81 protein-coding genes and 1 tRNA gene (2 of these 82 only partly in view) are annotated in these 115,343 nt (G+C 47.2%); 44 read left to right on the top strand and 38 right to left on the bottom strand.

The window, feature by feature from the left end:
* The 8 genes from C8N47_RS01365 to C8N47_RS01325 all read left to right on the top strand — a co-directional run.
* Positions 1-42 carry the 3' portion of a glycoside hydrolase family 53 protein gene (locus C8N47_RS01365; RefSeq protein ID WP_107820716.1) on the top strand. 999 nt of this gene lie to the left of the window's left edge, so the window shows 42 of its 1,041 coding nt (coding positions 1,000-1,041); its start codon lies beyond the left edge, outside the window; it ends in the stop codon at positions 40-42.
* Between the two features lie 10 nt (positions 43-52).
* Positions 53-2,473 (top strand): glycoside hydrolase family 2 TIM barrel-domain containing protein, encoded by a 2,421-nt coding sequence (locus tag C8N47_RS01360; RefSeq protein WP_211315999.1) that lies wholly within the window; start codon positions 53-55, stop codon positions 2,471-2,473.
* Positions 2,474-2,573: 100 nt separating this feature from the next.
* Positions 2,574-6,497, top strand: a complete 3,924-nt coding sequence (locus C8N47_RS01355; protein ID WP_107820714.1) for a hybrid sensor histidine kinase/response regulator transcription factor — start codon at positions 2,574-2,576, stop codon at positions 6,495-6,497.
* 314 nt (positions 6,498-6,811) lie between these two features.
* The gene (locus C8N47_RS01345; protein WP_107820712.1) at positions 6,812-9,871 is read left to right on the top strand and encodes a glycosyltransferase family 117 protein; all 3,060 of its coding nucleotides are present in this window, start codon (positions 6,812-6,814) and stop codon (positions 9,869-9,871) included.
* Positions 9,871-10,512, top strand: coding sequence for a polysaccharide deacetylase family protein (locus C8N47_RS01340; protein ID WP_107820711.1), 642 nt, complete (start codon positions 9,871-9,873; stop codon positions 10,510-10,512). Before C8N47_RS01345 ends, C8N47_RS01340 begins: the two co-directional genes overlap by 1 nt.
* A 36-nt stretch (positions 10,513-10,548) precedes the next feature.
* The gene (gene purD, locus C8N47_RS01335; protein WP_245915647.1) at positions 10,549-11,820 is read left to right on the top strand and encodes a phosphoribosylamine--glycine ligase; all 1,272 of its coding nucleotides are present in this window, start codon (positions 10,549-10,551) and stop codon (positions 11,818-11,820) included.
* Between the two features lie 43 nt (positions 11,821-11,863).
* On the top strand, positions 11,864-12,847 hold the full coding sequence (locus tag C8N47_RS01330) for a DUF6427 family protein (RefSeq protein WP_107820710.1): 984 nt from the start codon (positions 11,864-11,866) through the stop codon (positions 12,845-12,847).
* Between the two features lie 4 nt (positions 12,848-12,851).
* Positions 12,852-14,507 carry a carbamoyltransferase C-terminal domain-containing protein gene (locus tag C8N47_RS01325; RefSeq protein ID WP_107820709.1) on the top strand — a complete coding sequence of 552 codons (1,656 nt, stop codon included), beginning with the start codon at positions 12,852-12,854 and terminating at the stop codon, positions 14,505-14,507.
* A 259-nt stretch (positions 14,508-14,766) separates the two neighbouring features.
* On the opposite strand, the gene C8N47_RS01320 is transcribed toward C8N47_RS01325, so the two are convergent.
* Positions 14,767-16,014, bottom strand: a complete 1,248-nt coding sequence (locus C8N47_RS01320) for an aspartate kinase (RefSeq protein ID WP_107820708.1) — start codon at positions 16,012-16,014, stop codon at positions 14,767-14,769.
* Between the two features lie 447 nt (positions 16,015-16,461).
* On the opposite strand from C8N47_RS01320, the gene C8N47_RS01315 reads away from it, so the two are divergent.
* Together C8N47_RS01315 and C8N47_RS18965 are read left to right on the top strand one after the other, a co-directional pair.
* On the top strand, positions 16,462-17,922 hold the full coding sequence (locus C8N47_RS01315) for a TrkH family potassium uptake protein (protein ID WP_107820707.1): 1,461 nt from the start codon (positions 16,462-16,464) through the stop codon (positions 17,920-17,922).
* Positions 17,923-17,962: 40 nt separating this feature from the next.
* The gene (locus C8N47_RS18965; RefSeq protein ID WP_281257067.1) at positions 17,963-18,094 is read left to right on the top strand and encodes a hypothetical protein; all 132 of its coding nucleotides are present in this window, start codon (positions 17,963-17,965) and stop codon (positions 18,092-18,094) included.
* A gap of 433 nt (positions 18,095-18,527) precedes the next feature.
* Here the strand turns inward: C8N47_RS18965 and C8N47_RS01310 are convergent, their stop codons facing one another.
* From C8N47_RS01310 to C8N47_RS01300, 3 genes are all read right to left on the bottom strand, one after another.
* A complete protein-coding gene (locus C8N47_RS01310; protein ID WP_107820706.1) occupies positions 18,528-19,805 on the bottom strand; it encodes an OmpP1/FadL family transporter in 1,278 nt (425 codons plus the stop codon).
* 95 nt (positions 19,806-19,900) lie between these two features.
* The gene (pgeF, locus tag C8N47_RS01305) at positions 19,901-20,671 is read right to left on the bottom strand and encodes a peptidoglycan editing factor PgeF (protein ID WP_107820705.1); all 771 of its coding nucleotides are present in this window, start codon (positions 20,669-20,671) and stop codon (positions 19,901-19,903) included.
* A gap of 70 nt (positions 20,672-20,741) precedes the next feature.
* Complete coding sequence (locus C8N47_RS01300; RefSeq protein WP_107820704.1) at positions 20,742-21,416, bottom strand: Crp/Fnr family transcriptional regulator; 675 nt, start codon at positions 21,414-21,416, stop codon at positions 20,742-20,744.
* A gap of 131 nt (positions 21,417-21,547) precedes the next feature.
* On the opposite strand from C8N47_RS01300, the gene C8N47_RS01295 reads away from it, so the two are divergent.
* Together C8N47_RS01295 and hcp are read left to right on the top strand one after the other, a co-directional pair.
* Positions 21,548-22,432, top strand: a complete 885-nt coding sequence (locus C8N47_RS01295) for an ATP-binding protein (protein ID WP_107820703.1) — start codon at positions 21,548-21,550, stop codon at positions 22,430-22,432.
* Between the two features lie 140 nt (positions 22,433-22,572).
* Positions 22,573-24,225, top strand: coding sequence for a hydroxylamine reductase (gene hcp, locus C8N47_RS01290; protein WP_211315998.1), 1,653 nt, complete (start codon positions 22,573-22,575; stop codon positions 24,223-24,225).
* A 272-nt stretch (positions 24,226-24,497) separates the two neighbouring features.
* Here the strand turns inward: hcp and C8N47_RS01285 are convergent, their stop codons facing one another.
* Together C8N47_RS01285 and C8N47_RS01275 are read right to left on the bottom strand one after the other, a co-directional pair.
* A complete protein-coding gene (locus C8N47_RS01285; protein ID WP_107820702.1) occupies positions 24,498-24,773 on the bottom strand; it encodes an AAA family ATPase in 276 nt (91 codons plus the stop codon).
* A gap of 527 nt (positions 24,774-25,300) precedes the next feature.
* Complete coding sequence (locus C8N47_RS01275) at positions 25,301-26,458, bottom strand: carboxypeptidase-like regulatory domain-containing protein (protein WP_107820700.1); 1,158 nt, start codon at positions 26,456-26,458, stop codon at positions 25,301-25,303.
* Between the two features lie 208 nt (positions 26,459-26,666).
* Between C8N47_RS01275 and C8N47_RS01270 the strand changes: the two genes are divergently transcribed.
* The gene (locus C8N47_RS01270; protein WP_107820699.1) at positions 26,667-27,323 is read left to right on the top strand and encodes a coiled-coil domain-containing protein; all 657 of its coding nucleotides are present in this window, start codon (positions 26,667-26,669) and stop codon (positions 27,321-27,323) included.
* Between the two features lie 135 nt (positions 27,324-27,458).
* On the opposite strand, the gene dgt is transcribed toward C8N47_RS01270, so the two are convergent.
* A complete protein-coding gene (gene dgt / locus C8N47_RS01265; protein ID WP_245915646.1) occupies positions 27,459-28,835 on the bottom strand; it encodes a dGTP triphosphohydrolase in 1,377 nt (458 codons plus the stop codon).
* On the bottom strand, positions 28,819-29,532 hold the full coding sequence (locus C8N47_RS01260) for a M48 family metallopeptidase (protein ID WP_107820698.1): 714 nt from the start codon (positions 29,530-29,532) through the stop codon (positions 28,819-28,821). The genes dgt and C8N47_RS01260 overlap by 17 nt, the downstream gene beginning before the upstream one ends.
* A 48-nt stretch (positions 29,533-29,580) precedes the next feature.
* On the opposite strand from C8N47_RS01260, the gene C8N47_RS01255 reads away from it, so the two are divergent.
* Positions 29,581-30,285 carry a hypothetical protein gene (locus tag C8N47_RS01255; protein WP_107820697.1) on the top strand — a complete coding sequence of 235 codons (705 nt, stop codon included), beginning with the start codon at positions 29,581-29,583 and terminating at the stop codon, positions 30,283-30,285.
* 92 nt (positions 30,286-30,377) lie between these two features.
* Here the strand turns inward: C8N47_RS01255 and gltX are convergent, their stop codons facing one another.
* Positions 30,378-31,898, bottom strand: a complete 1,521-nt coding sequence (gene gltX / locus C8N47_RS01250) for a glutamate--tRNA ligase (protein WP_107820696.1) — start codon at positions 31,896-31,898, stop codon at positions 30,378-30,380.
* Positions 31,899-32,179: 281 nt separating this feature from the next.
* Here gltX and C8N47_RS01245 point away from each other — a divergent pair, with 281 nt between their 5' ends.
* Both C8N47_RS01245 and C8N47_RS01240 read left to right on the top strand, forming a co-directional pair.
* Positions 32,180-34,372 carry a S46 family peptidase gene (locus C8N47_RS01245; RefSeq protein WP_107820695.1) on the top strand — a complete coding sequence of 731 codons (2,193 nt, stop codon included), beginning with the start codon at positions 32,180-32,182 and terminating at the stop codon, positions 34,370-34,372.
* 145 nt (positions 34,373-34,517) lie between these two features.
* A complete protein-coding gene (locus C8N47_RS01240) occupies positions 34,518-35,858 on the top strand; it encodes a serine hydrolase domain-containing protein (RefSeq protein ID WP_107820694.1) in 1,341 nt (446 codons plus the stop codon).
* Positions 35,859-36,102: 244 nt separating this feature from the next.
* On the opposite strand, the gene C8N47_RS01235 is transcribed toward C8N47_RS01240, so the two are convergent.
* Complete coding sequence (locus C8N47_RS01235) at positions 36,103-37,194, bottom strand: mannose-1-phosphate guanylyltransferase (RefSeq protein ID WP_107820693.1); 1,092 nt, start codon at positions 37,192-37,194, stop codon at positions 36,103-36,105.
* Between the two features lie 204 nt (positions 37,195-37,398).
* On the opposite strand from C8N47_RS01235, the gene C8N47_RS01230 reads away from it, so the two are divergent.
* Both C8N47_RS01230 and C8N47_RS01225 read left to right on the top strand, forming a co-directional pair.
* Positions 37,399-38,136: an MlaE family ABC transporter permease gene (locus C8N47_RS01230; RefSeq protein ID WP_107820811.1), complete on the top strand. Its 738-nt coding sequence runs from the start codon at positions 37,399-37,401 to the stop codon at positions 38,134-38,136.
* Positions 38,136-38,906 (top strand): ABC transporter ATP-binding protein, encoded by a 771-nt coding sequence (locus C8N47_RS01225; protein WP_107820692.1) that lies wholly within the window; start codon positions 38,136-38,138, stop codon positions 38,904-38,906. Before C8N47_RS01230 ends, C8N47_RS01225 begins: the two co-directional genes overlap by 1 nt.
* On the opposite strand, the gene porX is transcribed toward C8N47_RS01225, so the two are convergent.
* The 8 genes from porX to holB form a co-directional block, all read right to left on the bottom strand.
* Positions 38,903-40,459 (bottom strand): T9SS response regulator signal transducer PorX, encoded by a 1,557-nt coding sequence (gene porX, locus C8N47_RS01220; RefSeq protein WP_107820810.1) that lies wholly within the window; start codon positions 40,457-40,459, stop codon positions 38,903-38,905. The genes C8N47_RS01225 and porX overlap by 4 nt on opposite strands.
* 186 nt (positions 40,460-40,645) lie before the next feature.
* Positions 40,646-44,320, bottom strand: coding sequence for a type IX secretion system periplasmic lipoprotein PorW/SprE (porW, locus tag C8N47_RS01215; protein WP_146161403.1), 3,675 nt, complete (start codon positions 44,318-44,320; stop codon positions 40,646-40,648).
* A gap of 246 nt (positions 44,321-44,566) precedes the next feature.
* On the bottom strand, positions 44,567-45,679 hold the full coding sequence (locus tag C8N47_RS01210) for an Mrp/NBP35 family ATP-binding protein (RefSeq protein ID WP_107820690.1): 1,113 nt from the start codon (positions 45,677-45,679) through the stop codon (positions 44,567-44,569).
* A gap of 82 nt (positions 45,680-45,761) precedes the next feature.
* On the bottom strand, positions 45,762-46,094 hold the full coding sequence (locus tag C8N47_RS01205; protein WP_107820689.1) for an MGMT family protein: 333 nt from the start codon (positions 46,092-46,094) through the stop codon (positions 45,762-45,764).
* Between the two features lie 97 nt (positions 46,095-46,191).
* Entirely contained in the window at positions 46,192-46,932 is a 741-nt protein-coding gene (gene trmB / locus C8N47_RS01200) for a tRNA (guanosine(46)-N7)-methyltransferase TrmB (protein ID WP_107820688.1), read from the bottom strand.
* A gap of 53 nt (positions 46,933-46,985) precedes the next feature.
* Positions 46,986-47,453, bottom strand: a complete 468-nt coding sequence (locus tag C8N47_RS01195) for a gliding motility lipoprotein GldH (protein ID WP_107820687.1) — start codon at positions 47,451-47,453, stop codon at positions 46,986-46,988.
* A gap of 30 nt (positions 47,454-47,483) precedes the next feature.
* Complete coding sequence (locus tag C8N47_RS01190; RefSeq protein WP_107820686.1) at positions 47,484-48,764, bottom strand: PSP1 domain-containing protein; 1,281 nt, start codon at positions 48,762-48,764, stop codon at positions 47,484-47,486.
* A gap of 208 nt (positions 48,765-48,972) precedes the next feature.
* Positions 48,973-50,097, bottom strand: a complete 1,125-nt coding sequence (holB, locus tag C8N47_RS01185; protein ID WP_107820685.1) for a DNA polymerase III subunit delta' — start codon at positions 50,095-50,097, stop codon at positions 48,973-48,975.
* A gap of 283 nt (positions 50,098-50,380) precedes the next feature.
* Here holB and C8N47_RS01180 point away from each other — a divergent pair, with 283 nt between their 5' ends.
* The gene (locus C8N47_RS01180; protein ID WP_107820684.1) at positions 50,381-51,571 is read left to right on the top strand and encodes a phosphoglycerate kinase; all 1,191 of its coding nucleotides are present in this window, start codon (positions 50,381-50,383) and stop codon (positions 51,569-51,571) included.
* A 1,521-nt stretch (positions 51,572-53,092) separates the two neighbouring features.
* Here the strand turns inward: C8N47_RS01180 and C8N47_RS01170 are convergent.
* Positions 53,093-54,238 carry an acyltransferase family protein gene (locus C8N47_RS01170; protein ID WP_107820682.1) on the bottom strand — a complete coding sequence of 382 codons (1,146 nt, stop codon included), beginning with the start codon at positions 54,236-54,238 and terminating at the stop codon, positions 53,093-53,095.
* A 227-nt stretch (positions 54,239-54,465) separates the two neighbouring features.
* On the opposite strand from C8N47_RS01170, the gene C8N47_RS01165 reads away from it, so the two are divergent.
* The gene (locus tag C8N47_RS01165; protein ID WP_107820681.1) at positions 54,466-54,930 is read left to right on the top strand and encodes a C-GCAxxG-C-C family protein; all 465 of its coding nucleotides are present in this window, start codon (positions 54,466-54,468) and stop codon (positions 54,928-54,930) included.
* A 491-nt stretch (positions 54,931-55,421) separates the two neighbouring features.
* Here C8N47_RS01165 and C8N47_RS01160 read toward each other — a convergent pair whose 3' ends face one another.
* The 4 genes from C8N47_RS01160 to C8N47_RS01145 are packed head-to-tail and all read right to left on the bottom strand — an operon-like array spanning position 55,422 to position 62,016.
* Positions 55,422-58,853 (bottom strand): efflux RND transporter permease subunit, encoded by a 3,432-nt coding sequence (locus C8N47_RS01160; protein ID WP_245915645.1) that lies wholly within the window; start codon positions 58,851-58,853, stop codon positions 55,422-55,424.
* A 34-nt stretch (positions 58,854-58,887) separates the two neighbouring features.
* Positions 58,888-60,042 (bottom strand): efflux RND transporter periplasmic adaptor subunit, encoded by a 1,155-nt coding sequence (locus C8N47_RS01155; protein ID WP_107820680.1) that lies wholly within the window; start codon positions 60,040-60,042, stop codon positions 58,888-58,890.
* An 11-nt stretch (positions 60,043-60,053) separates the two neighbouring features.
* On the bottom strand, positions 60,054-61,400 hold the full coding sequence (locus C8N47_RS01150) for a TolC family protein (RefSeq protein ID WP_107820679.1): 1,347 nt from the start codon (positions 61,398-61,400) through the stop codon (positions 60,054-60,056).
* Positions 61,390-62,016, bottom strand: coding sequence for a TetR/AcrR family transcriptional regulator (locus C8N47_RS01145; RefSeq protein WP_107820678.1), 627 nt, complete (start codon positions 62,014-62,016; stop codon positions 61,390-61,392). Before C8N47_RS01145 ends, C8N47_RS01150 begins: the two co-directional genes overlap by 11 nt.
* A gap of 477 nt (positions 62,017-62,493) precedes the next feature.
* Between C8N47_RS01145 and C8N47_RS01140 the strand changes: the two genes are divergently transcribed.
* Together C8N47_RS01140 and C8N47_RS01135 are read left to right on the top strand one after the other, a co-directional pair.
* Positions 62,494-62,715: a helix-turn-helix domain-containing protein gene (locus C8N47_RS01140; RefSeq protein WP_107820677.1), complete on the top strand. Its 222-nt coding sequence runs from the start codon at positions 62,494-62,496 to the stop codon at positions 62,713-62,715.
* Positions 62,705-63,580: a hypothetical protein gene (locus C8N47_RS01135; RefSeq protein WP_107820676.1), complete on the top strand. Its 876-nt coding sequence runs from the start codon at positions 62,705-62,707 to the stop codon at positions 63,578-63,580. Before C8N47_RS01140 ends, C8N47_RS01135 begins: the two co-directional genes overlap by 11 nt.
* On the opposite strand, the gene C8N47_RS01130 is transcribed toward C8N47_RS01135, so the two are convergent.
* Together C8N47_RS01130 and C8N47_RS01125 are read right to left on the bottom strand one after the other, a co-directional pair.
* Positions 63,552-64,547 carry a DNA methyltransferase gene (locus tag C8N47_RS01130; protein WP_107820675.1) on the bottom strand — a complete coding sequence of 332 codons (996 nt, stop codon included), beginning with the start codon at positions 64,545-64,547 and terminating at the stop codon, positions 63,552-63,554. The genes C8N47_RS01135 and C8N47_RS01130 overlap by 29 nt on opposite strands.
* A gap of 421 nt (positions 64,548-64,968) precedes the next feature.
* Complete coding sequence (locus C8N47_RS01125; RefSeq protein ID WP_107820674.1) at positions 64,969-65,655, bottom strand: 2-C-methyl-D-erythritol 4-phosphate cytidylyltransferase; 687 nt, start codon at positions 65,653-65,655, stop codon at positions 64,969-64,971.
* 77 nt (positions 65,656-65,732) lie between these two features.
* Between C8N47_RS01125 and C8N47_RS01120 the strand changes: the two genes are divergently transcribed.
* Positions 65,733-66,392 carry a DUF2461 domain-containing protein gene (locus C8N47_RS01120; RefSeq protein WP_107820673.1) on the top strand — a complete coding sequence of 220 codons (660 nt, stop codon included), beginning with the start codon at positions 65,733-65,735 and terminating at the stop codon, positions 66,390-66,392.
* Between the two features lie 219 nt (positions 66,393-66,611).
* On the opposite strand, the gene C8N47_RS01115 is transcribed toward C8N47_RS01120, so the two are convergent.
* A complete protein-coding gene (locus tag C8N47_RS01115; protein ID WP_107820672.1) occupies positions 66,612-67,622 on the bottom strand; it encodes an aspartate-semialdehyde dehydrogenase in 1,011 nt (336 codons plus the stop codon).
* 101 nt (positions 67,623-67,723) lie between these two features.
* Here C8N47_RS01115 and C8N47_RS01110 point away from each other — a divergent pair, with 101 nt between their 5' ends.
* From C8N47_RS01110 to C8N47_RS01070, 9 genes are all read left to right on the top strand, one after another.
* Complete coding sequence (locus C8N47_RS01110; RefSeq protein WP_107820671.1) at positions 67,724-69,166, top strand: T9SS type B sorting domain-containing protein; 1,443 nt, start codon at positions 67,724-67,726, stop codon at positions 69,164-69,166.
* A gap of 26 nt (positions 69,167-69,192) precedes the next feature.
* Positions 69,193-70,668 carry a DUF5687 family protein gene (locus C8N47_RS01105; RefSeq protein WP_281257066.1) on the top strand — a complete coding sequence of 492 codons (1,476 nt, stop codon included), beginning with the start codon at positions 69,193-69,195 and terminating at the stop codon, positions 70,666-70,668.
* A 2-nt stretch (positions 70,669-70,670) separates the two neighbouring features.
* Complete coding sequence (locus C8N47_RS01100; protein ID WP_107820669.1) at positions 70,671-71,396, top strand: ABC transporter ATP-binding protein; 726 nt, start codon at positions 70,671-70,673, stop codon at positions 71,394-71,396.
* 300 nt (positions 71,397-71,696) lie between these two features.
* Positions 71,697-72,395, top strand: a complete 699-nt coding sequence (locus C8N47_RS01095; RefSeq protein ID WP_107820668.1) for an energy transducer TonB — start codon at positions 71,697-71,699, stop codon at positions 72,393-72,395.
* 127 nt (positions 72,396-72,522) lie between these two features.
* On the top strand, positions 72,523-74,052 hold the full coding sequence (locus tag C8N47_RS01090; protein ID WP_107820667.1) for an ATP-binding cassette domain-containing protein: 1,530 nt from the start codon (positions 72,523-72,525) through the stop codon (positions 74,050-74,052).
* A 76-nt stretch (positions 74,053-74,128) separates the two neighbouring features.
* Positions 74,129-74,995, top strand: a complete 867-nt coding sequence (gene dapF / locus C8N47_RS01085; RefSeq protein ID WP_107820666.1) for a diaminopimelate epimerase — start codon at positions 74,129-74,131, stop codon at positions 74,993-74,995.
* A gap of 309 nt (positions 74,996-75,304) precedes the next feature.
* On the top strand, positions 75,305-76,567 hold the full coding sequence (locus C8N47_RS01080) for a diaminopimelate decarboxylase family protein (RefSeq protein WP_107820665.1): 1,263 nt from the start codon (positions 75,305-75,307) through the stop codon (positions 76,565-76,567).
* Between the two features lie 98 nt (positions 76,568-76,665).
* A complete protein-coding gene (locus tag C8N47_RS01075; protein WP_107820664.1) occupies positions 76,666-77,784 on the top strand; it encodes a glycosyltransferase family 4 protein in 1,119 nt (372 codons plus the stop codon).
* Between the two features lies 1 nt (position 77,785).
* Positions 77,786-78,349 (top strand): L-threonylcarbamoyladenylate synthase, encoded by a 564-nt coding sequence (locus C8N47_RS01070; protein ID WP_107820663.1) that lies wholly within the window; start codon positions 77,786-77,788, stop codon positions 78,347-78,349.
* A 344-nt stretch (positions 78,350-78,693) separates the two neighbouring features.
* Here C8N47_RS01070 and C8N47_RS01065 read toward each other — a convergent pair whose 3' ends face one another.
* From C8N47_RS01065 to C8N47_RS01055, 3 genes are all read right to left on the bottom strand, one after another.
* Positions 78,694-79,398 (bottom strand): head GIN domain-containing protein, encoded by a 705-nt coding sequence (locus C8N47_RS01065; RefSeq protein WP_107820662.1) that lies wholly within the window; start codon positions 79,396-79,398, stop codon positions 78,694-78,696.
* Positions 79,399-79,491: 93 nt separating this feature from the next.
* Entirely contained in the window at positions 79,492-80,022 is a 531-nt protein-coding gene (rimM, locus tag C8N47_RS01060) for a ribosome maturation factor RimM (RefSeq protein WP_107820661.1), read from the bottom strand.
* A gap of 48 nt (positions 80,023-80,070) precedes the next feature.
* The gene (locus C8N47_RS01055; protein ID WP_245915644.1) at positions 80,071-81,723 is read right to left on the bottom strand and encodes an AMP-binding protein; all 1,653 of its coding nucleotides are present in this window, start codon (positions 81,721-81,723) and stop codon (positions 80,071-80,073) included.
* Positions 81,724-82,016: 293 nt separating this feature from the next.
* Here C8N47_RS01055 and C8N47_RS01050 point away from each other — a divergent pair, with 293 nt between their 5' ends.
* Together C8N47_RS01050 and C8N47_RS01045 are read left to right on the top strand one after the other, a co-directional pair.
* Positions 82,017-82,712 (top strand): DUF5020 family protein, encoded by a 696-nt coding sequence (locus C8N47_RS01050; RefSeq protein ID WP_107820808.1) that lies wholly within the window; start codon positions 82,017-82,019, stop codon positions 82,710-82,712.
* Positions 82,713-82,730: 18 nt separating this feature from the next.
* Positions 82,731-84,023, top strand: coding sequence for an NCS2 family permease (locus C8N47_RS01045; RefSeq protein WP_107820659.1), 1,293 nt, complete (start codon positions 82,731-82,733; stop codon positions 84,021-84,023).
* Positions 84,024-85,230: 1,207 nt separating this feature from the next.
* Here C8N47_RS01045 and C8N47_RS01030 read toward each other — a convergent pair.
* The 9 genes from C8N47_RS01030 to C8N47_RS00985 all read right to left on the bottom strand — a co-directional run bounded on the left by C8N47_RS01030 (position 85,231) and on the right by C8N47_RS00985 (position 99,044).
* A complete protein-coding gene (locus C8N47_RS01030; protein WP_107820656.1) occupies positions 85,231-86,382 on the bottom strand; it encodes a toxin-antitoxin system YwqK family antitoxin in 1,152 nt (383 codons plus the stop codon).
* A 6-nt stretch (positions 86,383-86,388) separates the two neighbouring features.
* Positions 86,389-87,186: a hypothetical protein gene (locus C8N47_RS01025; RefSeq protein WP_146161401.1), complete on the bottom strand. Its 798-nt coding sequence runs from the start codon at positions 87,184-87,186 to the stop codon at positions 86,389-86,391.
* Between the two features lie 22 nt (positions 87,187-87,208).
* Positions 87,209-89,956, bottom strand: a complete 2,748-nt coding sequence (locus C8N47_RS01020; RefSeq protein ID WP_146161400.1) for a hypothetical protein — start codon at positions 89,954-89,956, stop codon at positions 87,209-87,211.
* Between the two features lie 154 nt (positions 89,957-90,110).
* Positions 90,111-90,698 (bottom strand): hypothetical protein, encoded by a 588-nt coding sequence (locus tag C8N47_RS01015; protein WP_146161399.1) that lies wholly within the window; start codon positions 90,696-90,698, stop codon positions 90,111-90,113.
* Between the two features lie 302 nt (positions 90,699-91,000).
* Positions 91,001-91,591 carry a hypothetical protein gene (locus tag C8N47_RS01010; RefSeq protein WP_146161398.1) on the bottom strand — a complete coding sequence of 197 codons (591 nt, stop codon included), beginning with the start codon at positions 91,589-91,591 and terminating at the stop codon, positions 91,001-91,003.
* A 125-nt stretch (positions 91,592-91,716) separates the two neighbouring features.
* Positions 91,717-92,304 carry a hypothetical protein gene (locus C8N47_RS01005; protein WP_146161397.1) on the bottom strand — a complete coding sequence of 196 codons (588 nt, stop codon included), beginning with the start codon at positions 92,302-92,304 and terminating at the stop codon, positions 91,717-91,719.
* 813 nt (positions 92,305-93,117) lie between these two features.
* Positions 93,118-94,494, bottom strand: coding sequence for a sigma-54-dependent transcriptional regulator (locus C8N47_RS00995; protein ID WP_107820649.1), 1,377 nt, complete (start codon positions 94,492-94,494; stop codon positions 93,118-93,120).
* A gap of 11 nt (positions 94,495-94,505) precedes the next feature.
* On the bottom strand, positions 94,506-95,606 hold the full coding sequence (locus C8N47_RS00990; protein WP_107820648.1) for a hybrid sensor histidine kinase/response regulator: 1,101 nt from the start codon (positions 95,604-95,606) through the stop codon (positions 94,506-94,508).
* Positions 95,607-95,609: 3 nt separating this feature from the next.
* Positions 95,610-99,044, bottom strand: a complete 3,435-nt coding sequence (locus C8N47_RS00985; protein WP_107820647.1) for an ATP-binding protein — start codon at positions 99,042-99,044, stop codon at positions 95,610-95,612.
* Between the two features lie 338 nt (positions 99,045-99,382).
* Between C8N47_RS00985 and C8N47_RS00980 the strand changes: the two genes are divergently transcribed.
* The 10 genes from C8N47_RS00980 to C8N47_RS00935 all read left to right on the top strand — a co-directional run.
* A tRNA-Val gene (locus tag C8N47_RS00980) sits at positions 99,383-99,456 on the top strand.
* Between the two features lie 461 nt (positions 99,457-99,917).
* Positions 99,918-101,120 (top strand): ATP-binding protein, encoded by a 1,203-nt coding sequence (locus C8N47_RS00975; protein ID WP_107820646.1) that lies wholly within the window; start codon positions 99,918-99,920, stop codon positions 101,118-101,120.
* A gap of 67 nt (positions 101,121-101,187) precedes the next feature.
* Entirely contained in the window at positions 101,188-101,811 is a 624-nt protein-coding gene (locus C8N47_RS00970) for an RNA polymerase sigma factor (RefSeq protein ID WP_107820645.1), read from the top strand.
* Positions 101,812-101,899: 88 nt separating this feature from the next.
* Positions 101,900-102,901, top strand: coding sequence for a FecR family protein (locus C8N47_RS00965; RefSeq protein WP_107820644.1), 1,002 nt, complete (start codon positions 101,900-101,902; stop codon positions 102,899-102,901).
* 162 nt (positions 102,902-103,063) lie between these two features.
* On the top strand, positions 103,064-106,327 hold the full coding sequence (locus tag C8N47_RS00960; protein ID WP_245915643.1) for a TonB-dependent receptor: 3,264 nt from the start codon (positions 103,064-103,066) through the stop codon (positions 106,325-106,327).
* Between the two features lie 19 nt (positions 106,328-106,346).
* On the top strand, positions 106,347-107,825 hold the full coding sequence (locus C8N47_RS00955) for a RagB/SusD family nutrient uptake outer membrane protein (RefSeq protein ID WP_107820642.1): 1,479 nt from the start codon (positions 106,347-106,349) through the stop codon (positions 107,823-107,825).
* Positions 107,826-107,874: 49 nt separating this feature from the next.
* Entirely contained in the window at positions 107,875-109,383 is a 1,509-nt protein-coding gene (locus tag C8N47_RS00950) for a SusE domain-containing protein (protein WP_107820641.1), read from the top strand.
* Between the two features lie 87 nt (positions 109,384-109,470).
* Positions 109,471-111,255, top strand: coding sequence for an endo-dextranase (locus tag C8N47_RS00945; protein WP_107820640.1), 1,785 nt, complete (start codon positions 109,471-109,473; stop codon positions 111,253-111,255).
* A gap of 119 nt (positions 111,256-111,374) precedes the next feature.
* Entirely contained in the window at positions 111,375-113,876 is a 2,502-nt protein-coding gene (locus tag C8N47_RS00940; protein WP_107820639.1) for a glycoside hydrolase family 31 protein, read from the top strand.
* Positions 113,877-114,012: 136 nt separating this feature from the next.
* Positions 114,013-115,343, top strand: the 5' portion of a protein-coding gene (locus C8N47_RS00935) for a glycoside hydrolase family 31 protein (protein WP_107820638.1). It continues 946 nt past the right edge of the window; 1,331 of the gene's 2,277 nt are visible here — the first part of the coding sequence; the start codon lies at positions 114,013-114,015; the stop codon falls past the right edge of the window.

Below are 115,343 nucleotides of genomic sequence, written 5' to 3'. Positions count from 1 at the left end.
AGTGGAAAACCGACAGTTGCATTGGATGCATTTGCAGAATAATAATGTTACTATGAGACTTTTATTACTAAGTATTTTTTTGCTGGCAGGCATTTTCGCAAAAGGGCAGCGTTCGGAATTTGTCCTCGAGAAAGGCTGGAAGTTCAGCAAGGGCAACTTTGAACATGCGGCAAAGGTCGACTTTGACGATTCAAAGTGGCAGACGGTAGCTGTTCCCCACGACTGGGCCATTTACGGACCCTTTGATAAGGAAGTGGATAAGCAAGTGGTGGCCATCACCCAAAACAACGAGCAGGAGGCTACCGAGAAAACCGGACGCACCGGTTCGTTGCCACACATTGGCGACGGCTGGTACCGCACAAACTTCGACTTGCCAAAGCTCGAGGAAGGAAGTCGGGTGTTGGTTGTTTTTGAAGGTGCAATGAGCGATCCCGAAGTGTTTGTCAATGGCGAAAAAGCCGGAGAATGGGCTTATGGTTATGCCTATTTCAACCTGGATATTACCGATTTGGTGAAGGCCGGTAACGCTAATCTTTTGGCTGTGCACCTCTCGCCTAAGCCCTTGTCGTCGCGCTGGTACCCTGGTGCGGGTTTGTTCCGCAAGGTTCGTATTGTGATTGAACCGAAAGACCATTTTCAGCTTTGGGGCACCTTTGTAACCACGCCGTTTGTGAGCGACAGCCTGGCACAAATCAATATCAAATCGAAAGTGGCGGGCCGTAACCTGCGTATCGAAACAGCGATTAAAGATGCCGTCGGTACGGTGGTGGCATCGGGGTCGGCACAAACGCTTTTTGGTGAAGGGTTTGAACAAAATATAGCCTTGACGAATCCGCTGCTGTGGAGTCCCGAGTCGCCAACACTGTACTATGCCGAGTCGAAATTGTACGACGAAAACGGTCAACTGCAGGATGAGCAGACCACCCGATTCGGTGTTCGCACCATCAGCTACAAAGCTGGCGAAGGGTTTAAGTTGAACGGAGAAGTCCGCAAGTTTAAAGGCGTTTGCTTACACCACGATTTGGGCCCGCTGGGTGCGGCTGTTAACAAAGCGGCTTTGCGTCGGCAGATTCAGATTATGAAGGACATGGGAGCCAATGCCATTCGCAGTGCCCACAATATGCCCTCGATGGAGCAGCTGGAGCTTTGCGATGAAATGGGCATGCTGTTCCTGGCCGAGAGCTTCGACGAATGGAAAAAGCCGAAAGTTGAAAATGGCTACAACCGTTTCTTCGACGAATATCATGAAAAGGACATCGTGAACCTGGTGCGGGCTACCCGCAATCATCCTTGTATTGTGATGTGGAGCAGCGGAAACGAAGTTCCCGATCAATGGGGAAGTGAAGGGGTGAAACGGGCCAAAATGCTGCAGGATATTTTCCACCGCGAAGATCCAACCCGCCCGGTTACCGTTGGTATGGACCAGGTGAAGGCAGTGATGGAATCCGGCTTTGGTGCCATCATGGATGTGCCTGGACTGAACTACCGCACGCACCTCTACGAAGAAGCTTTCGAACGTTTCCCGCAAGGTTTGTTGTTGGGGTCGGAAACAGCTTCAACGGTGAGTTCACGCGGAATTTATAAATTCCCGGTTGAGAAAGCCGTTGGTAAAATGTACGACGACGGGCAGTGTTCATCGTACGATTTGGAATACTGTAACTGGAGTAACTTGCCCGAGGACGACGCGGTGCTGCAGGACGATAACGATTGGGTGATCGGTGAGTTTGTGTGGACTGGTTTCGACTACCTGGGCGAGCCGACTCCTTACGACGAATATTGGCCATCACGCAGTTCATATTTCGGTATTTGCGACCTGGCGGGTTTGCCGAAAGATCGTTACTACTGGTACAAAAGTCGCTGGAATACTAATGAGTCGACCCTTCATATTTTGCCGCACTGGAACTGGCAGGGCATGGAAGGCGACACGGTTCCCGTGTTTGTGTACACCAGCTATAAGAGCGCCGAACTTTTTGTGAATGGCAAAAGCATGGGTGTGCGAGCCAAAAACGACAAGTCGAAGTTGGAACGCTACCGCCTGATGTGGAATGACGTGGTTTACGAACCGGGCGAACTGAAGGTGGTTGCCCTCGATGATAACGGAAAACCTGCCGAAGAAAAAGTGATTCGCACCGCAGGTGAGCCATACCGCATCGTTCTGGAAGCAGATCGCTCGACGATTGATGCAGATGGAAACGACCTCAGCTTTGTAACCGTGTCGGTGGTCGATAAGAATGGCATTCCTTGCCCAACGGCAACCAACCAGCTCAACTTTAAGGTGGATGGCGCCGGAACTTATCGCGCAGCTTGCAATGGCGATGCTACTTCGCTGGAGCTTTTCCATCAGCCAACCATGAAATTGTTCAGCGGCAAGTTGGTTGTGTTGGTGCAGAGCACCGATGAAGCCGGCGAAATGACGCTTCAGGTGAAAGGAAAAGGCTTGAAAGCCGGGAAAATTACCCTGAAATCAAAATAGGACTTAGTTAGATTAGAGAATAGGTATCAGGTTCTGGAAGGTGTTTGGATATTGGCAATAATCGATAACTTTGCCATTCAACCCTTTCAGAACCTTTTTTATGTCCCAAAAAATCCGTCTTTTATTGCTGCTTATCAGCCTGTGTTTAAGTAGTGTTTACGGTCAGAAATCAAAATACCGGACATTCGCCAATATCAACCTGGGGCCGGGCGTTTCGGTCGTGAGCTGTTTCTCGCAGGACAGCCAGGGCCTGGTCTGGATTGGCGCCAGCAAAGGGCTTTTCAGCTACGACGGCTATTCCGTGCAGCCGCATTTTACAATCAATGAAAAAAGTAACACGCAGATTTATTGCGGGGCATTTGTGAGCCCACAGCTACTTTATTTGGGCGCCGACAATGGCGTGTTGATTTACAATATTCAAACCGACCGTTACGAAGACGCTCCTGTTGAATTTCCAACCGACGTGCGGAGTATGGCCCTGCAGGGCGATACACTCTGGCTGGGCTCGCTGCAAGGCTTGTTTGGTTATTCCTTGCGCGATCAAAAACTCATCTCGTTCGGTACTGATCGTTACCCGTCCATTCCACATAAAACAGTTTATTCGGTCATCCCGGGGCACGACAAACGGGTGTACGTGGGTACCTACGACGGGCTTTGTTACTACGATCCGAAGCAGAACGATTTTCAGCAAATTCAACTTCCCCAAAACCCGAAGAGGAATAATCAGTTTATTAACGCCTTGCTGGAAGATTCGGTTCGTGGGTGTATCTGGGTCGGCATGGAAGGCGGTTTGCTGCGGTACAACCTGAAGGATGGAGGGGTAGAACCGCAGGCCGAATTTCAGGATAACTCGGTGAAATCGCTGGCGCTCGACGCGAACGGTTATCTGCTTGCCGGTACCGACAATGGCTTGTTTGTTTATACTGAAAATGAAGAGCTTCAGCACTTGATGCATGATTCGCGAAACCCCAATTCACTCTTCAACAATATTGTTTGGAATATTTACACCGACGGCAATCAAAATGTGTGGCTGGGAACCGACTCGGGGGTTTCGCTGGCGCGCACCAACCGGGCTTTGCAGGAGGTGCCGATTGCGGAAATCACCGGCGTGGGCGACGGAAACCGTTTTTATTCGTTGTTTAAAGATTCGCGGAATTATTACTGGTTTGGCGGATCCAACGGGATCATCCGGGTCAACCAAAGCCGGGGAGAGTGGACTGATCCGGTTTGGTACAACACCGAAGATGCCAGGCATCCTTTGGCTCATGGCCGTATTCGACATATTTACGAAGACCGTGATTCGGACTTGTGGATCGCCACCGATGGCAGCATCAACCGCTATGATTACCGGGCAGAACAATTCATTCAATATAATATTGTTGATAACACAGGCCGGTTAAACAGCAACTGGGCCTACAACCTGTTCGAAGATAATCAGGGGAACTTGTGGGTGGCCACCTGTCTGGGCGGAATCTTTGTTGTCGATAAACAGAAGTTGTTGTCAAGCAAAGGCGGTAGCTATGTGGCCGATTATAATTTCAATACCGGTAACGGTCTGTCGGGCATGTTTATCAACCAGATTGTTCCCGACAAACAGGGAAATGTGTGGGTGTTGCTCTATAAAAACGGGATCGACAAAATCGACACACAAACGCGGAAGGTCACCAAGTTCCCACTCGACAAATATACGCGCGATGCCAACCCTTCTTTCATTTTGCCTGACCATTCGGGCCGGATATGGCTTGGCTTGCGGGAAGGCGTTTTGGTCATCAATCCCGAAAACGATCAGGTTGATCAGGTCTTCTTCGATACATCCCGTACCAACGAGGTACTGTCGATGATGGAAGCCGATGGAACGATATGGGTGTCGACCACCGACGGCTTTTGGCTGGTGGATACCGAAAGCCTTCAGGCCCGCTACCTGAACCTGTCGGACAAGCGTTTTTTGAGCCTGTTTTACGATCCTGCTGATCAACGTATTTTGATGGGTGAAGCCGATGGCATTGCGATTACAACACCCGCCATCAACAGCATGCCGAAAAAAGAACGCCCGATTATCGCTACGGGTTTTTACGTGAACAGCGAACCCTTTGAAGCGGAAGAGGCAAGCATTCGCTACAACGGCCACATCTCGTTGAATTACCAGCAAAACAATATTGCAGTCGATATTTCGGATCTGCCCTACTCAATGGAAGAGAAAAGCAAGCTGGTTTACCGGCTGGACGATTTGGATGCCGACTGGAATCTGCTGAACTCGGATAATTATCGTATTTCGTATAGTAACCTCGATCATGGCGACTACCGGTTGCGGGTAACCCGCCTGGATGCCAACGGGAAGCCTTCGGCAAATCCGTACACGCTGAACATTACGATTAATCCGCCCTGGTATTTTACCTGGTGGGCCAAAAGTAGTTATGCGATTGTTGTGCTTGCCCTGGTCGGTTGGATTATTAATTTCTTCCGGGTACGAAACCGGCTGCGGATTGAACGAATTGAAAAAGCGAAAATTAGCGAGCAGTCGCGCATGAAGATGGAATTTCTCTCCAACATGTCGCACGAGCTGAAGACCCCGCTGAGCATGATTATTGCGCCAATCAGCCGGCTGTTGTCGGAAATAAAGAACAGCCACGAAAAGCAACAGTTGAAACAGGTGCAGCAAAACGCCATTAAGCTGAATTCGCTCATCCACCAAATGCTCGATTTTAACCGGATTGATGTTGATAAAAATTCGCTGCTGATTTTATCACGCATCGAGTTGGTTGGCTTTGCCCGCAAGTTGTTCAATGTGTTTGCGGCAGCAGAAGACCCGGCGGAATTCACTTTTCAGTTTTCGACCAATAAGGATCGGATCGACCTGGAACTGGACGTTATTAAGTGGGAGTCGATCCTAAGCAACCTGTTCTCGAATGCGGTGAAATACAGCTCCGGCGGAGGTGTCATCAGTTTGTCAATCAACTATAACGATGCGGATGAAATCCTGGAGCTAAGTGTTTCCGACACCGGAACCGGAATACCGGCGAAAGATCTTCCGTATATTTTTCAGCGATTTTTCCAGTCATCGAAGACAGCAGGTAAGAAAGAAGGAACCGGGATTGGCCTTTACCTGGTGAAAACATACACCGAACTGCACGGAGGAAAGGTGACCGTGGTGTCGGAGGAAAATGTCGGGACAACCTTTACGGTGCGCCTGCCTATTCAGGCCTTCAGTGCTGAAAACCCGGCATTTGAAACGGAATCAGGAGAAGTGTCACTCAACAATCATAAGGCTGATAAGCCGGTTGTGTTGATCGTTGACGACAATCGGGAAATTGCCGGTTTTGTTCGCCAGCTTCTTCAGCCGCAGTACAATTGTTTGTCGGCCGACGATGGCGAAAACGGTTTGGCGCTCTGCCTGGAGCATCAGCCGAATCTGGTGATTTCGGATGTGATGATGCCGGGCATTGGAGGGCTGGAGATGTGCCGCCGCATTCGTAAGAACATGCCCACGTCAACTACGCCGATCATTTTGCTGACCGCTAAAGATGATAAAGAAACCGAGCTGGAGAGTATTCATCTGAATATTGATGCGTTCATTCCCAAGCCTTTCGAGCCCGACATCCTGCTCTCGCGCGTGGAGCAGCTAATTCAAAAAAAGCAAAAGCTGGAAAGCAAGATCAGGCTCGAAACTATTGCCGAACCCCGAGAAATTGAAGCGGAGTCGCAGGACGAAAAATTCCTTTCGCGCATAACGAACATTGTGGAAGAACACCTGGCAGATTCGACCCTGAATGTGAATGCCCTTTGCGAAATATCGGGCGTGAACAACAAACAGATATACCGAAAAATGAAACAGCTAACCGGTATGACTCCAGTGGAGTATATCCGCTCGGTACGCATGAAAAAAGCAGCCATGCTGTTGCGCCAGCAGAAGTTTTCGGTGGCCGAGGTAATGTACATGGTGGGCTTTTCGAACCATTCGTACTTCTCGAAATGTTTCAAAGCCGAATTCAACAAAACGCCAATGCAGTACAAAGAGGAAAGTTAAGTTTGCCGACAACGGCCGAAGGACTAAACTTATCTGTTGAGTTTGCTTTCGGAAGCTTGTTAAATTGCCTTAATTTCAGCATCGAATTGGCGACAGTTGAAAGAATGTACTATCTTCGCAAACATAAAAATTGAAATTAGGGAAAGTCGGTGTTGTTTTAATGTGTCCGGTGCTTTTAGTCGCGTGTTTTTGCTGCTGGCAGCCGGATGATTTGCCAAGCATCGGCTATCTGTTTTTTTCAATTTGACCGAATCGAGCAAATAACTGAAAAACATAGAAGCAGGTCAGCGACCTGAAATGAAATCATTGAGAAGATGAAGAACTACAAAATGCTTAATAATATCACCGGATGGGTGGTATTTGTTATAGCTGCGGTTACCTACCTGATGACCATTGAGCCAACAGCTAGTTTTTGGGATTGCGGCGAGTTTATCACTACCTCATTTAAATTGGAAGTTGGTCACCCGCCGGGTGCGCCTTTCTTCATGATTTTAGGTCGTTTTTTCACCTTGTTTGGCTCTCCCGAGCAAGCGGGGATGCTGATGAACGCCTGGTCGGCAGTAGCCAGCGCCCTGACCATTCTGTTTTTGTTTTGGTCCATCACTCACCTGGCCAAAAAGATGATTCATTTTGACGGTGAGCCCAGTCTGGCGCAAACAATTGCAGTTCTGGGCAGTGGTGTTGTTGGTGCGCTGGCTTATACATTCTCCGATACCTTTTGGTTTTCTGCCGTTGAGGCCGAGGTTTATGCCACTTCATCGTTATTTACAGCAATCGTCTTCTGGGCCATCTTGAAATGGGAAAACGAAGCCGATGAACCTCATGCGAACCGCTGGATTATATTTATCGCTTACATGGTTGGCCTGTCGATTGGTGTTCACCTGCTGAACCTGCTGGCCATTCCAGCCATTGTTTTTGTTTATTATTTCCGAAAATACAAAACTACCAAACAGGGTGTGGCCATTAGTTTGGTGGCTTCACTGGTGCTCCTGGGCATTGTCATGTATGGAATCATTCCCGGGGTAATCACGGTTGCTTCCTGGTTCGAGCTGGCCTTTACCAATGGTCTGGGCTTGCCATTCAATACCGGGGCTGTTGTGTATGCTTTCTTGCTGGTTGGTTTGCTGGTGTTTGGGATCTGGTACACGTACACCAAAAAGAAAGCGCTGCTGAACACCATTCTGGTTTCGGTAACGGTTATCTTAATTGGTTATTCATCTTTTGCCATGATCGTGATTCGTTCTTCGGCCGACCTGCCGATGGATCAGAACAGTCCCGATAATGTTTTCAGTTTGTTAAGTTACCTGAACCGGGAACAGTATGGCGACCGTCCGCTGGTGTTTGGGCAGTACTACAATACCCCGCTCGATAGCCGCACGCCTTATGTGAAGGACAAAGAATATTACATCAAAAAAGACGGGAAATATGTGGTGGCCGATGTGCGCCAGAAACCGCAGTACGACTCAGGACTGACAACTTTCTTTCCGCGGATGTGGAGCCGTCAGCCCGATCATATTGAGGATTATAAAGCCTGGGCCGGTATTAAAGGAAAACCGGTAACAATTACCGACGACGATGGTCAGCCCAAGACAATCATGCAGCCAACTTTTGGCGAAAACCTGACCTTCTTCCTGCGTTACCAGGTGGTACACATGTATTTCCGCTACTTTATGTGGAATTTCGTGGGTCGGCAAAACGATCTTCAGGGACATGGCGACCCGCTGAACGGTAACTGGATTAGCGGAATCAGTTTTGTCGATTCGGCGCGTTTAGGCGACCAAAGCGATTTGCCCGATAAATATAAAAACAACAAAGGACGCAATACCTATTTCTTCCTGCCCCTGCTGCTGGGACTGGTGGGCGCCTTTGTGCATTATCAACGTAACCAAAAGGACTTCTGGGTGGTGATGCTACTCTTTATCCTGACGGGTCTGGCTATTGTTGTTTATCTGAACCAATACCCGCACCAACCGCGGGAACGCGACTATGCTTTTGCCGGTTCGTTTTATGCCTTTGCCATCTGGGTGGGGCTTGGTGTGCTGGGCTTGTTCGAGATGTTGAAGCAGAAAGTTCCCGCCACGGTTTTGGCCGGAGCCCTCACGGCAGTTTGCCTGTTGGCCGTTCCCGGACGTATGGCCGCTGAAAACTGGGACGATCACGATCGCTCGGATCGTTATACTTGCCGCGATTTTGGCTCGAACTACCTGAATAGTTGTGCCCCCAATGCAGTTATCTTCACCAATGGCGATAACGACACCTTCCCCTTGTGGTATAATCAGGAGGTTGAAGGAGTGCGTACCGACATGCGGGTTTGTAACCTGAGTTACCTGCAAACCGACTGGTATGTCGATCAGATGAAGCGTAAAGCTTACAGCTCGGAGCCACTGCCTATTAAGTTCACCCACGATCAGTATGTGCAGGGAACCCGGGATGTGGTTTATCTGATGAACGATCCGCGGCTGAAAGCGCCGGTTGAATTGTCGAAAGCACTGGACTTTGTGCGCGACGATGATCCCCGAACAAAACTGTCGCAGGCCGATAATGCCTCCTACATTCCGTCCAAAAAATTATTCCTGAAGGTGGACAAGGAAGCGGTGATCCGTAACAAAGTGGTTCCGCCCGAGATGTACGATCAAATTGTGGATACCATCTTCATCGACCTGAGCGGTAAAAACTACCTGGTGAAGGACGAACTGATGGTGCTCGATATGTTGGCCAACTCAAACTGGGAACGTCCGCTGTATTTTGCCATTACCGTTGGTCGTGATAAGTACATGGGGCTGGAATCCTATTTTCAGTTAGAGGGATTTGCCTATCGTTTCACGCCGGTGAAAAGCCAATCGAACGGCCTGTATATCGGAACGGTGAACACTGAGAAAATGTACCAGCACATGATGCAGGATTTTAAATGGGGAAATATGAATAATCCGACGGTTTACATCGATGAGAATAACCAACGGATGATGATTAATATCCGGAATAACTTTAACCGTCTGGCCGAAAGCCTCATTGGCGAAGGCAAGAAGGATTCGGCCATACTGGTGCTCGACCGTTGTCTGGAGCTTATTCCGAAACAGATTGTGCCGTATAACTATTTCTCGCAACAAACTGCGGCCAGCTATTTTGCGGCAGGGGCAAACGAGAAAGCGCAGAGCCTGATGCAGGATATCGTCAACGATTATAAGGCAGAGATGAACTATTATTTAAATATGGATCCTGAATTTCAGGCTTCGGTTGATGAGGAGATGCAGCGGATCCTGTACTTCCTGCGCGAGATGGGAATGACGGCCGAAAAGTATAAGCAGGATGCACTGGCCCGGGAAATAACCGATCAGTTTAACGACTTTTTAGGACGATACAGCAGCCAGCGCTAATGCATTTTGTGAATCCCAACATCCGGTTGCCCCGCCTGCTGACCCGTTTGTTTCCGGGAGCAGTTTTTCGGGTGAACACGCCTCGAAAGGAGGTGTTCCTTACTTTCGACGATGGTCCCATTCCGGAAGTGACACCTTGGGTGCTCGGTTTTTTGAAGGCTGAAGGTTTGAAAGCCTGTTTCTTTTGCGTTGGCGAAAATGTGCAGCGTAACCCGGAGCTCTTTCAGCGGGTACAAGCTGAAGGGCATTTGGTTGGTAACCATACCTTCAACCACGTGCAGGGTTTGAAGAACGACGATGAGAGCTATTATCGGAATATCGCAAAGGCCGCGGCTTATATCCCGGGGAATCTGTTTCGCCCGCCACACGGGCTGTTGCGGATTCGCCAGTTTAAGAAACTGAAGGCTGACTACCGGTTTGTGATGTGGGACATCATCAGCCGCGATTTCGATAAGCGCTTATCTCCCCGGCAGGTTTGCCGGAATGTATTGCGAAATGTACGGCCGGGGTCGGTGATCATTTTTCACGACTCGCTGAAGGCCGAAAAAAATATGAAACAAGCATTGCCCCTGGTTATTCAGGGCTTGCGCGAAAAGGGATTTAGCATTGGCGATCCCCGCCTTCTGATGGAAGGTAACTAAATTTGATAATTGAACTTGTTAAAAACGATTGCGATCATGTTGAATATTCTTGTTGTAGGTTCAGGCGGCAGAGAACACGCCATGAGCTGGAAAATTAAACAATCTCCCAAGGTAAACCAGCTGTTTATTGCACCGGGAAATGCCGGTACGGCCGAGCTGGGTCAAAATATTCCGGTTGGCGTGAGTGACTTCCAGGGACTGAAAAAGGTGATCCTCGAAAAGAAGATCGACCTGGTGGTTATTGGTCCTGAAGTGCCTCTGGTGGAAGGCTTGCACGATTTTATCCTGGCCGACGAAGAACTGAAACAGGTTAAAGTGGTTGGCCCTCAGCAAGAAGGTGCGCAGCTCGAAGGCAGTAAGGACTATGCCAAAGCGTTTATGCAGCGCCACAACATCCCAACAGCAAAATATTTAACAGTAACGGCGGAAAACCTGCCCGAGGGGCTGGCTTTTCTGGAAAGCCTGAAAGCACCTTTTGTGTTGAAGGCCGATGGCCTGGCTGCCGGAAAAGGAGTGTTGATCATTGATAACCTGGCCGAAGCACAAGCTTCGTTGAAGGAAATGCTCGATGGCCAGTTTGGAGCTGCCAGCAGCAAAGTGGTGATCGAAGAGTTCCTGTCGGGAGTCGAGTTGTCGGTATTCGCCATTACCGATGGTAAAGATTATCAGATTTTGCCCGAGGCGAAAGATTATAAGCGTATTGGCGAAGGAGATACCGGCTTAAATACCGGAGGGATGGGGGCAATCAGCCCGGTGCCGTTTGCCGATGCTACTTTCATGAAAAAAATTGAAGATCGCATTGTTAAGCCCACGGTTGAAGGACTGCAAAAAGACGGCATTCCGTATAACGGATTCGTGTTCTTTGGCTTGATAAACTGTGGCGGTGAGCCTTATGTGATTGAGTATAACGTGCGTATGGGCGATCCCGAAACCGAAGCTGTGATGTTGCGCATTAAGTCGGACTTTGTGGATTTGTTGCTGGCTGCTGCCGAAGGAACCATGAGCGAGCAAAAAATTGAAATCGATGAGCGTGCTGCGGTAACAGTCATGTTAGTTAGCGGCGGCTATCCCGGCGATTATACCAAAGGAATTGCGATGAGTGGCTTCGAGGCTACCGAAAACAGTATCCTGTTTCATGCCGGAACCAAATTTAAAGGCAGCGATGTGGTGACCGACGGAGGACGTGTGCTGGCTGTCAGCTCCTACGGAACAGATATGAAGTCGGCCTTGGCGCAATCGTACGCGAATGCAGAGAAAATTAATTTCGAAGGAAAATATTACCGCAAAGACCTGGGGTTCGATTTATAAGAATCCCAACTTTTTGGGCTAAAGGAAAGGCGCATTTGGGAGCATGATATTACGCTTTCTTAAAACAAATCAGGCATATCACTTTGTTACGATTCCCTTGTTGGTTTTAATCCTGTGGTTTCGTGCGTATCTCAATCCGGAGAGTTTTGACTTTTTCGCGGGTGAGGATCAAATGCTTCTTTTCCGGCCATTTGCAGCCGTGGTAAAGTGGTCGCCTTTGGTGGCCAATCTTTTGCTGATCGGTCAGGTTTTAATCCTGACCTTCTTTATAACCCGTCTCAACTCGGTTTTCTCCTTCATCCGGCAGCGCACATTTCTGCCGTCGAACCTCTTTGTACTCATCCTGGGCGGGGTGGTAAGTATGCACGGCCTGCATCCGGTGTACTTTGCAGCCATGTTTTTACTGCTGTCCATCAATCGGATTTTTGGTGCTTACGAGATTAAAAAGCCCAATTCAAATGCATTTGATGCCGGTTTCCTGATCGGTTTGGGATCCTTGTTCTATTTGAACCTGATTTTTTATTTCCCGATCGTTTGGATTGGCTTTGTATTGATCCGGAAAAATCCGGGGTGGCGCAATTTTATTCTGCCCTTGCTGGGATTGTCAATTCCCTGGTTGTACGCCTTCTCGTATTATTTCTTTACCGATACGTTAGCCGACTTTGGGCAGACAATTCAGCAGAACATCTTCACCTCGAATAATTTTTTGCAGGGCAATCTGAATTTTCAGATTTACCTGGGCTTGCTGATTCTCTTAACCTTAATAGGCAGCACCTTCCTGATTGCCCGTATCGACGAGAAGAAGGTGAGTACCCGGAAGTACTTTCAGATCTTTTTTATCGTCTTTATCATTTCCATGGCAATTTTGCTGGCAGTGCCCGCGGTGTCGCAGGAAATTCTGGTGATTATGGCAATTCCCCTGGTATTCCTGTTTTCAAACTACCTGATATTTATGCGTATGCAGTTGTGGGCAAACGTATTTGTCTACTTGTTGCTTGCGATGGTCATTTACATGCAATTCGGATAGGACGATGGATCGGAATAAACCCACATTAGCGATTTACGGCATTCAGGATCGCGATGAATACGAACACCCTTTTTATGTGCACGATCATAATTTGTGTATCATGCAAAACGGGCAGGTGCGCGACTTTATGCAGTTGGAACGCGTAACAGGCCGTAAACGCGACAACCGGCTCCACCTGAAGCTGGATGAATTGTTACGCGAGAAGAAGTTGCTGGCTGAAGATTTTGATCTGGTTTTTGTGGATAATGTTGTGGGCCGCTCGTTTATTAACCGGCAGGGGAACGTACGCTTCGAAGCTCCCTTGAACCGCTTGCTGGAAGCCGATAAAGAGAAGGGGCGTTGCTGGTGGTTTGGACGGGAGCAGAAAGCCTGGGTGCTGAACCATGAGTTGGCACATATCTTCACCTGTTTGCCCTTCTATGGGAACTTCAAGCCCAACAGTTTGCTGGTTCATTTTGATGGTGGTGCCAGCCAGAGTAATTTTTCGGCCTGGCTCTTTCGAAACCGCAAGCTGGTTAAGCTTTCGGCGCATTGGGACTATAAATATCTAAGCGCAATTTTTAACGCCAATGCATTGGTGTTTTCGGTGATTGGCGCCAGGCTGAATGAACAGAATAGTGTTCCTGGCAAATTTATGGGCCTTGCCGGACATGGTGCGTATCGTTACGAACTGGAAGCCTGGTTACGCGAGCACTCTTTTTTCGAGAATATCTGGGGTAAGAAGTCCGCTTTCTTCCGCGAGGTGAAGGAACATTGGAAGATCGACTTGCGCTCGTTCGATCAGCGGCATCCCTTCATCCTGGACTGTATGGCAACGCTGCACGAGCTTTTTGTGCGCGAAATGGTACAGATCTTTCGCCGTTTACAGCGCGAAACACTTTGTACAAACCTGTATTACAGCGGGGGCTGTGCCCTGAATATTGTGGCGAATACCCGGCTGGTTGAAGAGCGGATCTTCGATCGGGTGCATATCCCGCCTTGCTGCGAGGATTCGGGACTGGCACTTGGCGCTGCTGCCTTTGTGGAATGGCAAAAGCATGGCGAGCTGAAAGAACACAGCCCTTATTTGAACAACTGGGGACTGGAGGCCGAAGCGGTTGAGCCCGATGCTGAGCAGCTTGAGCAGCAGGCCGAACTGTTGCAGGCCGGAAAAATTGTGGGGCTTTGCAATGGCTATGGTGAAGCCGGACCACGGGCGCTGGGAAACCGTAGTCTGCTGGCCTTGGCCGATAGTAAGGCCTTGGCAAAAAAGCTGAGCATGGACTGCAAGGGACGCGAGTGGTATCGTCCGTTGGCGCCTGTGATGCTCGAACGCAATGCGCGTTATTTTACCGGAAAGTCGAAAATAAATGCGCTTAGTCGCTATATGTTGCTCGATTTTGCCATCCTCCCCGACAAGCAAAAAGAGCTAATCGGGGCTGTTCATATCGACGGAACAGCACGGATACAAACCATTTTTAATCGAGCTCAAAATCCTTTCCTTTGGGATTTATTGATGCTTCTGGATGAAAAGTTCAAGATTAAAGCCTTGATTAACACCTCGTTTAATGCAAAGGGCGAGCCGATGGTGCACAACGAAAAAGATGCCATGGCAGCTGCCCGAAAGATGGGAATAGCGGCGCTTGTTATTAACGGAAAACTGTTGAAAACCTCTCGATAAGTTGTTTTGGATATCAGATATTTATGTCGTAATTTGGCAGTGTGAATAAGAGAGGGGATTTATTCGGAAATTGATTTTCACACGATCCTTTTTTGCAGTAAATCCACGAGTACTAGGCGAAGGATTTTTCAGTTTGAGTTCGACAAAAATGCTGAAAAATTGTTATCTCTTATATCTAATATAATTTAGCAAAATCCCGGTTCACTTTTCCCTTTAAGAACCGGGATTTTCCGTTTTTATAGCTTGAAACTTTTCGGTATTACTTCAGCACCATACGGACGGTACGGCGGCTCTTTTGCTCCATCAGTACCTCGCGGCCATCGGCGATACGGGCCAGCGACTGTTCGTTGTAAAAACGAATGGTGGCCAGCACCAGTCCGGTGTTGTAACGCACGTCAAATTGTTTGCGCAGCTCCATAACCAAGGATTCCAGGCCCACCTCGGGCTCGTCAACACATAGCGACAGATCGATTGCCGATTGCTGAATCAGGTTCACTTTAATCCGGTTGGCCTTGAAAAAGCTGAACACCTCCGAGAGCACATCAATACTGATGAACGAGAAATCCTCGGGTGATAAGGTAATCAGGGCCTGTTTTTTCTTCAGAATATACACGGGCACCAAATCCAGCTGATGATCAATTTCGCGGATGACCGTTCCTGCCTGATCGGGAAAGTCGAATGGACGCACATATAGCGGAATGTTTTTATTGCGCAGTGGCTTAATCGTCTTCGGGTGGATAACTTTAGCTCCCGAGTAGGAAAGCTCAATGGCTTCCTTATAGGAGAGCACTTCCAGCTTTTCAGTATCGGTAAAGTCGTTGGGGTCGGCATTTAGCACGCCCGGCACATTCTTCCAGATGGTGACACTTTCGGCATTCAGCAGGTTGGCTAAAATGGCTGCGGTGAAGTCGGAACCTTCGCGCCCGAGTGTGGTGGTTTGATTGGTGGTTGTCGAACCAATAAAGCCCTGGGTAACGCAAAGATCCACGCCGTTGAAGGCGAAGTTGTTATTAACTAGCATGCTCGACCATTTCCAGTCGACGATGGCTTCGCGGTACGTTTCGTCGGTGCGCAGGCTGTCGCGAACATCGACCCACTTGTTGGGCAGTCCGTTCTGATTGAGATAAGCCGACACGATGGCTGTAGAGAGCAGCTCGCCATAGCACACCAGCTGATCGTATTCATAGTCGAAATGCAGGGACGGCATGCGTTGCAGGCGCTCCCCGAGCGATGCCAGTAGCTGACGGACCTGAGTAAGCCTGTCGGCATCGATCTGCAGTTCCTCAATAATCTGTTCGTGATAGCCTTTAATCCGTTGCAGGATCTGCCCGGTCTTCGGATCTTTTTTGTAATAGCTGCGAACCAAAGTTTCCAGCTCATTGGTTGTGCTGCCCATGGCCGAAATGACCATCACCTTTTTGCCGGGGTACATTTGCAGGATCGATGTTACATTTTTGATTGCCGGAGCAGAACTGACGGAGGCGCCTCCGAATTTAAAGACTTTCATAAACTCATTTATTTTTTGTGGAATCAAATATTAACTGTTAAAAAATGCCGGTGTAATTTTTCGAAACCTCTGGGGACCCGAATATTGGCGGCAAATGTAGTGATTCCGGTCGTACGGTAAGCTTGCGGGAAAACGGATTCCGAACAACCAATAATCACCGACAGACAAGATACGTTATCGGATCAGGCCGAGCAAGAAAATAGGACGATGATCTCGCGAAAAATCGGAGCTGGCGGGAATTTGGCATGTTACCTTGTTCTTAATTTGAATTCCCGTTTTTCAAAAAGATGCCGCATTTCAGACGATGGCTTGCTGTAATTTATAATTTCGTGCCGCTTTTTCGGTTCAATGAACGTGTAACTACTATAAATGATTATTAATCTTTTGGGGACAAGTTCGCGACATTGAACGGCTTGTTTTATTTTTACCAGATAATTCGAAATCGCTTTGAAGCATCGAAAAATAAATATCCTCGTTATTACCCACATTATTTCGATCATTATATTGTTCGAAGGGCTGTTCATGATTCCGGCATTTGTCGTTTCCCTGATTTATAAAGAGCACATTAGTGCTGACCTGATCCGGGCCATTTTTCTGACCCTGGGCCTGGGTGCGGTGCTGAACATCAGTACCCGCAAATCGCACAATGCCGAACCCGGAGTGCGCGAGAGCTTGGTAATTGCGTCCATGGGCTGGATTATTCTGGCATTGGTGGGTAGTTTTCCCTATCTGGTTACCGGTTCAATACCCCATTTTGTGGATGCCTATTTCGAATCGATGTCGGGATTTACGACAACCGGTTCATCAATCCTGACCGATATTGAGGCCTTGCCCAAGAGCATCTTGTTTTGGAGAAGTCTGACTCACTGGATCGGAGGAATGGGGATCATAGTGCTGGTGATTGCCATTATGCCCTTTCTGAAAATTACCGGTTCGCAGCTGTTTAGCTCCGAAGCATCGGTTGTGGTTGAGGAAAAAATTACCACCAAGATTAAATATGTGGCACAGCACATCTGGCTGATCTATGTCGGGTTCACAGTGCTGGAAACCATTCTGTTGATGTTTGGTGGCATGCCGCTGTTCGACAGTATATGTCACTCGTTTGCGACCGTTGCAACCGGTGGTTTCTCGACCAAAAACACCAGTGTTACCGATTATTCGCCCTACATCCAGTATGTGATTACAATCTTTATGGCCCTGTCGGGGATTAACTTCACCTTGCATGTGCTTGCCCTGAAAGGACGCTATAAGCAGGCGTGGAAGAACCAGGAGCTGCATTTGTACCTGAAGGTAATTCTGGGCGTAGGCCTGATTCTGACCTTCATTCTTTATAGCAGCCAGCAAATTACCTTTGAGAAGGCTTTTCGCGATTCGTTTTTTCAGGTCGTTTCGGTGATTACCGCAACGGGTTTTGCGACGGCCGATTATCTGGTATGGCCCATTCAGGGAATCATCCTGATGGCTTTTCTGATGCTCATTGGCGCTTGTGCCGGATCTACCGGTGGCGGGGTGAAGGTGATTCGCCATGTGATTAGTTTGCAGTATCTCAAACGAAGTATCCGACGGGTTATTCACCCCAACGCGGTCTTCAATGTAAAGTACAATAACAAGATTTTAAGTACACCGCAGATTAGCAGTGTCATTACCTTTATCATCATCTACTACGGTGTGGTTATTGCCGGTACGTTCTGGATGATGCTGCTGGGCAACAGTTGGCCAACATCCTTCGGATCTATCCTGACCACCATGGGCGGTGTAGGCCCCGGATTTGGATTGGTAGGGCCAGCCTCCAACTTCTCGATGCTGAGCGATGGCTCAAAGTACCTGCTTTCCTTTTCGATGCTCCTGGGACGACTCGAAATTTTTCCGGTGTTGTCGCTCTTCACCAATTGGTTTTGGCGAACTTAGTGCGTTTGCTGATCATCGACTTTCACAAAAGACACGAACGATGCCGAAGGAATCTGCAACAGGGATGAAAGTGGTGGAAGATAGCACAAGGCATTTAGGAGAAGACGGAAGCTCGCTCGGAGCGGGACCGGCCTACTTTTTATCGATGGTGAGAGGCGAACTGGAAGCTTAGTGAAGCCGGGAAGCTCCGCCGACAGAAGGAGATCACCCGGTTGAACTTAGCTTTCAGGAGTTGACACCTGAAGATAAAAATAAGCCTTGAACTTTCTGTTTACTCTTTGCTTCAAGTGTTCACATTCGAAAATGCTATAAAGAAAAGAAACAGAGTGATGTTTCTTAAGAGGCAAAGAGTAAAACCCGTCCGGTAGGACAAAAGCTCCGAATTGAGCAAAAGTAGAAAAGAAAAACAGTCCGGCTTGGGCTAAGGCCACCAACAGGTCTGCTAAAGAGTGAGTCGTGGCTCCAGCTTCGAGCTGAATCGCAATTCAACGCATCCCCGATGCGGTTTCCAACCGCATCACCCGAAGGCAGGACATCACCCGAAGGGACTTCCACGAAAAAAGCCCTGCCTGGTGGCAGAGCTTATCCTTGTTTCCCGCGTCTGGTTAAAATGAAAAGCCAAATTCAACTTCCAGTTGATTCATTTCCAGCTTAATATTTTGAGCAGGATCCAGCGGGTTGGCCCCGGTTATATCGTTGTTCAGTGCATAATTGACCGAAATATGCAGCTGCTTGCCTTTGTCGTCTAAGTTACGGCTGAAGCCAAGACCCAGCTGATTGGTGACCACCCCGGGAGCCAGGATGTTGAATAGAACTTCCGACTTGGGAACCGGATTTTCACCAATGGAGTAGCCGGCGCGGAATATCCAGTTTTCAACAGCAGAGCAGGATACCCCCAGTTTTACAATTGTAATGTCTTCCCAGCCAAAGCCGGGGCCTGCGTTCATGCCCATCGTGTAGTTCGATTCTCCCATCATGGCGTTGTATAAGGCGGGCATCATGCTGTTGCCAATCGCGCGGATGTCGCTGTAGAAAATTTGCTTTACATCGGCCATCACGGTAAAGGCATCGGTCACATCCCACGCGATACCGGCACTCCAGCTGGCAGGAATGTCAAAATCGCCCTGCTCGGCAAACAGACCGGCATATTCGTCGAACTCACTCATGTAAATACGGCTTTGAAACATCGCACCAATGCTAACATTGGGAAGGATCTTGCCCATATAGCCAACTTTAAAGCCCACACCCGTGCTGCTGGCTGTCCCCTTATTGGACAGGTTTGTGCCATCGGACGAAAAACCCGCAAAAGAGCTCAGCCCCTTGGCCTTGAAATACTGGTAGGCAAACACCCCGCTGATACCCACGCTGTGTACATCGGCAATCTTGAAGGCGTAAGTTACATTGCCAAATAACTGGGCCAGATTAACGCCTGTGGTTTCCGAGCTCGGGTCGTAAAAAACATCGGTGGGGTAGTCGGTATTCATTCCGCCGTTGCCGAATATGGTCACGGCCAGGCTCGATTGATCGCCCAGCACCCAGTTGGCACCCAGGGTTGGCATCAGAAATAGCTTGCTGTCGCTTTCTACGGTTCCCGGCGTCAAGGGGAAAGAACCTTGTGCTCCCGATGGGTTTCCGGTAACGGTAAACTTCCGGTTGGGGTTGAAAAACTCGATCGAGCCTTCATAACGTTTGCCCAGAAAAGCAATGCCCGCCGGGTTCCCGTTGATTAACGATCCCTGGTAGTAGGCAACACCGGCACCCGCCAGCCCCTTATTAATGGTTCCGTAGCCAACGCCAAAATAGCCATCGGTGGCCTGGCTGGGCAGCACGGAGAAACAGCACGCAACGATGCCGAGTGAAATTTTTGTGAATAGATTTTTCATAGTTTGATTGGGTTTAATGATTTGCAGTCAAAATAGTAAAGTTCTTCATTTGGATCAATCAAATTAGATTGATAAATATCAAGATATGTTGAAGACTATAAGATCATGATGCCAGTAGCCATGCGACCGGTGGCAGCACCATCGCGGCGGGCCGAATAGAAGTTGGCCGAATGATGAAAGCTGCACAAACTCATCAGCTCGATTTGTGAAGCAGGGATGCCGCAATCTTCCAAAAGCAGTTGGTTGGTTTTCCAGAGATCCAGATGAGCCTTGCCTGCCTTGTTTTCCGGGCTCAGCAGCTCATCGTGTCGTGAAAAGCTGCTCCTGACGGCTTCCACAACTTCGGGGCCTACCTGGTAGTGCGCAGCCGAGATGGAAGGGCCGATTCCGGCGAGCATATTTTCGGGTTTACACTGAAAACGCTCACCCATGATTTGCAGGGTTTTCCGGGCAATGTGTGCGACAGTTCCCCGCCAGCCGGCATGAATGGCAGCCGCCACCTTATTCACGGGGTCGTAAATTAAAATGGGAACACAATCGGCTGTCTGCACACAAATGCACAAGCCGGGTATATTGGTGATTAACGCATCGGTGTCCGCTATTTCGTTGCCATTGGCCGGTTCCGTGACCACCTTCAGATGGTCGCTGTGGGTTTGCTGCGGAAAGACAAGTTGCTCCTTTTTCAGGGACAAACTTGCAGCCAGTTCGCATCGATATTGGTCGTGATCCGATTCCGGATTGGCCGTAAACCGGCTGTTGCCCGAGCCACTCCATCCGGCTTTGGTGGTGGTAAAGTGCAGCGTTTCGGCCGGCGAAAACGAATCGAATTGATATAATAACTTGTTGTTTGTGCGTATTGCTTTCATCGTAATGAGTTGTTCTGTTCAGAGTTGGGCTTTCAGTTTGCGGATGTCGAGGCCCCGCTGTTGCCGATGGCTAGTTTTGCAGCAAAGCATTCATTTTCTGCTTGTCCACAATGCGGATGGTGCGGCGTCGCACTTCAATCAGTTTTTCGTCGGCCATTTCGCCCAGGGCGCGGGCCAGCGAGGGGCGTGTTACGGCGAAAAATTCGGCGAGCTGAGCCTGCGACAGCGGCAATTCGACCACGGCCAGCCGGTCGCCGGCCAGCTCGAGCAAGTAGTGGGCAATTTTCTGGCGGATGGTTTTAAACGATAAAAACTTAATGCGTGCCGACAGGAACTGCGCCCGCGACGAGATCGAATTCAGATAGTTGGTCAGTATGCGCTGATCTTTTTGCAAAATTTTCAGGAACTCGGGGCGCGAAATATACAGCAGGCTCACCTCTTCGTTGGCAATCACATTCACCGGGAAGCGGTTGTTTTGCCCAAACAAGAAGGCCGAAGCCAGCGGGCGGGGCGCTTCAATATCTTCAATCTTGATGGTCTTACCGGTGTAGTCGGCCATTTCTCCTTTCACACTGCCCGACAGCACAATAATCAAATCCAGACAGGGAGCACCGGCATCCACAATTTGCTCAGCTTTTTGGTAACGGCGAACCTGAAAGTGAATGTCCTCCATGATCTGCTCCAGTTGCCCGGCCTGGAGTCCTCTAAATACCGGCGATTGGGCTAGTAATTCGAAATTTAGCATAGAAATTCGGCTTTTGTAACATTGGATACAATTTTTCAAACAGGCCGCCTTTACTTTTGTTGTGTAAATCGATCGGAAAGCATTGAATTGATTTCAAAACGTGTATTGGCGACGAATAAAAATAAAAAACAATGATACGGGAAATAGTTAAAATAGACGAGGATTTGTGTAACGGTTGCGGTTTGTGTATTCCCAACTGTCACGAAGGAGCATTGCAAATTATCGACGGCAAAGCCCGCCTTATCAGTGAGTTGATGTGCGATGGTTTGGGCGCTTGTTTAGGCCATTGCCCCGAGGGAGCGCTCGAAATTGAAAAGCGGGAAGCCGATGAGTACGACGAAACGGTGGTCATTCAGCAAATGGTTGCCAAGGGGGCCAATACGGTGATTGCTCACCTGAAGCACCTGAAAGATCACAACGAAACAGGTTTTCTGAAGGAAGCAGTGGGCTACCTGCGGGCGCATCAAAATGAGCTGGAGCTGGATGTTCCGGCTATCCTGGCTGCGGTGCATAACAGCCAACCCGAGGGACAAGCGCAAAGCGGCGGTTGTGGTGGTGGCTGTCCGGGATCGGCACCGGTGAGCTTCGACAAACCAGCCTTCATGATGGCGCCTCAAACGGCCTCGGGCGGCCAAAGCCAACTGCAGCAGTGGCCGGTGCAGATGCACCTGATTAACCCCGCAGCCAGCTATTTTAACGGTGCCGACCTGTTGGTTGCTGCCGACTGCACTGCCTTTGCGCATGGCGATTTCCACGGCAGCTTTATTAAAGGTAAAAAACTGGTGATTGCCTGTCCCAAGCTGGATGACGGGAAATCGATCTACCTGGAAAAATTAATCCGACTGATTGACGAGTCGAAAGTAAATACCATCACGGTAGCTATGATGGAAGTGCCTTGCTGCGGCGGACTGGGACAGCTGGTGCAAATGGCAACCGAAAGAGCCAGCCGCAAAGTGCCGGTGAAGGAAATCGTGATCGGCATTCGGGGCGAAATTGTCTCGGAAGACTGGGTGTGAGCCAACGGTCCGTCATCCTGAACTCGTTTCAGGATCTCTCGAAGGAAGCACATCAGGTTCCGAAACCAGTTCGGAATGCCATGCAATGTTGCTTTTCTGCGGTGTTGAGGTAAAAAAATGTAAACTAAAAAAGAAGTGTTATGGAGAATATGTTTTGTTTTCAGTGTCAGGAAGCAGCCAAAGGAATTGGCTGTACCATTAAAGGGGTTTGCGGAAAAAGCAGCGATGTAGCAAACTTGCAGGACACCTTGTTATTCGTTCTAAAAGGTGTATCCATTTTAAATACCCAACTGAAGTCGGTTGGTCAGGCCGATCCGGCAGCGAACAAAGTGGTGTTCGATGGCTTGTTCAGCACCATCACCAATGCCAATTTCGATCACACGGCCTTTGTGATCCGTATTAAGAAAACATTGAAATTCCGCGACGAGTTGAAGGCTAAAGTGGTGGCTGCAGGCTTGCCGCTCGGTCAGCACGATTCCATCCACTGGACCGCTGTTACCGGCGACGAATTTGAAGCCAAAGCGCAGGAAGTGGGCGTATTGAGCGAAGCCAACGAAGATGTTCGCTCGCTGAAAGAGTTGATCATTTACGGACTGAAAGGCCTGGCTGCTTATGCCGAGCATGCCTACAATCTGAAACACGAGAAACAGGAGATCTTCGACTTTATGATGGAGGCTCTGGCCAAAACAACACAAGATTTGTCGGTTGACGAGTTGGTTGGCCTGACCCTGGAAACGGGTAAATTCGGGGTTGATGTGATGGCGCTGCTCGATGCCGCAAACACTTCAGCTTACGGTAACCCCGAAGTGAGCAATGTAAACATTGGCGTGCGCAACAAGCCGGCAATCCTGATCTCGGGACACGACCTGCGCGACATGGAAGACCTGCTGAAGCAAACCGAAGGAACCGGTGTTGATGTGTACACCCACAGCGAAATGTTGCCGGCCAACTACTACCCGGAATTTAAGAAATACGAACAGCTGGTGGGCAACTACGGAAACGCCTGGTGGAAACAAAAGGAAGAGTTCGAGTCGTTCAACGGCCCCATTCTTTTTACCACCAACTGTATTGTTCCGCCAATGGAAAAGGCAACTTACAAAGATCGTATCTATACCACCGGAGCCAGCGGTTTGGCCGGAGCCATTCATATTCCCGATCGTAAGGAAGGCGAGATGAAGGACTTCTCGGCAATCATCGAACACGCGAAGAAATGTGCGGCTCCTACGCAGATTGAAGAAGGTGAAATCGTTGGCGGATTTGCACACAACCAGGTGTTTGCCCTGGCCGAACCCATTGTTGAGGCTGTGAAGTCGGGCGCCATCCGCAAGTTTTTTGTGATGGCTGGTTGCGACGGCCGCATGATGAGCCGCGACTACTACGAAGAGTTCGCCGCCAAACTGCCCAAAGACACTGTGATTCTGACGGCCGGATGTGCCAAATACCGTTACAACAAATTGCCGTTGGGCGATATCGGCGGCATCCCTCGCGTAATCGATGCCGGACAATGTAACGACTCGTACTCGCTGGCGGTGGTTGCGCTGAAGCTGAAAGAAATCTTCGGCCTGGACGATGTGAACGACCTGCCAATCGCCTACAACATTGCCTGGTACGAACAAAAAGCGGTTATCGTGCTGCTCGCGCTGCTTTCGCTGGGTGTGAAAAACATTCACCTCGGCCCAACACTGCCGGCCTTCCTGTCGCCCAATGTGGCCAGCGTACTGGTCGAAAACTTCGGCATTGCCGGTATCACAACCGTCGACGAGGATTTGAAATTATTCCTCGAGGAAGCCTAAGCCGGAAGTTCATAATACGCTATCAAGTTGATTCGTTTATAACAAGCAATGGGGTGTCCGTGAGGATGCCCCTTTTTTTGGTGAAAGTCTACCACGCAGAGCTGCTAAGGCTCAAGGTCAATAATAGGTTTTGATTAGAGGTGGAACGACAACCCGACAACTTTTGAAAACAACGACAACAGCAGATCCGAAGCATGTATGTCAATAAGAAGATTCTCCCGTCCCGTATGGGACGGAATTTCCCCCGCGGAGATGCCAAAGCTACCCAAATGTCATCCCTCCGGGATTGCAGGAACTTTTCGGTTCGTTTTCTTCGAGTCAAAATATAAGAAGGAGTCGGCATACCCACTTTGACCAATATATTTTTGAAGGGCTCCGGTAGTCATGTAATTCAACAGCTGGAAGAATGAAATAAGGTTACTTTTCCCGGACCCGTTTGCTCCCAGTAAAATGGTTATATCGCCAATCGGAATATCTTGCCCTTCTTCATTGATCGACTTATATCCACTTAAGTTGATGTTCGTTCGCCTGAGCTTACTTCTTTGCATAAGGAAAAATAGATATTGTAAAAAGTAAATATATTACGGGAGTATTCAATAACGAAGGCTCGCAAACTGCTCAGGGGCTGCTCAAACTGCTCAGGGAGGGGTCAAACTGCTCAGGGGAGGGTCAAACTACTCAGGGAAGGCTTCAGGTTGCTTGGGGACGGGTCAAACTGCTCAGGGGATGGGTGAAACTGCTCGGGGACGGCTTCAGATTGCTCAGGGGACGGTCAACCATGCTCGTGAAGCCGGTCAAACTGCTCAGGGGACGGTCAAATTGCTCAGGGAATGGTTCAGATTGCTCGGGGAAGGCTTCAAACTGCTAGGGGAGGGGTCAAACGGCTCAGGGGAGGGGCCCACCTGCCTCGGGGACAGGGCAACCGGGCGTTTCAGGTGTCTTTTCCTAAAATAGCTTGACAGATTTATACTTTATTTGGTAGGATGTAAATGTTTTTCATTTACTGTTTTACAAAACCAATAAGATTCTAATTCCTGACCGGGTGACTCTTAGCCACCCGGTCAGTGGGGCAAGCTTATAATTTTTTTTTCGAGTGGAAACTGTTCCAGAATTGCTGGTTATAGTCGGTATTTTCGAAATACTGCCGCTCGGTCAGCAGTTGGGGCGAAGGCTCAAAATCGAGCAGGGCTGCCTTGCGCGACAGCTTGATTTCCTGACCGGCTGCGTTGGTAAAGCGCTTATCCTGGTCGAGGTAGCTCACCAGGTATTTGCCGCCATAGCGTTGGTACAAGGTGGTCAGGTGGTAGCGAACCTGCTGTTGATCCTTGTTTTGGCTAAGCAGGCTGCGGTTTTGCGCGTTGTTGCGGCTGGCTTCCAGCACACACTCGCTGCGCACCAGGGCATAATTGCTTTTCAGAATATACAGTTTCCCTTCCATCTTGGTGGCGTAATAGTCGCCCGTGTGTGCCAGGTCAATCTTGGTTGGCTTGTACGAAATTATCCACACCGAGTCGCCCTGATAAGCGCTGATGCCATCCAAATACAGGTCGTAGTCGTTTAGCAGCTTTTCGCTGAACACGGTGTTCGACAGGCGCGCCAGGTCTTGCTCCAGCAGCTCGTCGAAGCCCGCATTGTCCGCGCCAAACGAGTACGAGTCGAAGTTTTTATTCACCTGGGTGAAACGGTAGTTGCGGCTGTCGTAAGCATCCTTCACCCCCGGCTGGCTGTAGCCCTTGGCATCGGTTACATCAACAATGGCTTCGCGGATGTGGGCCGTCGAGTCGTCGAGCATGGTCTTGCCCAGGTAGTGAAAGGTCATCCCCACCGGGGAGCTGTGGTAATTTTGAGGCACCCGTTCGGCCGCCGTGCGAATTATGCGGTACAGCACACGCGATTGGGCAGCCACGTCAATCCCTTCAATATCGTAAGTTTGCTCAACCAGGGCAATGCGGGCAAAATCTTTCAGCAGCAAGTCGGCTACCCGCAGGCTTTGATTTTGGTAGCCCACCGCCGATATAAAGAGCGTTTGAGTTTGAAACTCAGCCGGAACTTTCAGCTCGAAAAAGCCGTCGGCATCGCTGGCTGTTCCGTAAAATGTCCCTTCAACGCCAATGTTGGTGTAAGCAATTCCCGCCTGCGTGGCCTGGTCGACAATGCGACCTTTCAGCATCTTGTTTTGTGCCTGACTGCCTAGCGCAAGCAGCAGTGTAAATAGGATAAGGATCTGTTTCATGGTGTTTGTGTTTTCTGTTGTATGTATTTGTTTTAGCTCGAAATGCTCTGAAAGCTTCCCGTGGCTTTGGCTTCAATTTTGTAGTATTTTTCCTACTTTAGTTCAATCTTTTTTCGATAACGCCTGAACCCGAACTAAAACAAACAAGCTAAAATGAACTTTTGCAGGGCGTTGATTTGTTCCCGAACTTAGAAAAATTCTTAGAAACATGAAAACAAACAGAATCTTAATCCTAGTAAGCCTGCTGGCTGTTATTTCGGCCGGATGCGTTTCCAAAAAGAAATACCTCGACATGGAGTCGTCCAAATTACGTGCCGAAAAGCGGGTGCGGGAGCTAACCAGTGCAAACGAAGACAAAGACCAGCGCATCGCGAAAATGATTGCCGATTTCGAGGCCATGAAAAAAGAACTGATGGCCAGCAATGCGCAGAAAGATGAAACCATTATCAATTTGAACGGGCAGATTAACGACCTGCAATCGAATGTGCAGGATAAGGATGCGACCATCGAAGAAAAAATGTATGCCTTTGCCTACGAAAAACGCCGCTTGAATGACGAGGCGGAGCAAAATAAAACAACCATCGCGGATTTACAGGCCGAACGACAAGAGTTGTCGACCGAGCTAAGCCAGACAAAAAATGAACTGAGCGATTTGAAATTTAAGTACAACCGCGACCAGTCGACCCTGGAAAGCCTGAACCAAAAGCTGGAACAAAAAGACGGAATCTACGAAGCCCAGATGCAACAGATTTCGCAGCTCAAGGTCGAAATCCAAAAGCTGAAAGTGGAGGCGAAGGAGAAAGATGAAACCATCGAACGCCTGAAAAACAATGTGAATCTGCTGAAAAGTGAAATCGGCAAATAGCCCCGTTCAAGCTTCACCAGATCGAAAGAGGAAAGTCAATTGAAGTGGCTTTCCTCTTTTGATCTGGTTTCAGAATCTGTGGGGACAAGTAAAAGATCCGGAGACGAGTTCAGGATGACGGCGACACGGGAGCGCTCACCCGATTCCCGGCAGATTAATCCCTTTTATTTTGCGGTACAGGTCGAGGGCGAACAAATCCGTCATGCCCGATACAAAGTCGATCACGGATTGAATTTTTTCGTAGTCGCTTTGATGGTCGCCCCGGTACTGCGCGGGCATCAGCGACAGCAAGCGCCGCGACAAGCCGGCCGTGGGGCTTAACACTGCCTGGATAAACTCGTCGAGCAGGGTTCCCAGAATCTTGTAACCGGCAACCTCAATCTCAACCACCGAGCGGTCGTGGTAAATCTTCTCCACCGACAGCGGCTGAATCACATCCATGGCCTTTTTCGACGAACCCGTCACTTCCTTAATCAGCGCGGTGTTGAAGCTACCGTGCATGATGGCCTCCATATTGGCCTCGTATACGGCAATACATTCTTTTACCAGCTTATTAATCACCGAAGCCCGCAGGTAAGCCACCTGTTCGTTGGGGTCGGTCACAATTTTAAAGTTCTTTTCAATCTTAGCTAAGATGGCTTTATCGGCTACCGGGTCGTAAAAGTTGCGGAACAGCCCGATGATTGTGTCGTAGGGAACAATCTTCAGCTTGTGGGCATCTTCCATATCCATAATCTGGTAGCAAATATCGTCGGCCGCTTCAACCAAATAAACCAGCGGGTGGCGCACAAATTTCAGGGGATCGTTGCCGGTTTGTGGCAGCCCCAACTCTTCCGCGATGCCTTGGTATAATTCTTTTTCAGATTGAAAGAAGCCAAACTTCGGCTTGCTCACCCCAATCGATTCGTAGGGGTATTTCACGAACGATGACAAGGTGGTGTAGGTGAGGGCAAAGCCGCCGTCGCGCCGTCCCCGAAACTGGTGCCCCAACAGGCGCAGGGCATTGGCATTCCCGTCGAAGAAGGTAAAATCGCTCCACTCTGCCTCGGTCAGTAGTCCTTTCAGATCGCGCCCGTTTCCGTTGGTGAAGTAGTTCGAAATGGCTTCCTCGCCGGCATGGCCAAAAGGCGGATTACCCATGTCGTGTGCCAAGCAGCCGGCCGATACTACGGCTCCCAGCTCGTAAATCAGCGGATGGTCTTCGCCCTGGCGGGCAAGCGTTTCACCCAGTATACTTCCCAAGGTACGGCCCACGCTGGCCACCTCCAGCGAGTGGGTCAGGCGGTTGTGCACAAAAATGCTTCCCGGCAGCGGAAAAACCTGGGTTTTATTTTGCATCCGCCGAAAAGGGGAGGAGAAGATAATCCGGTCGTAATCGCGCTGAAACTGCGTGCGGTTATACTTCTCATGCTCATCGGTTGGAGGCAGCGATCCCAGTCGGCGGGTCGATATCAGTTTGTTCCAGTTCATCATCATCGGTTGGTTTGGGTCGATTTCAATAGATATCGACATGAAATAAATTCAGTTCTTTATCCAGTTTGCGGGCTCCCGGGCATACCTTCTCGAGCAAATTCCAGAAGCCGGGCCCGTGGTTTTTCTCTACCGTATGTGCCAGCTCGTGCAGGATCACATAGTCGATCAGTCGCTCGGGCAAGCGCATTAAATGGATATTCAGGTTGATGTTATTGCTCGATGAGCAACTTCCCCAGCGACTTTTTACATGTTTTACAAACACATTTTCAAAGTCAAATTTATGTAACCTGGCTAGCTCGGCCGTTCGTGCCGGAAGGTAAACCTTGCTTTCGTGGCGCATAACCTGTACCAGCGCGTTTCGTATAAATTGTTGAATTTCGGCTTGTTCGTGGTCGTGGTTTTCCGGAATATTAATCTGTATAATACCCTTGCCAACCACGCCCGAAACCCGATTGCGTTCAACAGGAATTATTTTTAATTCGTGAAACTTTGTTTTAAAACAGCTCGTCGGACTGAAGATAGTTAAACCAGCTTTAATATCTTGTTGTTGTTTTAGTATCCAGTCTACTTTGGATTTGACAAAGTCGAGCGCCTTTTGTTCCGAGGCCATCGTAGGCATCGATACCTGAACCTTCCCGTCGGCTTTTACCCGTAGTCGGATGCGGCGGGAGCGGGCGTTCTTAAAAAGGTGAACCTGGCCAATGGGTTCGAGATGAAAGTACTTGTCAGCTGTCATGATTGGATATCTGCTGACGAAGATAAGCAATCCCGTAAAATTTGAGATATGGAATCAACAAATGCAATTGAAGTTTTCGGAACAATCAGAAAGCAGGAAACCCTGTTGACGATTGACGATAAGGTGCAAACCGGCACCCTGGTGTTTGAGGCTCTTGAGCCTTTTCCGGGCTATTATCACGAAACACCTTTCGGCACCAATCCGGTATATATGTACCTGGCCCTACAGCAACAATATCCTCTGATCGATATGATTCGGGCAACACAAAAAGTTGAAAAGGATTTCAACGAGAAGTTCGATGCCGGCAAGGGCTTTGTAAACTTTGTTGATACCTCGTATAATGTGCTTCGTATTCGCCACCTGAATCGTTACGATTTGATTGGCGATTTGCAAAATGCCTACAACAGTCACGGCATCCATTTCATGATGAAGACCAAACGGGGATTTGAAGGTGTTGCACAAATTAAGGTGGTGAAGTTTTTCAACCTGACGCCTTTGGCTGAAGGAATTTACCTGGATAATAAAGAAGAGAATCACGCGTACATTGAGCTGCCCAAGGAGCTGAACTGGGATGATTTTAATGCCTTGTCGAACCGGGTGAAGTACAATTGGGAAGAAAGTAAGTTCGACGCGGCAGTTGGTGCTTTTATGCACAAAGGGCAGTTGCACGAGTTTGTCCGGATTTACTCCAACAAGCTAACGCTCGATTATTTGGAAGCCTTGCGCCAGCTGTATCTCGAAAAAATGAAATAGTTGTTTATTTGTTGACATAGTGTAAAAAAAAAGATGTCAGTCACGCAATGCGACTGGCATCTTTTGTTTTTATACTTTAAGATTGCAGCGTTCTATTGAATGGTCTCAATGGCCTTTTCAATGCGGCTGATGGTTTCATCCTGACCAATCAGCTCAAAGATGTCAAATAAGTCAACTCCCTGAGCGCTACCAACCAGGGTTAAACGAATTGGAGCCATGACAACACCAAAGCCCCAGCCTTTTTCGTTCATGAAAGCCGAGAATTGTTCTTTCACGGCGCCGGCTTCCCAGTTTTCAATCGTCTTCAACATGGCCACAATTTCGCGCAGCATGTCCGGAGTTTCAGCTTTCCATTTTTTCTTGATGGTTTTTTCATCGTAGCTTGTTGGTGCTTCGAAGAAGTAGCTGCCTTGTTCCCACAAGTCGTGTGCAAATTCGCAGCGTTCTTTGATCATGGCAACCACGCGAATCACTTTGGCATCATCAGCAACAACTTCTTTTTCGGCCAAAATTGGTTTGAACAGCTCCGCAAGTTCTTCATCCGATTTTTGCTGTAAGTAATGGCGGTTGAACCATTTGGCTTTCTCCGGGTCGAAGCGGGCACCCGATTTAACCACGCGCTCCAGGCTGAAGTTTTCAATTAACTCATCCATGCTGAAGAATTCCTGCTCGGTTCCGGCGTTCCAGCCCAGCAAAGCCAGCAGGTTCACAAAGGCTTCGGGGAAGTAGCCATCCTCGCGGTAACCGCGCGAAAGCTCACCGCTTTTGGGGTCTTTCCACAACAGGGGGAACACCGGGAAACCCATTTTGTCGCCATCGCGCTTGCTGAGTTTACCTTTACCGGTTGGTTTTAAAATCAGGGGCAGGTGCGCAAATTGCGGGCGTTCGCTCCAGCCCAATGCCTGGTATAATAACACGTGCAAGGGCATCGAGGGCAACCACTCTTCGCCGCGAATGACGTGTGAGATCTTCATTAGATGGTCGTCTACCACGTTGGCCAGGTGATAGGTTGGCATGCCATCGGCTTTAAACAGTACTTTATCGTCTAACTGGTTGGTGTTGAATTTCACCTCGCCGCGTATCAGGTCTTTTTCAATCACATCCACATTCTCGGGCATCTTAAAACGAATGACCCAGGCATCGCCGTTGGCAATTTTTTGCTGCACCTCTTCGGCCGGCAAAGTCAGCGAGTTGTTAAGCTTGTTACGCGTATGCAGGTCGTACGAGAAAACAGTTTTGTTTTCTTCAGCTTCCTTGCGCAATACGTCCAGTTCGTCAGGCGTATCGAAGGCATAGTAAGCATGACCACTCTCCACCAGTTGGTCGGCATATTGGCGGTAAATTGCTTTGCGCTCACTTTGGCGGTAGGGGCCGTATTCGCCTCCAAAGCCCAGCCCTTCGTCGGGTACCAGGCCACACCATTTCAACGACTCGATGATGTATTCCTCGGCACCGGGAACATAGCGGGTTTGGTCGGTATCCTCGATGCGAAGCAGAAAGTCACCGCCTAACTTTTTGGCAAATAAATAATTGAACAAGGCTGTGCGAACACCGCCCATGTGTAATGGTCCGGTTGGACTAGGTGCAAAACGTACCCTTACTTTAGCTTCCATGATTTTAAAATTTTGCCGCAAAGATAGGGATTTTTAAACCGGTCAAAAGTTTTTCTTGAAAACTCATAGCAGACTGATTTTTAACTTCGACGACCGCACGCTAAAGGCTTGTTTTTTGAGCTAAAAGCCACAATTGCTTTGTTGGCTCTGTAATGATTTTCAAATAGCTGTACTGATTTATCAGGTGATTTGGAAACAGTGCTGCATGTTCGAGGTCTGTTTTATTGCCAATTAACATTAACTTTGACGTCTTTTAGACACTTAAAAATTAAACAAATAGAATGAAGAGATTATTTCTTGCAGCAGTTGCTCTGGTCCTTTTACAGGTGACTGCGCACGCTGATGAGGGGATGTGGCTGCCGGCATTGGTTCAGAAGCTGAACATTGTTGATATGCAAAAAATGGGATGCGAACTGAGTGCCGATGATATTTATAATATCAACAACTCGAGCCTGAAAGATGCCGTGGTGGCCCTGGATCATGGTTCATGTACCGCCGAACTGGTATCGCCCAAAGGTTTGTTGCTGACCAATCACCACTGCGGATTTGGCGAAATACAGGCGCACAGCTCGGTTGAACACGATTACCTGAAAGATGGCTTCTGGGCTAAATCGATGGATCAGGAACTGCCAAACCCCGGGAAAACCGTTTCCTTCCTGGTGCGTGTTGAAGATGTTACCCAGCGCGTGCTGGACGGTGTAACTGCTGAAATGACTACGGACGAAAGAAATGAGATCATCCAGAAAGCATCTTTCGAGATCCAGAAAGAGGCTACCGCCGAGAATGATTATGAAGCCCGTGTGCAATCGCTTTTGGAGGGGAATCAATATTTCCTGTTTGTTTACGAAACCTTCCGCGATGTGCGTTTGGTGGGGGCACCGCCGGCATCAATCGGTAAATTTGGTGGCGACACCGACAACTGGATGTGGCCCCGCCATACCGGCGACTTTTCCATCTTCCGGGTGTACTGCAGCCCCGATGGAAAACCTGCCGATTACTCGGAAGATAATGTGCCTTACGAGCCCAAACACTTCCTGCCAGTCTCGCTGGATGGGATCAGCGATGGCGACTTTGCCATGGTGATGGGCTATCCGGGCCGCACTAACCGCTATAAATCGTCTTTCGGTGTTGAATATACCATGAATGTGACCAACCCGGTTCGCATTAACGCTCGTTCGGTAAAGTTGGCGATCCTGAAAGAATACATGAGCAGCAGTCAAAAAGCGAATATTCAGTATGCATCGAAATATGCGCGTAGCTCAAACTATTACAAATACAGTATCGGTCAAAATAAAGGTCTGGAAGCCTTGCATGTGGTTGAAAAGAAAAAGGCGCTTGAAGCCGAGCTGACCAACTGGATTGCTGAAAGCGACGAACGAAAAGAAAAATATGGCGAAGCTTTAAGCCTGATTGAAGGGGCCTACAAAGAACAGCGCGACGATATTGCTTCGGAATATCTGATGGAAACCATGTTCCGCGGACCGGAGATTTTCTCCTTTGCCATGGGGATGAAAGGCCTGTACGAAGCCCTGAAATCGGGAGCCAGCCAGGATCGCATCGATGCCAATGTGCTGCGTATTCAATCGCGCCTGGATGAATACTTCAAGGATTACGACGCGGCGACCGACGAGAAAGTGGCGGCAGCCTTAATTGATGTGTTTAAAGCGCATGTTGATCCGGTTTTCTATCCTTCGTTTATCGCCGATCTGGATAAGAAATATAAGGGAAATGCCGCTGATTTTATGGGCGATGTATTCAAAAGAACCATTTTGGCCGACAAGCAAAAACTGGAAGCGTTCCTGGAAAAACCAAACTTGAAGACACTGGATAAAGATCCGGCTTATCAGCTTGCAGAGGGGATCTTCCGCCATGCAACCATGTTGGGTGAACTGGTGAATAAATCATCAGACGATTTGCATAAAGGACGCCGCTTGTTTGTGGCTGCGCTGATGGAAATGCAGAAAGACCGTAAATTTTACCCCGACGCCAACAGTACCATGCGCTTAACTTACGGAACCGTGGGTGATTATGTGCCCCGCGATGGCGTTCGCTACGATTATTACACCACACTGAAAGGTTATATCGAAAAGGAAATCCCCGGAGATGATGAATTTGATGTGCCGGCGCGTTTGAAAGAGCTGTATTATGCCAACGACTTTGGCGATTATGCCGATGAGAATGGTCAGCTGATTACTTGTTTCACAACCAATAACGACATTACAGGTGGTAACTCGGGTAGCCCGGTGATTAATGGAAAAGGGCAGTTGATTGGCCTCGCTTTCGACGGTAACTGGGAAGCCATGAGCGGCGATCTCGCTTTTGAACCCGAATTGCAAAAGTGTATCTGTGTGGATATTCGCTTCGTACTTTGGACCATCGACAAATTTGCCGGTGCACAAAATCTGATCGACGAAATGACCCTCGTAAAGACAGGTAAAAAAGTGGAAAAAGAGATGGCTACTTCTGCCAACTAAATTGAAAGTTGAATAATTGACCGAAAGGTTGCTTCTGCATAGAGGCAACCTTTCTTTTTGGCTGATTTTTTTTTCGTTGGTTCAAGCCATCACTTTCCTCTAAATAACGGTATATTTAGTCAATGTAAATCAACTCCCGATTTCTATGAAGAAACGAATTCTCCTGTTTGTTGTCCTTTTTGTTCTGATCTTAGGGGGCTTCTATCTGAATAAGTTGATGCCGGTAATTACCGGTTATGCAGCTAAAAATCTGGCTTCCGGTGTGTTTGTTGCCGGGCGGAGCCAGGAGTCGTTACAAACTGAGGACTTGAACTTTTCGGTCATCAAATATACCCGCAACGAAGTCGATTTTGAGCAAAAAAAAGTGACTTCCCGTTTTCTTTGGGGAAAGTCGGAGGCCGTTTATTTGGATGGTTTTGGGTGTACGCTTGTTGCTGATTATACCGAAGAAGAAATACGAAGCCGGCCGTATCCGAAAGTGGTGGTGCTTCCTGAAAATCCGGATACCATTGCCTGGCCCACGGGCGATCGGATGGCCGATAGCATCCCTGCGGGCATAGACCTGCAAAAGCTGAACCGGGCCCTAGCGAAGGTCATGTCGGACAGCATCCCCTTTAAAGGCACTTTTGCGCTGATGGTTGTTTACAAAGGGCAGCCGGTTGCCGAGGTTTACCGCAACGATTTTACCGCCGACACACGCTTTCTGAGCTGGTCGATGGCCAAAAGCCTGACCAATACCCTGATTGGTATTCAGGTAAGGCGGGGAGCTATGGACATTCACCAGCCGCTATCCTTTGAGCGATGGAAGGTGGGCACACCACGGCGCATAACGATGAATAATCTGATGCAGATGAATTCGGGACTTGAGTGGAATGAGGATTACGGAAATTTGTCGGATGTGACGGTAATGCTGCACGAGCAAGGCGATATGGGCGCTTATGCCCTGGAGCGGGACGCCCTTTACCCGCCCGATTCGGTTTGGTACTATTCGTCGGGAACAACCAATATTGCCTGTTTGGGATTGCGCCAGAGCTTTGCTTCCGATCGGGATTACTGGGCCTTCCCGCGTGAGCAACTTTTCAATAAGATAGGTATGCGCAGTGCTATTTTCGAGCTGGATGCCTCGGGAACTTTTGTGGGCTCGTCGTATCTGTATGCCACCATGCGCGACTATGCCCGCTATGCGCTTCTGTATTTGAACAACGGCAACTGGCAGGGGGAGCAGATTCTTCCCGAGGATTGGGTAAAATACACGACAACGCCAGCTGCCGGCTCCAACGGGAAATACGGCGCTTTCTTTTGGCTTAATAACAGTGGTGATCAGCCCGATGCCCCGGCCGACACCTATATGTGCAAAGGGCACGATGGGCAGTTCATCTTTATTATACCTTCAAAATCGTTGATCGTCGTCAGAACGGGTTATTCGAAAAAAGGGGAGTTCGATACCAACCGGATGTTGAAGGAGATTCTGGCGAGTCTGGATTGATCGGAGTGAGTAGTTCAGCTTATCGACTTGTCACATCGTGTTTCCGATTTGCCTACTCTTCAGAAAGAAACTCAGAATCTCCGGCAGGGATGAAAGTTGGGATTTTTTGGTTAACGGGTTGTCGTCTCCAATAGCATCAAAGCCAGTTGGAGAACCGGCGGTTTAGAGTCCTGTTGTTAATCGGACTTTCTCCGAAAAGCTGCCCGGATGAGGATCGGGCAGCAGCTGTATGGGTTGTCAAAAATCAGGCAAACTTGTTACCCTTTTGTAGTTTTACGTCGTTCACAAAATGCCGGATCTGCTGTTCTTTTTCTTTCTGGCAAACCAGCAGGATGTCGTCTGTTTCAACCACAATATAGTCATCCAATCCTTGTAAAACGGTAATTTTATCTTCGGTAACATTCACAATGCTGTTTTGGGTATCGTACATAAACACGTTTTCGCCCTGCACAACATTGTTATCCTCGTTTTTGGGTTGCTGGGCATACAGGGCTCCCCAGGTGCCCACATCGCTCCATCCAAACTCGGCACACAGTACATAAACATTGTCGGCTTTCTCCATAATGGCGTAGTCAACCGAGGTGTTTTGGCATTCGGAGTAGGCTTTGTTGATGAAGAACACTTCGCTGCTGGTGCCATACTTATCTTCACCTTTTGTAAAGAAACGCTCGTACATGTCGGGCAGATAGGCGGCGTAAGCTTCGCTGATTGCATCGACTGACCAGATAAAAATCCCCGAGTTCCAGTAAAACTCTCCGCTGTCGATAAATATTCGGGCCATTTCCAAACTTGGCTTTTCGGTGAAGGTTTTCACCTTGTAGAGGTGGTCGGTATTGTCGTTTTCAATTTTATTTTCAATTTGAATATAGCCAAAACCGGTCTCCGGGCGGCTCGGAGGGATCCCCAAGGTCAGCAGGGCTTTGTTCTTCCCGGCAAATTCAATCCCTGTTTTTAGCTGAAACAGAAATTCTTCAACATTTAAAATCAGATGATCAGCCGGGCTAACCACAATGGTTGCATTGGGATTGATGGCTTTGATGCGGTTTGTTGCGTAGGCAATACAGGGTGCGGTATTGCGGCGTAGCGGCTCCAGTAAGATTTGATCTTCACCAAGTTCCGGCAACTGTTGCCGTACCAGATTACGATATTCAACATTGGTGACAATCATGAAATTTTCAATCGGGCAAATTTTCTTAAACCGATCGAAGGTCATTTGAATGAAGGTTCGTCCGGTTCCGAGTATGTCCAGAAATTGTTTCGGCATCGACGTTTTGCTCAAGGGCCAAAATCGACTTCCAACGCCTCCGGCCATAATCACACAATACGTATTTTTCATTGGCAAGTGATTTGTAAAATTCAGATCAAAGATATCGATTTCCCGAAGGATTTGGGGGTCTTTTCCGGGAAATTCGAATGTTTGCAGTTCTTGTACAGCAGCCCAAAGCAGGAAAAAGGTCGATGTTGGGGGATAATTTGTACCTTTAGCAGGATAACAAAACTACCCGGCCACAGTCGCCGGGCTAACAGGAATCATCAGATTATGCACTTCTTTTATCATGCAGGAAGGTATTTTAGCCTTTTAACCAAGGTTTTTTCGAAGCCGGAACGGCATAAGGTTTACGTCAAACGCTTGTTCTCCGAAATCGATGCACTGGGGGTTAATACGGTGGGACTGGTGGTGATCATCTCGATCTTCATGGGCGGGATTATCACCCTGCAAGTTGCCTACAATATGCAGAATCCGTTTTTGCCCTCCTACCTGATTGGCTTGGGAAACCGGGATACCTTGATTCTGGAATTTTCATCAACCATACTGGGCTTGATCCTGGCCGGGAAAATCGGCTCCAACATTACCTCCGAAATTGGGAGTATGCGTGTGACCGAGCAGATCGACTCGCTGGAAATTATGGGCGTGAACCCGGCAAGCTATTTGATTCTTCCCAAGATTGTGGCGGTGGTTTTTATTTTCCCTTTTCTGTATGTCATCAGTGTGTTTTTCGGCTTGATTGGCGGGTTGCTGGTTGGTCCCGGGGTGGGAGCCATTACGGCTGCTGAGTACCTGAACGGTGTACAGTATTTGTTCAATCCGCATTATGTGGGCTTTTCAATGGTGAAATCCCTGGTGTTCGGCTTTTTGGTTTCTTCCATTCCCGCTTATTTCGGTTATTTTGTTGAGGGCGGGGCTTTCGAAGTTGGTGCAGCCAGCACCCGGGCTGTGGTAACCACCAATATCTTGATCCTGATTTGGGACTTAATTTTAACACAACTTTTAATGTAATGATTCGAGTCGAGAATATCATCAAGTCGTTTGACAGCAAAATGGTGCTCAAGGGCATTACAACCGAGTTTCAGAAAGGACAAACCAACCTGATTATTGGGCGGAGCGGATCGGGCAAAACGGTTCTGCTGAAGTCGATCGTTGGTTTGCACGAGGTTGATCAGGGCGAAATCTATTACGACGACCGAAACTTTACGCGCATGAAAATGAAGGAGCGCAAGCGCCTGCGCCAGGAAATGGGCATGGTTTTTCAGGGCGGCGCTTTGTTCGACTCGCTGACGGTGGCCGAAAATGTGCGCTTCCCGATGGATATGTTTACCAATCAAACAGCTAAAGAAAAGGAAGAACGGGTGGCCTATTGCCTGGATCGGGTGAATATTAAACCTGAGGCTTTTCGCCTTTCGCCGGCCGAAATATCGGGTGGTATGCAAAAGCGTGTTGCCATTGCCCGGGCCATCGTTCTGAATCCCAAATACCTGTTTTGCGACGAGCCAAATTCGGGGCTCGATCCGGAAACATCGCTGGTGATCGACAGCCTGATTCACGATTTGACCGTTGACCTGAATATGACCACCATCATCAATACGCACGATATGAACTCGGTGATGGAGATCGGTGACAAGATCTTGTTTATCAGCGAGGGCGAAATGGGATGGATTGGCAGTAAGTCCGAAATTCTTCACGCTAAAAACAAGAAACTCGAAGAGTTCGTTTTCGCCAATCGCCAATACAAGGAAATGCGTGATGCCCGAATCGAAAACGGCTCTTAGCTCTTGGGCTTGAGGGTTACCACCGGAACAATCATTTCTTCCATCGAGATACCGCCATGCTGAAAAGTATCGCGGTAGTACTGCACGTAATGGTTGTAGTTGTTGGGGTAGGCCAAAAAATCGTCGTTACAGGCAAAAATGAACCTGGAGCTTACATTTCGTCCCGGCAGGAATGCCTTTTCTGGCTGCGCGATCTCAAAAACTTCTTTCGGGTTATAATTCAGGTTACGCCCCAGTTTATAGCGCAGGTTGGTTACCGTTTCGCGGTCGCCAACAACCTTCAGTGCATTGTTTACGCGCACTGTTCCGTGGTCGGTGGTTATGACCACCTTCACTTGGTTTTCGGCCAGGCTTTTCAGTAGCTCCAGCAAAAACGAATGGTTAAACCAGCTGAGGGTCAATGAGCGGTAGGCCTTTTCATCGCTGGCCAGTTCGCGCATCACCTCGGTATCGGTACGGGCGTGCGAAATCATATCCACAAAATTGAAAACCATAACCGACAGGTTGTTCTGAAGCACCTGGGTTAAGGTTTCCTGGAATTTTTTGCCGGTTTTCAGGCTGCCAACTTTTTCGAAATACATTTTTTCGGAGCGCCCCAGTCGCTTCATCTGCTCCTGCAACAACTCTTTTTCGTGCACATTCTTATGGCTTTCGTTATCGTCCTCTTCCCAGAAGTTGGGATAGATGCGTGCTATTTCCGAGGGCATGAGACCGGCAAAAATTGCATTGCGCGCATACATGGTTGCCGTTGGCAGAATGCTGTAATAAAGCTCTTCTTCTTCGGTCAGAAAGTATTGGTTGATCACCTTGCTAAGAACCCTGAACTGGTCGTAGCGCAGATTGTCGATCACCAGCACAAATACCCGCTCTGTTTTGTTGAGCAGGGGAAAGATCTTGTGGCGAAACAGATCGGGCGAGAGCATGGGACGCTCCTTTTGATCTTTCTCGAACCAGCTCAGATAGTTGTTTTTGATGTAGCGCGAAAAGTTGTTGTTCGCCTCTGCTTTTTGCATTTGCAGGATTTCGTCCATCGTCGAATCCATGGAAGCACTGAGCTCCAGCTCCCAGAAGACCAGTTTGCGGTACACCTCTTTCCAGTCCTCGTGATCCAAACGCTCGTTCAGGCGCATCCCGATTTTGCCAAATTCGCTTTGGTAGTCCGAAGTGGTTTTGCGGGTCACCAGTTCATGCTGATCGACATTCTTTTTGATGGACAGAAGAATTTGCTTGGGGTTGACCGGCTTAATCAGATAGTCGGCAATCTTGGACCCAATAGCCTGGTCCATAATATCCTCCTCTTCACTTTTGGTGATCATGACCACCGGCACGTTCGGCTCCAGGTTTTTAATCTCTGTGAGAGTTTGCAAGCCGGTGAGCCCGGGCATATTTTCATCCAGAAAAATAATGTCGAAGTGATTATCGCGTACCAGATCAATAGCGTCCGAGCCGTTGCTCGAAGTAGATACCTGGTAGCCTTTTTGTTCGAGGAATATGATGTGCGGACGTAAAAGATCGATTTCATCGTCGGTCCATAAAATTCGGATTGTTTTCATACATTTTACTTTCATTGGAGCCGGCATTTTGGTGATAGCCGACGGTTGTGTTTTTAAGTGGATCCTCTCTCACATTCCGAATACTGACGCTTCACGGTCCTAATTCGAAGCATACAGCGCTTACCATTTAACGCTAATAATCGCAATTTTATGCGAGTTGTTGGCACTTGTTAACAAAGATTAACCTTAACGCGAAAGGTAGTTCTCTTTATAAAACTTCATGTAATCACTTAAGTTTTTGCGTTCAAGCAGCAAGTCGATGTTTGCTTCCGAAATAACGAAATTGCGGTATTCCAGCTCGCCAAGTGGACCATAAACTTGCTGGTCGCGCACCAGGTTTTGCAGGTAATTCATCGCACGGTCGCTATCGGCAAATGGGAAAACACGCACCATGACCTGTTGGTCGTTGTAGGGCTGCAATTCAATTCGCAATTTGCCTTCCGGGTCGAACTGATCGTTGTGTGCTTCGATGTCATCGAGCAATTTCTCCTGATCAACCGTTTGTGCCGGAAGCAGTAGTACGAAGCTGTGTTCGCTGTTCATGCTTGCTCTAAACAGGCTAGGTGTTACAGCCGGAGCGTTCTTTTCGGCAGGCTTGGTTGTTGTTTCGGATGACTGATTGGGCGTGTTTTGCGGGCTTTTAAGTGCCTCCCCGCTGATGTAATATTCGCGGAAGAAGTTCATATACTCGTTTACATCGTGGCTTCCTGTGAGCGTTTGAAGGTTGGTATTGCTGATGATGAAATTGCGGTAGCTGCGATCGCCTAACTCATCGAACAGGCTGCGGTTGGTGATCACGCGCCGGAAATAGCTCATGGCCTGTTCGGCATTGCTCAGCGGTGATACTACAAGTAGCTGATAGTCGCCAAATACCTTGGCATCGGTCGATAAGCGGAGACTCCCAAATTCCTCTTTGTTGAAGCGGGCAAATTGGTCGAGCATTCCTTTCAGCTTGAAATCGCGATCCTGAATGGCAATGGCAAAGCTGTGCGGTGCATCGGCCGTACGGCTGTAAAGTTCGGTTTTCACTTCGGGTGTTACCATCACAAATGTACCGCGTTCTTCCAGCTTTTGATCTTCTTCCATGGCTTTGGCCATCAGTTCTTCCGGTTCGGGCAGTTCACCCTCGGGGAAGTCACCGCCAATAAAGCGGCTGTAATTTTTAAGGAAGAATTTCAGGTAATCCTCGGTGTTGTGGTCGGCCTTCAGCTCGCGGTAGTTGTAGGTTGAAACGACAAAATTCACGTAATCAACGCCACGCAGTGTGGCGTAAACTTCGGGCTTCCGGATGATCGACCTGAAATAAATCAGCGCTTGTTCCTTGTTTGGAATGGTGCGCACCGACAGCAGGCTTGTTTGGGCGTTGAGCGGTTCCACTTCAAGATCGAAATCGGTTTTCATATAGTGGTCGATATTGTAGTTGGCAATGTCGAATTTCAGTCGGTTAATGTCTACCTGAGCCGTACGGTTGAAGGCAATCACGAAATAGTGCAGCAGCTCCTCGTCGTACGAAAACTTGCCGTTAAATTCATCCTGTACCTGGTTCTTTTCGGCCAGTAGTTCGTCATTCACAATCTTGTCGTTCAGGTAGCCCGAAGCCACCAGCTTTTGATAATCAACCAGGGTGCTGTCCTGAATGAGTTGGCGGATTCGTTCGGCCATCGGCTTGGCGGGCGAGGCCGGATAGTTCGCCATATACTGATCCAGGTAGGTTCCGAACTGTTCGAAGCTGCCTTTTTCGCCTTTCGCAATGGTCTCGATAAATGCCGCTTTAGCCAACAGGATGGTGTCGGCATCCATAGTTTGCAGTTTGCTGGCATACTGCCCGGCCTGGTTGTAGTCGCCCTGTTTGTATAGGCTGAAAGCCTGCTGATACAGGCGGTTTATGCTGTCGCGATGCGCTTCCAGTTCGATAAAATAGTTCGGATTGACCAGGTACTGCGCATATTTGCTGTTGGGATAGCCGTTCACAATCAGTTGTTTGTAATAATCGGACTTGCTTCGGTTGCCAATTTTAGCGTACAGATCCCATAGTTCGAAATAAGTGGTCAGCTTATAAATATTTTCATCGTAACGTTGCAGCAGGTCTTCGTACTCGTCGATGGCCATCGGATAGTTTTCATAGTCTTGTTTAAAGATCCGGCCGGCGTTGAACAAGGCATCTCGAATGCGGATGTTCGAGGCGCGCATTTGAGCGTCGGTCAGCGGCAGATCCTGCAGGTAATAGGCGCGCTTCAGCTTATCGTTTTCGCGGGGTTCTTCCACTTTGGTCGAGTCCTTGGCGGTTTCTTCAGCCAGTTCGTCCTGCTCAATTTCCGAGAACTGGTTTTTATTTTTCCGGCGCCAGTTGTCTTCCAGTTTGCGTTTGCCCCATTCCTGTTCAAACTCAATTTTCCCCAGGGTGATTGTTGATGAATTGTAAAAATACCAGCCCGAGCTTTGTTGTTGGCTCAGGCTTCCCCGAGCCTGGTTCATACGGTAGAAATTCCGATCCATACGTTCCTGGGCTTCCTGCTGTTTGCGGGCCATCTCGGCATCGCGTTCTGCCTTAATCCAGCTGTCTATCTTCCGGTTTCTGTCGGCTTCGCTCATTAGGGCCAGCGCTTGCAGGCTATCTTCCCGTTCTACGGTTAGCAGGTTGTTTGTGAGCAGAACGAGGCTTTTGTGCCGATCCGCAATAAAGGCATAGTTCGGGTAGCTGTTGTCAATTACCATCATGGCACTGTCGTAGTAGGCACGGGCTTCCTTGTAAATCTGATCGGTAAAGTAGATGTCGGCCAGGGTGAGGCATGACAAGGCTTTTTGATAGTCGTTGCTGATGCTGGTAGCTGATGAAAGGCGGTAGTTTTCGATAGCCGCGGTTTTGTTTTCCCGGCGTTTGTCGATGTTGGCCAGGGCATAATAAATCTGGTCGCGGAACTCGTGGTTCTTTTCGTCCTTCAGCATTTTATTGAGCTCCAGAACGAGCTTGTCCAGGTTTTCGTTTTCGGTAAACACCCCTGCTGCATTAATGCGGGCGTTAAAGGCCATCATGTATGAAGGACTTAATTTGGCTGCCTTTCTGAAGGTTTCAATGGCCAGCTGGTTATTGCCGGTTTCTTTGTACAGTTGTGCCAGGATGTAGCTGTAACGGGCTTTGTCGGCTCGGTTTGCCGGTTTGCGCAGCACTGCTTTCAGCGCCGGGATGGTTTCCTCGTATTCTTTTTGTTTCAGGTGAAAGTCGGCCACGGCCAGCGAGAACTCCTGATCCAGTTTTTTTGGAAAATCCAGGCTGGCATCAATGTCTTTGATCACTTCCATGGCCTCGCTGTAACGCTCCTGCTCCGAGTAGCAGCGCAGCAACCAGATCAGGGCTTCAAAACGCGATGGCTCTTGGCTGTATTTGCGGATTACATAGTTGAAGTTTTCCATGGCCTGTGGGAACTTCTTCTGGTAAAAGTAAGCTTTACCCATTAGCAGATAGCTGTCGTCGACCCAGTTGTTGTATTCATCTTTGCTGGCCAGATTTTTATAGGCTGCCGAGCGGATTCGTCGTCTTTTGGGTTTTTTAGTCAGCGAGTGAATCTTTATCAGCTTCGATGCTTTTAGGATTGCATTATCCATTTCCGCCGAGGCCAGGCGCTCGGCACCTGTCATGCTGGCCTTATATACCGGCAGGATCCGGGTGAAGTCGTCATCAACCGACTGATCGATACGTTCCAGGCCAGCCTTTAAACTTTCTTTGCCGTTGAAATAGATGTTATAGCGCGAGGTAACGTTGTGATAGGTACGTGTGACTGCCGTATTCTTTTCGGTGGAGCAACCGCCCAGAATAACCAATAAAAACAGCAGCAAAAATTTATGTGATAAGTTCGTCTTCAATCCGGATGTTTTTTCACTTTAGGGATAACTGAATAAAGCGGATAATATTGCTTTTGACCAGCCAAAAAGCATAAGCCGGTTCTTCCTTTTTCGGCCGTCAGCTTTGTTTAGCAATAATACGAAATTTGAAGGAAAGCCAAGCTTCGTTTGTTCGGGATTGCGGGAGCCTTATGGTGCCAAAACGAATTGAGGGCTTCACTCGGAGTGAAACCCTCAATGCTAACATCTTTGACTAGATGTCATGTTTTATTTGCGGCTAACCTTCACCTTTTTTGTTGGATCGTGCTCGGCGTTGCGGCGTTCGGTTTCGCGGATGGTTGTTGCAGCTACCTCCAGGAATGCCCGGCCCATGGGCGACGTTTCGTCGCTGGCAACAGGCGTGCCATCGTCGCCACCTTCGCGGATGCCTTGTACAATCGGGATTTGACCGAGCAAAGGAATTTGCAGAGCTTCGGCTAAATCTTTACCACCATCTTTGCCAAAAATATAGTATTTGTTGTCCGGCAGTTCTTCGGGCGTAAACCAGGCCATATTTTCAACCAAGCCGAGTACCGGTACATCAACGGTCTTGCTGCGGAACATGCTCACGCCTTTCACCACATCGGCCAAAGCGACATCCTGCGGCGTTGTAACGATGATGGCTCCGGTTACCGGAACGGTTTGTACCAGGGTGAGGTGAATGTCGCTGGTGCCCGGAGGAAGGTCGATCAGCATATAGTCGAGCTCGCCCCAGTTGCCGTCTTTGATCAGCTGTTTTAAGGCGTTCGAAGCCATTGGCCCTCGCCATACCAGCGCATCGTCCTGCGATACGAAGAACCCGATTGACAACATTTTAACGCCGAACTGTTCAACAGGCTCAATCATTTCGTGACCGTCAACCACTACGCCCACCGGACGTTCGCCTTCAACGCCAAACATTTTGGGGATCGAGGGGCCGTAAATGTCGGCATCAATTAAACCTACTTTGGCGCCGGTTTTGGCCAGTGCCACAGCCAGGTTTACCGATACGGTTGATTTTCCAACGCCGCCTTTGCCCGACGAAACAGCAATGATGTTTTTAACGTTAGGCAGTACCGGCCGCTCCATCTGGTGGATGGCTTTGGCGGTGATGTTACCGCGGATTTCAATATCCTGCCCCAGCTCTTCAATCAGCATGTCTTCGCAGGCTTTGATGACTACCGGGATGTTTTGATCGTCGGAGCGCTGAAAGACCAGCGAAAAGGTTATTTTTTTCCCGGCAATGCGGATTTCCTGAACCATGTCCATGGCCACGATATTCTCTTTAGAACCCGGATAAACAACTTTGCTTAAGCTGTCGGTTACCGTTTTCGGAACGATTATTTTGCGTGCTTCACTCATAGCTGTATGTGTTTAATATTTTTTGTTTTCGGGCTCTTGAAAATTTTACTTTTTCACCTGAACTAAAGTCGGGTTAAAAGTTTTATTCGATCATTAGTTCTTTTGTCGGATCCCAGAAAACTTCGGCAAAGTTAATAATTTGATTGTTCTCAACGCGAATTCCTTCACTCAAAAGTAAGTCCTCCATTGCCGAAGAGTTTCCGAAGTTGTGTTTGCCGCTAAGCAGGCCCTGGGCATTTACGACCCGGTGTGCCGGAACATAAACCGGTTGTGCTCCGGCTTTGTTCATGGCCCATCCGACCATGCGGGCCGATTGCCCGGTGCCCAGGTAGCGGGCAATGGCGCCGTAGCTGGTAACGCGCCCCGGAGGAATAAGGCGTACAACCTGGTAAACCATGTCGAAAAAGTCGTTCATAAATTGCGGGATTTGCCATTGAGGGTTTCACACCAAGTCAAACTAGAGTAGTCAACCCATTGAGGGCTTCACTTGTAGTGAAACCCTCAATAAGTGACTATTCTCTGGCCGACCGGCCGAAGCTTCGGTAGGGGTCTTTTTCAATCTCTACATCAGACTCGCGTAGGGGCTTGTCGTGACTGAGTTTAAATGCCAGGTATTTGATATCGATTCCCCGTTCGCGCCACTGCTTTTCGTAAAAAGTTTGAATGGAAAGAACGTCATTCAGGATGTCGGACTGATAAAGGTTGTCGGTGTTGGCAATAATTTCCAACTCATTCTCCTTCACCATTTCCAGCGTGTAGTGATACTGAAAGCTACTGTCGGTTTTCAGGTTGATGATGCCATCCGGGGCCAAAATATTTCGGTAGATCTCCATGAAGTTGGTTGCTGTGAGCCGTTTGCGGGTGCTCTTCATCTGGGGGTCGGGGAAGGTAAGCCAGATCTCCTGCACTTCGCCCGGGGCAAAAAATTTGTGGATAATCTCGATGCTGGTGCGCAAAAAGCCTACGTTGTTCACGCCTTGCTCAATGGCCATTTTAGCGCCTTTCCACATCCGGGCACCTTTAATATCGACCCCAACGAAGTTTTTATCGGGGAAGAACTTGGCCAGGGAAACCGAATATTCACCTTTGCCGCATCCCAGTTCGAGAATGATGGGATTGTCGTTTTTAAAAAAGTGCTTGTTCCAGTTTCCTTTTAATTCGTGATCAGCTTGGTCGGGCTGCTGCATCGGAGACTGGATGGTGTTTGTGAAGGTCTCCATTTCTGCAAATTTCTTCAGTTTATTCTTTCCCACTTGTACAGATTTTCAGATTGTCGGACTGTTGCTGTTTGCCTTGTTCCGCTATGTTAATTTTGTTTTTCAATGCTTATTCCAATATCCCGGATGCCTTTCAGCCTATTGGCCCGCATTCCTTGCTGAATGGAGAACCGGTAGATTCCGGGAGTCGGGAAGTAGATGTTTTCCTTGTATAAAAACTGGTTGTCGAACAGATCGCCGATGCCGGTTCCCAGCCACTTGCCCGATGGGGCAGCAAGCTGAAAGTTGAGCGTATCGGTCAGCACTTTGCCATCGGGGGAGCTGATGTTCACAAAAAGCCACAGGTTGCTGAATGGATAGCTGCCACTATTGCGCAGATTCAGGTACAGGTTGTGGCTTTCGATGGTGTCGCCAAGCTCAACGTCAAATACCACCAGCGAGTCATTGTGCCATCCGTCGGCACTCAGGCTTCGATAAGCCTCAAATTCCTTTTTTTGTGTGCACGAAGCCAGAGCCAGAAGCAAAGCTGCGATGCTGAAAACTAATTTCAATCTCATGCTGCAATAATCTCGTTTACCAGGTGAACATCAGGAATCCGATTTTGGTTTTCTGCGTCGGCGATTGTTGGGCCGTTGTGGCTTGTTGTCACCACTACCAGTCGAACCGCCTTTGTTGGTGTTTCGCGTGTTGGTCCGCTTGGTGTTGGCGTTGCGGGTGTTATCTCCTCCACGGTTTGACGGGCGGCCGCCGCTGTCGCCTTTTTTCGCCGGTCGTTTTTTCTTGCGGTTGCGCTTCGATTTGGGCTGGTCGAAACGGGTCAGGCTGTCCTGCGACAACACATCTTCGAATTCTTTCGGCTTACGGGTGGTGGTTACCGAATCATCGTATTCAATCAGTTTTTCGGGTTTTCGGCCTTTTTTATTCATCAGGATGATTTCCTTCACCCGGTCAACAGGAACGCCTTGCGGACCCGAGAGGCTGTTTTCGCCCGTGCCAATGTAGTACATGATGCGGTTGAAAACATCGGCTTTCAGGAAATGGTATTGCCCGTTTTTGATCTCCAGCACAATGTTGTTCGGCGGGAAGTCGCGTTGTGCATCAATATAGGAATCGACCTCGTAGTTGAGGCAGCACTTAAGTTTTCCACACTGACCGGCCAGCTTTTGCGGGTTCAGCGATATTTCCTGGAAGCGGGCGGCATTGGTTGTTACCGACACAAAATTGCTCATCCAGGTGGCGCAGCAGAGCTCGCGTCCGCAAGGACCGATGCCGCCGATGCGTCCGGCTTCCTGGCGTGCTCCGATCTGCTTCATCTCGATGCGGATGCGGAAACTTTCGGCCAGCACCTTAATTAGTTGGCGAAAATCGACGCGCCCCTCGGCAATGTAGTAGAAGATGGCTTTTGTTTTGTCGCCCTGGTATTCCACGTCGCCAATTTTCATGTCCAGGCGCAGGTCGGCAGCAATTTGCCGCGAGCGGATCATGGTTTTGTGTTCCAGACTGATGGCTTCTTTCCACTTGTCGATGTCGGCTTGTTTGGCCTTGCGATAAATTTTTCGGAAATCGCCATTTACCAGCTTCACCTTATGTTTGCGTACCTGGTGTTTTACCAGCTCGCCGGTGAGGCTGACCACGCCAATGTCGTGACCAGGGTTGGCTTCAACAGCAACAATGTCGCCAATTTTAAGCTTCAGGTTGCTGTGGTTTCTGAAATATTCTTTGCGGGTATTTTTAAATCGAACCTCAACAATGTTGTCGGCAGTGGCCATGTGTACCACGTCGCTCAGCCAGTCGTGAACTTCCAGCTTCGAGCAGGTACCGGCTCCACCAGCACAACAACCGCGGTTGACTGTATAATTATCTTCCATAGTTGATTTTTTAGTTCTGTATGCCGAAAGGGTGAAAACTGCTGCGGCAAAAACAGGCTTCAAAAATAAGCATAATTGCCGACAAAAAAAGGCGCAATCGGTTGGGTTTGCGTTTTGTGCAGCATGTGAAAGTTGATGAAATCGTTTATCAGGAAAGAACTAATAGATATCTGGTAATCTAACAATCTGAAAATCCAAAATTCCTGTCTTATCTACGGATCAACTTTACAATCCGCAAAGCCATGTCGGTAAAAATGATTCTCGGATTGCCGTTCATGCTGATGTGTAAAATCGATTTTTCCAGTTCTTCGCTGATGGGCATGATGTTACGCTCGTTAATGAAGGGTGAGAAGCGCGACGAGAAGGCTTGTTCTTCTTCATCCATATAAACCAGCTTGGGGTTTTTCAGGTTGAAAACAAAGTTTTCGCGAACCTGCGCCAAGGCATATTGCAGGAAGCTCTTTTGGCGCTCGCGGCCAATGGTGGAGAGCTCGGCCACCCAGGTGAATAATTCCAGAAACTTACGGCCATAAGTCAGGCGCATCAGTTCCTTGAATTTCTCGAGGTTGTAGCGATCCTGATTTTCGGGCTTGAGCAGTTGCAAGGCTCTTCGGTAGTTGCCGCGGCTGAGATGCGCAATTTGTTCGGTATTTGTGCCCGACGACTCGGGAAGTTCGTTCAGCGATGCCACCAGTTCAGCTTCGTCGATGGCCGGAACTTTGGTGAGCTGGCAACGCGAGCGGATGGTCGTAATCAGCTGTTCTTCGCTCTCCGAAACCAGCAGGAAAAGCGTCTTGGACGGCGGTTCCTCAATCATCTTCAGCAGCTTGTTGGAACAGGCCTGATTCATCTTCTCGGGCATCCAGATGATCATGATCTTATATTCCGACTCATACGATTTCAGGTTTAGCTTGCGGATAATCTCGTCGCTTTCCTGCGCATAGATCATCCCCTGGGCATTGTCGGTCCCGATGAACGTGAACCAGTCCTCGAGGCTGAAGTAGGCATCATGGAGTACCATTTTACGCCATTCTTCAATATAATCGGTACTGACGGGGTCTTTGAACTTCGGCGATTTCACAACCGGGTACACAAAATGCAAATCGGGATGTGCCAGCCGCGCATATTTTTTGCACGACGGACAAGTGCCGCACGAATCGCCATTTTGCTTATTGGTGCACGACACGTATTGGGCGTATGCCAGGGCCAAAGCCAGATTCCCGGAACCTTCGGGGCCGGCAAACAATTGCGCGTGACTGATCCGCGATTCGTTGATGGTCTGAATGAAACGTTCCTTGATGGCTTTTTGTCCAATAATGTCGCGAAAAAACATAGGCTGATTTTTGAGTGCAAGCAAAAATAGGAAAATAAAATAAGTCAAAAGAAGGAAGTCAAAAGTCAAAAGGAGGACGTCAAAAAATAGGCGAAAAATTTGGTTTGCAGATTGGGCTCCTGATTGCGCCCATTTTTGCCTTTTCACTTTTGCCTTCTCACTCCTGCTCCTTCATTACCTCAATCTTAAAAAATACCGATTTGCAAGTGGGGTTACAAAGGGCAAACTTTTCTTTTTTGTATCTTTGGGACTCTTATCAAAAAGAACCTAAAAATATTCTATTATGCAGACAATTGAATCGTATGATTTCAAAGGCAAAAAGGCGTTGATCCGCGTAGATTTTAACGTTCCTTTGAATGACAAATTCGAGATTACTGATGATACCCGTATGGTGGCTGCCCTTCCTACAATTAAAAAAATTATTGCTGAAGGAGGTTCGCCAATTATCATGTCACACTTTGGTCGCCCTAAAAACGGACCGGAAGATGCTTTCTCAATGAAACACCTGGTAGGTCACTTGGCTGAATTGCTGGGAACCGAAGTGAAATTGGCTCCTGATTGCATTGGCGACGAGGTAAAAGCCATGGCTGCTGCCTTGAAACCGGGTGAAGTTTTGTTGCTGGAAAACCTGCGTTTCCACAAAGAAGAAACAAAAGGCGACGAAGCTTTTGCCGGTCAGTTGGCCGAGCTGGGCGACTGCTGGGTAAACGATGCTTTCGGTACGGCTCACCGTGCGCACGCTTCAACAGCTGTAATCGCTAAATTCTTCCCGAACGACAAAATGTTCGGTTACCTGGTAACCGACGAGGTGTCGAACCTGGATAAAGTTGTAGCTGCTCCGGTACGTCCGATGACCGCAATCATGGGTGGTGCTAAAGTTTCAACTAAAATCACAATCATCGAAAACATGTTGGGTACAGTTGACAACCTGATTATCGGTGGTGGTATGATCTTCACTTTCGTGAAAGCAATGGGTGGAAACATCGGTTCTTCATTGTGTGAAGACGAGTACCTGGATTTGGCTAAAAAACTGATCGCAACAGCCAAAGAAAAAGGCGTGAACCTGGTGATCGCTTCCGACTGTGTTGCTGCTGATAAATTTGCTGCTGATGCCAACACTGAAATCTGTCCTGCAGGCGAAATTAAAGACGGCTGGTTGGGATTGGATGTAGGTCCTGATACCATCGCTACTTTCAAAGAAGTAATTGGTAAGTCAAAAACAATCCTTTGGAACGGCCCTGCCGGAGTATTCGAAATGGATGCTTTTGCTGCCGGAACCAAAGCAATTGGCGAAGCTGTTGTTGAAGCAACTAAAAATGGTGCTTTCTCATTGGTTGGTGGTGGCGACTCGGTTGCTGCTGTTAACAAATTCGGTATTGCTGAAGGTGTTTCGTACATTTCAACTGCCGGTGGTGCCATGTTGGAAACTTTGGAAGGTAAAGTTCTTCCGGGTATCGCAGCTGTTCGCGGATAATTCGAACAAGATTACAATCGATATCAGAAGGCTCGGGCTATGGCTCGGGCCTTTTTTCGTGAAAGTCCCTTCTGCTTTTCTTTTCTATCTAATGTACCCACCCTGGCCCTCGCTCACGAGGGAGGGAAATTCCGACTTTGTCGGAATGGGAGGGTCAATCTGATTCAAAAGAATCCACTTTCATCCCTGTTGGTGATTCCCTCCGAATCATGAATATTTTTTCTGAAAGTCTTTTTTTCGACGCTTAAGCGAGTGTTCCGTCAATCCTAATTTGTATAAAAGAGGATGTTTTGTCCTACCGGACGGGTTCTCATTTTTCAGCAATGGCTTTAGCCATTCAATACCGATTAGCTTCAAAAGTGTCGCATCCAATCACTTCGTTTCAATGCTCCTTTTTCAGTCTATCGGCATTATACCGTCCTATTTCAGAGTATAAATTTAGCCTGTGCAACGGTATAATTTGGGTAGCATAAACGATAACACGAAGATCGTCCCGTCCCGTACGGGACGGAATTTTACCCGCGGAAATGCCAAAGCTACCCAAATGTCATCCCTCCGGGATTGCAGAAAGCTTTTCGTTTGATTCCGGTCTCGATAAAATAGGCCAACCGGTTCCCAACTTTTTCTCATTGATCAAACCTCATTCTTATGCGTTGATGGTGTTTTTTGCAATCTACCTGTAGCGTCTGGATTCTCCCCGCTCTGCCCGCAGAGAGGGGACAGAATTGAATCGATCCGCCAGGATTGGTTCATTTCAGGGGAGAGTAAAAAGAGGCCTTTGTGTTTTTTGTAAACATCTCTTCGGGCGATGTGCCTGCCTGCGATAGGCCGGGTTTCCAACCGCACGGGGGATGCTTTGAGGTTTGTGGACCGACAACCCGGCAACTGTTGAAAACAACGAAAACAGCAGCGTCCCCCAAATAGTGAACTTTCATTCCTGTTGGTGATTCCCGGGAATGATGAAGGTTTTTGGTGAAAGGCAATTCGGGCGATGCTTGCGACTTAGAAGAGTGATTAGAAGACAGCAATAATCGGAGTATTGTCGTTTTAGAGTGATTGGAAGTTGGCTTGAAGTGATTTTAACGTACCCCAAGGCAATCGTGTAATAACCAGCAGGCGCGGGCTGCCATCTTCTTAGCCCCAAACAGATCCGGAGAGCGAATTTCATCCTCCCGGGATTGTATTTTTAAAAGCAGATCAAGTTTTAACTGATATTGATCGGAAAAATGATTTTACGATTCAGTTTATAGCGAAGTTAGATTAAAGTGATCGATAACCAGATGATTAAAATGTTAAAACAGATCAGCTATTCTATTAACGAGATCCAATCCGGCTATAAGAATAAGTGATCCTGTTGAAAGAATATGCGATCGGAATAGCGCAATTACTGATCCGGATAGCAAGATATTTGATCTGTGTTATCGAATTTGCGATCTGATAACGGGTAGAATGAATCCGCACCTGGGTTTTTGCCCCAATCATTGACTTATACGGCTCCGATGGGTCATGCGAAGGGGCAAATCAGCCTTTCGGTCGGTTGGGCGAAGCTGTTGACGAGCGAACCGTTGCGGCTTGCACCACTGCCCGGCGTTTCATTCTTGCCCGGCTCAGGAATTGGCGAACCGGCTTATCGTAGAAGGTCATCACCAGCCAGGCAAACAGCACCATGGCCACGGTTCCCAGGGCAACGATCCAGGGCAGGGCTTCGGGCGAAGGCTCTTGGCTGACCAGATAGTGGCCGAACAGCCAGATGCCGGCGTAGTGCGTCATGTAAAGCGGGTAGGAGATGTCGCCCATAAACACGCAGACTTTGCGGAGCGAGCCCGACAAAACCGAGCCCGCGCCGAGCGATACCAGCAGCGGAAAGTAAAACAGCACGATCAGGGGCTCAACCACTGCGCTGTTGCCCAAGCCGGAGCTTACAAATGCCGCTGCCAACAGAAGGGCCAGCACGGCAAAGCCCAGTTTATTTTTGATGATCCAGCCGGAGCGGAAAATAAACAGCCCGGCCAAAAACGAGTAGCTCATGCGGATGGCTCCGTCGGCAAAGGTGCTTCCGTCCCAGCCACCCAGCAAATTGCCGGCACGGTAGCTTACCCAAACGATTGCGGCAGCAGCAGGGAGCAGTAAAAATGCCAGTGTTTTGCGCGAAAGGCGAACCAGCACAAGGGCATAAACGATGTTGGCAATATACTCCCAAAACAGCGACCAGGCCGGGGCATTTAAACTAAACAGGTTGAAATAGCGCTCTTCCATAATCGGGAGCGGAATCATGGCCAGGGAGCCCATAAACAGGAGGGCAAGCCACGACAGCGAATGGCCCTGGAGCTGATTGGCAAAAGGATCGACAAGCAATCCAAGCAGGCCGAGTACGGCGCCGGCAATTACCAGGGGATGCAGGCGGATGAGGCGCGAGGTGAAAAAGGCACGGACACCCATTTTCGGCAGTCGGCTGTCGTAGGCATAGCCAATCACGAAGCCCGACAGGCAAAAGAAGAAATCGACGGCCAAAAAGCCGTGGCCGATGAAGTTTTCGGTAAAGTCGGGCTTGATCCACTCCATAAAATGAAAGATCACCACCGCCAGTGCAGCGATTCCCCTCAATCCGTCCAGAATATGAAAATGCGCTTTGTGTTGTTGTATGAATGCGTTTGTTGAATCGGTCATAAAGCGTGCGAATGCCGGTGTTCGAACCGGTAAATTTTTGAATTTCTTTGTCGGAGGCAAAGGTAGCAAAATACATGCCGCAAAGCGGGATGGCGACGGCGATCATCGGGGGCTGTCTTCTTGTTCGCCAGCCGGCCTTTATGCGAGATCGATTTGTTAATTCGAGCCTGATTGCTTGCTTATTGACAGTGCAGATCCGCAGAAAAGCTTAACTTGTAGCTAAAAAGATGAGCAGAAAGCAAAAAGCCTTAAGCTTTTTCGAAACGCATAATTGTTGTCAGGCGGTGTTGCACGCGTTTGCCGACGAGCTGGCTTTGTCCGAAACGAGCTGTATTCGCCTGGGAGCAGCTTTCGGTCGCGGGATGAGCCGTGGCGAAACCTGCGGGGCAATCATAGCTGCCTATATGGCGATCGGCTTAAAAACCACCGCCATCGACGATGACGAAATCACGCAGCAAGCCGATGACAGGATGCTACGTTTTAATAAACGCTTTACAGCAGCACATGGAAGTTTGCAATGTAAGGAATTGCTGGGGGTAAATGTGTTGACCCCGCGCGGAAAACGCATAGCCCGCGAACGCGACCTTTTCAATCGCTTTTGTCCGCGGTTTGTCGAAAGTGCTGTCGCCATTTTAGAGGACGAATTGGTTGAAAAAACAGAGGCGATTCCGGGCAATCGCCAACAGGGATGAAAGTGTAGTAGTTTTCGACTATGCTGTTGTCGTTGTTTTCAACAGTTGTCGGGTTGTCATCTCCAAAACGCCATCAACAAGCAAGAAGGTCGTTCGATCAATGCCAAAAAGTTGGGAGGCGGTTGGCTTGGTTTTATCCAGACCGAAATCAAACGAAAAGCTTCCTGCAATCCCGGAGGGATGCAATTTGGGTAACCTAACGGCGACAGGGGAAATTCCGTCCCGTAGGGGACGGGACAATCTTCGTGTTGCCTCGCGTACTATCCAAATTATACCGTTGCACAGGCTAATTTTATACTCTGAAATAGGACGGTATAATGCCGAAAAATGAAAACCCGTCCGGTAGGACAAAAGATCCTCTTTTGAGCAAAAGTGAGTACCAGTCCGGGGGGCTACATTAGATAGAAGGTAAAAGCAGAAGGTACTTTTACAGAAAAGAAAGGTGCTTAACGATCTCCCGTCAAGCACCTTTCCCCAATAGGGTTCCCGAATTAATCTTCCTGTCCGCGTAAACTGTCTTCCGGCACAACGCCCAGCAGTTTCTTTATCCGGTAGTTAATCCGGATGGTTAGCATGTACATCACCGGCGAGATGATCAGTGTCAGGAAGGTGGCAAAGGTCAACCCGAAGATCACCGTCCACGACATGGGTCCCCAAAAGGCGGTGCTTTCTCCTCCTAGCGAAAAGTCGGGCTCGAAGTGGCTGTAAAGTGTCAAAAAGTCGAAATTTAATCCGATAGCGAGTGGCACCAAGCCAAGCACGGTTGTGATGGCGGTAAGCAGTACGGGGCGCAATCTTGTTTTTCCGGCAATTACCAGGCATTCAACTTCGTCTTTTGCCGAGAGAAAAGCTCCTTCGTGTAAGCCCAGTTCCTCGCGTCTTCGTTTCCGCATCAGGTCGATGTAGTCGATCAGTACGATACCGTTGTTTACCACAATGCCGGCGAGCGAGATGATACCGATGCCGGTCATAATGATTACAAACTCCATCTGGAAGAGCCCCAATCCGAGGAATACGCCAATGGTACTGAAAAGTACAGTCGTCATGATAATCATGGGGCGGATGAACGAGTTAAATTGGGTAATCATGATCAAGCCGATCAGTGCGACTGCAACCAACAGGGCAAAAATGAGGAACTCGCTGCTTTCGTCCTGCGACTGTTGCTCGCCGGTAAACGAATATTTGTATCCGCGCGGCATGTTGTATTCCTGCAATACTTGCCTGATTCGGCTGTTAATTTCGTTGGCATTGTAGCCCTCTACCACGTTTGAACTAATTGTTATCGTCCGTTTAAAGTCAATGCGGTTCACCTTATCGTAGGTCGAAGAATACCGAAAATCAGCCACAGCCGAAATCGGAATCTTGTTCCCTTCCACCATCAGCTTTTGGTTCATCAGGGTCGATACATCATTCCGGTAGTCTTCCTTCAGCCGGATAAAAATATCGTATTCATCCTCGCCGTCTTTGTAATCGCCGACATCGTAGCCATAGAGCGAGTTCCGCAGAGCCATGGCAATTTGTTGAGTCGACAATTCGTATCGGCGGGCCTTTTCCCGATCGACCTCGATCAGCATTTCAGGCTGGTTTACATTGATGTCCAGTTTTAGTTCGTCAATCCCGGAGATGTTGTCGTCCTTGATTAGCGCCATGAAATCATCGGTAATCCGGATGAGCTGGTCAAAATCATCGCCCGACACCTCGATATTGATGGGCGGTCCGACGGGAGGTCCCTGGTCTTCTTTTTCAACAAAAATCTTAGCACCAACAAAACCCTCCAGGTTGGCTGAAATTTTGCGCATAATATCCGAGGTGTTGATTCCGTCGCGTAGTTTATACTCGACAAATGAAATGGAGGTCAACGATTTGTTCGGGCTCTGTTCATTCTCAAACATGCCACCTTTGCCGTTTCCAACCGAGGTGGTTACCGATTTAATAATGTTATGGTAGGGGGCAATCGTCTCGTTGATAATTTTTTCCACGCGGCGCGAAACTTCATCGGTTTTATCGATGGCTGTCCCCAGCGGCAGCTCCATGGTTACATAGATGGTCTGCGGATCCGTTTCCGGGAAGAAAACAACAGTGGGTTGCCGCATTCCATAAAAAATGATTGAGCCGATCAACAGGACAAATGTTCCTGCAAAATAAACTACGGGCTTCCATCCGGTTAATGCAAAACGTAACTGGCTCTCGTAAAAGTTTTCAAGCCACACCAAAAAACGCAGCTGAAACCAGCGGGCCATAGGGCGGAACGCGAGCACATTCAGAACCATTAGCAAGGCTACGGTCATCAGGAGGTTACCAAGTAAATATATTTTGGGAAGGTAGAAGACAACAGAAACAGCCGCCAGTATTCCGGCCCGCATCAATGTCTTTTTCCAGTCTGCTTTTTTCCGGATATCTTCGATCTTCATAAACCGGGCAATAAAGGGCGGGTTTAGCACCAGGGCCACAAACAGCGACGAGGCCAGCACAACGATCAGCGTTTGGGGTAAAATTCCCATGAACTCCCCGACGATGCCTTCCCAGAACATCAATGGAAAGAAAGCGGCCAGGGTCGTCAGTGTTGATGAAATAATCGGAAAGGCAATTTCGCTTACGCCTTTTTGGGTTGCCTTCAGTGTTGGAAGGCCAAGGCCGTGCAGGCGGTACACGTTTTCGACTACTACAATCGCGTTGTCTACCAACATTCCCAGCGCCAGAATCAAACCATACAAAACCATTGAGTTCAGCGTGATGCCCGACTGGTCCAGGATGACGAATGAAAGGAACATGGACATCGGAATTGCCAGGCCCGAAAAAAGGGCATTCCGGAAGCCAAGAAACAGGAACAGGACGAAAATTACGAGAATCATCCCCAGGATGATACTATTCTCGAGGGTCGCAATATCGTTTTTAATGTAGGTCGACATGTCGTCGGTGATGATGATATCCAGGTTTGGCGGCAGGTAGCCACTTTCGACCTGCGTGTCGATGATTTTGCGAATTTTGGCTGTTGCTTCCAGGATATTGGCTCCGCTCTTTTTGACCAGTGCCAGCGAAACCACCGGGCGGTTGTCGAGCCGCGAGATGGTTGAGCGTTCTTTGTAGTCATCAGCAACATCAGCCACATCGCGCACATAAACCGGTTTACCGTTATTCAGCTTGATAATCGTGTTGCGGATCTGATCCATATTGGTGTAATCAGCTTCCGTGCGCACAACACGGCGGGTATTGTCGGCCGTGAACTCACCGGCACCAATGGTGAGATTTTCGGTTTGAAGGGCGAAGGCAATATCGTCGTACGACACGCCGCGAAGCTCCATTTTGTGCGGATCGACATTGATCTGGATTTCCCGCTCGTCGATACCGCGAATCGTGGCTTCTGATATTTCACTCAGGCTTTCAAATTCATCCTGCAGGATTTCGGCGAAGTTCTTCAGTTCCCGCATGCTAAAATCGCCCGAAAGGTTAACATTCAGGATGGGGAATTCCGAGAAGTTCAGATCCATTACCAGCGGATCGTTCTCCAAATCGTCGGGTAAATCGGAATTTGCCTTGTCCACGTTGTCTTTGGTATCCTGCAACGCCTGTTTCACATCAACATTGGTGTTGAATTCAACCACGATGGTGCTGACGTCCTGGTACGAAGCCGACGATACTTTTTTGACCCCGTCCATTCCCTTTAGTTCCTGTTCGATTGGTCGGGTAATCAGGTTCTCGATATCAACGGGCGAGTTGCCGGGATAAATGGTTTGTACAAATATGTAGGGAATCGCAATCTCGGGGAACGACTCCCGGGGCATTTGATTGTAGGAATAAAGACCAAAAATCACCAGCATCAGCGAAAGAATATAAACGGTTGTTTTATTCTTCAGGGCCAGGTAAGTCGGTCCGAACTTCCGGGTTATGTTTTGCGCAATATCGCTTTGTTTTTCTTTGTCCATTTGCTGCATTTTTACAGGGGATAAAACCGAATGTTTAGTTTTGTCGGATTGGCGAACCATCAAACACCAGGCTGAATCCTTCCGAAATTACCTGGGTTCCGGCGGTCAGACCCGCTGTGACTTCCGTCATGTTATTATCCGATATACCCGGGGTAACATAGACTTTTTTGGCGATCATACTTTCTCCGCTTCCTTCGGCAATGTAGGTGTAGTGTCCTTTAAAATCTTCTTTAATAAGCAGGGACGGAATGACAATGGCACTATCAACTTCATAGTCGCGGATTTTTACAATGGCCTCCATGTTTGGTTTGATCATTTTGTCCGGATTGGCCAAATCCAGCCGCACACGTATGGTTCGGTTGTTCGGGTCGATGTAGTTACCGATCAGACGGATTTTGGTGGTCCGTTCTGCGTTTATCGCCGGGAAATAAACCGATACTTCGTCGCCCTCGTTCATTTTGGTCAGGTACGATTCGGCTACATCAGCATAAATCTTGATGTTGTCGATGTTGATTAATTTGGCAAACGGTATTTGGGGACCCGCTATCTGTCCTTGTTTTTGGTAGATGACGTCGATCATCCCGTCGACCGGAGCTTTGATGATGGACATATCTTTCTGGGCCTGAAGGTTTTCCAGCTGTTTTTCAAGTGATTCTTTGTTCGATTTGGCCTGGAGGTACTGAAGTTCAGAACCGATATTTTGATCCCAAAGGTTTTTCTGGCGTTCGAAAGTCGTTTTTGCCAGTTCCAGGTTGATCTTTGTTTGTTCAATCGAGCGGTTGATGGGCTCAGCGTTGAGGACTGCCAGGGTGGTTCCTTTGGCAACGCGTTGTCCTTCCTTTACCTTGATGGCCAGAATCTGACCTGCACCTTCCGGGCTGACATTAATCTCTTTGTCGGCATCGACACTTCCGGTTACTTCAAAGAAATGCTCGAATTTTTGCTCCTTCAATTCGCTTAAGACCACATCAATTCGCTCAACCTGGATGTGTTCGCTCAGTTCGTCTTCAAGTTCGTGTATTTTTTGCTGCAGGTCGTGAAGCTGTTGTTTGTATTCGGCCAGCTGGGTTTGTTTGGCCTGTATATCATCATTCGAGGCGTTGCCCGTAGAACAGGAAACCAGCAAAACAGTCAGTAACGAAATAAGCAGCTGACGCCAGGATTGTTTGAGTTTAGTTGTGTGATACATAGTTTCTTGTTTTAAAGTTTTCCGATTGCTTTGTCCAGGTTTATTTTTGAGTTTAACAATTGAGTGGCCGATGCTACCCAAGCTCTCTGAGCCTGAATGTACTGCGATTCGGTTTGCGAAAGCTCAATACTGCTGATCATGCCGTTGTTGTATTTGACGGTTGTCTTGTCGTAGATTTTTTTTGCCAGCTGTTTATTGTCCGTATCATTCCGGTATTGATCGATGGCGCTTTCAAGATCGGCAACTGCTGTCAGGTAGTCTTTTTGCAGCGTTTGTTCTGCAAGTTTCTGATCGTTTTCGGCTTTTTCCAATTCAATACGCGCTTGTTTTACCCTGGCCGCTTTATTTCCGGCCGAAAAAATGGGAACAGTAAGGTTAAGCCCCCACATAGACGAGGGATACCAGGCAACGTTGCTTTTAAAAAGATTCCAGCTGTTACCGTAGGATGTTTTGTTCCAGCTGTAAAACGCATCGAGGTTTGGTAAATAAGCCGACTGTTCCAGTCGCAGTAGTTTGATCTGGCTTAAACGTTGTGACTCCAGTAGGCGATAGTCGATATGGGTTGCCAAGTCAAAACCTGACGGTTCTTCCTTTCCCGATAAAATCGGATCGATGAAATTGTCCAGCTCGTCAATTAGTACAACAGGGTCGGTTACGGTAACACCCATCACATATTTCAACACCATCTCGGCCACTCGTATTTCGCGTTCAGCCTTGATTATTTCGTTCTCCGAGTTTTGTACAATCAGCTTCAGCTGGTCGACATCCTGTTCTTCAACAAAACCGTTTTCAAACATCGCTTTTGTATCGCTAAATTGCTTTTGATTGTTGGACAGGTTTTCTTGCAGGACGGATAAATTCCGGCGGGCGACCAACGCTCCGTAATAAGCCTGCTCTACGGCCTGGCGGATTTCAATTTCGGTCTTTTCTTTTGCCTGGCTTGATAGCTGCAGATAGAGCTTTGCTGAACCAACCCCGACAATATAGGAGCCATCGAAAAGCTTTTGGTTAACGGTGAACCCAAAATCCGAATTGAATTTTTGCCCAAAGGTAACTTCGAAGTATTCGCCCGGGTTTCCACCGACAAACTCAGCAGGAATCAGCGAAACAGGGAGGTTCAGGAAGTTGGTGTAGCTTGCCGATCCCGACACTTGGGGTAGTCCGGTTGCAATGGTTTCCCACACCTTTTTGCGGGCGGCATCCACATCGAGCGAACTGTTGCGGATGACATAGGAGTTTTGCATAGCATAAGCTTTGGCCTCCGTTAACGAAAAGCGCAGCGTGTCCTGGGCCGATAGCCTGATTGTTGAGGCAAGTAAAAGCAAAACAAAGATTGATCGTTGTGCTCTAATTTTCATTCCGGATGTGATTTAATTCTTGTTCGTAATAGTCAATTCCCCGTGGGGTGCATATCGCGTGTAGCTGAAAGTCCAGCATCTTATCGAAGGTTGCCATGTTCAGGCACTCCTCGTCGGTGAAAATGTCGTTTTCGGGGTTGAAGATCAGCAGGCTCCTGCCAACCGACATTCTTGCAACAAAATCATCGTCGAGTTCGGGGCGGAAAAGCCCTTCTTGTTTGCCTTTTGCAAGCAGAGCGGTCTCAATACGGTAAATCAAATCGCGTTTAAAGGTTTGTAGTTCGCGATGGATCTCCGGGTAGAGTCGTTTCAGGTCGTAATCGATTTTGTTTTTAACAAGCTCCAATAGAACGGCTGCTTTTTCTCTGTACTTAAATAACTGATCGATGGCATTTATGTTCGGTCGGATGTTGAATTGCAGCTCCGGGCAGTCAAATATGAAATGCTTGACAAAGGCTTCAACTAACTCCTGTTTGTTATTGTAAAAGCTGTAAATTGTTTTTTTCGATACGCCCGCTTCCCGGGCAATATCGTCCATGGTAATGCTGCGTATGCCCTGTTGCGAGAATAACCGGGCAGCTGTGGTTAAAATGTGTGTTCTTTTCTCCGTTGACATTGATACAAAATTACGAATATTCAGCACAGGAAACTACCGAAACAAAAAAAGTTTCCATGTTCTCTGCGCGATGTCGATAACCCGAAGTTGTATTTTCGGTCCAGAGCGCTAATGCACTTCTTGAAACATGATTTTAAAATCAGCATCCAAACAAGTACATTTGAAAGGACTAAAAGTTAATGTGGTCGAATTTGACCACTTTGGAAGGTCTTTATTATGAGTAAAATAAACAAAATTGATATAAAAAGTGCAATAGTCTCCATAACAAAAATTGACGAAGAAGATTACATCTGTCTGACTGTTGTATGCCATGCTGAAACCAGCCCACAAAAGCACATTTCCAATTCGCACTTTCCAACACACAGACCAAAAATTGCAAAAGAGCTATTTCTACCCGACTCCCTGACTGAAATGCTAACTTTAGTATGTAGTACAAAAAGAAGACTATAATTAGCTTTGTACATACTATAATTAGCAATGGATTCAAATTCAGATATACTAAAAAGGTTCGGTGACAGAATAAGAGACTATCGAAAGAAAAACAACATGTCACAAGAAGAACTTGCTGAAAAAGCTAGGCTTCATAGGACATATATTGGTATGATAGAAAGGGCAGAAAAAAACATAACCCTGATAAATATTGAAAAAGTTGCTAATGCACTTGAAATTAATTTATCAGAGATCTTCAATGACTTATAAAGAAATACTTGAATTAGCAGGAAAGCATTTAGAGTCACTAGTTGGCTCACAAATGGATGTAGTTGATATAACAAAACCACCAACACTTGAATATGCTGAACATCTTGCTAAAACAGTTTCTAAGCTTTCGCCTTTAGTAGGAAATATGATTGAGTTTAAAGTTTGTGAAGAATTAAATACTCTTGACTGGAAAGGGCTTGGAGAGTGGAAAAGACAAGACCCAGGATTTCCTGACACTATTTTTGATGGTAAAATTGAACCGCAACCAGGAATAGAAATTAAGACATGGTTTCCTCTTGCTACAGAGATTACTGCCAGATTTAAAGACAGTATTAATCATTTTGACCAAGATCAAACTCATGTTGCTCTTGTGGCATGGTTACCTGAATATATTATTTATGGTAAGCCTGTTTTAATTGATGTTTGGGTTGGTTCTGCTAAAAGCTTAGCAAGTGCTAGAGATAGTCATTATCACAGACCTCCTGATTACTTAGTTTTTGAGCCAGAAGATACCTCTTCAAGAACTTCAAATTTGCAACAAACAAATACAAATGGTTATAAATTTCAAGGTGATTCTTCTTTACTCAAAAAAGCAGAGAAAGATATTTTAAGTTGGGGGGCAAATGGGAAAGTATATGAACCGACTGTTGAATACCAAACCAAATTAAAAGGTCTCCTTGGCAAATACCCATATCGTTTGGATACTAACTTTGCAAAAATGGATAGAATTCAACATGAAAGCATGGAAGAATTTAAGTCTAAAGTACTAGAATCAAAATTGCATGGTCATAGGATAAAAGAATGGGCAAAACTGATTAGTGATTCTAAAACAAACACTATTGATCTAATAAAAGATTTAATTTAGGTTGATCTAAAATAGATTTCACCCTGTTTTCAGCGTGCTTAAATATTTCTCCATTTATTTCAGACGCATAAGCAACTCTGTTTAAATTGTGAGCTGCAATAGCACCTGAAAACAATCCTCCAAATGGTTCCCATATTACATCACCTATATCAGAAGAGATGTCAATTATTATTTCCATTAATTTTAATGGTTTTTGATTGAGATGTAATGATTTTGAGCCATTTTTTAAGCGTTCTTTACCGTTTAATGGTGGGTGTTCCCATACGTTAGATACACCAAAAGGGCATTTGAATTTAGCCCTCATTTTATCCCATTCATCTTTTGAAATAGGATCGATTCCATTTAAAGAGAAATATGGTTTGCCTTCAACTTTACCATTTTCATTTGCATATTTTGTGAACTTCTCAAAAGCTTCACTAGGTGGGAAATACCATAAATCGCAGGTAGTGAAATATTTTCTCGTTGCAGCATTTTTCACTCCACAAGCCTCATTGGTTTTAGATAATGGTAAGCCTGTTCTTTTCCATTCATATCTTAACCACTCTTGCATGCTTAAGCTGTTTCCATCAATAACAAACTCTGGCTTTAATACATATTGAACACAAACTTCAGTCACTACTGGTAATTTTCTCAAAGTTTTTGTGTTTGCATTTCCTGCAATATGAGCTTTACCTTTATTCCAAATATGGCAATTAACAAACTCCCAACCATATTTTTCTAGAACCGGATGAACATTTGCCCAACCAAGTTCAGTATTCCAAAACCAAAGAGTTGTATTAGGAGTTGATGATTCAGCCCATGCCTTAATGAAAGGTTCATAAACCTTTCCAAGATTTTTAGCTGATTTTGGGTCACCAGGAAAGCCACCAATACCATATGGACCATCTGAAATTATAACAGTTGGAGCATCCCAACTTTTATATAAATTTAAAAAATCGCCTTCTTCAATTAGTAATCTCTGATCCATCTAAACTTGATAATACATGATAATTATAGTATGCAAAAATAAAACTTATAAATGGTTTTTCCAACCCTAATTCAATGCACATTTGCAATTCGCACAACCTAGCCCCCAGACCAAAAATTGCAAAAGAGCATTTCACGCTGACCCTGAAAGCAGAAAGCACGGGCATACAACAATTTGTATAAGCAATAGCGGCAAAAGTGCTAAATTTTAAGGTCTGCAATCCGCTCAAATTTCATCATAATTTGATAAGTTTGTAGCACGCAAACCGCTACTGCTCATACAAGTGGCCGATATGGCAAAAGCCAAAGAAGGAGACAATAGAGCAGCTATGCGGAGGAAGCTGACTTATTAAACGCTGCCTTATTCAACTGTACTGCAAAAGACAGCCCACATTCGGGGAATGGTGTCGTCCCGGCAATGGCTATTTGGGGGCGGGAGTTAAGCCCTCGAGAAATAAGGCGGCAATCTTCAGGTCGGAAGGTTGTGTGATTTTGATGTTTTCCGGGTTGCCCGTCACCAGGTTGATGGTTTCGCCCATGGCTTCGCAAACCGATGCATCGTCGGTAAACAAAGGGCTTTCTTCTTGTTGAAAGGCTTTTTTAATCAGCCCTAACCGGAATGTTTGCGGTGTCTGAACCAAGCGATATTGGCTGCGGTCGGCATGTTGACTACCGCCGTCGGCTGTAATTTGGCGGATCGATTCAATGACCGGAACTACGGGGAGTGCATTGCCGCTTTGCCGCGCTGTTTTTTCGCAGTTCCGGATGGTGGCCGCCGATACCAAAGGGCGTACTCCGTCGTGAATAAACACGATGCCTTGCTCCGGTAGCGCATTTAGCCCGTTTTTTACCGACTGAAACCGGCTGTTTCCTCCGGCTACAAGCTGATGCGCAATGGTAAATTTATGTCTGGTGCAAAGCTCTCGCCAATAGGCAAACTGGGCGGATGGCAGCACCAAGGTGATTTTGAAAGCCGGGTCGTAATCGGAAAAACGTTCGATGGTATGCATCAGAATGGGCTTCCCGTTGAGTACCAAAAACTGCTTTGGAATATCACTTCCCATACGGGTACCGCTTCCTCCGGCTACGATTAATGCAAACTTTTCCATAGGCTCAATGTTGAAACAAAAATAGCAATACATTTATAAATTGTTCACAATCGATATTCAATCCGAAAAACAAGAAGATGAAAGCAGTATTTGAATTTCTCACCGAGTTGAAGGAAAACAACAATAGAGACTGGTTTAACGCGCATCGGCAAGCCTACGAGCAGGCTCGTGAGCAGATGCTTTTTCTGACCGACATCCTGATTCAGGAAGTTCGCCGTTTTGATACGGATATTCCGGTGCTCAATGCGCGCGATTGCCTGTTTCGTATTTTCAGGGATGTGCGCTTTGCAAAGGATAAAAGCCCCTACAAAACCAATATGGGAAGTTTTATCGCTCCGGGTGGGCGAAAAAGCGAGTTGGGCGGCTATTACATTCACCTGGAACCCGGGGCTTCGTTTGTTGGTGGCGGGGTATGGTGTCCTTCGCCGGATGTTTTGCGGGCAATTCGGCAGGAGATTTATGAGTCGCCCGAAAGTTTTAAGGAGGTTTTGCACGACACCGACTTCCACCAGTACTTCCCCGATATCATGGGGGAGAAGCTAAAGACGGCGCCCAAGGGCTTCGATAAGGAGTTTGCCGATATCGATTTGTTGCGACCAAAATCGTATGCCTTCGGTCATTCGTTAACTGATGAAGAAGTTCTGAGTGAAAATTTGGTTGAAGAGGCCATCGACATGTTTCGCCAGCTAAGTTTCATGAATCGCTTCCTGAATGATGCGATAAAACACCGAAAATAGTAGCTGCTAAACAATAATAAAAAGTTCGTTCGTATAGCGGATTGGCCCAAAGAAGGGGTAAAAAGTAGTCGTTCGTGAAGTTGTTTTGAAAATGGGGTTACTTATTTGGGCTTCGGCGAATAAACTAGTGGATTAGTTTCTTCCCTTACAACCCATTTTCATACAAAAAAGCCGGAACGTTTGATTTCCGGCTTTTTTATGCGATCATGAGGATGTATTTTATTTCACTTCGCCGTGTTTAATCAACCATTCGGCAATTTGTACGGCATTTAAAGCAGCACCTTTTTTGATTTGGTCACCCACGCACCAGAATGTTAGCCCTTTGGGGTTGGTAATGTCTTTTCGTAAACGACCAACATACACATCGTCCTTGCCGGCAACAAACAAGGGCATCGGGTATTCTTTGTTTTGCGGATTATCGATCACCGTCAAACCCTCAAATTTTTTGAAGGCTTCACGTACCTGATCAACGCTCAGTTCTTCTTCTGTTTCGAGCCAGATGGCTTCGGAGTGCGAACGAGCTACCGGAACGCGCACACAGGTGGCGCTTACCTCGGTGTTGGCGTGCATAATTTTCTTGGTTTCCCAGTTCATCTTCATTTCCTCTTTGGTGTAGTCGTTGTCCAGGAAAACATCAATGTGCGGAATCACGTTCATGGCCAGTTGATAAGCGAATTTGTCAACAGTTGCTTCTTCGCCGCGGGCCAGCTGTTTGGTTTGCTCTTCCAGCTCGGCAATACCCTGTGCGCCGGCGCCACTGGCTGCTTGGTAAGTGGCTACCTGTACCTTGGTGATTTTCGACAGGTCGTGGATCGGCTTTAAGGCCACAACCATCTGGATGGTCGAACAGTTGGGGTTGGCAATAATATTGCGGGGACGTACCAACGCATCTTCCGGGTTTACTTCAGGCACAACCAAAGGCACATCGTCGTCGTAACGGAATGCACTGGAGTTATCAATCATGATGGCACCATGCTTGGTAATGGTTGAAGCAAAATCTTTCGAGATGGACCCTCCGGCCGAGGTTAATGCAATGTCAATATCTTTGAAATCGTCGTTGTGCTTCAGTTCTTTAACAGTTAGTTTTTTGCCTTTGAACTCATATTCTGTTCCGGCACTTCGCGCCGAGCCAAATAAAACTAACTCATCGAGCGGAAAATTCCGTTCGGCCAACACTTTTAAAAACTCCTGGCCAACCGCTCCACTTGCACCAACAATTGCAATTTTCATAGTTCGGAAAATTTTGTTAATTTAATTCATTAAAAATCAGTTTCGAACAAGCGAAACATAAAAGCCCCAAAATTAGTAGTTTACTTTTAAATTTTCACCCGATGAGTGCTAAATCTTGTTATTTTCTTGTGTTGGCGATCATCTTGTTAACAATTGACAGCGCGGGTCGCCCTGTATGGATGGAGAATTTTGCCGTCGCCGATAAAGGTTACTGGGGAGACGATGATGGCGTTTCGGTCCATTCCGATCTTTCAGGAATCGTGAACTGGACCCTGGATGTTGAGAACTGTGTTTTTGAGGCGTCGAACGATTATGTGAAAACGGTGAGCACCTCAGGCGGACGCTTCGAAGCACTGGACTGCGATGGTGAGGCTGTTTGGCGATCGGCCTGGATTGCTATCTCGGGCGAGGAGAATATATCCTGTCAGTTGATAGCCAAAGAAACCGGAAGCGGCAAAACCGAAGCCAACAAATATATTGCGGTTTATTACCGGATTGATGAGGGGGCGGAAACCTTATTTGAAACCAACGGCCATGTTGCCGGAAACTGGGGCGAAGCCGAGGTGCGGCAGGAGGGTTTGACCGGCGACTCGCTTCAAATTATTATCCGGATGAAAACAACGTATGCATCCGACAAAATTATGATCGACGATATCTTGGTGGAAACTCAAGAGCCGCCGTTGTTGCCCGAAAATTTAGCCGCTGCGGGCGATGTGCTGCTGAACGAGCTGCTTTTTAACCCCTATCCCGATTGTCCTGACTTTGTTGAGCTGGTGAATGTTTCCGATAAAACAATTCGTACCGATCATCTCCGGATTGCTTCGCGCGATGGTGACGGCAACCTGAAGCAAGTGGAGCCGCTTTCGGCTTATGCCGACTACCTGGAGCCCGGTGGCTATGCTCTTTTTTGTGAAAATCCGGATACCCTTTCCCTGCTTTATCCGCAGTCTTGCCCGGAAAATTTCCGGATGGCCGATCTCCCTTCGATGCCCAATGATGGCGGCGTTGTCGTGTTGCTGGATGATTCACTGAATGTATTGGATGAGCTGGTGTATAGTGAGAAAATGCACAATCCGCTGGTTGCCGATGAAGAAGCTGTCTCGTTGGAGCGAAAATCATTTAGCCGGGCAAGCTCCGATTGGGAAAACTGGACTTCGGCGGCTGCCGCCTCGGGATTTGCAACTCCCGGGTGCCCCAATTCGATGGCAGAGGTGGCGACGGATGACACAAGCGTTCGACTGGAGCCCAAAGCCATCTCGCCCAATGGCGATGGTTACAACGATTATCTGACGATTCGTCTGCAACTGAGCCGCCCGGATTGGATTGTCAATAGTCGTGTGTTCGATTCGGCCGGGCGGCTGGTCGGGCAGCCCCAGAAAAATGTAACAATCGGGCAGCAGGCTGATCTAACCTGGGACGGTAAGCGCGAAAACGGGCAGGAGCTGCCGGCAGGTATCTATGTCTTTTTTATTGAATTGACGAATCTGACTGGCGAGGAGCTTGTTTTTAAGAAAAGTTGTACCATCGTCAATGGAATTATGTAATTTAGTGGCAATTGCCAAAAACAACTATGAAGCTAAACCTTTATTCATTCGCATGGAAGGAAGTCAGACGATCATCTTCGTTTGGTAGAAGCATTGCAACAACCATCATGCTGGTATTCCTGGCTCTTTATTTCACACTTGTTTTTCTTTCAATGGGAGTTTTTGTGATTCCCAAAGTACTTGCCGAAAAATATCCGGGGCACGAAATGACAAGTGTTCTGAACAGTTATCTGTTGATTTATTTTGCTTTTGATTTGGCTGTCAGGCAAATGCTACAAAACTTACCAACGATTAGTTTTAAGCCATTTATCATCCAAAATATAAAGAGAAAACAGATCGCCCGGTATCTCCTGACTCGTTCTTTACTTCATTTTTTCAATTTGCTCCCGTTTTTTATGATCATGCCGTTATTTTTCCGAATAGTGATCCCCGATCATTCAACAGCAGCAGCGTTGGGGTGGCTGGTAAGTATTGTTTTACTGATCCTGACGAACCACTTTTTGACGACTTATTTGAAGTGGTGGATCAACGAGAGCAACTACGGATTTTATGTTTTTGCCGGCATATTTTGTGGACTGTACGCCGTAGATTACTTTGGAATAGTCGACCTAACCGGGTTGTTTGGTCAGCTTTTGGATAAAGTCATGCAGAACCCTGTTCTTGTGTTGGCGTTATTCGTCATACCAGTTCTGTTTTACTGGTTGAATTTGCGCTATTTGGTAGCCAATCTCTACCTGAATTTGGTTGAGCGAAAGCAGAAAGATTCGAATGTTTGGGATTTTAGCTGGATGAGTCGCCTGGGGGATTACGGCAAGTTTGTTTCGCTCGATGTTAGGATGATTTGGCGTAATAAACGACCGCGCACTCAGTTCCTGATGACGATTTTGTTTTTGGCTTACGGCTTGCTGATTTATAAAGATGTTGATAAAGGGATACCTGAAGGAATTTTGATTCTGGGAGGCTTGTTGATGACCGGAATGTTCTCCATCTCCATCGGCCAGTTTTTTCCGGCATGGCACAGTCGGTATTTTTCCATGTTGATGACTCAAAACTTCAAGATGAAGCAGTTCCTGCAGGCTTTCTATTATCTGAATGTGGTTGTGTCGTTCGTGTATTTTCTGGTGACATTGGTCTACGGTATCATTGATATTCGGATTATATATTTCAACACCGCACTCTTTTTTTATCACGTTGGGGTGAATATCAATCTGATCTTCTTGTTTGGAAGTGGAAGTAAAAAGGCGGTCGACTTGGGCGGTTCGGCTATGTTTAATTATCAGGGGATGGGCGCTTCCCAATGGTTGATTGCTTTCCCTTTGTTGGTCGGGCCAATTGTTGTGTTCTATCTTTTTAAGTGGACGACCGACTCAATTCCGGCGCTATTGATGATGGGAGCAATCGGAATTGTGGGCATCCTGCTTCAACCTCAATTGTTTAATTACTTCGCTAAGAAGTACAATAAAAATAAACATCGCATGATTCGCGATTATAAAAACTCTTAGTCATGATTGAAATAGTAAACCTCATAAAGGCTTATCAAAAAGAAATTGTTCTGGATATTGCCGAATTAACGATTGAAAAAGGAGAACTGTTTGGTCTTGTCGGGAACAATGGAGCTGGAAAGACAACCTTGTTTAATTTGATTTTGGATTTGATTGTGCCATCAAAAGGCCATGTGACTAGTCAGGGGATTATCGTTCATGAATCGGAAGACTGGAAAGCCTTTACCGGTGCTTTTATCGACGAAAGCTTTACCATTGGCTACCTGACTCCCGATGAGTATTTTGCATTTGTCGGTGGTTTGCGCGATATGAATCAGTCGGACTTGGAACTTTACCTGAAGGATTTTGATGAATTTTTTAACCGGGAGATCCGGGGGAAGAAAAAATTCATCCGCGATTTGTCGAAAGGAAACCAAAAGAAAGTCGGTTTAGCGGCAGCCATGATGGGAAAACCGGAAGTGGTAATTCTTGATGAACCTTTTGCAAACTTGGATCCGAGCTCGCAATATAAATTGCGAAGCCTGATTAGAACGCAGGCCGCCGAGCAAGGTACAACATTCCTGATCTCTGGCCACACCCTCGATAATATTACGGAAGTCTGCACCCGCATTGTTATTCTCGAAAAAGGAAAGATTGTGAAAGATGTGCCAAAAACAGCAACAACGCTGAAGGAGTTGGAAAACTTTTTTGCCGGGGTGAAAGAGCCGGACACCTTTGTTTTGGATTAAAGCTTTTTTGTGATAAAACAGCACGTTGCCCGATTTGGTCTTTTATTCTTCCGGATCGGGCTTTTGTTTGTAACCCGGTTATGCTGTTATAAAACAACCGTATTAACATACTTCATTTTAAGTAACTTGGAAACTAGCCCATATTCCGGTTCGTATACGTCATTAAAGTGCTGCTGATCATGAACGGTGTTCATCATTCTCTTTGGGGAATCTGCTGAAGTTGATCCGGTTCGCGAACGAACCTTGCCTCTAAAATGAAATTGCCCGATCGTTCTTAGTTAATCGAGAAAAACCAAAGTCATGGAAGTCAAAAAATATCCGAATGTCGATCTGGATCGTTATCACGGCCTTTTTGTTGAGATTGGCCTGATTTTGGCATTGGGGATTTGCTTTTTTGCTTTCGAGTTGAAATCCCCGGTAAAGGAAGTTGAGACTTTAAGCGGAGTAACAGTCCAGGAAATCGAAACAGAAATAATTCCCATTACCAGACAGGAACAAGTACGCCCACCCGAACCTCCGCCACCACCCAAGGTTGTAGAGGTGTTGAATATTGTGGCCAACGATATTGAGGTTGAAGAAGAATTGGAGATTCAGGATACTGAAGCCGATGCCGAAACAGCGATCGAGGTTACTCCAATTGCTACAACGGTTGAGCGCGAAGTGGAGAAGGAAGAAAAAGAAGAACCGATTTTCTACATTGTGGAGGAAATGCCGGAGTTTCCTGGCGGCGAGATGGCCCTACGCCGATTTATTGCCGAGTCCATTAAATATCCTGTTATTGCCCAGGAAAACGGCATCCAGGGCAAGGTGTATGTGAGCTTTGTGGTCGACAAAGAAGGCCGCGTAACCAATGCCCGGGTGATCCGAAGTGTGGATCCCTCGCTCGATAAAGAGGCTTTGCGGGTTGTAAACAGCCTGCCTCGCTGGAAACCCGGCGTGCAACAAGGACAGCCTGTCCGGGTTGCTTTCAGTGTACCCATTAGTTTTGTGTTGCAATAGTGCCGCGATGTGTCAACAAGCTGAGCTTGTCTGTTTGGGCAGACTCGGCTTGTTAACGAACAAGCTGATTTGTTGAAATTGCAGCTTGCGGGGACAGCTTTGGCCTGTTCGCCCTATCTTTGCCTTTATGGAAAACAATTGCAGTATTCAGGGGCAGTCGCTGACATTGCGCAGCGGCATGACAACAATCCTGGACAACATCTCATTTTCGTTCCCTTTGGGCACATCGTTGGCAATTACCGGTAGCTCGGGCAGTGGTAAAACAAGCCTGGGGCGCTTAATTGCCGGTCAGTTGGCACCCGGTTCGGGAACGCTGGTGATGCCCCGGAACGTGAACTGTGCAATGGTATCGCAGCAAAATAATTTTTTGTCCTTGTCGGGGCGAAGAAGTACCTATTACGGACAGCGTTACGAAAATCAGGGGATGGATGATAGCCCGACGATTCTGGCCTATCTCGAAAAGATTGCCGCCACAACAAAGCCGGCGGCAGGCAACGACGATGTTGCCGCGGTCATGGAAACCATGCACATTGCCCATCTGAGTGATCGTAAGCTGCTTCAGCTCAGTAATGGCGAGAGCAAGCGCACGCAGTTGGCAGCAGCCTTGCTGCAAAAGCCCGATGTGATGGTGCTCGATCAGCCTTTTGTTGGCCTGGATGTAACATCGCGCGAGAAGTTGAGCCGGTTGATTGCTCAACAGATGCAGGCGGGCATTTCGTTTGTGATTATTTGTTCACCAACTATGATCCCCGAGGGCGTAGCACAAGTTCTTGAGTTGCACGAAGGCCAACAGCTGCAATACTGCCCGGCAGTCGACTTTCAGCCGCAAACAGGCCAATCGGACAGTGAGATGGAGCCCATTTCGCCGGAATTGTTTTCGGGCCTGGTTCGCCACAACGAGCAGTTCAATCAGGTTGTGGGGATGCGCAACGTGCAGGTTACCATTGGAGGAAAGCAAATATTAAAAGATATTGATTGGCAGGTGAAGCCCGGCGAGCAATGGGCGCTGTTGGGGCATAATGGCGCCGGCAAGTCAACCCTGCTGAGCCTGGTGACGGCCGACAATCCACAGGGATACACCAACGACCTGGTGCTTTTTGATCGGCAGCGGGGCTCGGGCGAAAGCATCTGGGATATTAAAAACCGCATTGGTTTTGTGTCGCCCGAGTTGCATTTGTACTTTTTGCGGGGCGAGGGGATTTTCAACACCATCCCGGGCTTGCAGTCGACGCCGCACAGCCACTACGATGCGCTAAGCTGCATGGATGTGATTGTGTCGGGCTTTAAAAACGAGATTGGTTTTGCCAGTCAGCCCACCGATTTGGAACGCGATTTGGCCGAACGCTGGTTTCCGGTGTTAGGGCTGGAGCATTTGCAGGGGCACCTGTTTGTTCAGGCTTCGCTGGGCGAGCAGCGGGCTTTGCTGCTGGCGCGTGCCCTGGTGAAATCGCCGGCGCTGCTCATCCTGGACGAACCTTGCCAGGGGCTCGACGAGCAACAAACAGCGCGCTTTGTGAATCTGCTCGATCAGCTGTGCAAGCATCTGCGCACAACCATGATTTACGTAACTCACCATCGCAACGAGATTCCGGCTTGTGTGTCGAGGATGCTCGAGCTGGAGGGTGGCATGGTGAAGTTCAAGGGCGATTTTAACTGATATATTTCATCTTCTGATGATCGGCAAAAGTGCCAAAATCGCTTATTTTTGTTGAAAACAATTCAATCTGATTCCTATGAACAACAACTTTTTCGTCAAGTCGCACGGCTTGGGTAACGACTACATTGTGATGGATAGCCACAAGGTCGATTTCGAATTCACCGAGAAAAATATTCAGCTGATTTGCGATGTCCACTATGGCATTGGCTCCGATGGTATTTTGGTGCTGGTTGATAGCGACAAGGCTGATTTTGGCCTGCGCATTTTGAACCCCGATGGCTCGGAAGCCGAGAAAAGCGGCAACGGCTTGCGCATTTTTGCCAAGTTCCTGTTCGATTACGGCTATACGACAAACACCTCGTTTTCGATTGATACCCTTGGGGGCGTGGTGCAGGCCGCCGTTATTCAGCAGGAAAACGCCAAAGCCCGGACCATTAAAGTTGATATGGGTGCTGCCATTTTTGAGTCGGAAAAGGTGCCGGTGAAGAGTGAACTCCCGGAATGTTTAGATGATCTTTTGGAATTGGACGAGGTGAGCTACAAGATTAACTGCGTGTCGGTTGGTAATCCGCACTGCGTTGTTCTCAAAGACGAGCTGGTGGTGGACGAGATCATGCAATACGGAAGTCAGATTGAAAACCACCCGAAATTTCCGAACCGCATCAATGTGCAGTTTGCCAAAGTGATTTCGCCCGATTTGGTGGAGATCCTGATCTGGGAGCGCGGTGCCGGTTGGACCCTGGCCTCGGGCAGTTCGTCGAGTGCGGTAGCTGCCATCATGGTGAAGAAAGGACTGACCAACCGCAAGCTAACACTAAGAATGCCCGGCGGCGAATTGAAGCTGGAGGTTGATCCGGACTGGCAAATCCGGATGACCGGCGAAGTGCGCGAGATCTGCTCGGGCGTGTTGAGCGACGAGCTGCTGAGCGAGCTAATTGGATAAAAAGAAAATGCCTACGATATTTTAGCGAGGGCTTTTAGCGAGGGTTTCACTTGTTAGCGAGGGCTTCACTTGAAGTGAAACCCTCGCTATTCTTTAGTGAAGCCCTCGCTAAAATATATTTTCGCAGCTTGTTTAGAGAATTGCATCAGCGGCTGAACAAAAACGCTAAATATTTGTCAAATCATTCGGGATTTACCAGCTGCAGGATTGGATTGAAAGCAGAACCACTGATTTATTGATATCTTTGTAGCTCTATTTTGAATGCAGTTCGGTTTACGAGCCTGAAAAACAGATTAAACAGTGAAGAATATGATTGGGAAAAAATTACCCTTTACCAAAGAACAGATTGAGAAAGTCATTGAAAGTCACCCAACGCCGTTTCACATTTACGATGAAAAGGCGATGATGGACTATGCGCGTTATTTCAACGAGTCGTTTGCGTGGAACGAAGGCTTCAAGGAATATTACGCCATTAAAGCCGCTCCGAACCCTTACCTGATGAAGCTTTTGCGCCAGGAAAATTTCGGCATCGACTGTAGCTCAATGGCCGAGTTGGTGCTGGCTGAACGTTTGGGCATGCGTGGCGAGGAAATCATGTTCACCTCGAACGATACGCCGGCTTACGAATTTCAGAAAGCCATGGAGTTGGGTGCCATCATCAACCTCGACGATATTAAGCACATCGACTATCTGGAGCAACACGCCGGTATTCCCGAGTTGGTTTGCTTCCGCTACAACCCGGGAGCGCTCAAAGAGGGTAACATCATCATTGGTAATCCGGAAGATTCAAAATATGGCTTCACCCGCGACCAATTGTTCGAAGGGTACAAGCGCTTGGCTGCTAAAGGCGTAAAACGTTTCGGTATTCACACCATGGTGGCTTCCAACGAGCTGGATGCCCATTATTTTGTGGAAACCGCCGACATTATTTTCGATACCATCGTTGATTTGTCCAAAGAACTGGGCATTCGCTTCGAGTTTGCCAACCTGGGTGGCGGTATCGGCATTCCGTACAAAAACGAACACAAGCCCGTCGACCTGAAAATTGTGAGCGACGGCATTCGGGAACGCTACGAAAAATACATTGTGGCCAACGGGCTGGATCCGCTGAAGATTTTCTTCGAGTCGGGCCGTGCCATCACCGGGCCTTACGGATACCTGGTGTCGGAGGTGCTGCACATTAAAGAAACCTATAAGAAATATGCCGGGCTCGACAGCTGTATGGCCAACCTGATGCGCCCCGCGTTGTATGGTGCCTACCACCATATTACGGTGTTGGGAAAAGAAAAAAGCAGCTGCAATACCCTTTACGATGTTACCGGCTCGCTGTGCGAAAACAACGATAAGTTTGCCATTAACCGCTTGTTACCCGAAGTTGAACCGGGCGACCTGGTGGTGCTGCACGATACCGGTGCACACGGTCACTCCATGGGCTTTAATTACAACGGTAAGCTGCGCTCGGCCGAGTTGTTGCTGCGCGAAAACGGCGAGGTGGTGCAAATCCGCCGGGCAGAGACCTTGGAAGACTACTTTGCAACCCTCGATTTCGGTGGTTTGAAAGACTTTGAATAGCTAAGATCAAAATAAATTACGAGAGAGCCGGGAATGTGAATTTCCGGTTTTTTTCGCTCTTCAACCAAGCGTTTGCGCTTTTTTGTACCTTTGGGTTTATGACCAAACTGCTGAAGATCGGCTTCGATGCCAAACGCGCTTTTATGAACCCTACCGGGCTGGGTAGTTACAGCCGCAATACCATTCAGGCTTTGCAGGCTTCTTATCCCGGCAACGATTATTATCTGTTCACGCCCTCGGTAAAAGCCGGTTTGTTTACCGCGCCCGATCCGATGGTGACTATCGCTCCGCAGGGGCAATGGTGGAAAAGCGTGAAGCCGGTGTGGCGGAGCTACAAAGTGACCGAGCTGTCGCAAAAAATGGGCCTCGACCTGTTCCACGGCTTAAGCCACGAGCTGCCTGTTGGCCTCGAAAAAGCCGGCATCCGCTCGGTGGTTACTTTTCACGACCTGATCATTCTGCGCTACCCCAAGTATTACCGGGCTGCCGATCGGCGCATCTACTACCGCAAGTACAAGCATTCCGCGCGCGTTGCCGATAAAATTATTGCCATCAGCGAGCAAACCAAGGACGATTTGATGCACTATATGGGCGTTGACGAGTCGAAGATTGAAGTGCTGTACCAGTCCATCAACCCGCTGTTTTTCGAGAAATCGGCGGAAGAAGCTTTGGCCGCCACGCGCGAGAAATATCGCCTGCCCGGCGAGTTTATCCTGATTCCCGGAACGTTGGAGAAACGGAAAAATCAGGCCAATGTGTTGAAGGCCATTCTGGAACAGAAAATCGACATGCCGGTTGTTGTTGTGGGGAAAATGACCAATTACATGAAGGAGTTGAAGGAGCTGGTGGCCGAACTGAAAGATCAGCTGATTTTTTTGCAGTATGTGCCCATGCAGGATCTGGCGCATCTTTACCAGCTGGCGCATCTCTGTGTTTTTGTGTCGCAGTTCGAGGGTTTTGGCCTGCCCGTTGCCGAGGCGCAGGCTTGTGGCTGCCCCGTCGTGACCGCATGGCTTAGCTCCATGCCCGAGGTTGGCGCACAGGCCGCAACTTATGTCGATCCCTTCGACCCCGAATCGATTGGATACGGGCTGATGAGCCTGCTGAACAACGCCAACCAACGCGAACAGAAAATTGCACTGGGCCACGAAAATGCCGAACGTTTCCGCCCCGAGCGTTATGCCGACGATTTAATGCGAATTTATCAATCATTATAACATGCACGAGGATATTAAAAAAGCACTGGAAGTGCTGCAACAAGGAGGGGTGATTTTGTACCCCACCGATACCATCTGGGGAATTGGCTGCGATGCCACCAACGAGGAAGCCGTGAAACGGGTGTACGACATTAAAAAGCGGGCCGACTCGAAAAGTATGTTGGTGCTGATGGAGAACATCAACCTGTTGGAACGCTATATGAACGAGGTGCCCGAGATCGCTTACAGCTTAATTGAGGTGACCGATAAGCCGATGACCATCATTTATCCGGGGGCAAAAAATTTGGCGCCCAACCTGCTGGCCGACGATGGCTCGGTGGGCATCCGGCTAACCACCGAGCGCTTTAGCCAGCAGCTTATTCAGCGCTTCCGCAAGCCCATTGTCTCTACCTCGGCCAACCTGAGTGGCCAGCCCGCGCCGGCAACTTTTGCCGAGGTGAGCGACGAGATTAAGCAAGCGGTGGACTATGTTGTGGAGTACCGCCAGGACGATGTTGCCCCGGCCAGCCCTTCCAGCATCATTAAGCTGGGTGTTGGTGGCGAAATCAAAATTATTCGCGAATAGGCTCCTGCTTTTCGGTAAAAGGCTGAATTTGAATCTAAAACGACACGAAGCGTTCATGGCTCCGTGTCGTTTTTGTTGGAAGGTGCAAGCGGAAATGATGCCGCCGCGGCTGATTTTCGCAGAACCGCAGTCAATTTTCACAAAAACGCATCAACTTTTGACAAAACCGCACTCAATTTTGATAGAACCGCAGTCAATTTTGGCAGAACCGCGGCTGATTTTCACAAAACCGCGCGGTTTTGTTGGTCGCAACTGCGGTTGAATCATTTTCGGCTGCGTAGTTGTAAGTTGAAAAGCCCGGTTGTTGGTGCCGTTCAGCGCTGCGTTTGTTGCAGCAGGCCGGTTTACAGTTCTTTCACCTGTCCCGATCCGCCAATCGACTGATCGATGCGCGGGTTTCCTTCATAATAAATACTTCCCGAGCCCAGCACGCGGGCTATCAGGCTGTTGGTGCAATGAATGTAAGCATTGCCCGATCCGGAAACACGCACGGTAACGTCGCGGCTCTCAAAATGGGTTCCCCGAAAGCCGCCCGAGCCGCTAATGTTAATGCTCAGGTCTTCGGCCTCGCTGTTGCCGGCCAGTTCCATATTGCCGCTGCCCGAGATGATGGCTTTCACGCGTTCCGATTTCAAATCGTCGAGTTTAATGCTGCCGCTACCGCTTAAGGTGAGGCTTAGGATGCGCGCTTCCAGCGGGCCGTCGTTGTCAATATCGCCCGATCCGGACACGGTCAGGGCTGTAATGTCGGGCACGGTGATGAAGATTTCAATCTTGCCGGTTTCAAAATCTTTCCACAGCAGGTTTTTGGTTTTGAAGCGGATTACCAGCTCGCGGTTTTTCACTTCGGTCACCAACTCGTCCAGGGTCGATCCTTTGGCCACAATCTCAACCGATTGTTTGTCGCCCTGTTCCAGATGCAGCTTGGCATCAACACGCAGGTTAATTTCTGAAAAAGCTTCCAGCTCGCGGCTCTGGTTGTCGGCCTGAGCGTAGTTTCCTGTCAGGAGCATCAGCGCCATCAGGAGGCATGTCATCATTGTTTTCATGGTTTTCAATTTTGCTTGTTTTCGGTGTGAAAAAAAGAATTGTTTGTTTCGAAAGACGCACCACTGCCGCAAATGTTGCACCGGCGACAGTCCTTACAGATCAAAAATACCTTCGGGGCATTCCATTTCAATTTCGCAGGCTTCCTCGTCGAAACGGGTCAGAAAGTCTTCGCTGAAGGGGATCATTACTTCCTGCTGGCCGTACTCCACGGTAAAAAGCAGGTTGCCGGCATAGTCGTCCACTTGCAGGATTTTGCCAATGCGCCCTTTGTTGCTGTCGAACAAGGTGTAGCCCACCAGTTGGTGCAGCGACAGGTCTTCCTGATCGGCGATGAAATCCTCGCGGGCAATGTAGACCGATGTGCCGCATATTTTGCGGGCCTGTTCTTCGTTGTCAATCCAGTCGAAGTGCAGTAAAGCCGTTTCGGCCGAGCGGAAGCGCAGTCCTTCTTCGCGCAGGAAGAAAGGCACCAGCAAACCATCGATTTCGAGGAAGATGGTGGGCATTTCTTCCAGGCTCAGGTCGTATCCGGCTTCCAGCTGAAGGGTCACCTCGCCTTTAATGCCATGTGGCTTTTGCAGGTAGCCAATTTTAATGCAGTCGTCTTTCGGTATTGTTTCCATAAAAGCAAAAATAAAAAAAGCGACAGACTTTTCTATCGCTTCGGCTTATCAGGTGTATAAATACCGTTTGATGTTTCGTTTGGGGGTTTTCTCGAACTCGGTTTCCACCAGCTCCATGCGGCTAATCTGGCTGTATTTGGGCAGCTCCTTGTTCACGGCAAGGCGGTATTCTTCCATCAGGCGCGCAATTTCGTTGGCTTTATCCTGATGGTGTATGTCCAGGCTTTCGTGGTCGGGGTACACCAGGGCAACCAGCTTGGCGTCGCGTTCAACCAATACCGATTCTAAAATGAAGTGGCAGCTGCTTAGCTTGGCTTCAATTTCTTCGGGGTAAATATTTTGTCCCGAGGGGCCCAGCAGCATGTTCTTGCTGCGCCCGCGAATGTAGATGAAGTTGTTGGCATCGGTCACGCCCAGGTCGCCGGTGCGCAGCCAGCCATCCTGGTCGATGGCCTGTGCCGTTGCTTCGGGGTTTTTGTAGTAGCCGGCCATCACGTGGTCGCCCTTCACCATAATCTCGCCTACCTGGGTGAAGGGATCGGCCGAATCGATTTTCAGCTGCATGCGGTCCACCAGTACGCCGGCCGAGTGGGGACGGGTTTTGTTCCAGCCCTGGTACGATATCAGGGGCCCGCATTCGGTCATGCCGTAGCCAATGGTGAAGGGAAATTTGATGGTGCGGAAGAAATCTTCCACCTCGCGGTTCAGGGCAGCTCCGCCAATAACGATCTCGTAAAAACGGCCGCCAAAGGTGTCAGTCAGCTTTTGCCTTACCTTTTTATACAGCAAGCCGCGGATGCCGGGAACCTTCAGCAGAAAGCTCATCAGGGGTTTTTCAAGGGCCGGTTGAATCTGCTTGTTGTAAATTTTTTCGATGATCAGAGGCACCGACAAAATTAAGTGCGGCCTGATTTCTTTAAATGCCTTGACAATGACTTGTGGCGTGGGGGGCTTGGTGAGAAAGGTGATGTGGCAGCCGCTGGTTGCCGGAAACAGAAACTCGAACAACAGCCCAAACACGTGGGCCATGGGCAGGAAGGATACCATCTGATCGCCCTGCTTCAGGGGCAGTCGTTCGCGGGCAAAGCGAATGTTCGACGTCAGGCTGCGCACGGGCAGCATTACCCCTTTGGTAAAACCCGAAGTGCCGCTGGTGTACGAAATCATGCAGATGTGCTCGTCGGCCAGCTCGCGGGGCATGAAAAGCTCGTTGCTGAAGGGTGGCCGGCCGGGCACGGGCAGGCGCCAAAAGTTGAGGATCTGCGCACTTTCGGCCCAGATTGGATCCATGCGTTGCAGGCTGAGAACGGCTTTCAGAGCCGGCATTTCCTCCAGGCTCAGCTTTTCGAGCAGCTGCTCGCCGGCAAACAAGATCTTCGACTCGCTGTGGCGAACAATGTGGTGCACATCGGCCGGGTTAAAGTCGGGCAGGATGGGCACGGCCACCGCTCCATAGCTGACAACTGCCAGAAAGCTGATCGCCCAATGTGCCGAGTTGCGTCCCAGCAGGGCTACCTTGTCACCTTCTTCAATTTGGCATTGTTCCAAAAAACCATGGATCTGGTAAATTAGTCGGGCGGCATCGTGGTAGGTATAGCTTATTCCGCCGTAATCCGAGAACAGCGGCAAGTCGCTGTTGGTCTCAAAGGCTTGCTTGTACAAAGCAATTAATCCCATTTCATTCATTCCTAAATTCCTCATTAAGGCATTTTTGCGCCGGCAAAGCTAAGCTTTTCTTTTGGTTGTGCCAATTGTTCGGGTTTTGGGGCAGGCGAGTGCCGACGATCGAAAGCGGATAGCGCGGTAGCCGGGGAAGGCTATGCTCATCGGCTTACCGAAAAAAATGGAAATTAGCTGCTTTGCCCGCTTCGCCCGACTCTGGTGGCCAACTAATGGTTTGACTTCCAACAGATCGGACGGGGAGGGTAGGCGTACTTTCACCTTTTTTTATAATTTTGCCGCTTATTAATCTTTACACTTACAATTTGAAGATCATGAAAAAAATCTTGTTTATCCTCTTTGCTGTTGCATTTTCGGGTGCTGTTTATGCACAGAATATTCAGATGCATTACGATTTCGGGAAAGACCGCAAACTTGTTACAACAACTGTTGAGATGTTTCGTCCCGACAAGTACGGTTCAACTTTCTTCTTTATCGACATGGATTACGGTTCGGATGAGCGGAATGTTGACAATGGCGTTTCGCTGGCTTACTGGGAAATTGCCCGTGCCTTTAAATGGAAGGAAACACAGGCTATTATGCCGCGTGTGGAGTACAACGGCGGTACCATGAAAGTTTATGCTCCACCTTTTGTTGACAAATACGTTCCGATCGAGAATTGTTGGTTGGCCGGTGTTGAGCACACCTGGGCATCGAGTGACTTCTCCAAAATTCTGACCCTGCAGGCGAACTACAAACGCATTAAAGACAAGGAAGATGCTTCGTTTCAGTTAACGGCTGTGTGGACCGTGAAAATGGCCGAAGGAAAATTGGTATTCAATGGTTTTGCTGATTTCTGGAAAGAAGAAATGGGATGGGGAACTAAGAAATTCCGTTTCCTGACCGAGCCTCAGCTTTGGTATAACTTCTGCCCCAACTTTGCAGCCGGTACCGAAATTGAGATCAGCAGCAACTTTGCTGAAGATGGCTGGCAGGTAAACCCGACTTTGGCGGTGAAATACACATTCTAATCCAAATAGTCAATCATTATGCTGGATAACTTTTTTAAGATTTCGGAGCGCGGATCGTCGTTCCGCAAGGAAATCATCGGGGGGGTCACAACCTTCCTGACGATGGCCTACATCATTTTTGTGAACCCGAACATTCTGGGCGATGCCGGAATGGATCGGAATGCCCTGATTACGGTAACCATTGTGGCCGCGGTTATTGGTACGCTGCTGGCCGGTGTTTGGGCTAAAGTGCCTTATGCCATGGCCCCCGGGATGGGGCTGAATGCCTTCTTTACCTATACCCTGGTGATTGGTGCCGGCGTGGAATGGCAAACAGCGCTTGGGGTGGTGTTTATTTCGGGGATTGTGTTCCTGGCCTTAACGGTTACCGGTATCCGAACCAAAATTATTCATACCATTCCGCTGGCTTTGCGCCTGGCGACGGGTGCTGGTATTGGTTTGTTTATCTCCTTTATCGGCTTCAAAAATATGGGATTGGTGGTTGCCAACCCGGCTACTTTTGTTGGCCTGGGGCCGTTTACACCGACCCTGCTGATTGGCCTTGTTGGTTTGATTATCACGGCTATCCTGGAAGTGAAAAAGGTAAGAGGCGGTATTTTCTACGGAATCATTATTACCACCATTATTGCCCTGATTGCCGGCGAGGTGAAAGCACCCGACACCTTGGTGTCGCTGCCGCCCTCAATTAGTCCCATTGCCCTGAAACTGGACATTATGTCGGCCTTGAGCTTTGGCTTGATCGGTGCGGTGTTCTCCTTCATGTTCGTCGACCTGTTCGACTCGGTAGGTACTATTGTGGCTTGTTCGTACGAAGCAGGCTTTGTGGACAAAGACGGTAAGGTGAAGTATGTCGACCGCATCCTGGAAGCCGATGCCGTGGCTACTGTGGCCGGCTCGTTGCTGGGAACCAGTACAACAACAACCTATATCGAATCGGCTTCGGGGATTGCCAACGGTGCCAAAACGGGCTTTGCCTCGGTTATTACGGCAGGTTTCTTTTTTCTGGCCTTGTTTTTTGCTCCCCTGATTGGCATGGTGCCCAGTTATGCCACTGCTCCGGCATTGGTGATTGTTGGGGTTTATATGTTTAAAAATATTAAGCAGATCAACTTTGGTGATTTTGCCGACTCTATCCCGGCATTTCTCACTATTGTGTTGATGCCGCTGACCTACAGTATTTCTACCGGTTTGTCGTTTGGGTTTATCTCTTACGTCATCCTGAAAGCTGTTACCGGCAAATTCGACGAGGTTTCGTGGCTGATGTGGCTGATTGCAGCCTTGTCGGTGGTGAACCTTTGGTTAGGTGTATAATTGATTTTAGCCTATATAGCAAAAAGGAGCAATCGGTTGGTTGCTCCTTTTTTTTTGAAAGTCTTCTTCGGGTGGTGCGCCCGCCTGCGGTAGGCAGGACTTTCAAATCGCACCGAAGATGCTTTGAATTGCGGTTCAGCTCGAAACTGAAGCACCGATGGAAATTGGCTCCTGAATGGCCGGTCGAGCTAAGCACCGATGGAAATTGCTTCCCGAACGGTCGGTCGGGGCAAGCACGGATGGAAATTGCTTCCCGAACCGCCGGTGGAGGCAAACACGCATGGAAACGACCTCTCAAAAAGAACAAGCTGTTTCCATTTGTTCATGATTGGCTCGTTCGAACCTAATGTTCCCTATTTTTTGCTGATAAACATAGAAGTGTTATGGTGATTAGGCGATGAATTTGTCATAACCTGAATGACGATTCGGAAAAGCACCTCTACTATTCTGCACCCCGCTGGTGCGCTATTTGTAAAGCGTGCCACTTTCATCCCTATTGGTGATTCCCTCCGAATCATGAATATTTTTTCGTGAAAGTCTCTTTTTCGACGCTTAAGCGATTGTTCCGTCAATTCTAATTTGTATAAAAAAGGATCTTTTGTCCTACCGGACGGGTTCTCATTTTTCAGCAATGGCTTTAGCCATTCAATACCGATTAGCTTCAAAAGTGTCGCATCCAATCACTTCGTTTCAATGCTCCTTTTTCAGTCTATCGGCATTATACCGTCCTATTTCAGAGTATAAATTTAGCCTGTGCAACGGTATAATTTGGGTAGCACTAAAGATCTTAGGTAGATTGTCCCGTCCCGTACGGGACGGAATTTCCCCCCGTCGTCGTTAAGCTACCCAAATAGCATCCCTCCGGGATTGCACTAAGCTTTTCGTTTGATTCCGGCCTTGATGAAAATAGGCCAACCGGTTCCCAACTTTTTCTCATTGATCGAAACGCCTTCTTTCTTGTTGATGACCTTTTAGAACGACAACCCGACAACTTATGAAAACAACGACAACAGCATAGTCGAAAACTACTACACTTTCATTCCTGTTGGTGATTCCCCGGAATCATGAATGTTTTCTGTATGTCTTACCACGCAAAGACAATAAGGCGCAATGTCAACAACTGGTTTTGATTAGAGGTGGAGCGAAAACCCGACAAACGGGCCACCCGGATCCCAAAGCTTCGGTCATTTGTCTATGCAGCCATTGATCATTGATCTAATTTGATTGTCGACGGATCAACAGCACTTCCTTTTTCGTCATAAGCTTCCAAAATCCGGGCAACTTTCCCGTCATTGTAGGAGACGATCATTTTGGGCTGTTTGTTCGGAAAATAGTGTTTCCAGATTCCTGTTTCGCTGTCGTTTCGGTATTTGCCGGATTTGTTCAGCGCTCCGTTTTCGTGGTAGAACGACCATTTTCCTTCTGCTTGCCCGTTGGTGTATTTTCCCTTTTGTTTGAGCTTGCCGTTGGGGTAGTAAATTTTCCAAAGCCCCGAGAATTTTCCGTTGGCGTATTTCCCCGAGATATAGACTGCGCCATCGTTATAGTACATGGTGCTTTTCCCCGACTTTTGGTCGTCGTTATAGTTGCTTTCTTCTTTTACCGAGCCTTGCGGGTAGTATGCGGTGTAAGGGCCACTCATTTTACCGTCGGTGTAGCTTACCTCCGATTTTAATTGCTCGTTGTTGTAGTAGGTTTTATAGTTGCCGTCAATAATTCCGTTCTTGTAGTTGAAGGACTTTTGTAAGTTCCCGTTTTCGAAATATTCACGGTATTCACCATCAAACTGCCCGTTTCGCTGTGTGGACTCAATCTTGGGCGTTCCGGTACTGAAATATTCGTTGTTGATGCCGTTAATCTCGTTGTCGAGGTAGTTGCGCTCAAAGCGTAATTTCCCGTCTTCGGTGTAACCAATTGCTTGCCCGGTAAGCTTGCCGGTTTGATAATGTGTTTTTTCCAAAACCGCGCCATTGGGGTAGTAGGTCGTCAGCTCACCTTCCAGTTTGCCTTCCTTCCATCTGCCAACCTGTTTCAGATTTCCGTTGGGGTAGTAAATGGCAAAATCGCCATTTTTCACACCTTTTTTGTATTCCGAGATTTCCTGTACCTGCCCCGATTGCTTGTAAATCGTCCAAATACTGTCGGGTTGGTTTTCCGAGTAGTAGCCCATTTGCGAGAGCGCTCCGCTGGGAAAATAATATTTAAAGCTACCGTGCCTGATGGTTTCGCCATGGACGATTTTCAGCTCGGCGATGGTCTTCGGAGTGACATTGTTTTCATAAAAAACGGTATCAATAAAAGTCTGGGCCGATACCGAGTAAGCGGTTATCAGAAATAGGAAGGGAAGCCAATGTTTCATTGCGTGCTATTTTACGGTGTAATCCAGAAGTGCGCCTTCCAGATCTTTATTGGGCGAATAGTCGAGTACGGCGGTAATCGAGTAATCGCCCGGTAACATGTTGTCGGGTAATTTCAATTCAACTGTTTTCTTCACACCGGGCAGTAAATTTATTTCGACCGCTTCAAGGGTGTTTTCTTCTGCGGTTTGCAGGTTCGAAACAATCAGGGACACTTTCGCCATTAGCACTTTGTCGCCTGTGTTTTTGATGTCGGCTGCCAAGGTTCCGCTTTGCGCTGTTTCCCGGAAATTACTGATTGTGGCACTTTCGTTTTGCCCCGAAGCCGGAGATTGAATAACATAAACTCCGATGCTGGGATTGATGATAATACCTGCTTTGGTGCTTTTATCGGCCGCCAGCATTTCGTTTTGCTCTTCAACTTCCTGAATAAACAGCGTGCCCCATTTGGTGGCATTGCCTTCTTCGCCGGCAGGGGTGCTTATGGTGATGTCAATCTTGGTGCTTTCGTTGGGTTGCAGCGTAAAAAAGGTCGGCGAAATGCTGAGCCAGGATTCCAGTGTTCGTTGGGTTGAACCAACTGGTTTGTAGTCGACATTGTTCAAACTGTCAACAACAAAGTCGCTTAAATTGATGGTGTAATCTTTAGGAGACGATGCGTGGTTGATGATGTTGAGTTGCATACGTCCGTTCTGCCCGGGTTCAAGGTTGAAGTCGAGCCGGGTAGGGGCAACTTCAAAATTTTGTGCTTCCAGAGCTGAAAATGAGAGGATGAGCAGTAACGTGGATAAAAGCTGTTTTGTCATTTTTTCCTGTTTAGTGCGAATGTTATTTCCCAAAATTAATGTTTCTTTTCTTTTCGCTTACCTCAAAGTCAAACTTTACCTCCGTGGCCTGGGAACAGTCGACTTGCGAGTTGTTCCGTTTGATCTGGAATTTCGACCCGAAAATATCATTTAAGGTTAACGTATAAGTTTGATTCTGCGGAAGGTATATCATGTAGTTCCCGAATTTGTCGGTCAGGGCCGAATAGGTTTTGCCCAGTTTGCTGGTGGCCGTAACGCGAATATTCTCCACGCTGATATCGCCCATGCTGGAGAAGTTTGAGCGGGTAAGCGTAATACTGCCGACTATTTTGGCAGCCTTTGAAAAAGCAATTTGCTGCATGTTGTCGGATCGTAAAGGGGTCGAAAATTCGCTTTCATCGAAATTGTAATAGCCATTCAGGTCAACCATCGGGTAGTACTTTATTTTGTATTGCCCGCAGGGTAGGTTTTTGTATTTGATAAGGCCATTTTGGGCTGATACCAAAGTCAACGCTGTGATTCGGCTGGCCCTGTTGTTGCCGGCTTCCGGCGTTAATATCGCTTTTATACCGGCAATGCGTTCTTCGTTTTCGTCGGCGATGTTGTTTCCGTTGTCATCTTTAAAAAACAGCAACTGGTAGTCGCAATAAAGTTTGTCATTATTTTTCGGGTTGAAGTGTTTGCTTATTTTGGCCTCCACGGCAGATAGCCCAAATTGATGTTCTCCGGTTTTCGATTTAAAGCTGACACTGGTATTCAGGTTGAAGTTGTTCTTGCTCCAGATGTCGATGCCCGCCTTTAGCGACAGTGGTGACGAGGTTTGGTCGGCTTCCTTTTTGTAGTAAGCCATCAGCGAAAAGCTGTTGTTGTGGCCGGGAAGGGCTTGTGTTAGCCCCATCCTCATTTCCAGTTGGTTGCTTTTTGTTTCAAGCTGCTTCAGTGTGGTCAGGTTGCCGTATCTGACATTGGCCGAAAATTGGGATTGGGACGACAGGCTGTAATCTGCATTGGTGGACAGATAATATTGCAACTTGCTGTTGCCGTCCTTCAGATGCATTTGCCCGATTTCAGCGTAGGCCCTTCCTCTGAATTTTTGCGTGTGGTATTGAACTGACGAAAAGGCGCCGTAGCTGTTTCCTTTAAGGTCGGATGTCAGGTTCGACGATTGATCAAGGGTGTTAAGCTGAAGTCCGCTGTACATATTCATTCGCGCCGCAATGGGGAAGGCGAATTGGCTTCTGTAGAGCCTGGAGCGCGACCAGGTGGAGGCGTCGGCAGTGTATGTGCTCTGAAAACCGGAGGAATAGAGGAATGACCAGGCCGTCCCCGATTGGTTGATCAGGTAGTTCAGGTTCAACTGTGTGTCCGAATTAAACTGATTGGAAAGGTCGCTGCTTGTTTTGGCAATCCGGTTGTTGAAAGTGAACTGCAGCTTTTTGTCCAGGTACAAACCCGACAAATCGATGTCCTGTAGAAAAGTTTGTTCCTGGCCGTCCAGCTTGTTGTTTTCGTTTTCGTAGTTAATATGGTACCGGGCACTGATCCATTGGCGCCTGAGTTCAGTGGTCTGGTCAAGCTGGTAGGTTGTGGCCTCGGTTTCCCGGTCCTGGTTGTAGCCGATGTTTGTCCGCGTTTTCAAGCCCGAAAAAGTCAGTTGGTGACCTGCTGCCAGCCCGTAATCCTGCCGGTTAATCGATTTGTTGCCAAACAGGCGTATTTGGTTGTAGCTGCCTATTTCAACCGATTTGTCGGCAAAAAGGCTGTTGCGTTTCATCAGTTGGTTTAACCCGCTTACCGACGATGTTCCGAGACCAAACGATTCATGTTCGGTTTGATAGTAGAGATCGAAATAGTTTTGCGTTAAAAATGTGCTGTCTATCTCCGACTGGAAATCCGACAGGTGTGCGCCGTAAATTAATTTTCCTTCATTCAGCGCGGTTTCTCCCTGCGCCGATGCGATACTCTGAATGTTACCGTCCTCGGATGCCAACATCCGATATTCAACCGTATTGCCGGCTTGCTTCGGGGAAGAGCTGAAATTATCATATTCATTTTCGAGCTTCGAGATGTACAGTAGCTGTTCGGTTTCCGTCTCGTTATTTTTTACAAGAACACGGACCGTGCTGTTTTCTAAGGGTTTGTTGCGATACCAGGATTTTAGTTTCAGCTTCAGCTTTTGGCTCCATTGGGTGTAGGCCGGTATATCTATCTCGTTTTCTTGTTTGGTTTCTACCAGCGCAAGTTCTTCCGAAGGGTGGAAGCGAATGGTGGCATGCTCCGGCACGTTCCCTTCATTTTGAGTGGTGTACCCAATTTCAATGGTTTCCTGATCGGGTTGAAAAGCGTAAGCCCGGGAGTCGAACACGAGCTTGAAATTTCGTTCAGCTTCGATCGTATAAGAAGTCGAACTTTCAACTCGCCGGTTGTTACAGGACGCTGTTGCAATTAGTTGGTAGCTGAAGTCGACGACGGATTCTTTTGAAGTCATCAGGCGCACAGGGACGGATTTTGTTGTGCCGGCGGCAATTTGCAGCGAGTCGGGAACCTGGGTTACCAGGCGACTTCCCTCGGGCGCTGCCAGTTGAAGGCTCAGCGATAAAGGTGATTGGCTTTTGTTTTCAATCCGAATGACGTTGAACAGAAACTTACCCGACTTGACCGATTGCCCTTCCTTAACCCAGGAAATGGCCAGCAGTTCATTGGCTTCCTGCCCGTAGATGTTCGTGGATAAGAAGCAGCTGAGTAATAGTAATCCAATAATAGTTGACAAGCGTCCCCGCATTATTTCAGCTTTAGTTTGAAGGTGCTGTGGTTAAACGGCCAAAGGTAGCGTTTTGCTTTTTTTGTGTGGGCCTGCGATGAAAAATTAAAGCCACCATTGAGATTTCAATAGTGGCTTTTGTATCGGATGCGTGTTGCAGGTTTTACAGTACTTCTGAAGCAACAAACTCCACTTCAGTTTTGTATTCCCCTTTTTTCAGGTTTTGGTCGTAGATGCTTGCACCGTTCATGTCGTTCTTTTTAGTCCCCATTTCCCAGTAAATGGTAAAGGCGTTGTCGCTGGCATCCCCGGCGTTTGTTGTTGAACCGTTGTAGCCCAGGATCAGGCGGCTTTGTTTCGACAATTTCAAAGGTTGTTGGTTCGAGTAGTCAGCAATCGTGTTTTTACCGGTGAATTTGGCGCTCAGCCCAACGTTGTCCAGCGGCATGGTAGCACCACTTGTGTGAGCGAAATCTTTTTTGGCGAAGAAACTCAGGTTCCAGTTTGCTGTGGCGCTGATTGTGCCGGTTGATTGGTAAGCTTTCTCGTATCCACCCAAACCATTTCTGAAGTCATTCAGTTCGTTGAATTCGAAAACGATGTCTGAATTGTCCATGTCCAGGGCGATGGTTGAGTTTAAACGGGCAGTCAGTGTGATGACTTCTGAAGATTCAACTCCGTCTTTGTCGTTAGATGCGAAAGAAGAGAAGGCGATGAAAGCCAAGGCGATGAATGTAAATACTTTTTTCATGATGTTCTTTTTTTTATTGTTATTAATTTTTTTTCTAAAAGTTGTCTGCAATTCTGCAAGTTCGATTAGATATAGGCAATTGCTGTGCCTTTGTTGTTAATCGCCAGTAAATCAGACTGATGGTTGTTTGTACCAGTTTTGGCTGCTCTTCGAAATCGAAGATGAAGATGCCGTTGAATTCAGGGTGATTGGGTGTAAGGTGTTGTTTGCCAGGGATGTGTTGGGCGTATTTCGAAAATGAAGAGAGTCTTCGAAAACGAAGAGAAAGTTTATTGAAAACAGGTGGGTTGAGGGGGGAGGATTTATAAACTCTCGGTAATGACGAACTGGACCGTTGTTGTGTAGGTGCCGCTTTTCAAATTCTGGTCGAGCAGGCTGCTTGGGCACATGTTTCCTCTTTGGGTTCCCATTTCCCAAAGGATGTCAAGCGAAATTTTGCTTTTCCCTTTGTTGTTTTTGTTTTTCCGGCCAGTGAGGAGAACGGTCGGCGAGAGCGAAAGTTTTTCGGTTTCGTTGTTTTGCCAGAGGATGAAATTGTTTTGACTTAAAATCTCGATCGAGAGGCCAATGTTGTCGGCCTGAATTTGGTGAATACCGTCCTGGTTGATCAGGTTCTGATCGGCAGAATAGACCAACTTCCAGCCAGTATTGGCTTCAATGCTAACTGAAGAGCGTGGGGGATTGTGTTGTCCGATTCCGTATTTAAAGTCTGAAAAGCTATTGAATTCGAAGGTCACAGGCTGTTTGTCGATGGCCAAAGAAATGTACGATTTATCATCTGAATCGCTGGCAAAGCCGATCATCCCGCTTGGCTGTACTTGTGCCTGAAGAGAAGTGAAATGGAGTAGGATGAAGAAAAACAATATGATGCCTGATGTTTTCATGTAGTCCAAAAATATCTGAAATTTTGAAATTAGAATCACCATGGCTTTACAAAAAAGAAAACCGTCGGTAGAATTTCCACCGACGGTTCGCGCACCACTAATCAATCCTTAGTTCCTCTTTTATGCGTATTTCGTTACAGTACTTCTGAAGCAACAAACTCCACTTCAGTTTTGTATTCCCCTTTTTTCAGGTTTTGGTCGTAGATGCTTGTACCGTTCATGTCGTTCTTTTTAGTTCCCATTTCCCAGTAAATGGTAAAGGCGTTGTCGCTGGCGTCCCCGGCGTTTGTTGTTGAACCGTTGTAGCCCAGGATCAAGCGGCTTTGTTTCGACAATTTCAGCGGTTGTTGGTTCGAGTAGTCAGCAATCGAGTTTTTACCGGTGAATTTGGCGCTCAGCCCAACGTTGTCCAATGGCATGGTGTTACCGCTTGTGTGCGTAAAGTCTTTTTTGGCGAAGAAACTCAGGTTCCAGTTTGCTGTGGCGCTGATTGTGCCGGTTGATTGGTAAGCTTTCTCATATCCACCCAAACCATTTCTGAAGTCATTCAGCTCGTTGAATTCGAAAACGATGTCTGAATTGTCCATATCCAACGCGATGGTTGAGTTTAAACGGGCAGTCAGTGTGATGACTTCTGAAGATTCAACTCCGTCTTTGTCGTTAGATGCGAAAGAAGAGAAGGCGATGAAAGCCAAGGCGATGAATGTAAATACTTTTTTCATGATGTTCTTTTTTTTTATTGTTATTAATTTTTTTTCTAAATGTTGTCTGCAATTCTGCAAGTTCGGTTAGATATAGGCAATTGCTGTGCCTTTGTTGTTAATCGACAGTAAATCAGATTGATGGTTGTTTGTGCCAGTTTTGGCTGCTCTTCGAAATCGAAGATGAAGCTGCCGTTGAATTCAGTGTGATTGGGTGTAAGGCCTTGTTTGCCAGTGATGTGTTGGGCGTATTTCGAAAATGAAGAGAGTCTTCGAAAACGAAGAGAACAACGGCCGATTTGGAGAGTCTGCCAGGGGGGATTAATTTGTTGGACGGTCTTCAGAAAAGATCGACTTGATTCAAGGAAATTACCAACAGGGATGAAAGTGATCGAATGCAGTAGAAGGCGATTGAAGGCAATAGAATACAATAAAAGGCTGGGGAGCTCGAAGAGGCTTCGAATCTCGAATTCGAGACAACAAATAACTTTGCGCCTTAGCGGCTTTGCGCGCATCGACTTTCAGAAAAACTCTCCCCTGAACTGAACCAATCCTAACGTATTGCTTCAGTTCTGTCCCCTCTCTGCGGGGGCTGAGAGGGGTGGCGCGAGCTCTGCGAGCGACGGGGTGAGTCAAGAAAACCAGGGTCGGGAACAAAAGTTTGCTAAAGAATAAGCTTTGCTTCAGGTTCGAGCTTAATCGACATTCAAAGCATCCCCGATGCGGTTGGAAACCACATCACCCAAAGTGACTTTCAGAAAAAATCCCGAAATCCTGCTACCGGGTTTTTGCCGGTTTTCAAGATTTCGGGATCACAAAAGAATGTACTTCTTGCTATTCCGGTAGGGCAATCTCGTATTTCTGCAGTCTGCGGTATAAGGCGTTCCATTTGAGGTTGAGTAATTTGGCAGCCTGGCTTTTGTTGTAGCTCACTTTTTGGAGTGCCCTTAAAATGGTCTCTTTTTCGATGATTTCCAGGTCAAAGATCTCCTGGAAATTAGATCTTGGCGCGGGATCCTCCGGAATAATATTTTTAAAATGTTCCATCTTTAAAGTGTGACTATCGCACAGGATAACAGCTCGTTCGACGATGTTCCGTAATTCGCGCACGTTGCCCGGGAAATTGTACTGCGAGAGCTTGTTGACTGTTTCCGGATCGATGCGGTTGATTTGTTTGCGCACCTTTGTCGCGAAATGTCTCATAAAATGGTCGAGTAGCAAGGGAATGTCTTCGCTCCTTTCGCGCAGGGGTGGCACGTAGATCTCAAAGGTGCCAATCCGGTGGAACAGGTCAAGCCTGAAATCCTTCCCGTTTTTGAGTTCGTCGATATTTTTATTGGTCGCCGAGATGATTCTGACGTCGAATATATTTTCATTTTGGGCGCCGACTTTAATGAATTTTCGATCTTCAAGAACCCGAAGCATTTTTATTTGCTGATTGATTGGCATATCGCCAATTTCATCCAGAAATAACGAGCCCTGGTTGGCTATTTCGAACCAACCTGCCCGATCGCCGATGGCGCCCGTAAATGCACCTTTTTTGTGTCCGAAGAATTCACTCTCGAACAGCGTATCCGAGATTGCCGACATGTTTACGGCGCCAAAATAATTTTCTTTTCTCGGGCTCATGTTGTGGATTCCGCGGGCAACCAGTTCTTTGCCAACACCGCTTTCGCCGGTAATAATGACCGATGTTGAGTCGCTTTGGGCAACTTTGGCCATCATCATCTTCACTTCGTCCATTGCCGGGCTGCAGCTGATGATGTCGTAGCCGTTGTGTCGCTCCAATTCGTTCCTGAGCACTTTTTGGTTCAGCTCGGCCGTTTCCAGCTTTTTGTTGATGCCCAGGAATTTTTCGGTGCGTTGTATGGCTAAAATAATCGATTCGTAGTCGAAGGGCTTTTGAAAATAATCAATCGCTCCTTCGGCCAGCGCGAGCGATGCCAGGGAGGCGTCTTCCTCGGGGCCGGTCATGATTGCTTCTGTTTTTGGGTAGTCGCTTTTTATGCGCTTCAACAGGCGCAGGCCGTTTCCTCCCTGTATGTTGTAGTCGATAATGACAATGTCGAAAGTTGTTTTGCGCAGGAGCTCCAAAGCATCGGTGGGGGCCTGAAGCACGTCGACATCGAAATCATTTTTTAAAATCGACCGGGCTAGTTTCCCGTAAAAACCGTCACTTTCAACGACCAGTATTTTTAGTTTTTTGTTCATGGCTCTTTGTTTTAAAGGTCCGTAGGAAGAATTACCCGTACTCGTGTTCCTTTGTCTTTTTGGCTGGTAACTGTCATCTTTGCATTGTTTGCTCCCAGCAGTTCGTCGCAAAGCAGCAAGCCGATGCCCGTTCCTTTTTCATTGTCCGTTCCGTACTCCGAAAAGAATTCATATTTATCCAAAACCTTCGCCAGTGCTTCTTCATCCATGCCGGTTCCGGAGTCCGCTATTTCACAGATTAGCGTATTTCCTTCCGGTTTCAGCGTGATTACGACAGAGCTGTTTTTGTTCGAAAACTTGATGGCATTGTCGATCAGGTTTTTGAACACAATTTCGAGTTGTGTTTGGTCGCCAACAACCATCGCTTCAGTATTCCCTTCAATTTTTAGGTTGATCTTTTTTTGTGTCGACTTTTCCGAGAACGATTGAACGATTGTAGAAAGCAGGTTCTGCAAATTGAACTGCGAAGGCTTGGGGTGAAGTAATCTTCGCTGGCTTTTCGACCACCACAAAAGGTTTTCGAGCAGCCCGGCGGCGGTGTCCGATTTTTTCTTCAGTTCGGTAAATAGCTCGGCTAAATCTTCTTTTTCCAAACAAATCCGCGGATTATTCATCAGTGCGTGCATCTCGGAAAAAACATTGATCGAGCCGTACAGGTCGTTGGAAACGGCTGTAAAGACTTTATTCTTTAGTTGATTCAGTGCTTCCAGTTCCCGGGCTTGTTGTTGAATGAGTTTGCGGCTGTTCACCAGGTCGATGTGGGTTTTTACCCGGGCCAGCAGTTCCTCTTTCCGGAAGGGTTTGGTAATGTAATCGACCCCGCCAATGCGAAAACCCTCGGTGATGCTCTCGATGTCGGATTTAGCCGTCAGGAAGATGATCGGAATATCTTTGTATTCGGGAATCTCTTTCACGTTTTTGCAAACCTCGAAGCCATCCATCACGGGCATCATGATGTCCAGGATGATGAGGTCGGGCGACACTTTTTCAATCAGTTTCGGCACGTTCATACCGTTGATTGACATGGCTACCTTGTAGCCATTTTCGCCCAGAATACTTCCGAGTACCTGCAGGTTATTTTTGTTGTCGTCGACGATCAGTAGGGTTGCCATAATTTATAACTGGGTTTTTAGCTTTTGGATTAGTTCGGGGTATTCCGAAAGTTTCTTTTCAATCTGATCAATATCAAAAGATTGCAGGCTTAAGTTTAGCTCGCGACAGTAATTGCTAAGGAACTGGCACGATTGCCCGAACAGGTAGTCGGACAGCTTTTGGCTGAAATCTTCGATTTCGTAGATGATCAGATCGTCTTTGATTTCTTCCCAGGTCCGGAAAAAATCGCCTTCCAGCTTCCCGATAATTTCCGGAAGATGCGATTTCAGCTGCGGGTCGATTAGCAAGCTTTGTTCGGTTTCTTTGGTGGCGATAGTCTCGTCTTTCACGTATTTGTGCGGGAGAAAACGCTTGAGAACAGCCATCACCTCTTTTTTGAAGACTGGTTTTTGCAAAAAAGCGTCGAAGGTGGCATCGATGCGCTCTTGGTCCTCAGCAAGCGTGGAGGCCGTAAATGCCACAACCGGAATATTTTTGAATCGTGGATTTTCCTTGATGATTTCAGTCACATTGTAACCGTTGAGGCCGGGCATGCGGATGTCCATGAAAACAAGGTCCGGTTGGTCCTCATTCATGATCTCCAAAGCCTGTTCGCCCGATGTGGCTTCCAAAAAGGTAACATGCTCGAACTCGATGATTCGTTTGAGCACCAGAATGTTGAAATTGACGTCGTCGACGATTAAGATTTTGCAGGGATCGAGCACCAACTTGGCGTCTTCTTTCTCCGCAATGAAGCCTTTCTCCTTGATGTCGGCAACTCTGACATCGTTGAATTGAATGGTAAAAACGGACCCCCGGCCGGTTTTGCTTTTCAACCTGATTGAACCGTTTAATTTTTTCAACAAACCCGAGACAATGGCCAGACCGAGCCCGGTGCCCTCATAGTAGCGGTTGCTTTGTCCGCTTTGCTGCGAGAACGCCTGAAAAATTTTGGTTTGCTGATCCTCGGGAATCCCGATGCCGGTGTCCTCAATTTCAACAATCAGCTTTATGGTTGTGGGGTCGTCGGTGCGTTGCGCGTAGGCAAAGAGGTTGATGAAGCCTTTTCCCGTAAATTTTATGGCATTGCCAATCAGGTTGAACAGAATCTGGTAAAAACGCACCTCGTCCATGTAAACAAAACCGGGAACCGACGGATCGGTGTTGATGTTCAACGTCAGGTTTTTGGCTTCCAGTTTCTGGCGGAAGACCTGGCGTATTTCGGTGGCAACAACCCGGTATTGCATGGGTTCGAGCTCGATGGTCATGTTGCCGCTCTCCACTCTGGAAAGGTCGAGTATATCGTTGATTAGCGCGAGCAAAGTTCGTCCGCTGGTTAAAATCGTGTGCAGATAATTTCGGTGTAGCTCGTTGTCAACATTGTCGTATAGCCATTCGCTAAAGCCGAGGATGGCATTCATTGGGGTGCGGATCTCGTGCGAAACATTGGCCAGGAACTCTGATTTTGCTTTGGATACATCCTCCGCCTTTATCTTAGCCTCTTGTAACTGCTTTTCCTTTTCCCGCGCTTCGGTTACATCGCGGATGATGGCAACAACCTCGTTGGAATTTAAAACCACGAACCGCGCCTCGAAATAGGCGAGTTCTTCCTGCTTGAGCAGGTTGAAATCGAATTTGAAGCTTCCGTTGGTCAAACATTCCTTAATTGCAACGAGCATGTTTGCAGCCAGGGTTTCCTCGAAAATATCAAAAATAGTATGCTGTTTGTCCGGATTCTGAAGCAGAAAGTTTTCTTTTCTAGACGATTTATAGCTGATAATTTCGCCCGTTTCGTTGAAGTGAAAAATCATGTCCGGGATCGAATCGATGATGGCCCGGTTCTCCCTTTCACTTTCTTTCATGATCTGGAACGTCTTTTTGCGGATAAACGAGTTGGCAACAATGTTGGAAACGGTCCGCATAAATTCCACCTCACTTTTTGTCCATGGTCGTTGATTGGAGCAGTCGCTGTAACCAATGAAACCGGTCAGTTTATTGTCGAAAAATAAGGGGAAGACGATGGTGGAGAATTCCTGTAATTTCCTGATCCTGGAACTAAAAGGTGCAGGCAGCTGATCAAAATTATCGAAACCCAGGAAATGTTGTTGCTTTAACAGACTAATCCAGGACTCGTCGAACTCGATATTTTTCATGTTCTCCATTTGAGGAGCTACACCTTTGGCGCACCATTCGTACGTGTTGTTGGTTGCCGAGTTTTCTTTGTTGTTTTGAAAAATATAAACCCGACTAGCGTTCAGGTGCGAACCAACCAGTTTAATTGTTTTGTTGATTTGGTTTGCGAAGTCGTCGAGCGAGTTGAGCTTCATCGAGATCTTCGAAACAATTTTTTGTCGTTTCAGGTTGAAGCGAACCATCTCTTCCGATTGCTTTTGCTTCGAAATATCGACCATCACACCCCTCAGGCCGGTAACAGAGCCGTCTTCGATGATGGGCGTTGTGTAGATGACGACATGCAGTTCGCCGTTGTGTTTGGTCTTTACCTGGTATTCACTTACCAGCGATTTTTTCTCGCTAACGATTTGGGTAAAGTTATTTTTTGCCCTGGCTAGGTCCTGCGGATGAAATAGCGAGAAAACCGTGATTTGCTTCTCCGCCACTTCTTGCTCCGTATAGCCTATTTTTTGCAGGGCAAACTGGTTGACGTATGTAATGCGGGCATTTAAGTCAACTTCGCAGATCATTTCCGGCAGGAACTCCGTCAATTCCCGATACCGCTTCTCGCTCTTGATGACACTTTCTTCCATCGATTGTCGCTCGAAAGTATTCGAGATGATTGACGAAAATTTCGACAACAGCTCCTTTTCCCGCTTGTTCCAAACCCGCGGTGTTGTGCACTCGTCGAAGCCAATAAAACCATAAGTGTGACTTTTTACCCGGATTGGAAATGCCAGGATCGCTTTGATTCCCTGTGGTTCGAGCAATTCGTAGATATCAGCAGGAAGTTCACGGATGTTGTTTGCACAGATTTCACCTTTCGTGTCCAAAAGAACTTTCCAGGAAGGAAAAATACGGTAGGGGAGATTTTGGAGATTATCAATCTCGGGTGCGATTCCATCGTTGCACCATTCGAAGGTGTTGGTCGTTGTTGTCCGGTCTTCATTATTCTCGAAGATGTACACACGGCTTACCTGGAGTTGCTTTCCAATTAAAGCCAATGTTTTCTCGATCTTCGAATGAAAACTTTTGGCCGAGTTGAGCTCGGTCGCAGCATCCAGAAGAATCTTGTGCTGCTCGTAGAACTGATTTGACCGGGCTAGTTTTTCGATCTCGCGGTCTTTTTTCCGAAGCGTTTTTTTCAGTTCGGCAAGTTGTTGCTTCAGATTTTCATTCTCCTGCGGCTTAACCTTACCGGCGCCAACTTCAGGAGCGCTGTCCGGATTGCCCGTTAGCTCCCGCTCGTGGCCTTCGTTATTTAAAATGTCTTTTTTTTCGCTCATGGCAAGCTCGTCTTTTCTCTCTGGCTTTGGGCAAAGATAATTTTGGTTTCGGTCGAACGTTTCCCTGTTGCCATCCGTTTGCACAGTCGCCAACCCGAGTTGTTCAATTTCTAAAAAGGGTTATGTTTCTTATTATAAAGAGGAGTTCGATTGACTGCCTGTTTTCATCGACTCTCGCTTTTTCAAACCCCAAACGTCTTGTTAAAGTAGTCTATTTTCTAAAATATCCAAAGGCTTTCTGAAAAGTTGTTGAAAGTGCTGTTTAATGCGCGTTGTTGTTATGTTGTCATTTTCTCGTTCGAACTGTAGAAGTTTTTTTATATATTTTTACGACAACCGGGTTGTTAGTTCAGTTGGTTTAGAGCATTACCTTGACAGGGTAGGGGCACTTGTTCGAAGCGAGTACAAACCACTTCGGTGGTGTGTCAAAATCCAGTAGGTCAAATTGAGAGGCTTCAAACTCAAAACCTTTACTTTTTATGATCCTGAAGAGTTCTTCGATAAAACACCTGTTGCTGTACCATTCAGGGTATTAAGTGCTTTTGTGCTCTTTTCTGCGGGCTCACTCACTGCAAACTTTTTACTATTTAGAAGTGTGAAGAAAAGGGGGAGTAATAGCGCGAAGTATGAATTCATAAAAAGTAAAGGCTGAATCACAAATGAACAGCTAATGAAGCTAGATTCGCTCATCCAAATAAGTAATAATTAATTTGAAGTTGATTTTGAGGAATTAAACTACTTCGTAGTTAATAGAATAGTATCTAATAGAATAATTCCGTACATTATAAACAATTCACTTAGGTGAAAACCATTATTTGTTTGTTGTAAGTGACAAAATGGGTTATATTTGATTGTTTGTTACTTATAAATACAATGCGGTCATATATTTCAAGAGACATCTACAAAAAACGAGTTGATCGATACATCGGCAAAGAACTTATTAAAGTACTTATTGGTCAGCGGAGGGTTGGAAAAAGCTATTTGCTATTCCAGGCAATGGACAGTATTCGAGAGCGGTTCCAAAATCCAAACATTATTTATATCAATCTTGAATTAAATGAGTTTGAACAGCTAAATACTTCGACAGCTCTTTATGAATACGTGAAATCGAAATCAAAAATAGGTGAGCCTAATTTCTTAATGGTTGACGAGATTCAGGTTGTTCCTGAATTTGAAAAGACATTGAGAAGTCTTTTGGCAGAAGGAGGATATGACATCTATTGCACTGGAAGTAATGCGAATATTTTGTCGGGAGAATTGGGTACGTATTTAGGAGGGAGATATGTTGAGATACCTGTTTCTGCGCTGAATTACCCTGAGTTTTTGGCGTTTCATAAACTGGAGAATTCTCAGGAAAGTCTGACGCAATATCTGAAATATGGCGGACTTCCCTATTTGATTCACCTGGATCTTACTGACGAGATAGTTTTCGACTATTTAAAAAATATAAGCCAGTCCATTCTTTTTAGGGATGTTGTTTCTCGTTTTGAGGTTAGAAATGTTGATTTTCTAAACCGCTTAATCAAATACCTCGCGAACGAAACAGGTAACCTGATATCCGCCAGGGGGATCAGCAAATTTTTGAAGTCACAGAATGTGTCAATTTCGATCAATGCGATTTTGAATTATTTGAATTATCTAACAACTGCTATGTTGATAGCTGGCGTTCAGCGTTCAGATATTCAGGGCAAGAAGGTTTTTGAGGTTGGAGAGAAATATTACTTCAATGATATAGGCTTGAGAAATTCAATTGCAGGGTTCTCTCCTTTCGACTTGGGGCAAATTATCGAAAACGCAGTTTATCTTCATTTAAAAACAATCGGATACGATGTTTTGGTAGGTAAACAACAGGACCGGGAGATTGATTTTATCGCCGAACGGGAAGGGGAAAAGATCTACGTTCAAGTAGCGCTCCGGATTACTGAGAAGCAGACAATGGAGCGGGAATTTGGAAATTTACTCGACATTAAAGATAACTACCCCAAATATGTTGTTACAATGGACGACTATTCAGGCGTTAGTTATGAAGGGATCAAGCATATTCCATTAAGGCAGTTTTTGACGGAATTTGTGTAGGTCGGAGACCCCTGTTCGGGAAAAGTGAAAAGCACCGGACAGATACTTTGATGATCTTTGTTAAAAAATGAATAGCTTTGGCATCAATTGTTGCTTCCAACTATCCATGCAAAAGAACTTCGATTATGAAATATGGCAACGGTTTCGAAATGGGGATGAAAAAGCATTCACATACATTTTCGACACTTATCATTTGCAGCTGTTTGAATACGCCCGGCGTTTTACAATGAATGAAGATATCGTTCGTGATAGCATCCAGGATTTGTTTTTCGAGTTGGCCAATAAGAAAGAGAAACTTTCTCCCACCGATAATATTTTATTTTACCTGCTCAAATCACTCCGGCTTCGGATTTTGGGAAATCTGCGCAAAGACAAAAATCACAACATTGAAGTCAAATCGGAAATACCCGATGAGTTCTTGTTGAGTTATGCTGCAGATGCTGATGACTTGGAAAAGGAGCTCAGACTGGATTTGCTGGCCGAGGCAGTCAATCGATTACCTGCTCGTCAGAAGGAAACCATTTACTTAAAGTTTTATAAGAATCTTTCGAATGCTGAAGTGGCCGAAGTGATGCAGGTAAACTACCAATCTGTCGGGAATAACATTCAGAAAGCTATCCATAAGTTAAAGGCAGTTCTTCAGTCAAGTTCGGATTCAGTCATTTTGTTTTTCCATAAATATCTTCGCTGATTTCTGAAACATGCTGTGCAGCATGTCTGGGGGGAGGGTATATTTTCCTGTTTCTTGCTTTTAGGAGTAGAAAGTAATAGTTCAGGAAATGAAAAAGACAACTTCAGATTACTTGTTTGATCCGAAATTCAAGAAGCGAATTTCGAAAGATTCTTTATCCGAGCTAAAATCCGGAAATCCGGATCAGGAAACCAAATTGGCATGGCTTATTGGTTATGTTCTGAAATTCAGGAGAAAGGAAGAGGAGACAGGGACAACTGCTGATTTTACAGAAATGCGTGAGCAATCCCTCGAATTGTATCGTAGAAACAAATCGAGTGTATTTCCGATTATCAAACTTCGAAATATTGCTGTTGCGGCATCAATTTTAATACTGGTTGGGGGTAGTGGATATTGGTTAGGGCAATCCAATTTCTTCACAACGTCCGAAATGCAGTCTCAGGTTATTGAATTTAATACCCCAAAAGGGCAACAGTCGGAGTTGACCTTACCCGACGGAACCTTTGTTGCCTTGAACTACGATTCTAAGCTGAAATATCATCTTGCCAGCGACAAAAGTTTGCAGGAAGTTGAACTGGATGGAGAAGCCTTTTTTCATGTTACCAAAAACAAATCGCGCACCTTTCGGGTGACTACGCGCGATATGAATGTGAATGTTTTAGGTACCCAGTTCGACGTTCGCGCTTATTCGGCAGATACACATACCGAAACAACCCTGTTTGAGGGGAGTGTTGAAATTAAAAACATACTCAATCAGAAGAACCCGGTATTATTGAAACCGGGCCAAAAGTGGCTGTTCAGTAAAAGCGACCATCAGCAAAAGGTGGTTGCAGTTGATCCGCAGCTTTCGACTTTATGGCGTACCGGTGAGTATTATTTTGATCAGGTTCGGCTGGGCGAATTGGTCAAAACACTGGAACGAATGTATAACGTGAATATTCACCTTCAGGATTCCAGTCTTGAACGTGAGTTGTATTCCGGAAGCGTCTATCAGCGTGACGATATCGAAAAGCTTTTCGAAATTATTGGCTTGACCATTCCTATTGATGTTCGCCGAGATGGGCCGGATATCTGGTTGGCAAAAAAATAGAACAAAAAACCCGGGAGATGTTCCAGCATCGCCCGGGAATAATCAATGTAACGAATAGTTGACGCTATTCATTAGTAATTAATTAAGCTTTACAAATTTATGAAAAAAAAGGTGAAATGTTATGCCCTCCCATGGGAGGACATAAGTAAACTGTGGCGAATTATGCGACTAACTTTCTTCATTTTCCTGATTAGCTTGCTTAACGTATCGGGAAATGCATTCTCTCAACAAAACAAGATGAGCCTGAAATATTCAAATGTGACGTTGAAAGATGCGTTCCAGGCGATCGAAGAGAACTCAAATTACGTTTTCTTCTATAATGCTCAGCAAATTCAACTGGACGAAAGAGTCAGTTTGAATGTCGAAAATAAAAGCATTGAGAACATTCTGGATGAGTTGTTCCTGGGTAAACCAATAAGTTATAAAGTGATTGATCGCCGGATTGTTCTTTATCCGAAATCGGAATCCGATGTGCCGGTTAAGCAACAAAAATCACATCCGGTGAAGGGGAAGGTGACCGGCCCCGGTGGAGAACCGATTCCCGGAACAACGGTACTAATTAAAGGTACGATGCTTGGTACCGTCACTGATTTGGATGGGAACTACAGCTTGAGAGAGGTTGATGATAATTCAATCCTCGTTTTTTCGTTTGTGGGAATGCGCACCAAGGAAATTCCCGTTAATGGCCAATTGAGGGTCGATGTACAAATGCAGGAAGATGCTGTTGGATTGGACGAAGTCGTTGCCATTGGTTATGGCTCGCAAAAAAAACGTGATCTTACCGGCTCGGTTGCCAGTGTGAATGCTGAAGATATCCAGTCTCTTCCGGTTCCGAGTGTTGGTGATGCCATGCAGGGGCGTGCAGCAGGTGTGCAGGTGATTGCCAGCGGAACGCCGGGTAGCGACCCTACATTCCGTATCCGAGGTATTGGAACAGTGAACAACAATAACCCACTTTTGGTAATTGATGGCGTCCCTACCGATGCTGGATTAAATCAGCTGAATATGGACGATGTGGAGAATATTCAGATTTTGAAAGATGCTTCGGCTACAGCTATTTACGGTTCCCGGGGAGCCAACGGAGTTGTAATTGTAACCACCAAAAAAGGAACCAAAGGGAAAGGGAAGATTAACTTCAATGCTTACTACGGGATTCAGGAAGCGACAAGCCTGGTTGACATGTTGAATGCCTCTCAGTTTGCTGCGATGCACAATGAGATGATGGAAAATGCCGGCATGGTGAAAAATCCTGCTTATGGCGACCCGGCCTCTTTGGGTGGAGGGACAGACTGGATCGGAGCGTTGTTCTCAACAGCGCCAATGCAGAACTATTCACTTTCATATTCAGGGGGTGCCGAAAAGAATACTTACTATGTGTCGGCCAACTATTTCAACCAAGAGGGAATTGTCTTAAACACAGGTTTTAAACGTTACGCTTTGAAGTTCAATTCTGAAACACAGGTGCTGGACAAAGTAAAGTTTGGGAATATGCTTACCCTGAACCACGATGACAAGTATAGTGGCGACTACAGTATTTTGAATACTATGCGTGCGCTGCCAACTCAGTCGATCTATAATGCCGACGGAACCTATGCCGGTCCTGAGGGAATTCCCTCATGGGTGGGTGATGTAACGAATCCGATTGGAAAGGCGGAATTAGTCGATAACTCGACGCTGGGCTATAACTTGCTGGGATCAATTTATGTCGATATTGAATTGATGAAAGGCCTGACTTTCCGGTCGACAGCTGGCTTGAAAGCCAATTTTTGGCAATCCCGTACGTGGTCGCCTAAATACGACTGGCAACCTACCCCGCAGGAACAATCTTATTTGGGGCAGGCGTCCTATAAATCGATAACCTGGAACTGGGATAATCTGCTGACTTATACCACCACGATCGGAGGGGATCATCGACTAACGGTTATGGCCGGTACCAGTGCGCAGGAAAATAAGTATGAGGTCATTAGTGGTTCAATTCAGGAGTTTGCCAGCGATGTTACTCAAACGTTGGATAACGGCTTAAGCCAAAAGAACGTTGGTGGTTATGGCGACTCCTGGGCGCTGATGTCGTATATGGGGCGTTTAAACTATTCGTATGCCGATAAATACCTGGTTACTGCAACTGTTCGTCGCGATGGATCTTCCCGCTTCGGAACGAATAATAAATGGGGTATTTTCCCTTCAGGCTCGCTGGCCTGGCGAATTTCAGAAGAGGATTTCTTTCAATCGGTTCGATTTATCGATAATTTGAAGTTACGTGCCGGATTCGGGCTAACCGGTAACCAGGAAATCGGGAACTATTCGTTTGCGTCGGAATTGAGTACAATTAAATACAATTTCAATGACAACCTGGTAAATGCGGTTGTTCCTTCCAAAATGCCAAACCCTAACGTGCAATGGGAATCGCAGCAACAAATGAATGTTGGTTTCGATGCCACCATTTTCGACCAGCGAATTAACCTGACTGTTGATGCCTATCAGAAAAACACCAAAGATATGCTTGTGCCCATGGCAGTGCCAATTACAACAGGCTATTCCGATCTTGATGTCCCTTACATCAATGCTGGCGAAGTTGAGAACAAGGGGATTGAGGTTAGTATCGACTCACGGAACCTGACCGGCGATTTTACATGGGATACCAATTTCAATATTTCATTCAATAAAAATAAGGTGAAAAGTTTGAATGACACGATTCCAATGAGCCGTGGCGATGTGGGGTTGAACCAGAAAATCGGTCGGATTGAGACCGGGAAGGCTATTGATGTTTTTTATGGTTACGTGACTGACGGCATTTTCCAGACTCAGGCCGAGGTTGATGCACATGCTTTGCAAGTTCCCGGAGAAGATGTATATGCACGTACTTCAGCCGGCGATATTCGCTTTAAGGATTTGAACAGCGATGGTGTTATTGATGATAACGACAGGACCTATATTGGGAATCCCAATCCCGATTTCATTTTTGCCCTGAGTAACCGTTTTGCCTATAAAGGATTCGACATGACCATTTTCATTCAGGGAGTGTACGGAAACGAAATTTACAATGCGAACCGGATTTGGAGCGAAGGGATGGCTGTTGCCTACAACCAAAGCACAGCAACGTTAAACCGCTGGAATGGAGAAGGAACCAGCAACAGCACGCCTCGTGCAGTTTTTAATGATCCAAATAAAAACGTTCGTCCATCTGACCGTTTTGTTGAGGATGGCTCTTATTTGAGAGTTAAGAATGTGACCTTAGGCTATACATTCCCCAAACGTTGGGTTGAAAAAGTCAAGATGAGCTCAGCCCGGCTGTATGTTTCCGGCACAAACTTATTGACCTTCACCGACTATTCAGGATTTGATCCCGAGGTTGGCTCAAACGGAATCGATATCAGTACTTATCCGGTTACACGGACCTATAGTGTTGGCGTAAATGTTAGTTTCTAACCTATTCAAATTTTAAGCAATGAAAATTTTAAAATATATACCCCTAGTCCTGATTGTGTTGGCGATGAGCTCGTGCAACGACGATTTTCTTGATAAGTCACCGTTAAATACAATCAATACTGAAAACTTTTACCAGACAGAATCGGATGCCATTGCCGCGATTAATGGTGCTTATCAGCCATTACAATGGCCCAAATTGTATAACATGCGCATGTGGACTTCCGACATTATGGCCGGGAACAGCATTGTTGGTGCCGGTGGAGGCGATGATGGCCGTGAAACGCAGGATATGGCCAACTTTGTAACTACAACAGACAACGAAGGAGCATTGGATCTTTTTCGTGGACCTTCTCCCGGGATCCTGCGCTGTAATATCGTTTTGCAAAAAGTTCCGGCGATTGATATGGATGAAGATGTGAAAAACCGGATATTGGGGGAAGCGCACTTCCTGAGAGGATTGTACTATTTTATTTTGGTTCGCTATTTTGGCGATGTTCCGTTGATTACTGAAGCCCAGGAGCCGGGCGATGATTTTAAGGTGTCGCGTACCGATAAGTCAGAAGTTTACGATCTGATTATTTCCGATCTGGAGCAGGCGAAGACGATGTTGCCGGCTAAGTCTGCCTACTCATCTGCCGATTTGGGGCGTGCTACCAAAGGAGCTGCAACAGGTTTGCTGGCTAAAGTTTACCTGACCTTGGAAGAATACGAAAAAGTTGTCACCCTAACCAACGAAGTGGCTACATTAGGCTATGATCTAAATCCAAATTACGGAGATAATTTTGATGTCAATAACAAGAATTCGATTGAGTCTCTTTTTGAAATTCAATATACCGGTGACGCGGGAGAGGACTTTTGGTCGAACGAAAATCAGGCGTCCTGGTTAAGCACGTTCACCGGACCGCGTAACTCAAATATGGTTGCCGGTGGTTGGGGATGGAATCAACCAACACAGGAATTTGTCGACTCGTACGAAGACGGAGACAAACGAAAAGATGTTACCGTGTTCTACGATGGATGCCCGCAATTCGACGGGATGGATTACGATCCCGCTTACTCTTCAACGGGGTATAATCTTCGGAAGTTTTTGGTAACCAAGACTGTATCTCCGACTTATGACAATAGTCCGATGAATTTTCCGGTATTGCGCTATGCTGATGTTCTGCTGATGAAAGCAGAAGCATTGAATAATCTGAATAAAACAACTGAAGCTGAAACACCCCTAAACCTGGTTCGTGCCCGGGCCGGCTTATCGCCGGTAACCGGAAAGTCTCAAGCAGAAATGAAAGAAATCATCCTGCACGAACGCCGAATTGAACTGGCTTTCGAAGGCCAGCGCTGGTTTGACCTGATCCGTGTTGATAACGGTCAATGGGGACTTGATTTTCTACACTCCATCGGGAAGTTAAATGCAACCAGCAAGTATTTGTTATTCCCGATTCCGTTGAAAGAAATCGAGTCGAATCCAAATTTATTGCCGAATAACCCGGGCTATTAACCCGGGAATTATTTCTGATTTTAATGCATCAATAATTAAACCGAAGAAAATGAAACACAATAGTTTTCAACCGAAATATATCCGGGCGGGACACAAGCTCGGAGCCAAAATCATGCTTATAGCCCTGGCGATTTATTCCGGATTCCTCCTGAATTCCTGCCAGCAAGACGAAGACATCATTATCTCAAATGGCGATCCTGTAACTCTGACGCTTTCTTCAACTCAATTGGCTTTATCGCAAGAGAGCTATGCGAGCACTGCTCTTTCAATTTCCTGGACCCGTGGTTCCAATCAGGGCACAGGAAGCTCCATCTCGTATGTTCTTGAGATTGGTAAATCAGGGGACAGCTTTACCAATGCCAAAATTTTCGATTTAGGTAAAGGAGTTTACGAAAAGAGCTTTACGGTGTCAGACTTAAACGACCTTGTTCTGAATTATTGGGGTGTTGAGGCTGGGACTACAGCGGAGTTCGAGGCAAAAGTAACGGCTAATGTCACCAACGAGGACGTTGAAGATGGTATTACAGAAATACAGAGTTTCAGCGTAACACCATATAAACCGGTTAGCTCGGAACTCTATATTGTTGGTGATGCTACGCCGAACGGATGGGATATTGCCAGTGCTACGGCGTTAACGGCATCGGCTTCGACACCTTGGGTATATACTTACCAGGGACAATTGACAACAGGAAACTTTAAGTTTGCGGTAAGTCAGGACGATTGCTGGTGCCAGGATTTCTACACCCAAGATCCAGCAGATGAAGAAATGATGGTTTATAATGAAGGTGGTAGTGGAGAGGACATACAGTGGAATATTGCAGAAGGAGGTAACTATAAAGTGACCGTTAACCTATTGGATCTGACAATCAGTATTGAAAAATTGAAAGGTCCTACTTATTCAGAGCTGTATTTAGTAGGAACTGCAACTCCTGTAAATGACTGGAAGATGCCGAGCGACCAGGCGTTCGTTCAAAATGCTGATGATCCGTTTATTTTTACCTATGAGGCGACATTGACTGCGGGGGAATTCAAAATTGCAACTTTTTCAGGTGACTGGTGCGATGGAGAATGGTTAAATCCATCGCAGGGAGATCAGGTACTCACAGCCATCGATTATATTGTGACTAATGGTTGTGATGGCCCGGATAACAAATGGGTGGTTAGCGAACAAACACAAGGTCGATATAAATTTACAGTCGACCTGGAAAATGCAACCATCTCGATTGAACCGTTAATGCTGTATCTAATTGGCGATGCAACACCCAATGGATGGGAAATTAATAACCCGGAACCGATGAATTACGCCAATGGAGTATATACGTTTACCGGAGCATTGAGTGCTGGTGAGCTCAAATTCTCGAAATACACGGGCGATTGGTGCGACGGCGACTGGCTGGTTCCGGCTACTGCAAATCAGTCTGTATCGGATGGTACTTATACCATTCGCCATGGTTGCGAAGGAGACGACAACAAGTGGAAATTGCAGGATGGCGATGCCGGGAATTATACCATTACGGTTGATCTGGATAACGAACAAATCACAATTACAAAGCAATAGTTTAGTTAGATTTTTATTCAATCCACGGGACGAGTTTTGCTTTACCCGTGGATTTTAAACCTTAACAGAAATAATTTCAGAAAATTGATGAAGCAGTTTAAACTAATATTGATGAGCATTGCGCTGGCGGCAATTATTGCAGCCTGCGGTAAGTCAGATGATGACATTACCCCCGATCCAAAACCGGAGATTCCGGCAAATCCGGCCACTCCAACCTATATGAATGCGGTGCTGCAAACCGATAAGGCGGCCTATTTGCCGGGAAGTACAGTAAATTTCACGATTGATAACTCAGGATTACCTGCTTCAGCCAAAGTTCGGTACAAATACCTGGGAGAGGTGATTGATGAGGCTGCTGTTTCTGGTTCAAGCTGGACCTGGCAGGCTCCCGACACCGATTTTCGGGGATATGCCGTTGAGGTTTACGGAGGGAGTGGTGATTCCGAAACCATTTACGCGACAGTTGGTGTTGATGTATCGTCTGATTGGACAAAATTTCCCCGTTATGGCTTTCTGTCGAAGTTTCCGCAGCTAACAGACGCTGAAATGAGCGAAGTGATTGACAATCTGAATAAATACCACATTAACGGGCTTCAGTTTTACGATTGGATGAACAAGCACCATATGCCGCTTCCGGTTGTTGGTGGTAGCCCTGCCAGTAGCTGGAAAGACATCATTAACCGTGACATTTATTTCAATACTGTAGAAAAGTATATTGAAAAAGCACATGGCCGGAACATGAAAGCGATGTTTTACAATCTGGTTTACGGGGCATGGGATAACGCTGAAGCTGATGGCGTTCAGAAAGAATGGTATGTATTTACCGATAATGGCCATACGAATCGGGATTTCCACCCGCTATCCTCGCCTTTTTTGAGCAATATTTATCTGCTCGATCCATCGAATATAGGCTGGCAGCAATTCCTTGCTTCCGAAAATCAAAACGTATATCAGTTTCTCGATTTCGATGGTTTTCACATGGACCAGCTGGGTGACCGGGGTATCCGTTATAAATACGATGGCTCAGTCCTTAATCTTTCTCAAACATACAAGCCGTTTATCGAGGCGATGAAAACGGACAAGCCTTCGAAAGATATCGCGATGAATGCGGTGAACCAATATGGACAACAAGGAATTGCACAGTCGTCAGCCGACTTTTTGTACACGGAAGTCTGGTCGCCTAACGATACTTATAATGACTTGTCCTATATTATTCAGCAAAATAACACGTACAGCAATAACTCCAAAAATTCGGTGCTGGCCGCTTATATGAATTACGATTTGGCCAACAACCAGGGCTATTTCAACACACCTGCTGTTTTGATGACCGATGCCGTGATCTTTGCCTTTGGCGGGGCGCACTTGGAATTGGGCGAACACATGTTGGGCAAAGAATATTTCCCGAACGGTAACCTGCAAATGAAATCTGACTTGAAAGCGGCGTTGCCGGATTATTACGACTTTTTGGTGGCTTACCAGAATTTGCTGCGCGATGGCGGAAATTTCAATATAGCGTCTGTTTCTTCGACTGATGGTAAAATTCAAATTGCCAACTGGCCGGCAAGTCAAGGCGCGGTGGCAACGGTTTGTAAGAAAGTAGGGACCAGCCAGGTCATTCACCTGATTAACTTTACGGATTCGAAAAGCCAGCAATGGCGCGACAACAGCGGAATTCAGACTATTCCTGCATTGATAAAAGATGCTGCGCTATCAGTTACAAGCACCCAACCAGTAACAAAAGTGTGGGTAGCATCGCCCGATATTATCGGAGGAGCATCCCGCTCACTGGAATTTTCGCAAAGCGGCAATCAAGTTGTTTTTACGCTGCCCGAATTGAAATACTGGACGATGGTAGTATTGGAATACGAGTAGTCCTTTGAGACTATTCAGCGTCTTGAGGGTGAAGTGCTTTTGCGCTTTAAAGGGTATCCTTTGCCCTTTTAGGAACGAAAACTACTATTTATAATCGATTGATAAATAAATGCAAAGACATGAAACAGCAATTTTTTCGACTCATAATCTTGTTTTTTTTGGGAGGACTGGCAATGACGGTTCAGGCAGGAAGTCTGAAACCCGGGGCCTGTCTTTCTTATGAGACGAATGGTAACAAAGCAATCTTCAACTGTGAGAATAATATTCAGGTTGAAGTTGAAGATATGGGGTCGGGCATTCTAAAAATTTGGTACGATACCAATGGTTTCAGCCGGAATAATGAATCATTCGCGGTGATCAAAAAGGGGGATCCATCGGCCCGGCTCAACGTTTTGGAACAACCGGGGAGCTACGAAATTTATACGGGCGAGCTGATTGTGCGGATTGAAAAGTCACCTTTCCAGATTCGTGTTTTCGATAAGTACCAAAAGTTGTTGATGGAAGATTTTCAGGATCGGGGTTTTGAGGCCGATTCAACGAAAATGTCAAGTTATAAAACACTGAAACCCGGCGAACACATTTATGGTTTGGGTGAAAAGAACGGACCGTTGGACCGGGTTGGCAGCCGGTTTAAGATGTGGAACAGCGATAAACCCTGCTATTCAGCTAACGAAGATCCACTTTATAAAAGCATTCCCTTTTTTATGAGTAGTTCCGGTTACGGGATTTTCTTCGATAACACGTATAAAACGGAATATAATTTTGGTGAGGAGTCAGACAATTACTATTCGTTTTCAGCTCCCGGCGGCGAAATGGAGTATTACTTCATTTACGGGCCAACATACCCACAGATAATAAATCGCTATATGGATCTAACCGGGCAACCAATTATGCCGCCGGCGTGGGCTTTAGGTTTTGCACAATGCCGGGGCATGCTGACCAATGAGCAACTGACCCGCGATATTGCAAAAGGCTACCGCGATCGGCAAATTCCCTGCGATATGATCTACCAGGACATTGGCTGGACGGAGTATTTGCAGGACTTTGAATGGCGTGATGGAAATTACGACAATCCGGTAAAAATGCTGGCCGATCTGGAAACAGAAGGTTTTAAAGTAATTGTATCCCAAGATCCGGTAATTTCTCAAGCTAACAAACGGCAATGGCAGGAAGCCGATTCGCTGGGGTATTTTGCTACCGATGTGCGTACCGGTAAAACCTACGATATGCCCTGGCCCTGGGGTGGAAACTGTGGAGTGGTCGATTTTACTAATCCAAAAGTGGCTGATTGGTGGGGCGATTATCAGCAAAAAGTGTTGGATGATGGTGTCCGCGGATTTTGGACAGATATGGGCGAACCGGCCTGGAGCAACGAGGAAAGTCTGGATCGACTGAATATGAAACACCATTTGGGCATGCACGACGAGATTCATAATGTATATGGCTTAACCTGGGACAAAGTCGTAACTGAACAATTTGAAAAGCACAACCCCAACACCCGTATTTTCCAGATGACTCGGGCTGCTTTTGCCGGTATGCAACGCTATACTTTCGGTTGGTCGGGCGATTCGGGCAATGGCAACGATGTTACCAACGGGTGGAAGCAGATGGAAGCCCAATTGCCTATTGCGTTATCCGCCGGCATGTGCGGCATCCCGTTCTGGACAACAGACATTTCGGGCTATTGTGGCGATATTACCGATTACGATGCCATGAGCGAATTGTATGTTCGCTGGCTTCAGTTTGGTGCGTTCAATCCGTTGAGCCGTATTCACCATGAGGGAAATAATGCGGTGGAACCATGGTTGTTTGGCGAGGAAGCTGAGCGAATAGCAAAGAAGACTATTGAGTTGAAATACCGGCTCTTTCCCTACATTTATACCTATGCCCGCGAAGCTCACGATACAGGAATGCCTTTGATGCGTGCTTTGGTACTGGAATATCCTGATGATTCTGAGGCAGCAAACCTGGATTCAGAGTTTATGTTCGGTGAAGAATTGCTGGTAGCTCCGGTTTTGGAAGAAGGTGCGGCGTTCAAAAAAGTTTACCTCCCGGAAGGAGATTGGTTAGATTTCAATAATCCGCAAAACACGTTCACCGGCAATCAGTGGATTGATTACCCGGTTGAACTGGAAACCATCCCGATGTTTGTAAAAGAAGGGGCCATCATCCCGCAGATGCCCGTAATGCAATTTATTGGTCAGAGAGTTGATTATCCACTATTGATTTCAGTTTTTCCGGCCGGAATTAACAAAAAAGCAAGCTTCAATGTTTACGAAGATGATGGCGAAACCAATAACTATAAATCCGATGTATTTGTAAAGCGGAAAATACAATGCCTGACAAAACGAACAGGATTGGAGATTATTTGTAAAGAAGCTGTCTCAAATGGTTTTGCCGCTCAAAATCGAAATCTGGTTTACCAAGTTCACATGGCTAAGAAACCGGCATCGGTTCTGTTGTCGGGTAAGCAATTAAAGACATTCAAACTAAAAAAGGATGAAAACATTTTGCCTGATACGATTGAAAAAGCCGAGTGGAGCTGGGATGAAATCGCAGGAAACTGTTTTATCCGGATTCCTGCAAATTTTGCAGATCAAAAGATCGTTATTGAAAACTAAATGAAGCCGCTTTTTGAGATAATATGCTTATAACGAAGCTTTTTAGGCTTTGCGGCTATTGGAGTAGTATAATAAACTAATAATTACCAACCCGATCTTTCCGATGAGGAGATCAGGGACAAATAAAACTATAAAGATGATAAAACTAATCACAACTGCTTTTTGCCTTTTCTTTTTTATGGTTGCGGCAAAAGCACAAACGAACAATCCGGTGGCTGACCCTGGGGCCATTGTTACTTCAGGAACGATGAGGTTTACAGTATTAACACCTGAGATGATTCGTATTGAGCAAAGCGATTCCAGTAAATTCGAAGACCGAGCATCGTTTGTTGTGGTAAATCGTCGTTTGCCCGTGCCTGCTTACAGTACTAAAACCGAGGCAGGGTATCTGTACATTTCAACCAACAAACTGGAACTAAAATATAGATTGGATTCAGATCCTATGGTGAATGATCCTTGTGGCCCGAATTTACAAATTACTTTGAATGTAAATGGAGCACCTGAAACCTGGTTTCCTACAAAAGTTGATCCTTACAACCTGAAAGGAACATGTCGTACGTTGGACGGTGCCGAAGGCGATGTGAGCAAGAGACTGGAGGATGGACTTATTTCGCGCTCCGGCTGGGCTGTGATCGATGAGCAACAGGCACGTAATGACGGTAGTTACAGTTTAATGTTTGATGGAAGTGATACCGTTGATTGGGTGGCTCAACGAAAAGATCCGAATTCAATGGATATGTACTTTATGGGCTATGGACACGACTATAAAAAAGCACTTTACGATTTTACGCTTATTGCAGGAAAAATACCGTTGCCTCCGCAGTATGTTTTTGGTTATTGGTATTCAAAATATCAACGCTATAGTGAACAGGATTTTCGTGACATTGTAAATGATATTCAAACCAACGATATCCCGATGGATGTGCTGGTAATTGATATGGACTGGCATATGGACGGTTACAACAACCGCACCGACCAGACACAATGGACCGGGTGGACCTGGAACAAAGAATTGTTTCCCGATCCCCAGGGTTTCATCGATTGGATACATAGCCAGAACCTAAAAACAACACTTAACCTGCACCCTGCCGATGGTGTTGGTATTTATGAAGAAAATTTCACCCAATTGGCGAACGACCTGGGGGTGTCAACCTCTCAGACAATTCCCTGGGATATCGAGAATAAAAAATTCTATAAGGCATTTTTCAATGATATTTTACGTCCGCACGAAAACATGGGAATCGACTTTTGGTGGCTCGACTGGCAACAATGGATGATTGCCCGAAATGAACCGGATCTCGGAAATACCTTTTGGTTAAACCATGTTTTCTTCAACGATAAAAAATTCCACTCTAAAGATCGACCATTGATATTTCACCGCTGGGGAGGGTTAGGTAACCATCGCTACCAAATTGGGTTCTCCGGTGATGCTGCCAGCACATTCCCAACCCTGGCTTTTGAACCCTA

It is taken from the genome of Mangrovibacterium marinum (assembly GCF_003046625.1).
GTDB classification, from domain to species: Bacteria; Bacteroidota; Bacteroidia; order Bacteroidales; family Prolixibacteraceae; genus Mangrovibacterium; species Mangrovibacterium marinum.
The sequence above is the reverse complement of the archived record's forward strand: the minus strand, read 5'-3'. Positions and strand labels throughout refer to the sequence as shown.

Bases quoted from the DNA above. Each gene is read 5' to 3' on its own strand.
- C8N47_RS01115 (WP_107820672.1), bottom strand. From the start codon at position 67,622: ATGAAAATTGCAATTGTTGGTGCAAGTGGAGCGGTTGGCCAGGAGTTT.
- C8N47_RS01105 (WP_281257066.1), top strand. From the start codon at position 69,193: ATGAAGCTAAACCTTTATTCATTCGCATGGAAGGAAGTCAGACGATCA.
- C8N47_RS01125 (WP_107820674.1), bottom strand. From the start codon at position 65,655: ATGGAAAAGTTTGCATTAATCGTAGCCGGAGGAAGCGGTACCCGTATG.
- C8N47_RS01110 (WP_107820671.1), top strand. From the start codon at position 67,724: ATGAGTGCTAAATCTTGTTATTTTCTTGTGTTGGCGATCATCTTGTTA.
- C8N47_RS00990 (WP_107820648.1), bottom strand. From the start codon at position 95,606: ATGGCAACCCTACTGATCGTCGACGACAACAAAAATAACCTGCAGGTA.
- C8N47_RS01300 (WP_107820704.1), bottom strand. From the start codon at position 21,416: ATGCTAAATTTCGAATTACTAGCCCAATCGCCGGTATTTAGAGGACTC.
- C8N47_RS01120 (WP_107820673.1), top strand. From the start codon at position 65,733: ATGAAAGCAGTATTTGAATTTCTCACCGAGTTGAAGGAAAACAACAAT.
- C8N47_RS01230 (WP_107820811.1), top strand. From the start codon at position 37,399: ATGCACTTCTTTTATCATGCAGGAAGGTATTTTAGCCTTTTAACCAAG.
- C8N47_RS01160 (WP_245915645.1), bottom strand. From the start codon at position 58,853: ATGGACAAAGAAAAACAAAGCGATATTGCGCAAAACATAACCCGGAAG.
- C8N47_RS01310 (WP_107820706.1), bottom strand. From the start codon at position 19,805: ATGAAAAATCTATTCACAAAAATTTCACTCGGCATCGTTGCGTGCTGT.
- C8N47_RS01330 (WP_107820710.1), top strand. From the start codon at position 11,864: ATGATATTACGCTTTCTTAAAACAAATCAGGCATATCACTTTGTTACG.
- C8N47_RS00950 (WP_107820641.1), top strand. From the start codon at position 107,875: ATGAAACACAATAGTTTTCAACCGAAATATATCCGGGCGGGACACAAG.
- C8N47_RS01165 (WP_107820681.1), top strand. From the start codon at position 54,466: ATGAGCAGAAAGCAAAAAGCCTTAAGCTTTTTCGAAACGCATAATTGT.
- C8N47_RS01190 (WP_107820686.1), bottom strand. From the start codon at position 48,764: ATGGAAGATAATTATACAGTCAACCGCGGTTGTTGTGCTGGTGGAGCC.
- C8N47_RS00995 (WP_107820649.1), bottom strand. From the start codon at position 94,494: ATGAACAAAAAACTAAAAATACTGGTCGTTGAAAGTGACGGTTTTTAC.
- C8N47_RS01180 (WP_107820684.1), top strand. From the start codon at position 50,381: ATGCAGACAATTGAATCGTATGATTTCAAAGGCAAAAAGGCGTTGATC.
- C8N47_RS01195 (WP_107820687.1), bottom strand. From the start codon at position 47,453: ATGAGATTGAAATTAGTTTTCAGCATCGCAGCTTTGCTTCTGGCTCTG.
- C8N47_RS01170 (WP_107820682.1), bottom strand. From the start codon at position 54,238: ATGACCGATTCAACAAACGCATTCATACAACAACACAAAGCGCATTTT.
- holB (WP_107820685.1), bottom strand. From the start codon at position 50,097: ATGTTTTTTCGCGACATTATTGGACAAAAAGCCATCAAGGAACGTTTC.
- hcp (WP_211315998.1), top strand. From the start codon at position 22,573: ATGGAGAATATGTTTTGTTTTCAGTGTCAGGAAGCAGCCAAAGGAATT.
- C8N47_RS01235 (WP_107820693.1), bottom strand. From the start codon at position 37,194: ATGAAAAATACGTATTGTGTGATTATGGCCGGAGGCGTTGGAAGTCGA.
- C8N47_RS01100 (WP_107820669.1), top strand. From the start codon at position 70,671: ATGATTGAAATAGTAAACCTCATAAAGGCTTATCAAAAAGAAATTGTT.
- dgt (WP_245915646.1), bottom strand. From the start codon at position 28,835: ATGTCGATATCTATTGAAATCGACCCAAACCAACCGATGATGATGAAC.
- C8N47_RS01075 (WP_107820664.1), top strand. From the start codon at position 76,666: ATGACCAAACTGCTGAAGATCGGCTTCGATGCCAAACGCGCTTTTATG.
- C8N47_RS01080 (WP_107820665.1), top strand. From the start codon at position 75,305: ATGATTGGGAAAAAATTACCCTTTACCAAAGAACAGATTGAGAAAGTC.
- C8N47_RS01270 (WP_107820699.1), top strand. From the start codon at position 26,667: ATGAAAACAAACAGAATCTTAATCCTAGTAAGCCTGCTGGCTGTTATT.
- C8N47_RS01255 (WP_107820697.1), top strand. From the start codon at position 29,581: ATGGAATCAACAAATGCAATTGAAGTTTTCGGAACAATCAGAAAGCAG.
- C8N47_RS01245 (WP_107820695.1), top strand. From the start codon at position 32,180: ATGAAGAGATTATTTCTTGCAGCAGTTGCTCTGGTCCTTTTACAGGTG.
- C8N47_RS01045 (WP_107820659.1), top strand. From the start codon at position 82,731: ATGCTGGATAACTTTTTTAAGATTTCGGAGCGCGGATCGTCGTTCCGC.
- C8N47_RS00960 (WP_245915643.1), top strand. From the start codon at position 103,064: ATGCGACTAACTTTCTTCATTTTCCTGATTAGCTTGCTTAACGTATCG.
- C8N47_RS00985 (WP_107820647.1), bottom strand. From the start codon at position 99,044: ATGAGCGAAAAAAAAGACATTTTAAATAACGAAGGCCACGAGCGGGAG.
- C8N47_RS00945 (WP_107820640.1), top strand. From the start codon at position 109,471: ATGAAGCAGTTTAAACTAATATTGATGAGCATTGCGCTGGCGGCAATT.
- C8N47_RS01345 (WP_107820712.1), top strand. From the start codon at position 6,812: ATGAAGAACTACAAAATGCTTAATAATATCACCGGATGGGTGGTATTT.
- C8N47_RS01275 (WP_107820700.1), bottom strand. From the start codon at position 26,458: ATGAAACAGATCCTTATCCTATTTACACTGCTGCTTGCGCTAGGCAGT.
- C8N47_RS01225 (WP_107820692.1), top strand. From the start codon at position 38,136: ATGATTCGAGTCGAGAATATCATCAAGTCGTTTGACAGCAAAATGGTG.
- C8N47_RS01360 (WP_211315999.1), top strand. From the start codon at position 53: ATGAGACTTTTATTACTAAGTATTTTTTTGCTGGCAGGCATTTTCGCA.
- gltX (WP_107820696.1), bottom strand. From the start codon at position 31,898: ATGGAAGCTAAAGTAAGGGTACGTTTTGCACCTAGTCCAACCGGACCA.
- C8N47_RS00965 (WP_107820644.1), top strand. From the start codon at position 101,900: ATGAAAAAGACAACTTCAGATTACTTGTTTGATCCGAAATTCAAGAAG.
- C8N47_RS00955 (WP_107820642.1), top strand. From the start codon at position 106,347: ATGAAAATTTTAAAATATATACCCCTAGTCCTGATTGTGTTGGCGATG.
- C8N47_RS01135 (WP_107820676.1), top strand. From the start codon at position 62,705: ATGACTTATAAAGAAATACTTGAATTAGCAGGAAAGCATTTAGAGTCA.
- porX (WP_107820810.1), bottom strand. From the start codon at position 40,459: ATGAAAACAATCCGAATTTTATGGACCGACGATGAAATCGATCTTTTA.
- C8N47_RS01140 (WP_107820677.1), top strand. From the start codon at position 62,494: ATGGATTCAAATTCAGATATACTAAAAAGGTTCGGTGACAGAATAAGA.
- C8N47_RS01130 (WP_107820675.1), bottom strand. From the start codon at position 64,547: ATGGATCAGAGATTACTAATTGAAGAAGGCGATTTTTTAAATTTATAT.
- C8N47_RS01205 (WP_107820689.1), bottom strand. From the start codon at position 46,094: ATGAACGACTTTTTCGACATGGTTTACCAGGTTGTACGCCTTATTCCT.
- pgeF (WP_107820705.1), bottom strand. From the start codon at position 20,671: ATGAAAGCAATACGCACAAACAACAAGTTATTATATCAATTCGATTCG.
- C8N47_RS01070 (WP_107820663.1), top strand. From the start codon at position 77,786: ATGCACGAGGATATTAAAAAAGCACTGGAAGTGCTGCAACAAGGAGGG.
- C8N47_RS01065 (WP_107820662.1), bottom strand. From the start codon at position 79,398: ATGAAAACAATGATGACATGCCTCCTGATGGCGCTGATGCTCCTGACA.
- purD (WP_245915647.1), top strand. From the start codon at position 10,549: ATGTTGAATATTCTTGTTGTAGGTTCAGGCGGCAGAGAACACGCCATG.
- C8N47_RS00940 (WP_107820639.1), top strand. From the start codon at position 111,375: ATGAAACAGCAATTTTTTCGACTCATAATCTTGTTTTTTTTGGGAGGA.
- C8N47_RS00975 (WP_107820646.1), top strand. From the start codon at position 99,918: ATGCGGTCATATATTTCAAGAGACATCTACAAAAAACGAGTTGATCGA.
- C8N47_RS01055 (WP_245915644.1), bottom strand. From the start codon at position 81,723: ATGAGGAATTTAGGAATGAATGAAATGGGATTAATTGCTTTGTACAAG.
- C8N47_RS01030 (WP_107820656.1), bottom strand. From the start codon at position 86,382: ATGAAACATTGGCTTCCCTTCCTATTTCTGATAACCGCTTACTCGGTA.
- C8N47_RS01090 (WP_107820667.1), top strand. From the start codon at position 72,523: ATGGAAAACAATTGCAGTATTCAGGGGCAGTCGCTGACATTGCGCAGC.
- C8N47_RS01260 (WP_107820698.1), bottom strand. From the start codon at position 29,532: ATGACAGCTGACAAGTACTTTCATCTCGAACCCATTGGCCAGGTTCAC.
- C8N47_RS18965 (WP_281257067.1), top strand. From the start codon at position 17,963: ATGCCGAAGGAATCTGCAACAGGGATGAAAGTGGTGGAAGATAGCACA.
- C8N47_RS01295 (WP_107820703.1), top strand. From the start codon at position 21,548: ATGATACGGGAAATAGTTAAAATAGACGAGGATTTGTGTAACGGTTGC.
- C8N47_RS01005 (WP_146161397.1), bottom strand. From the start codon at position 92,304: ATGAAAAAAGTATTTACATTCATCGCCTTGGCTTTCATCGCCTTCTCT.
- C8N47_RS01150 (WP_107820679.1), bottom strand. From the start codon at position 61,400: ATGAAAATTAGAGCACAACGATCAATCTTTGTTTTGCTTTTACTTGCC.
- C8N47_RS01145 (WP_107820678.1), bottom strand. From the start codon at position 62,016: ATGTCAACGGAGAAAAGAACACACATTTTAACCACAGCTGCCCGGTTA.
- C8N47_RS01015 (WP_146161399.1), bottom strand. From the start codon at position 90,698: ATGAAAAAAGTATTTACATTCATCGCCTTGGCTTTCATCGCCTTCTCT.
- C8N47_RS00970 (WP_107820645.1), top strand. From the start codon at position 101,188: ATGAATAGCTTTGGCATCAATTGTTGCTTCCAACTATCCATGCAAAAG.
- C8N47_RS01320 (WP_107820708.1), bottom strand. From the start codon at position 16,014: ATGAAAGTCTTTAAATTCGGAGGCGCCTCCGTCAGTTCTGCTCCGGCA.
- C8N47_RS01210 (WP_107820690.1), bottom strand. From the start codon at position 45,679: ATGAGTGAAGCACGCAAAATAATCGTTCCGAAAACGGTAACCGACAGC.
- C8N47_RS01340 (WP_107820711.1), top strand. From the start codon at position 9,871: ATGCATTTTGTGAATCCCAACATCCGGTTGCCCCGCCTGCTGACCCGT.
- C8N47_RS01285 (WP_107820702.1), bottom strand. From the start codon at position 24,773: ATGCAAAGAAGTAAGCTCAGGCGAACGAACATCAACTTAAGTGGATAT.
- C8N47_RS01355 (WP_107820714.1), top strand. From the start codon at position 2,574: ATGTCCCAAAAAATCCGTCTTTTATTGCTGCTTATCAGCCTGTGTTTA.
- dapF (WP_107820666.1), top strand. From the start codon at position 74,129: ATGAACAACAACTTTTTCGTCAAGTCGCACGGCTTGGGTAACGACTAC.
- C8N47_RS01325 (WP_107820709.1), top strand. From the start codon at position 12,852: ATGGATCGGAATAAACCCACATTAGCGATTTACGGCATTCAGGATCGC.
- C8N47_RS01240 (WP_107820694.1), top strand. From the start codon at position 34,518: ATGAAGAAACGAATTCTCCTGTTTGTTGTCCTTTTTGTTCTGATCTTA.
- C8N47_RS01095 (WP_107820668.1), top strand. From the start codon at position 71,697: ATGGAAGTCAAAAAATATCCGAATGTCGATCTGGATCGTTATCACGGC.
- C8N47_RS01050 (WP_107820808.1), top strand. From the start codon at position 82,017: ATGAAAAAAATCTTGTTTATCCTCTTTGCTGTTGCATTTTCGGGTGCT.
- C8N47_RS01025 (WP_146161401.1), bottom strand. From the start codon at position 87,186: ATGACAAAACAGCTTTTATCCACGTTACTGCTCATCCTCTCATTTTCA.
- rimM (WP_107820661.1), bottom strand. From the start codon at position 80,022: ATGGAAACAATACCGAAAGACGACTGCATTAAAATTGGCTACCTGCAA.
- C8N47_RS01155 (WP_107820680.1), bottom strand. From the start codon at position 60,042: ATGTATCACACAACTAAACTCAAACAATCCTGGCGTCAGCTGCTTATT.